The sequence below is a fragment of the Streptomyces sp. NPDC005423 genome (assembly GCF_040606415.1).
Classification (GTDB): Bacteria; Actinomycetota; Actinomycetes; order Streptomycetales; family Streptomycetaceae; genus Streptomyces.
This window is the reverse complement of the sequence record NZ_JBEXET010000005.1, coordinates 57672-173014: the sequence shown is the minus strand read 5'-3', so window position 1 is coordinate 173014 and position 115343 is coordinate 57672. Positions and strand designations below refer to the sequence as shown.

General features: G+C 72.3%; 95 protein-coding genes (2 of these 95 cut by a window edge). 40 read left to right on the top strand and 55 right to left on the bottom strand.

Annotation, left to right across the window (positions count from 1 at the left end):
- Positions 1-550, bottom strand: partial view of a hypothetical protein gene (locus ABZT12_RS09750; protein WP_356380130.1) — the 5' end (the start) only. 974 nt of this gene lie to the left of the window's left edge; only the first 550 of its 1524 coding nucleotides appear in the window; its start codon is at positions 548-550; its stop codon lies beyond the left edge, outside the window.
- Between the two features lie 325 nt (positions 551-875).
- On the opposite strand from ABZT12_RS09750, the gene ABZT12_RS09745 reads away from it, so the two are divergent.
- The 3 genes from ABZT12_RS09745 to ABZT12_RS09735 all read left to right on the top strand — a co-directional run bounded on the left by ABZT12_RS09745 (position 876) and on the right by ABZT12_RS09735 (position 3767).
- Positions 876-1442, top strand: coding sequence for a PDZ domain-containing protein (locus ABZT12_RS09745; protein WP_356380127.1), 567 nt, complete (start codon positions 876-878; stop codon positions 1440-1442).
- A 159-nt stretch (positions 1443-1601) separates the two neighbouring features.
- Positions 1602-2729 carry an aminopeptidase P family protein gene (locus ABZT12_RS09740; protein ID WP_356380124.1) on the top strand — a complete coding sequence of 376 codons (1128 nt, stop codon included), beginning with the start codon at positions 1602-1604 and terminating at the stop codon, positions 2727-2729.
- A gap of 9 nt (positions 2730-2738) precedes the next feature.
- Complete coding sequence (locus ABZT12_RS09735) at positions 2739-3767, top strand: aminoglycoside phosphotransferase family protein (protein ID WP_356380121.1); 1029 nt, start codon at positions 2739-2741, stop codon at positions 3765-3767.
- Positions 3768-4020: 253 nt separating this feature from the next.
- Here ABZT12_RS09735 and treZ read toward each other — a convergent pair whose 3' ends face one another.
- Positions 4021-5766: a malto-oligosyltrehalose trehalohydrolase gene (treZ, locus tag ABZT12_RS09730; protein WP_356380118.1), complete on the bottom strand. Its 1746-nt coding sequence runs from the start codon at positions 5764-5766 to the stop codon at positions 4021-4023.
- Positions 5767-5940: 174 nt separating this feature from the next.
- Here treZ and ABZT12_RS09725 point away from each other — a divergent pair, with 174 nt between their 5' ends.
- The 3 genes from ABZT12_RS09725 (at position 5941) to ABZT12_RS09715 (ending at position 8594) form a co-directional block, all read left to right on the top strand.
- Complete coding sequence (locus ABZT12_RS09725) at positions 5941-6492, top strand: DUF1707 and FHA domain-containing protein (protein ID WP_356380115.1); 552 nt, start codon at positions 5941-5943, stop codon at positions 6490-6492.
- A gap of 204 nt (positions 6493-6696) precedes the next feature.
- The gene (locus ABZT12_RS09720; RefSeq protein ID WP_356380112.1) at positions 6697-8175 is read left to right on the top strand and encodes a M14 family zinc carboxypeptidase; all 1479 of its coding nucleotides are present in this window, start codon (positions 6697-6699) and stop codon (positions 8173-8175) included.
- On the top strand, positions 8172-8594 hold the full coding sequence (locus ABZT12_RS09715; protein ID WP_356380109.1) for an SSI family serine proteinase inhibitor: 423 nt from the start codon (positions 8172-8174) through the stop codon (positions 8592-8594). The genes ABZT12_RS09720 and ABZT12_RS09715 overlap by 4 nt, the downstream gene beginning before the upstream one ends.
- Before the next feature lie 82 nt (positions 8595-8676).
- Here ABZT12_RS09715 and ABZT12_RS09710 read toward each other — a convergent pair whose 3' ends face one another.
- From ABZT12_RS09710 to glgX, 3 genes are all read right to left on the bottom strand, one after another.
- On the bottom strand, positions 8677-9954 hold the full coding sequence (locus tag ABZT12_RS09710) for a M14 family zinc carboxypeptidase (RefSeq protein ID WP_356380106.1): 1278 nt from the start codon (positions 9952-9954) through the stop codon (positions 8677-8679).
- A 277-nt stretch (positions 9955-10231) separates the two neighbouring features.
- Positions 10232-12595 (bottom strand): malto-oligosyltrehalose synthase, encoded by a 2364-nt coding sequence (gene treY, locus ABZT12_RS09705; protein ID WP_356380103.1) that lies wholly within the window; start codon positions 12593-12595, stop codon positions 10232-10234.
- Positions 12596-12697: 102 nt separating this feature from the next.
- Entirely contained in the window at positions 12698-14815 is a 2118-nt protein-coding gene (glgX, locus tag ABZT12_RS09700; RefSeq protein ID WP_356380100.1) for a glycogen debranching protein GlgX, read from the bottom strand.
- A gap of 179 nt (positions 14816-14994) precedes the next feature.
- Between glgX and ABZT12_RS09695 the strand changes: the two genes are divergently transcribed.
- The 4 genes from ABZT12_RS09695 to ABZT12_RS09680 all read left to right on the top strand — a co-directional run bounded on the left by ABZT12_RS09695 (position 14995) and on the right by ABZT12_RS09680 (position 19360).
- Positions 14995-15813, top strand: coding sequence for a Tat pathway signal sequence domain protein (locus ABZT12_RS09695; protein ID WP_356380097.1), 819 nt, complete (start codon positions 14995-14997; stop codon positions 15811-15813).
- 58 nt (positions 15814-15871) lie between these two features.
- Positions 15872-17191 carry a copper amine oxidase gene (locus tag ABZT12_RS09690; RefSeq protein ID WP_356380095.1) on the top strand — a complete coding sequence of 440 codons (1320 nt, stop codon included), beginning with the start codon at positions 15872-15874 and terminating at the stop codon, positions 17189-17191.
- A gap of 104 nt (positions 17192-17295) precedes the next feature.
- Entirely contained in the window at positions 17296-18537 is a 1242-nt protein-coding gene (locus ABZT12_RS09685) for an SAV2148 family HEPN domain-containing protein (protein WP_356380093.1), read from the top strand.
- 100 nt (positions 18538-18637) lie between these two features.
- Positions 18638-19360: a 3'-5' exonuclease gene (locus ABZT12_RS09680; protein WP_356380091.1), complete on the top strand. Its 723-nt coding sequence runs from the start codon at positions 18638-18640 to the stop codon at positions 19358-19360.
- A gap of 111 nt (positions 19361-19471) precedes the next feature.
- Here the strand turns inward: ABZT12_RS09680 and ABZT12_RS09675 are convergent, their stop codons facing one another.
- Positions 19472-20335: an aminoglycoside phosphotransferase family protein gene (locus tag ABZT12_RS09675; protein ID WP_356380088.1), complete on the bottom strand. Its 864-nt coding sequence runs from the start codon at positions 20333-20335 to the stop codon at positions 19472-19474.
- Between the two features lie 279 nt (positions 20336-20614).
- Entirely contained in the window at positions 20615-22861 is a 2247-nt protein-coding gene (locus ABZT12_RS09670) for an MMPL family transporter (protein WP_356380085.1), read from the bottom strand.
- A gap of 334 nt (positions 22862-23195) precedes the next feature.
- Here ABZT12_RS09670 and ABZT12_RS09665 point away from each other — a divergent pair, with 334 nt between their 5' ends.
- Together ABZT12_RS09665 and ABZT12_RS09660 are read left to right on the top strand one after the other, a co-directional pair.
- Positions 23196-23741: a DUF1697 domain-containing protein gene (locus ABZT12_RS09665; protein ID WP_356380082.1), complete on the top strand. Its 546-nt coding sequence runs from the start codon at positions 23196-23198 to the stop codon at positions 23739-23741.
- Between the two features lie 60 nt (positions 23742-23801).
- Positions 23802-24824, top strand: coding sequence for a 2-dehydropantoate 2-reductase N-terminal domain-containing protein (locus ABZT12_RS09660; RefSeq protein WP_356380078.1), 1023 nt, complete (start codon positions 23802-23804; stop codon positions 24822-24824).
- 47 nt (positions 24825-24871) lie between these two features.
- Here ABZT12_RS09660 and ABZT12_RS09655 read toward each other — a convergent pair whose 3' ends face one another.
- The 17 genes from ABZT12_RS09655 to ABZT12_RS09575 form a co-directional block, all read right to left on the bottom strand.
- Positions 24872-25087, bottom strand: coding sequence for a hypothetical protein (locus ABZT12_RS09655; RefSeq protein WP_356380075.1), 216 nt, complete (start codon positions 25085-25087; stop codon positions 24872-24874).
- Between the two features lie 245 nt (positions 25088-25332).
- Positions 25333-26082, bottom strand: a complete 750-nt coding sequence (locus tag ABZT12_RS09650) for a sirohydrochlorin chelatase (protein WP_356380072.1) — start codon at positions 26080-26082, stop codon at positions 25333-25335.
- Positions 26083-26088: 6 nt separating this feature from the next.
- A complete protein-coding gene (locus ABZT12_RS09645; RefSeq protein ID WP_356380069.1) occupies positions 26089-26967 on the bottom strand; it encodes an ABC transporter permease in 879 nt (292 codons plus the stop codon).
- Positions 26954-27760, bottom strand: coding sequence for an ABC transporter ATP-binding protein (locus ABZT12_RS09640; RefSeq protein ID WP_356380066.1), 807 nt, complete (start codon positions 27758-27760; stop codon positions 26954-26956). Before ABZT12_RS09640 ends, ABZT12_RS09645 begins: the two co-directional genes overlap by 14 nt.
- Before the next feature lie 12 nt (positions 27761-27772).
- Positions 27773-28894, bottom strand: coding sequence for an aliphatic sulfonate ABC transporter substrate-binding protein (locus tag ABZT12_RS09635; protein WP_356380063.1), 1122 nt, complete (start codon positions 28892-28894; stop codon positions 27773-27775).
- A 229-nt stretch (positions 28895-29123) separates the two neighbouring features.
- Positions 29124-30458 (bottom strand): GTP-binding protein, encoded by a 1335-nt coding sequence (locus ABZT12_RS09630; RefSeq protein ID WP_356380060.1) that lies wholly within the window; start codon positions 30456-30458, stop codon positions 29124-29126.
- A 2-nt stretch (positions 30459-30460) separates the two neighbouring features.
- Positions 30461-31396: a sulfate adenylyltransferase subunit CysD gene (gene cysD, locus ABZT12_RS09625; protein ID WP_356380057.1), complete on the bottom strand. Its 936-nt coding sequence runs from the start codon at positions 31394-31396 to the stop codon at positions 30461-30463.
- A complete protein-coding gene (cysC, locus tag ABZT12_RS09620; RefSeq protein ID WP_356380054.1) occupies positions 31393-31929 on the bottom strand; it encodes an adenylyl-sulfate kinase in 537 nt (178 codons plus the stop codon). The genes cysD and cysC overlap by 4 nt, the downstream gene beginning before the upstream one ends.
- 85 nt (positions 31930-32014) lie before the next feature.
- On the bottom strand, positions 32015-32725 hold the full coding sequence (locus ABZT12_RS09615; RefSeq protein ID WP_356380051.1) for a phosphoadenylyl-sulfate reductase: 711 nt from the start codon (positions 32723-32725) through the stop codon (positions 32015-32017).
- The gene (locus ABZT12_RS09610; RefSeq protein ID WP_356380048.1) at positions 32722-32901 is read right to left on the bottom strand and encodes a hypothetical protein; all 180 of its coding nucleotides are present in this window, start codon (positions 32899-32901) and stop codon (positions 32722-32724) included. The genes ABZT12_RS09615 and ABZT12_RS09610 overlap by 4 nt, the downstream gene beginning before the upstream one ends.
- On the bottom strand, positions 32898-34595 hold the full coding sequence (locus tag ABZT12_RS09605) for a nitrite/sulfite reductase (RefSeq protein WP_356380045.1): 1698 nt from the start codon (positions 34593-34595) through the stop codon (positions 32898-32900). Before ABZT12_RS09605 ends, ABZT12_RS09610 begins: the two co-directional genes overlap by 4 nt.
- 126 nt (positions 34596-34721) lie before the next feature.
- A complete protein-coding gene (locus ABZT12_RS09600) occupies positions 34722-34805 on the bottom strand; it encodes a putative leader peptide (protein ID WP_309486338.1) in 84 nt (27 codons plus the stop codon).
- A 127-nt stretch (positions 34806-34932) separates the two neighbouring features.
- Positions 34933-35505 carry a GNAT family N-acetyltransferase gene (locus ABZT12_RS09595; RefSeq protein WP_356380042.1) on the bottom strand — a complete coding sequence of 191 codons (573 nt, stop codon included), beginning with the start codon at positions 35503-35505 and terminating at the stop codon, positions 34933-34935.
- Positions 35506-35607: 102 nt separating this feature from the next.
- Complete coding sequence (locus ABZT12_RS09590; protein ID WP_356380039.1) at positions 35608-36873, bottom strand: hypothetical protein; 1266 nt, start codon at positions 36871-36873, stop codon at positions 35608-35610.
- 120 nt (positions 36874-36993) lie between these two features.
- Entirely contained in the window at positions 36994-38313 is a 1320-nt protein-coding gene (locus ABZT12_RS09585; protein ID WP_356380036.1) for a GAF domain-containing protein, read from the bottom strand.
- A gap of 310 nt (positions 38314-38623) precedes the next feature.
- Positions 38624-40258, bottom strand: a complete 1635-nt coding sequence (locus tag ABZT12_RS09580) for an acyl-CoA dehydrogenase family protein (protein ID WP_356380033.1) — start codon at positions 40256-40258, stop codon at positions 38624-38626.
- An 80-nt stretch (positions 40259-40338) separates the two neighbouring features.
- Positions 40339-41352, bottom strand: a complete 1014-nt coding sequence (locus ABZT12_RS09575) for a TauD/TfdA family dioxygenase (RefSeq protein WP_356380279.1) — start codon at positions 41350-41352, stop codon at positions 40339-40341.
- 586 nt (positions 41353-41938) lie between these two features.
- Here ABZT12_RS09575 and ABZT12_RS09570 point away from each other — a divergent pair.
- A complete protein-coding gene (locus tag ABZT12_RS09570; protein WP_356380030.1) occupies positions 41939-43093 on the top strand; it encodes a YihY/virulence factor BrkB family protein in 1155 nt (384 codons plus the stop codon).
- 32 nt (positions 43094-43125) lie between these two features.
- Here the strand turns inward: ABZT12_RS09570 and ABZT12_RS09565 are convergent, their stop codons facing one another.
- A complete protein-coding gene (locus tag ABZT12_RS09565; protein WP_356380027.1) occupies positions 43126-43968 on the bottom strand; it encodes an NmrA family transcriptional regulator in 843 nt (280 codons plus the stop codon).
- 72 nt (positions 43969-44040) lie between these two features.
- Between ABZT12_RS09565 and ABZT12_RS09560 the strand changes: the two genes are divergently transcribed.
- Positions 44041-44730 (top strand): DUF6597 domain-containing transcriptional factor, encoded by a 690-nt coding sequence (locus ABZT12_RS09560; protein ID WP_356380024.1) that lies wholly within the window; start codon positions 44041-44043, stop codon positions 44728-44730.
- Here the strand turns inward: ABZT12_RS09560 and ABZT12_RS09555 are convergent.
- Complete coding sequence (locus ABZT12_RS09555) at positions 44713-45114, bottom strand: VOC family protein (RefSeq protein WP_356380021.1); 402 nt, start codon at positions 45112-45114, stop codon at positions 44713-44715. The two genes, ABZT12_RS09560 and ABZT12_RS09555, sit on opposite strands and share 18 nt — an antisense overlap.
- Positions 45115-45175: 61 nt before the next feature.
- Positions 45176-45805: a VOC family protein gene (locus tag ABZT12_RS09550; RefSeq protein ID WP_356380018.1), complete on the bottom strand. Its 630-nt coding sequence runs from the start codon at positions 45803-45805 to the stop codon at positions 45176-45178.
- A 388-nt stretch (positions 45806-46193) separates the two neighbouring features.
- Here ABZT12_RS09550 and ABZT12_RS09545 point away from each other — a divergent pair, with 388 nt between their 5' ends.
- A complete protein-coding gene (locus tag ABZT12_RS09545) occupies positions 46194-46856 on the top strand; it encodes a ThuA domain-containing protein (protein ID WP_356380277.1) in 663 nt (220 codons plus the stop codon).
- On the opposite strand, the gene ABZT12_RS09540 is transcribed toward ABZT12_RS09545, so the two are convergent.
- The gene (locus ABZT12_RS09540) at positions 46819-47931 is read right to left on the bottom strand and encodes a substrate-binding domain-containing protein (protein ID WP_356380015.1); all 1113 of its coding nucleotides are present in this window, start codon (positions 47929-47931) and stop codon (positions 46819-46821) included. The genes ABZT12_RS09545 and ABZT12_RS09540 overlap by 38 nt on opposite strands.
- A gap of 508 nt (positions 47932-48439) precedes the next feature.
- On the opposite strand from ABZT12_RS09540, the gene ABZT12_RS09535 reads away from it, so the two are divergent.
- Positions 48440-50065 carry a carboxylesterase family protein gene (locus ABZT12_RS09535; protein WP_356380012.1) on the top strand — a complete coding sequence of 542 codons (1626 nt, stop codon included), beginning with the start codon at positions 48440-48442 and terminating at the stop codon, positions 50063-50065.
- Positions 50066-50178: 113 nt separating this feature from the next.
- On the opposite strand, the gene mmuM is transcribed toward ABZT12_RS09535, so the two are convergent.
- Positions 50179-51129 carry a homocysteine S-methyltransferase gene (gene mmuM, locus ABZT12_RS09530; RefSeq protein WP_356380009.1) on the bottom strand — a complete coding sequence of 317 codons (951 nt, stop codon included), beginning with the start codon at positions 51127-51129 and terminating at the stop codon, positions 50179-50181.
- Positions 51130-51571: 442 nt separating this feature from the next.
- Between mmuM and ABZT12_RS09525 the strand changes: the two genes are divergently transcribed.
- Positions 51572-52720, top strand: a complete 1149-nt coding sequence (locus ABZT12_RS09525; protein WP_356380007.1) for a glycoside hydrolase family 43 protein — start codon at positions 51572-51574, stop codon at positions 52718-52720.
- The gene (locus ABZT12_RS09520; protein ID WP_356380004.1) at positions 52720-54132 is read left to right on the top strand and encodes an RICIN domain-containing protein; all 1413 of its coding nucleotides are present in this window, start codon (positions 52720-52722) and stop codon (positions 54130-54132) included. The genes ABZT12_RS09525 and ABZT12_RS09520 overlap by 1 nt, the downstream gene beginning before the upstream one ends.
- A gap of 2 nt (positions 54133-54134) precedes the next feature.
- Here ABZT12_RS09520 and ABZT12_RS09515 read toward each other — a convergent pair whose 3' ends face one another.
- A complete protein-coding gene (locus ABZT12_RS09515) occupies positions 54135-55814 on the bottom strand; it encodes a rhamnogalacturonan lyase B N-terminal domain-containing protein (protein WP_356380001.1) in 1680 nt (559 codons plus the stop codon).
- Positions 55815-56179: 365 nt separating this feature from the next.
- Here ABZT12_RS09515 and ABZT12_RS09510 point away from each other — a divergent pair, with 365 nt between their 5' ends.
- Together ABZT12_RS09510 and ABZT12_RS09505 are read left to right on the top strand one after the other, a co-directional pair.
- Positions 56180-57886, top strand: a complete 1707-nt coding sequence (locus ABZT12_RS09510; protein ID WP_356379998.1) for a DUF2264 domain-containing protein — start codon at positions 56180-56182, stop codon at positions 57884-57886.
- 99 nt (positions 57887-57985) lie between these two features.
- Positions 57986-58426 (top strand): NUDIX hydrolase, encoded by a 441-nt coding sequence (locus ABZT12_RS09505; protein ID WP_356379995.1) that lies wholly within the window; start codon positions 57986-57988, stop codon positions 58424-58426.
- Here the strand turns inward: ABZT12_RS09505 and ABZT12_RS09500 are convergent.
- From ABZT12_RS09500 to ABZT12_RS09485, 4 genes are read right to left on the bottom strand one after another with little or no spacing between them, the layout of a single operon-like run.
- Positions 58413-59138, bottom strand: a complete 726-nt coding sequence (locus ABZT12_RS09500) for a hypothetical protein (RefSeq protein WP_356379992.1) — start codon at positions 59136-59138, stop codon at positions 58413-58415. The genes ABZT12_RS09505 and ABZT12_RS09500 overlap by 14 nt on opposite strands.
- 11 nt (positions 59139-59149) lie before the next feature.
- Positions 59150-60568 (bottom strand): hypothetical protein, encoded by a 1419-nt coding sequence (locus ABZT12_RS09495; protein ID WP_356379989.1) that lies wholly within the window; start codon positions 60566-60568, stop codon positions 59150-59152.
- A gap of 50 nt (positions 60569-60618) precedes the next feature.
- Positions 60619-61425, bottom strand: coding sequence for an alpha/beta hydrolase (locus ABZT12_RS09490; protein WP_356379986.1), 807 nt, complete (start codon positions 61423-61425; stop codon positions 60619-60621).
- Positions 61418-62002, bottom strand: coding sequence for a WHG domain-containing protein (locus ABZT12_RS09485; protein WP_356379983.1), 585 nt, complete (start codon positions 62000-62002; stop codon positions 61418-61420). The genes ABZT12_RS09490 and ABZT12_RS09485 overlap by 8 nt, the downstream gene beginning before the upstream one ends.
- A gap of 176 nt (positions 62003-62178) precedes the next feature.
- Between ABZT12_RS09485 and ABZT12_RS09480 the strand changes: the two genes are divergently transcribed.
- Positions 62179-63471, top strand: coding sequence for a DUF3533 domain-containing protein (locus tag ABZT12_RS09480; protein WP_356380272.1), 1293 nt, complete (start codon positions 62179-62181; stop codon positions 63469-63471).
- A gap of 114 nt (positions 63472-63585) precedes the next feature.
- Here the strand turns inward: ABZT12_RS09480 and ABZT12_RS09475 are convergent, their stop codons facing one another.
- The 6 genes from ABZT12_RS09475 to ABZT12_RS09450 all read right to left on the bottom strand — a co-directional run bounded on the left by ABZT12_RS09475 (position 63586) and on the right by ABZT12_RS09450 (position 72612).
- Entirely contained in the window at positions 63586-66471 is a 2886-nt protein-coding gene (locus tag ABZT12_RS09475; RefSeq protein ID WP_356379980.1) for a glycoside hydrolase family 2 TIM barrel-domain containing protein, read from the bottom strand.
- Between the two features lie 27 nt (positions 66472-66498).
- The gene (locus ABZT12_RS09470) at positions 66499-67368 is read right to left on the bottom strand and encodes a carbohydrate ABC transporter permease (protein ID WP_356379977.1); all 870 of its coding nucleotides are present in this window, start codon (positions 67366-67368) and stop codon (positions 66499-66501) included.
- Positions 67365-68333, bottom strand: coding sequence for a sugar ABC transporter permease (locus ABZT12_RS09465; protein WP_356379974.1), 969 nt, complete (start codon positions 68331-68333; stop codon positions 67365-67367). Before ABZT12_RS09465 ends, ABZT12_RS09470 begins: the two co-directional genes overlap by 4 nt.
- Positions 68334-68349: 16 nt before the next feature.
- Complete coding sequence (locus ABZT12_RS09460) at positions 68350-69615, bottom strand: sugar ABC transporter substrate-binding protein (RefSeq protein WP_356379971.1); 1266 nt, start codon at positions 69613-69615, stop codon at positions 68350-68352.
- A 314-nt stretch (positions 69616-69929) separates the two neighbouring features.
- Positions 69930-71231 (bottom strand): ROK family transcriptional regulator, encoded by a 1302-nt coding sequence (locus ABZT12_RS09455; RefSeq protein ID WP_356379967.1) that lies wholly within the window; start codon positions 71229-71231, stop codon positions 69930-69932.
- A 136-nt stretch (positions 71232-71367) separates the two neighbouring features.
- Positions 71368-72612, bottom strand: coding sequence for a D-arabinono-1,4-lactone oxidase (locus ABZT12_RS09450; protein WP_356379964.1), 1245 nt, complete (start codon positions 72610-72612; stop codon positions 71368-71370).
- A gap of 197 nt (positions 72613-72809) precedes the next feature.
- On the opposite strand from ABZT12_RS09450, the gene ABZT12_RS09445 reads away from it, so the two are divergent.
- Both ABZT12_RS09445 and ABZT12_RS09440 read left to right on the top strand, forming a co-directional pair.
- Positions 72810-74129: a radical SAM protein gene (locus ABZT12_RS09445; protein WP_356379961.1), complete on the top strand. Its 1320-nt coding sequence runs from the start codon at positions 72810-72812 to the stop codon at positions 74127-74129.
- 242 nt (positions 74130-74371) lie between these two features.
- Positions 74372-75871 carry a cellulose-binding domain-containing protein gene (locus tag ABZT12_RS09440; protein ID WP_356379958.1) on the top strand — a complete coding sequence of 500 codons (1500 nt, stop codon included), beginning with the start codon at positions 74372-74374 and terminating at the stop codon, positions 75869-75871.
- Between the two features lie 99 nt (positions 75872-75970).
- Here ABZT12_RS09440 and ABZT12_RS09435 read toward each other — a convergent pair whose 3' ends face one another.
- The 3 genes from ABZT12_RS09435 to ABZT12_RS09425 form a co-directional block, all read right to left on the bottom strand.
- A complete protein-coding gene (locus ABZT12_RS09435; RefSeq protein WP_356379955.1) occupies positions 75971-77092 on the bottom strand; it encodes a glycosyl hydrolase 53 family protein in 1122 nt (373 codons plus the stop codon).
- Between the two features lie 342 nt (positions 77093-77434).
- Positions 77435-77818 carry a hypothetical protein gene (locus tag ABZT12_RS09430; protein WP_356379952.1) on the bottom strand — a complete coding sequence of 128 codons (384 nt, stop codon included), beginning with the start codon at positions 77816-77818 and terminating at the stop codon, positions 77435-77437.
- A 277-nt stretch (positions 77819-78095) separates the two neighbouring features.
- Positions 78096-78314: a hypothetical protein gene (locus ABZT12_RS09425; RefSeq protein ID WP_356379950.1), complete on the bottom strand. Its 219-nt coding sequence runs from the start codon at positions 78312-78314 to the stop codon at positions 78096-78098.
- A gap of 487 nt (positions 78315-78801) precedes the next feature.
- Between ABZT12_RS09425 and rsgA the strand changes: the two genes are divergently transcribed.
- The 3 genes from rsgA to ABZT12_RS09410 all read left to right on the top strand — a co-directional run bounded on the left by rsgA (position 78802) and on the right by ABZT12_RS09410 (position 81995).
- Positions 78802-79953 carry a ribosome small subunit-dependent GTPase A gene (gene rsgA, locus ABZT12_RS09420; protein WP_356379947.1) on the top strand — a complete coding sequence of 384 codons (1152 nt, stop codon included), beginning with the start codon at positions 78802-78804 and terminating at the stop codon, positions 79951-79953.
- A 72-nt stretch (positions 79954-80025) separates the two neighbouring features.
- A complete protein-coding gene (locus tag ABZT12_RS09415) occupies positions 80026-81462 on the top strand; it encodes an AlkA N-terminal domain-containing protein (RefSeq protein WP_356379944.1) in 1437 nt (478 codons plus the stop codon).
- Positions 81459-81995 carry a methylated-DNA--[protein]-cysteine S-methyltransferase gene (locus tag ABZT12_RS09410; protein WP_356379941.1) on the top strand — a complete coding sequence of 179 codons (537 nt, stop codon included), beginning with the start codon at positions 81459-81461 and terminating at the stop codon, positions 81993-81995. Before ABZT12_RS09415 ends, ABZT12_RS09410 begins: the two co-directional genes overlap by 4 nt.
- 84 nt (positions 81996-82079) lie before the next feature.
- Here ABZT12_RS09410 and ABZT12_RS09405 read toward each other — a convergent pair whose 3' ends face one another.
- The gene (locus ABZT12_RS09405; RefSeq protein ID WP_356379938.1) at positions 82080-82562 is read right to left on the bottom strand and encodes a DUF456 domain-containing protein; all 483 of its coding nucleotides are present in this window, start codon (positions 82560-82562) and stop codon (positions 82080-82082) included.
- 310 nt (positions 82563-82872) lie between these two features.
- On the opposite strand from ABZT12_RS09405, the gene ABZT12_RS09400 reads away from it, so the two are divergent.
- The 3 genes from ABZT12_RS09400 to ABZT12_RS09390 all read left to right on the top strand — a co-directional run bounded on the left by ABZT12_RS09400 (position 82873) and on the right by ABZT12_RS09390 (position 87240).
- Positions 82873-84444 carry a protein phosphatase 2C domain-containing protein gene (locus tag ABZT12_RS09400; RefSeq protein WP_356379935.1) on the top strand — a complete coding sequence of 524 codons (1572 nt, stop codon included), beginning with the start codon at positions 82873-82875 and terminating at the stop codon, positions 84442-84444.
- A 64-nt stretch (positions 84445-84508) separates the two neighbouring features.
- Complete coding sequence (locus ABZT12_RS09395) at positions 84509-86251, top strand: pyruvate dehydrogenase (protein WP_356379932.1); 1743 nt, start codon at positions 84509-84511, stop codon at positions 86249-86251.
- A gap of 572 nt (positions 86252-86823) precedes the next feature.
- Positions 86824-87240 carry an ATP-binding protein gene (locus ABZT12_RS09390; RefSeq protein WP_356380269.1) on the top strand — a complete coding sequence of 139 codons (417 nt, stop codon included), beginning with the start codon at positions 86824-86826 and terminating at the stop codon, positions 87238-87240.
- Positions 87241-87341: 101 nt separating this feature from the next.
- On the opposite strand, the gene ABZT12_RS09385 is transcribed toward ABZT12_RS09390, so the two are convergent.
- Positions 87342-88379, bottom strand: coding sequence for a DUF2637 domain-containing protein (locus ABZT12_RS09385; RefSeq protein WP_356379929.1), 1038 nt, complete (start codon positions 88377-88379; stop codon positions 87342-87344).
- A 304-nt stretch (positions 88380-88683) separates the two neighbouring features.
- On the bottom strand, positions 88684-89532 hold the full coding sequence (locus tag ABZT12_RS09380) for a (2Fe-2S)-binding protein (RefSeq protein WP_356379926.1): 849 nt from the start codon (positions 89530-89532) through the stop codon (positions 88684-88686).
- 157 nt (positions 89533-89689) lie between these two features.
- Between ABZT12_RS09380 and ABZT12_RS09375 the strand changes: the two genes are divergently transcribed.
- Entirely contained in the window at positions 89690-90520 is an 831-nt protein-coding gene (locus ABZT12_RS09375; protein ID WP_356379923.1) for a GntR family transcriptional regulator, read from the top strand.
- 6 nt (positions 90521-90526) lie between these two features.
- On the opposite strand, the gene ABZT12_RS09370 is transcribed toward ABZT12_RS09375, so the two are convergent.
- The 3 genes from ABZT12_RS09370 to ABZT12_RS09360 all read right to left on the bottom strand — a co-directional run bounded on the left by ABZT12_RS09370 (position 90527) and on the right by ABZT12_RS09360 (position 93697).
- Entirely contained in the window at positions 90527-91042 is a 516-nt protein-coding gene (locus tag ABZT12_RS09370) for a DUF2231 domain-containing protein (RefSeq protein WP_356379920.1), read from the bottom strand.
- 80 nt (positions 91043-91122) lie between these two features.
- A complete protein-coding gene (locus ABZT12_RS09365) occupies positions 91123-91905 on the bottom strand; it encodes a hypothetical protein (RefSeq protein WP_356380266.1) in 783 nt (260 codons plus the stop codon).
- 118 nt (positions 91906-92023) lie between these two features.
- Positions 92024-93697 (bottom strand): PucR family transcriptional regulator ligand-binding domain-containing protein, encoded by a 1674-nt coding sequence (locus ABZT12_RS09360; protein WP_356379917.1) that lies wholly within the window; start codon positions 93695-93697, stop codon positions 92024-92026.
- A 332-nt stretch (positions 93698-94029) separates the two neighbouring features.
- Here ABZT12_RS09360 and ABZT12_RS09355 point away from each other — a divergent pair, with 332 nt between their 5' ends.
- From ABZT12_RS09355 to ABZT12_RS09340, 4 genes are all read left to right on the top strand, one after another.
- Complete coding sequence (locus ABZT12_RS09355; RefSeq protein WP_356379914.1) at positions 94030-94920, top strand: FAD binding domain-containing protein; 891 nt, start codon at positions 94030-94032, stop codon at positions 94918-94920.
- Positions 94920-95513, top strand: a complete 594-nt coding sequence (locus ABZT12_RS09350; protein WP_356379911.1) for a (2Fe-2S)-binding protein — start codon at positions 94920-94922, stop codon at positions 95511-95513. Before ABZT12_RS09355 ends, ABZT12_RS09350 begins: the two co-directional genes overlap by 1 nt.
- A 2-nt stretch (positions 95514-95515) precedes the next feature.
- Positions 95516-97900, top strand: a complete 2385-nt coding sequence (locus ABZT12_RS09345; RefSeq protein WP_356379908.1) for a molybdopterin cofactor-binding domain-containing protein — start codon at positions 95516-95518, stop codon at positions 97898-97900.
- 62 nt (positions 97901-97962) lie between these two features.
- The gene (locus ABZT12_RS09340; protein WP_356379905.1) at positions 97963-99183 is read left to right on the top strand and encodes an XdhC/CoxI family protein; all 1221 of its coding nucleotides are present in this window, start codon (positions 97963-97965) and stop codon (positions 99181-99183) included.
- A gap of 4 nt (positions 99184-99187) precedes the next feature.
- Here the strand turns inward: ABZT12_RS09340 and ABZT12_RS09335 are convergent, their stop codons facing one another.
- Positions 99188-99628, bottom strand: a complete 441-nt coding sequence (locus tag ABZT12_RS09335; protein WP_356379902.1) for an SRPBCC family protein — start codon at positions 99626-99628, stop codon at positions 99188-99190.
- A 400-nt stretch (positions 99629-100028) separates the two neighbouring features.
- Here ABZT12_RS09335 and ABZT12_RS09330 point away from each other — a divergent pair, with 400 nt between their 5' ends.
- The 4 genes from ABZT12_RS09330 to ABZT12_RS09315 all read left to right on the top strand — a co-directional run bounded on the left by ABZT12_RS09330 (position 100029) and on the right by ABZT12_RS09315 (position 105373).
- Positions 100029-100949, top strand: a complete 921-nt coding sequence (locus ABZT12_RS09330) for a phosphoribosylglycinamide synthetase (RefSeq protein ID WP_356379899.1) — start codon at positions 100029-100031, stop codon at positions 100947-100949.
- Between the two features lie 316 nt (positions 100950-101265).
- Positions 101266-104130 (top strand): BTAD domain-containing putative transcriptional regulator, encoded by a 2865-nt coding sequence (locus tag ABZT12_RS09325; RefSeq protein ID WP_356379896.1) that lies wholly within the window; start codon positions 101266-101268, stop codon positions 104128-104130.
- A gap of 170 nt (positions 104131-104300) precedes the next feature.
- Positions 104301-104468 carry a hypothetical protein gene (locus ABZT12_RS09320; RefSeq protein ID WP_356379893.1) on the top strand — a complete coding sequence of 56 codons (168 nt, stop codon included), beginning with the start codon at positions 104301-104303 and terminating at the stop codon, positions 104466-104468.
- 191 nt (positions 104469-104659) lie between these two features.
- A complete protein-coding gene (locus ABZT12_RS09315) occupies positions 104660-105373 on the top strand; it encodes a response regulator transcription factor (RefSeq protein WP_356379890.1) in 714 nt (237 codons plus the stop codon).
- A 4-nt stretch (positions 105374-105377) separates the two neighbouring features.
- On the opposite strand, the gene ABZT12_RS09310 is transcribed toward ABZT12_RS09315, so the two are convergent.
- Genes ABZT12_RS09310 through ABZT12_RS09290 form a run of 5 tightly spaced genes read right to left on the bottom strand, consistent with a single transcriptional unit; the run spans position 105378 to position 113729 of the window.
- On the bottom strand, positions 105378-106466 hold the full coding sequence (locus ABZT12_RS09310; RefSeq protein ID WP_356379887.1) for an acyl-CoA dehydrogenase family protein: 1089 nt from the start codon (positions 106464-106466) through the stop codon (positions 105378-105380).
- A 1-nt stretch (position 106467) separates the two neighbouring features.
- A complete protein-coding gene (locus ABZT12_RS09305; protein ID WP_356379884.1) occupies positions 106468-107622 on the bottom strand; it encodes an acyl-CoA dehydrogenase family protein in 1155 nt (384 codons plus the stop codon).
- Between the two features lie 10 nt (positions 107623-107632).
- On the bottom strand, positions 107633-111724 hold the full coding sequence (locus ABZT12_RS09300; RefSeq protein ID WP_356380263.1) for an amino acid adenylation domain-containing protein: 4092 nt from the start codon (positions 111722-111724) through the stop codon (positions 107633-107635).
- 5 nt (positions 111725-111729) lie between these two features.
- Entirely contained in the window at positions 111730-112854 is a 1125-nt protein-coding gene (locus ABZT12_RS09295) for a M20/M25/M40 family metallo-hydrolase (protein WP_356379881.1), read from the bottom strand.
- The gene (locus ABZT12_RS09290) at positions 112851-113729 is read right to left on the bottom strand and encodes a RimK family alpha-L-glutamate ligase (RefSeq protein WP_356379878.1); all 879 of its coding nucleotides are present in this window, start codon (positions 113727-113729) and stop codon (positions 112851-112853) included. Before ABZT12_RS09290 ends, ABZT12_RS09295 begins: the two co-directional genes overlap by 4 nt.
- Before the next feature lie 279 nt (positions 113730-114008).
- Between ABZT12_RS09290 and ABZT12_RS09285 the strand changes: the two genes are divergently transcribed.
- Together ABZT12_RS09285 and ABZT12_RS09280 are read left to right on the top strand one after the other, a co-directional pair.
- Positions 114009-114740 (top strand): sulfotransferase family protein, encoded by a 732-nt coding sequence (locus ABZT12_RS09285; protein ID WP_356379875.1) that lies wholly within the window; start codon positions 114009-114011, stop codon positions 114738-114740.
- A gap of 149 nt (positions 114741-114889) precedes the next feature.
- Positions 114890-115343 carry the 5' portion of a hypothetical protein gene (locus ABZT12_RS09280; protein WP_356379872.1) on the top strand. Its footprint extends 143 nt past the window's final position, so the window shows 454 of its 597 coding nt (coding positions 1-454); the start codon lies at positions 114890-114892; its stop codon lies off the right edge, out of view.

The following is a 115343-nucleotide window of genomic DNA, read 5'->3' as shown; positions in this document are numbered from 1 at the left end:
ACAGCGGGGGGCGGGGGTGCCGGTCCAGGAGTTGGTACGCGCCGCCCCCCTCCGCGTTGAGGAGCAGGAAGTCGGGCTCCGTACGCAGCAGGGCGGTGTGCAGCATGGTCACGTACTCGACCGGGGAGCGCTCCGACAGGCCCAAAGCACCCCGGAGTTCGGCCCGCGCCGCGTCGATCCCGTACTCCTCGCGGATCTCCTCCTCCACCTCCGCGACGCGCGCCGAGATCTCCGCCGCGCCGTCCGCCGGGGACAGATCCACGTGGTCGCGCCAGCACGGCAGCCCGATCAGCATCTCCAGCGCCTCGTCGACATGCGAGCCGATGATCCCGGCCGAGCCCTCCGAGTCGGCGTACAGCACGGACCCGTCCGCGCAGACGAAGTACGTACCGCCCGTGTCGTCGCCCGCGACCGGCCGGATCGGGTTGCCCGAGGCCAGCCGGACCGGCTCGCCGTGTTCCGCCCGGACGAGGTCGAAGTCGAAGGGGAACGCGGCCAGTTCGGCCAGGCGGGGGTGGAGCCGGAGGAGCTCCAGGGCGTGATCGCTCATGTCACAGAACGTAACAGCCGGCACTGACAACGGGCCGGGCCCGGAGCTTCGGCCGGTCAGCCGCCCCTCCCGCGACACATGCGCGACCACCGCCCGAGCCGCCACGCGGCCGCACCCCGCCGCCCCGCTCGGCGGCAAAGGGGGTATCGAGTCGGCGCTCACCGACTCGGCAGACCGATTGAGCGGCTGACCGGCTGACCGGCTGACCGATTGAGCGGCTGACCGGCTTGTCGGAGAGGGTGGCACCCGCTCGTGGATCAGGCTCACTCGTTCGTGGCTCGTCGGACGCCGGTGCGGTGGGTAGGGCACCTGCCGGAGGCGAACCATGGAACAGACCGCGTTGCGTCCCAAGCCGATGCCAGGACAGGACCCCGGCGGCGGCACCCCGCCCGGCCTCACCCGGCGCCCGCACGCCGCCCGGCGCCGCGGCCGGCGCCTTGCGACCCTGGTGCTCGGCCTGTCCGCCGGGGTGGTGCTGGTTCTGTCGGGGATCGGCCTCGGAACGGTCGGCGCCACGGTGATCGGCATGAGCAGACTCGCCGAACTGCGCCACGGGACGGCCGCCCCGGGCGCGCCCTCCGCACCGCGCTCCGTCCCGGCGAGCGCCCCGGCCGCCGCGGCCGTCTCCGGAGCGACGCTCGGCGTGGAGGCCGTCGACGCCGAGAAGGCGGGCGCTCTCGTCATCGGCGTCCACGTGCCCGGGCCGGGCTACACGGCGGGTCTCGTACGCGGGGACGTACTCCTCACGTTCGGCGGCACCCGGGTCGACTCGGCGGCCGACCTCGTCCGCGCCGTCGCCCACGCCCGCCCCGGCGCCCGGATCACCCTCACCGTCCGCCATCACGGCGGCGGCTACCAGCAGTTGGCCGCGACCCCGGGTGTCATCGTCTGACGCGGCAGCCCGGAGGGGACCCCCGTAAGTACCTCCGACCGGCTCGCGCCACCTCCCGGGTCCGGGCAGGATGCTGCCCGTAGACCCCTTTTTCCTAGCCCCCTCGCCCCTCGCCCCCTTGTTGTCTTCTTTTTTACCGCCCCGTATCGGGAGGCACGGATGACCGGTAGCACGCCCACGTCCTTCACCGCCGACGACTACCGGTCCCGGATGGAGCGGGCCGCGCGGGCTGCCGCCGACGCGGGACTGGCGGGACTGCTCGTGGCGCCGGGCCCGGACATGGTGTGGCTCACCGGCTACGCGCCCACCGCGATCACCGAACGGCTCACCGTCCTGGTCCTCACCCCCGACCGCCCCCCGGTCCTCGTGGTGCCCACCCTGGAGGCCCCCGACGCGGCCAAGGCACCGGGCGCCGGTTCCCTGACCCTGCGCGACTGGACCGACGGCAAGGACCCCTACGCCGCGACCGCCGCCCTGCTGGACGCCACCGGCCGCTTCGGCATCAGCGACAACGCCTGGGCCATGCATCTGCTCGGCCTGCAACAGACACTGCCCGGCACCTCCTACGCCTCCCTCACCGACGCCCTGCCGATGCTCCGCGCCGTCAAGGACACGGTGGAACTGAACCTCCTGGCGGCCGCCGGCGAGGCCGCCGACGCGACGTACGAGGAGATCCTCAAGGTGCCCTTCGCCGGCCGCCGCGAGTCCGACGTGGCCGGCGATCTCGCCGACCTGCTACGGCGGTTCGGGCACTCCCAGGTCGACTTCACCATCGTCGCCTCGGGCCCCAACGGCGCCAACCCGCACCACGAGGTGGGTGACCGGGTCATCCAGCGCGGCGACATGGTCGTCCTCGACTTCGGCGGCCTCAAGGACGGCTACGGCTCCGACACCTCCCGCACCGTCCACGTCGGCGAACCCACCGACGAGGAACGCCGGGTCCACGACATCGTGCGCGAGGCACAGGAGGCCGGCTTCCGGGCGGTACGGCCCGGCGTCGCCTGCCAGGACGTCGACCGGGCCGCCCGCGCGGTCGTCAACGACGCGGGGTACGGCGAGTACTTCATCCACCGCACCGGCCACGGCATCGGCGTCACCACGCACGAACCGCCCTACATGATCGAGGGAGAGGAACAGCCCCTCGTCCCCGGGATGTGCTTCTCCGTGGAACCCGGCATCTATCTTCCCGGCCGCTTCGGGGTGCGCATCGAGGACATCGTCACCGTCACCGAGGACGGCGGGCGCCGGCTCAACGACACGCGCCGCGAGATGGCCGTGGTGGACTGACCGGCGATCATGACCGAGGCACCGACCCCCACCGCGGACACCGTCCGCCGGCTGGTCCGATCCCTGCTCAAGGACGGCCCGCCCGGCGCCGACGGGCCCGAGGTGCGGCCCGTGGCCGAGGGCGGCGAGCGGACGACCTGGTGGGTCGGTACGCGTCATGTGCTGCGGCTGGCCCCGGACCGCGATGCCTCCCGGCGGCTGCGCCGCGAACTGCGCCTGCGCGATCTCGTACGGCCGCAGTTGCCCGTCGCGGTCCCGACGAGCGTGGCGCACGGCGAGTGGGCGACCGGGCTCGCCTTCACGCTGGACACGAAGATGCCCGGCGACTCCGGGGAGGACCGGGACGTGTCCGCCGTGGGCGAGGCCGACCTGGCCGGGCTGCTCACCGGACTGCGTGACGTGCCCGCCCGCCAGGCCGAGGCGCTCGGTGTCCCGCGCACCGCCCCACGCTCCCTGGAGGCGCTGCGCCGGGCCGCCGAACGGGCTGCCGGGCGGCTCGCCGATGCCGACGAGTTCGATCCCGGACGGCTCCAGCAGCTGACCCAGCCGGGCACGGCCCAGCTCGCCGCCCAGCCCGGTACCGCCGTCGTCGCCCACCACGGTCTCCGGGGCGAACATCTCCTCGTCAGCGCCGACGGCCGGGTGCGCGGTGTCCTGGGCTGGACGGACGCGGTCGTCGGCGATCCCGCCGAAGACATCGCCGGACTCGCGCTCGCCGTCGGCTCTCCGGCCGCCGTACGCGCCGCCACCCTCGCCGGCTACGGCGCCCGCCCCTGTCTGCGCGGTCTCTGGCTGGCCCGCTGCGACACCGTCGTCCGGTTGGCCGGGAGCCTGGCCGGCCGCCGCGCCGGACGCGACGACAGCCCCCTGCCCCTCCTCCGCACCCAACTGCGGCGCACTTGGGAGGCGATCCTCCTGGAGCGGGTCACGGAGCTCCGCGACGACGACTACGGGCACGGCTACGGGGAAAGCGGCGGCGCCGAAAGCGGTGACGGTGACGGTGACGGCGACGGCGAGGGCGGCGACGGCGGCGACTAGGAGTGGGGCGGCGGGCGCCTGGAGCGGGCGCGGGCGCGTAAACGTTTACGTAAACGTTCGCGCAAGGACGTGCGCAAACGCTTACGCAAGCGTATGCGTAAGCGTTTACGCGAACGTTTACGTGCGGCCCCCCGCCCCGTGCGGGATTCCGTCACCCACGGCCGTCACCCACGGCCACCGCCGCCACCGCCGCCCGCTCGATCGCTCGCGCAACCGAGGGCGTAAACGATTGCGCGAGCGCTTGCGCAAGCGTTTACGTCTGCGTCAGCACCACACACGACTCCCCGGGCAGGCGCAGCAGTCCGTCGTTCCCCGGCGCCTCCACCGGCTCCCACGCGGCCAGTACCCGTGCTGGGCGGGAGCCCAGGGGGATCGCGGCCGGCTCTTTGCCGAGGTTCACCGCCACGCGTACGTCGCCCCGCCGGAGGGCGAGCCAGCGGGCCTCCTCGTCGTAGGCCACCTTGGTGTCGGCGAGGTCCGGGTCGGTGAGGTCGGCCTCCTGGTGGCGGAGGGCGATGAGCCGGCGGTACCAGTCCAGCACGCGCGCGTGCGGCTCGTTCCCGGGCTCGGACCAGTCGAGGCAGGAGCGGTCCCGGGTCGCCGGGTCCTGGGGGTCGGGGATGTCCTCCTCGGCCCAGCCGTGCGCCGCGAACTCCCGCCGCCTGCCCCGCCGTACGGCCTCCGCCAGTTCCGGGTCCGTGTGGTCGGTGAAGAACTGCCAGGGCGTGCCAGCCGCCCACTCCTCGCCCATGAACAGCATCGGCGTGCAGGGCCCGGCCAGCGTCAGCGCGGCGGCGCAGGCCAGCAGGCCGGGGGAGAGGGAGGCCGAGAGCCGGTCTCCCTGGGCCCGGTTGCCGATCTGGTCGTGGGTCTGGCTGTAGCCGAGCAGCCGGTGCGCGGCCACGCGCGTACGGTCCAGAGGGCGCCCGTGGTGGCGTCCCCGGAAGCTCGAATACGTGCCGTCGTGGAAGAAGCCACCCGTCAGCGTCCGGGCGATCGCGGCGAGCGGCGCCCGCGCGAAGTCCTCGTAGTAGCCCTGGGACTCGCCGGTCAGCGCGGTGTGCAGCGCGTGGTGGAAGTCGTCGTTCCACTGCGCGTGCAGCCCGAGGCCGCCCTCCGCGCGCGGGGTGATCAGCCGCGGGTCGTTCAGGTCGGACTCGCCGATCAGGAAGAGCGGCCGGCCCGTGTCGGCGGCGAACGTGTCCACGGCGGCGGAGAGTTCCTCCAGGAAGTGGCACGCGCGCGTGTCCTTCAGCGCGTGCACCGCGTCGAGGCGCAGCCCGTCGATCCGGTAGTCGCGCAGCCACGCCAGCGCGCTCTCCAGGAGGTAGGCGCGCACCTCGTCCGAACCGGGCGCGTCCAGGTTCACGGCGGCGCCCCACGGAGTGTGGTGCGTCTCCGTGAAGTAGGGGCCGAAGGCGGGCAGGTAGTTGCCGGACGGGCCGAGGTGGTTGTGCACCACGTCCAGTACGACGCCGAGCCCCAGTTCATGGGCCCGGTCGACGAACCGCTTCAGCCCCTCGGGACCGCCGTACGGCTCGTGCACGGCCCACAGGGAGACCCCCTCGTACCCCCAGCCGTGCCGGCCGGGGAACGGGCACAGGGGCATCAACTCCACGTGGGTGACGCCCAGTTCGACGAGATGGCCGAGTCGTTCGGCCGCCGCGTCCAGGGTGCCTTCGGGTGTGTACGTCCCGACGTGCAGCTCGTAGAGGACCGCGCCGGGCAGCGGCCGGCCCGTCCACGCGGCCCGCCACGGGTACCGCTCGTGGTCCACGACGGCGCTCAGGCCGTCCGGGCCGTCCGGCTGGCGGCGCGAGCGCGGGTCGGGCAGCGGCGGACCGTCGTCCACCGCGAACCCGTACCGCGCGCCGTCCGACGCCTCGGCCTCCGCGGCCCACCAGCCCTCGTGTTCCGGATCACGCTCCATCGCGCGCGTGGCGCCCTCGCGATGGAGGGTCACTCGTTCTGCCTGTGGTGCCCACACCTCGAACTTCACGGACGGTTCCCCTTCGTCTGCCCACCGGGATGTAGCCGGTTCATCGTGCTTCAAACGAGATCGACTCGCTTTTGAATCTGCCCTTTCGCGGAAGGTGTCGTCCATTCGCACACGCGTGGGCACCGTTTTCCCGTCTTCTGGACACCCGGGGTTCGCTGACCGACAATCACGAACGTGACGTCGTCCTTCGAGTTCCACACGTACCCCGCGCGTTTGTCCGACGCGGAGCGCGACAAGGCGCTCAAGGTGCTCCATGACGGCGTCGCCATGGGCCGCCTCTCGCACGACACGTTCGTGCGGCGCATGGAGTTGGCGCTGGCCGCCCGCCGCTCCGACGAACTCGCCGTCCTCACCGCCGACCTGTACACCGAGAGCCGGCTGTCGCGGCTGCTGTTCGGTTCCGTGGAGGCGGTCTCCGGGTTCACCGTACGGCTGCGCAGGGCCTGGCAGGCCGAGCGGCTGCCCAAGCTGCTGCTGCCCCACCCGGGCAACGGGCATCCGCTGCGCATAGGCCGCGACCCCGCCAACGGACTGCGCCTGAACCACGAGACGGTCTCCCGGGTGCACGCCGAACTCCGACGCCAGGGCGCCCTGTGGGTACTGCGCGACCTCGGCTCAACCAACGGCACCACCGTGAACGGCAGGCGCGTGATCGGCGCGGCCGTGGTCCGTGAGGGCGACCAGATCGGCTTCGGCCGGATGGCGTTCCGGCTCTCCCTGCACTGAGCCCCGCCCGACCCCGCCCTACCTGCGGCCCGGTCCACGCTCACCGCCGGATGGCGACCCGGGGTGCCGGAATCCCTTTGCCCGCACCGGTGTTGACGTACTCCGTCCGCCGTGACTGACTGTGCTTGAGTCGGCACAACTGGTGAACCGACGGCACCGCAAACGGGGAGGTGTGCTCTGACACGCCTTCCGCGCTACCCGTCCGTGGACGAACTGGCCACCCGCGCCGCCGCACTCGTCGCCCGCCGTCCCGGGGACGCCAGGCTGCGCCGGGTCGGCACCTCCCGGGCCGGTACGCCCCTGTGGCTGCTCTCCGTGGGCCACGGCAGCCGCCAGGCCCTCGTCGTCGCCGGACCGCACGCCAACGAGCCCGTGGGCGGCGCCACCGTCCTGCGCCTCGCCGAACGGGTTCTCGCCGACCCCCGGTGGTCCGAGGGCTCCGACGCCACCTGGAACCTCCTGCTGTGCCTCGATCCGGACGGCTCGCGCCGCAACGAGGGCTGGCTCTCCGGCCCGTACACCCTTGGCCACTACTTCCGGCACTTCTTCCGGCCCGGCTTCCTCGAACAGCCCGAGTGGCTGCCCGACGGGGCCGCCGCCGCGGCGCTCCCGGAGACCCGGGCCCTGCTCGCCCTCCAGGACGAGCTGCGCCCCTTCTTCCAGTGCTCCCTCCACGGTGTCGACGTCGGCGGCGGCTTCGTCGAACTCACCCGCGACCTGCCCGGCCTCGACCGGCGCGTCGCGCACACCGCGGCCCGCCTCGGCATCCCGCGCGAACTGGGCGCGTACGACACCCTGTACTGGCCGGGCCTGGGGCCCGCCGTCTACCGGATCCCGCCGCCGCGGCGGGGCGATCGGGCCGCGGCGATCACCGAGGCCGCCGTCGAGTCGACCTGGTTCCATCCACACCGGCACGGCACCGTGACCGCCGTCGTCGAGGCGCCGATGTGGGGTGTGGCGGCCGTGGAGGACGGTTCGCCGTCCGCGAACCCCGACGCGGTCCTGCGCACCGTGAGCCACACCCTGCGGCACGACGCGCGGACCCTGGAGCGGATCCTCGCGCGGCTGCGTCCGCACCTCCCGGGCAGTTCCGCCCCGGGGGAGCCGCCGGCGGTGACGGCACCCGACGCGGGGGCCGCACTCCCGACGGCGCTCCCGCCCGGCGCCCGCGCCCGCCCCCACGCGAACGCCCCGGCCCCCGCCGTCCCGCCCGGGGTACGGCCGCGGCCCGGTGACCCGGCGGAAGCGGCGCGGCTGCTCGCTCCGGTGGACGACTATTTACTGATCTGCCCCGGGCTCGCCGACGCGTGGGACCCCGACGTCGACGCCGGTACGGCGGCCCACCCGCTCCCGCCGCTCAGCACCGCCCACCTCGCCACCCTGCGCATCGCCGGGCGGCGCCTCGCGCTGCGCACCGCCGGGCTGCTGCACCAGGTCGTGACCGGCGCCGGGCGCGACCCGGCGGACGTGCTGCCGGAGCTCGACCTGCTCCTCGACCAGTGGTGCGCCGACTACCGCGACGGCTGCGGAGCACGCTGGATCCCGGTCGGCCGGCAGGTCGAGTACCAGTCACGGGTGGTGCTCAGCGCGTTCGAACTGGCCGGACAGTACGCGTCCGAGGGCCCCCGTTCGGGTGAGCCGGGTTGGGGCACGGGGACCGTGGTGCCGATGCACCGGGAATGACCTACACCAAGAAAGCGGCTCTCCTCCGGGGAGCCCTGCTCACGGCCACCGTCCTCCTCACCGCCGCACCCGCCCCGGCGCAGGCGGCAGCCGGGACCGGGGTACGGAGCGACTGGCTCTACCTCACGGTCACCCATGGCGACGCCCGCTCCAGCGACACCCGGGGCACCCTCCTGGTGTGCGGCAACCCACCCCGGGGGCACGCCCACGCGGCCGAGGCCTGCGCGGAACTCGACAGGGCGGGCGGCGACATCGCGGCCATCCCGCCCAAGAGCGTCTACTGCACGATGATCTACGCCCCGGTGACCGCCCACGCGCGCGGGCAGTGGAAGGGCCGGCCGGTGGACTACACGCAGAAGTTCTCCAACTCCTGTGCCCTGCACGCCCGGACGGGAGGGGTCTTCGCACTCGACGACTGACTCGGGGGCGGCCGGTGCCGGGGCAAGGGCGAAGGGCCGGCGGGTGAGGCGCCGCACGCGCGCGTGCGGACCGCCCGCCGGCTCACGCGCGCGTGATCGTCGCCGTCTCCCGGAACCGCCGCTCGGGCGCGCGCAGGACCGCCGCCACCGCCGTGCGGGCCTGGTGCTCGACCTGGTGCTCCAACGGCACCCAGCGGGCGCGGAACCGCTCCGCGAAGGCCTCGCTCCACAGGGCCACCAGGTCCTCAAGGCGGGGCGCCGCGACGTCACCGGCCTCCTGGAGCACCCGCAGCAGCATCGAGGCGGCCCGCAGCGGCAGCCGTCGGCCGAACGCGTCCACGCTGCCGACGTACGCCCTCGTGGTGTCGACGGGCGGTACGCCGGCCCAGTCGGCGGCCAGCCCCGGCACCAGCTCCAGCGCCCAGACGGCGGCCCGCAGCAGCGGCCCCCCGGCGTTCGCCAGCCGTGGCAGCGCCTCGGCGAGCACACCGTCCACCTCCCGCGTGTCCCGCAGCAGCCGGTCCGCCAGCCACCGCATCGCCGCGGCCGGCGCGGGATGCGGCGCCGGGTCGTCGACCAGGTCGCTCGCCCACATCGGCACCTCGACGACCGCCGTCAGACCGCCGTAGCGGTGCGTGTGGTACCAGGTGCTGTGCCGGGCGTCGTCCGGCATGCTCGGGTACGCCACGTCCGAACCGGGCGCCGGCATCACGTGCACACCGGGACCCGACGCGGGCCAGCCCGCCGCGTCCGAGGCGCCCGTCTCCACCGGGATGTGCAACGCGGCCGCCGACCTGGCGAACGGCTCGGCGAGCCCCGGTATGTCCTTCGTCAACTGCACCCAGGTGCCGCCCAGTTCGGTGCCGTGCAGGGTCACCTGGAGGTAGGGCCGCAGCTCGTCGATCACCCCGGTCAGGGCGCGGGTCTCCGGCGGCAGCCGGTCCGGGGGCAGCACCGAAGGCGACCACTCCGGCTGCTCGGCCCCGGCCGGACGGAAGAAACCCAGGTGGTAGTCGAGCAGGCTGCGGGGCGCGGGCGTGACATGCAGACTCGCGCCGTCCGGGTCCGCGCAGAGCAGGAAGTGCCAGGAGGTGCGGGCCCGCAACGGCCGTTCGCGCACCGCCCGTTCGGCCAGCGCGAGCAGGGTGGAACCACCGGCCGGCTCATTGGCGTGCGCGCCCGCGACGACGAGCACGGCGCGTGGGGCGTGCCCCACGGAGAGCAGATGGAGAGGGCGCCCCGCGCGGGAGACGCCGACCTGCCGCAGCGCGCAGAGAGCCGGCCGATGAGCGACCAACGCCCCTGCGCCCGCGACCAGTTCGGCCACACTGAGGTAACACGGCTCCGGCACGAGACTCACCCCCGTTGTGTCCGCCCGGACTCGCAAGCGCAGTACCCCATGCTCTCCGGGAACTGTCAAGGAGACCAGGTGGGGCCTCCCCGTGGCGCCCGCACGCCTCAACTGCGTTCTGTGCGACCTGTGTTGCTCGCAGGATGCCCGAAGCCCTCCTACGGTTGCGCCTACCCCGAGGCGCCGCTCGCACCGCCCGGACGCGACTCCGTCCACGCGCGCGTGCCGCACCGATCCGGGCGTACGAGGGCGCCCGCTCACCGAGCACCCTCGTGCCCCGCACCGGTCAGGCCCCTTCGGCTTCCTCCGCCCGCTCCAGCAGCACCACCGGCAGCCGTTCGAAGAGCTCCGCCACGCGCGCGTGCCCCGTGAACTCCCGTTCCGGGGCCAGCACATCGGTCCACCGCCCCGGAGGCAGCGGCAGCCGCGTCTCCCCCCAGCCACCGGCCTCCGCGAGGCCCGCCGACAGCCGGGTCACGGCCGTGAGGACGCTCCCGGAGCGGGTGAACGCCAGGCAGTGCCCCGCCGCCGGGCCCTGCGCCGTCAGCGGCGCGTACGTCGCCGAGTCCCCGAACACGTCCGGCCGGCGCGCCCGCAGCCGCAGCGCGGCGGCCGTCAGCGCGCCCTTGTCACCGGGATCCTCGGGCGGGAACCGTACGGGCCGCCGGTTGTCCGGGTCGACCAGCGCCCGGTACTCGGCCTCGGTGCCCTGGTAGACGTCCGGCACGCCCGGCATCGTCAGCTGCACCAGGGCGGCGCCGAGCAGATTGGCCCGGATGTGCGGTTCCAGCGCCTGCCGGAGGGCGGCCACCCGCTCGCCGGGCGCCCCGCACGGCCCGGCCTTGACGAACGCCGCCACCGCCTCCTCGTACGACGGCTCCTGCTCGGTCCAGCTGGTATAGAGCCCGGCCTCGCGCACGTGCTTCAGCAGCGCCCCCTGGACCCGCTCCGGGTCCGCCGGGCCGAGCCCGAACACCGTCTGCCAGGCCGCCCACGCCACCTGCGCGTCCGGCCCGCTCTCTCCGGAACGGCTCACCTCGGTGAGGAGGTCCGACCAGCGCTCCGGGCACTCGGTGAGCACCGCCAGCGCGGCCCGTACGTCGGCGCTGCGTTTGGTGTCGTGCGTCGTCAGGACGGTGCCGGTGGCGGGCCAGTCGTGCTGCACGCGCGCGCAGTAGGCGTGGAAGTCCTCCGGGGACACCGCGGGACCGCCCGGCTCCCCGCCCACCTCCGTCGCCGACAGCAGCGGCACGTAGCGGTAGAAGGCGGTGTCCTCCACCGACTTGGCCCGCAGCGCCGAGGACGTCTGCGCGAACCGCGCCCGGAACTCGTCGTGCGCGGGCCCCTCCCCGTACCGCCCGAGCAGCAGATCCCGTACGACGTCGACCGCGCCGGCCTCCTCCGGGACGACGAAGGACTGCCGGGCCTGCGCCGCGGCCTCCTCGGTGACGACGGCCGCGGTGTCGCCGGAGGTGTACGGACGGTAGACCTCCATGCGGACCAGGAGCTCCCGCAGCGCCGTGCGCAGCGCCCAGGGGGCCCGGTCGCGCAGCGCGGGGTCCGGCGACCCGGCGCACAACGCGCTCACGACCCGGCTCAGCCGCTCCATCTCGGCGGCCAGTTCGTAGGTGAGCACCTTGTACGCCGCCCGTCGTACGGTCGGCTCCCAGTGGCCGCCCCGGTCCGTGCGCGGGTCGGCGAACAGCCGGTAGCGGGCGAGGAGTTCGTCCGACCCGGCGGGGTCGGTGAAGACTCCGTCGATGTGCCGCAGGGCGTCGTAGCCCGTGGTGCCCGCCACCGGCCACGCGGCCGGCAGCGGCTCCCCGTCCGCGAGGATCTTCTCGACGACCGTCCAGCGGCCCCCGGTGGCCTCGTGCAGCCTGCTGAGATAGGCGTCGGGGTCGGCGAGGCCGTCGGGGTGGTCGATGCGCAGGCCGTCGACCACGCCCTCGCGCAGCAGTTGGAGGATCTTGGCGTGCGTGGCCTCGAAGACGTCCGGGTCCTCGACCCGCACCCCGATCAGCTCCGAAATGCTGAAGAAGCGGCGGTAGTTCAGCTCGGTACGGGCCAGCCGCCACCACGCGGGGCGGTACCACTGCGCGTCCAGGAGCTGCGGCAGCGGCAGCTCCGCGGTGCCCTCGCGCAACGGGAACACGTGGTCGTAGTAGCGCAGGACGTCGCCGTCGACTCTCAGGTGCTCGATCTCGGAGCCGAGCGGATGCCCGAGGACCGGGAGCAGCACCTTGCCGCCCTGTGCCGCCCAGTCGATGTCGAACCAGCGCGCGTACGGCGACTCGGGGCCCTCCCGGAGGACCTCCCAGAGGGCGTGGTTGTGGCGCGGGGCCATCGCCATGTGGTTGGGCACGATGTCCACCACGAGGCCCAGGCCGTGCTCCCGCGCGGTGCGCGACAGCGCCCGCAGGCCCTCCTCGCCGCCGAGTTCGTCGCGCACGCGCGCGTGGTCCACGACGTCGTAGCCGTGCGTCGAGCCCGGGACGGACTCCAGGACGGGGGAGAGATGCAGGTGCGAGACGCCGAGCGACGCCAGGTACGGCACCGCGGCAGCGGCCGCCTCGAACGGGAACTCGGGCTGCAACTGGAGCCGGTAGGTGGCCGTGGGCACCGCGGGATCGGGTCGCTCAGATGTCATGTTGACCTACGTACCCGCCCGGCCGGGTTTGACCTCATCGGCTCGGCCATGTGTCCCCCCTGCCGTGCCCGGTGACCCACCCGGGCACGGCGAGGAGGCCCCCTAGGTCGGGCGGCGCAGTACCGTCATGCTGCGGTCCACGAGGGTGAGCCGGTCGCCGGCCTCGACCTCCCGGGCCGTGTCCTGGGGCACCCCGTCCGTTTGGGCGGTGTCGACGACGACCTCCCACTTCAGGCCGAGGTCGACCGGCACGACGAAGTCCAGCGGCTCGGGGGAGGCGTTGAACATCATCAGGAAGGAGTCGTCCGCGATCCGCTCCCCGCGGGCCCCCGGCTCGGAGATCGCGTTGCCGTTGAGGAACACCGCCAGCGCCGTCGCCTGCGCCGAGTCCCAGTCGCGCTGTGCCATCTCCTTGCCCTCGGGAGTGAACCAGGCGATGTCCGACAGCTCGTCGTGGAGGCCCTCCACGGGCCGCCCGTGGAAGAAGCGCCGGCGCCGGAAGACCGGATGCTCCTTGCGCAGCCGCGCCATCGCGCGCGTGAACTCCAGCAGCTCGCTGCCGGGCCCCTCGCCCTCCGGCCACTCCACCCAGGCCAGTTCGCTGTCCTGGCAGTAGGCGTTGTTGTTGCCGCCCTGGGTGCGCGCGAACTCGTCCCCGTGGCTGATCATCGGCACGCCCTGGGAGAGCATCAGCGTGGCGACGAAGTTGCGCATCTGCCGGGCCCGCAGGTCGAGCACGGCCGGGTCGTCGGTGTCGCCCTCGACCCCGCAGTTCCAGGACCGGTTGTGGCTCTCGCCGTCCCGGTTGTCCTCGCCGTTGGCGTCGTTGTGCTTGTCGTTGTACGCCACCAGGTCGTGCAGGGTGAACCCGTCGTGGCAGGTCACGAAGTTGATCGAGGCCAGCGGCCGGCGGCCGTCGTCCTGGTACAGGTCCGAGGAGCCGGTCAGCCGGGACGCGAACTCGGCGAGCGCCCGCGACTCGCCCCGCCACAGGTCCCGTACGGTGTCGCGGTACTTGCCGTTCCACTCGGTCCACAGCGGCGGGAAGTTGCCGACCTGGTAGCCGCCCTCGCCGACGTCCCAGGGCTCCGCGATCAGCTTCACCTGGGAGACCACCGGGTCCTGCTGGACCAGGTCGAAGAACGACGACAGCCGGTCCACCTCGTGGAACTGCCGGGCGAGCGTGGCCGCGAGGTCGAAGCGGAACCCGTCGACGTGCATCTCGGTGACCCAGTACCGCAGCGAGTCCATGATCAGCTGGAGCACGTGCGGGGACCGCATGAGGAGCGAGTTGCCGGTTCCCGTGGTGTCCATGTAGTAGCGGGGGTCGTCCGTCAGCCGGTAGTACGACGGGTTGTCGAGGCCCCTGAAGGAGAGCGTCGGCCCCAGGTGGTTGCCCTCGGCGGTGTGGTTGTAGACGACGTCGAGGATGACCTCGATGCCGGCCTCGTGCAGCGCCCGCACCGCGGACTTGAACTCCAGCACCTGCTGGCCGCGGTCGCCCCAGGACGCGTACGCGTTGTGCGGGGCGAAGAAACCGATGGTGTTGTAGCCCCAGTAGTTGTTCAGCCCCATGTCCACCAGGCGGTGGTCGTTCACGAACTGGTGCACCGGCATCAGCTCCAGCGCCGTGACGCCCAGCTCGGTGAGGTGCTCGATGACCGCCGGGTGGGCGAGCGCCGCGTAGGTGCCGCGCAGCTCGTCGGGCAGCCCCGGGTGGCGCATCGTGAGGCCCTTCACGTGGGCCTCGTAGAGCACGGTCTCGTGGTAGCCGTGCCGGGGCCGCCGGTCGTCGCCCCAGTCGAAGTAGGGGTTGACCACGACCGACGACATCATGTGCGGTGCCGAGTCCAGGTCGTTGCGCCGGTCGGGGGCGTCGAAGTGGTAGCCGTAGACCTCCTCGCCCCAGTCGATCGACCCGCTGATCGCCTTCGCGTACGGGTCGAGCAGCAGTTTCGCGGAGTTGCACCGCTGTCCGTGCTCGGGCGCGTACGGACCGTGCGCGCGGAAGCCGTACCGCTGCCCGGGCATGATGCCGGGCAGGTAGGCGTGCCGCACGAACGCGTCGCTCTCGCGCAGCTCCACCGCCGTCTCCGAGCCGTCGTCGTGCAGCAGACACAGCTCTACTCGGTCCGCGGTCTCCGTGAAGACCGCGAAGTTGGTACCGGCGCCGTCGTACGTGGCACCGAGTGGATATGCCTCTCCAGGCCAGACCTGCATGGTCACGACTCTTTCAGCTGAGCCCCGCCACCGGGGCACCTTGGTTCCCAGTCTCCCCGAAAGTGATGGAACCACGTGTGACTTACGTCCCTCTTACCCGGCGACCAGTGCATACGCCGTATGCGACCAGTGGGACAGAACACATACTCCCGGGGACACAGGGGGAGTAGGGGGAAGATGTGCGCGAGACAGTGCGCCGCCATCTGGGCAAGGTGATGGCCGGCGCGGCCGTCGCGGTGGCCGGAACAGCCGTGATGATCGGGATCACACTGCCCGGCACGGCGGGGGCCGACGAGTCCGGGGGCACGGGAAACAGCCAGGCGGCGGGACAGGCGGCCGGACAGGCGGCCGACGGTCCGGCCGGGGCACCGCCCGCCGTCGTCGAAGCGGCCCCGGCCGAAGGCGCGAAGGGCAAGGGCAGCGACCCGCTCACCGACGACGAGATCAAGCGCGTCGAGCGGATCGCGCTGAACCAGCAGCTCTTCCAATCCAGCGAGAACGTGACCGGGAAGCGCGGCCCGCAGCGTCTCGACGTCGAACTCGCCGCGCCGGACGACTCCGAGCTGGACGACGCCAACGCGCCGCGCCGGGCGGACGTGACGTTCTACGACTACAAGGACGACACCCTCGTCACCAAGACCGTCGACCTGGACACCGGCAAGGTCGAGGCGACCGGCACCCAGCGCGGCGTCCAGCCGCCGCCGAGCCGCGACGAGAACACCGAGGCGGCGAAACTCCTCATCGCCTCCCCGCAGGGCGCGGGCCTGAGGGCGGACTACCAGGACGCCACCGGCAGCAGACTCACCTCGCCCGACCAGCTGTTGCTGACCGCCATGGTCTACAAGGCCACTCCGGGGGACCGGTCGGGGGTCCTCGGCCAGTGCGGTGAGCACCGCTGCGTGCGGCTCTTCCCGAAGGTCAGGAACGGGCCGTGGATCGACGCCCGGTCCTTCGTGATCGACCTGAGCGCCGGCAAGGTCGGCAAGCTCGCCGGCTGAGCCGCTCCCGCCCTTCCCGCTCCTCAACTTGCTTCTCCTGTAAGGGAGTCACTTCTTCATGCGCGTCAACAGAATGAGCCGTGCCCGCAGGCGGGCAGCGATAGGACTGGCCGTGGCCGCGCTGGCGGCCGGTGCCACGGCGGGCGCCGGACCGGCCGTGGCCCAGCCGAGGACGACCGCCGCGCCCGCCGCCGACTGCAGCGCCGCCTACCGGATCGAGCAGAAGCTCTCCACCGGCACCACCTGGCGGATGTGCTGGCACTACGAGCGCGACGCCGGCCTCGTCCTGGAGCACATCTCCTACCAGCCGCCCGGCGAGGCCCAGCCGATCAAGGTGCTCGCCACCGCCAAGCTCGCCCAGGTCCACGTGCCCTACGACGACGGCTCGAACGAGTACAGCGACCTCACGCAGTACGCGTTCGGCACCGGCCTGATGAACATGGCGCCCGGCGAGTGCCCCGGCGGCACCATCAAGACCGTCAAGGTCCCCGACGCCCCCGACCCGGCCCACCCGAACGTCAAGGGCCTCTGCACCACGACCCGTTCGCGCGGCCACGCCTTCCGGATGCAGGGCGACAGCGCCAACAAGGTCTTCCAGACCCAGGGCAAGGACTTCCTCGTCTACACGGTCAACCAGGTCGGCTGGTACGAGTACATCACCGAGTGGCGCTTCCAGGACGACGGCACGATCAACATGAACGTCGGGGCCACCGGCAGCCTCTCCCCGTACGACTACGACGCCGGTGACGGCCGCGGCTGGCCGCTCGGCAAGGGCGCCACCGCGTACGCGACGAGCCACCAGCACGACGTGTTCTGGCGGCTCAACTTCGATCTCGACGGCTCCTCCAAGGGCCGCGTCGAGCAGTACGACTCCGTGGTCACCCCGCCCGCGCAGGGCGGCGGCACCCCGACCAACAAGACCACCCGCACCAAGGTCACCAAGGAACTCGCGGGCGACGCCAAGAACATGCGTTGGTGGCGGATGGTCAGCGCGACCGGAAAGAACAAGGACGGTCACGCCCGGTCGTACGAGATAGTCCCGGGCGCCACCACCAAGTACCCGGGCCGCGCCTTCACCCAGCACGACGTGTTTTTCACCCAGTACGACAAGTGCGAGCAGTACGCCAGCGACAACCTGCCCAACTGCGGTACGGGACACGGGAAGTCGGTGGACAAATGGGTCAATGGCCAGACCCTCACCCACCCCGTGGTCTGGGTGAACGTGGGCTTCCACCACATCGCCCGCGACGAGGACCAGCAGCCGATGCCGGTCCACTGGCAGGGGTTCTCCATCGCCCCGCGCGATGTCACCGCCATGAATCCGCTCACTCCGGCCGAGCTCGCCGACCAGAACGGCGAAGTGCACGGCGGTAGTTGAGGAACGACCCTGTCCATCCGGCTGCACCGCCGACCGGTCCCGGAGTACCCTTCCTTGATCGTTGGGACTGGGGAGAGCTCGGGGGAGCGGAAGGCGGTGCGCGGGTGGGCTCGGGAGGGCTGGAGCTGCCCCCTGGTGACGGGGGTCACGAGGGGAGCTCCGCGGATGTCCCGCCCGGTGTGGTGTCCCTGGCACGGCCGATAGACGCGGTGGGTTCCATCGGTCCGGAACTGGACTGGGACGCCGAAGCCTGGCGAGAGGTGCGGACGCGCGCCCAGCGGGCCGGCCGGGCGTACATCTGGCTGAACCTCGTGGAACAGCGCCTGCGGGCCGTCGTCGCCGCCGTCCTGCGGCCCGTCTACGAGCCCGTGCACGGCGACGAGTGGGTGGTCGCCGCCGCCGGACCGGCCGGCCAGGAGTGGGTGCAGCGGGCGGTCGCCGTACGCGAAGTCAGCCGCCGCAAGGGCTACTTGCTCGACCCGGCCGACGACAACGTCCTCAGCTTCCTCACCCTGCCGCAGCTGCGCGAGCTGATGGTGCAGCACTGGCCGTGCTTCGAGCCCTACTTCGACGAGCGCCGGGACGTCGAACTCGCCCTGGACGAACTGGAAGTGACCCGGAACGTCGTCTCCCGCAACCGGGCCCTGTCCGAGGCCGTGCTCAACCAGGCCGAACGGGCCTCCGCGCAGCTCCTGGAGACGCTCGGCACCGGCAGCGACGTGCCCTCCGCGCGCCGGCTGCCCGTCGACGCGGTCGAGGAACTGATCGGCGACCGCTACGCGGACGTGGTCGCCGTGCACCCCGACCGGGTGCGGCTGATGCGCCAGTTCCCGGCCGAGGACCTCTTCGGCGGCGCCCGCCGCCTCGACGCGATCGGCATCGGGCTCAACCTGCTGGTGCAGAACTTCTCCGGACGGCGGCTGGTCCGGCTCGCCGAGGACGGCTGCCGGGTGCGGCTGCTCTTCCTCAACCCCGCCTCCAGCGCGGTGAAACGGCGCGAGCGTGAACTCGGTTTCAAGCGCGGTGAGTTGAGCCGGGCCGTCGAGATGAACATCCTGCACATGCGCCGGGTGCGCTCCCGGCTGCGCGACCCGGGGGCCTTCGAGATCCAGGTCTACGACGAGACCCCCCGCTGCACGGCGTACCTGGTCGACGGTGACGGTGCGGACGGCATCGCCGTCGTGCAGTCCTACCTCCGCCGGGCCCGCGGCATGGAGGCGCCGGTGCTGGTCCTGCGGAACGGCCACCGGGTGGTCAAGTCGGGCGAAGTGGATGACAGTGGTCTCTTCCCGACCTATCGCGAAGAGTTCGAGCAGATGTGGGCGGACTCCAGGCCGGTCTCCTGACCTCCATGAGGGACGAGCGGAACGCGGTCCCCGGATTGTCAGTGGCTCGTGCGAGGGTGGAGCCCACTGGGGGAAAGCACCACGGAGAAGGGGGGCCGCCATGGCCTGGCACCAAGAGCTGCTGATCGGCTTCGACCTGGAGACGACCGGTACGGAACCGCGGGAGTCGCGCATCGTCACCGGCGCGGTGATCGAGGTCCGGGGCGGCCGTCCGCAGGGACGCCGCGAGTGGCTGGCGGACCCGGGCGTGGAGATCCCCGCCGAAGCGGTCGCGGTGCACGGGATCAGCAACGAGCGGGTGACCGCCGAGGGCCGGCCCGCCGACCAGGTCGCCGACGCGATCGCCGCCGTCCTGGTGACGTACTGGCAGTCGGGCGTCCCGGTCGTCGCCTACAACGCGGCTTTCGACCTGACCCTGCTCTCCGCCGAACTGCGGCGCCACGGACTGCCCTCGCTGCGCGACCGGCTCGGAGGCCAGGACCCGGCCCCGGTCATCGACCCCTACACGATCGACCGCTCCGTCGACCGCTACCGTCGCGGCAAGCGCAACCTCGAAGCGGTCTGCGCCGAGTACGGCGTGGTGCTCGACTCCGCCCACGACGCCTCGGCCGACGCCCTCGCCGCGGCCCGGCTGGCCGGCGCGATAGCCGACCGCCACCCCAAGGTCGCGTCCCTCGGCCCGGCGGAGCTGCACCGCCGGCAGATCGAGTGGTATGCCGAGTGGGCGGCGGACTTCCAGAGCTTCCTGCGCCGCAAGGGCGACCAGGACGCGGTCGTGGACGGGACCTGGCCCCTGCGCGAACTCGCGGCCGAGACGGTCTGACGGCCCGCCTCCGACGTCCGCCTCGACGTCGGCTCCGACGCCCGCTCCGACATCGGCTTCATCCGTCCGTTTCCACGGGCCGCCCCCAACGGCCGTGGCGGGGCCGCCGGTTCAGAACGGATACCAGCGCACCGTCTCGTCCCCGTCGCGCAGAGACGCGACCCGGCGCTCGAACTCGGCCCGTGCCGCGGGGCTGTTGGGGGCGTGCTGGGCGACCCAGGCGCAACTGGCCGTCTCCCGGGCGCCGCGCAGCACCGAGCAGCCGTCCCACTCGCGCACGTCCCAGCCGTACGCGTCGGTGAACGAGTCGTAGGCCTCGGCCGCCAGCCCGTAGCGGTCGCGGGACAGGGCCATTACCACCAGGTCGTGCTCGCGCAGATCGGCGGAGAAGGTCTCCAGGTCCACCAGGACCGGGCCGTCCGGGCCGATGTGCACATTGCGGGGCAGCGCGTCGCCGTGGATCGGACCGGGTGCCAGACGGGGGGTGAGCGCGGCGGCGGCCGAGGCGAAGCCGTCCCGTCGGTCCCGCAGGAAGGCCGCGTCCGCCGGGTCGACCGCGTCACCGGCGAGCCGCAGCCAGCGTTCCACCCCGCCCAGCAGTGCGCGGGGCGGCAGGGCGAACGGCGGGGCGGGCAGGGCGTGGACGACTCGGAGCAGTGCGGCCAGATCCCGTGGCTCGGCGGGGCGTACCGGATCGGGCAGCCGGTGCCACACCGTCACCGGGTGGCCGTCGGCCAGCAGCGCCTCCGGTCCGGCGGCCCGCACCGCCGGCACGCCCTCCTCGGCGAGCCAGACCGCGATCGCCAGCTCGCGCCGGGCCCGCTCCAGGAGTTCGGCGTCCCGGCCCACCTTGACGACCAGGTCACCGGCGGCGAACACCGCGTTCTCGCCGAGGGCGAGCAGCCGCGCGTCCCGCGCCCGGCCGGGCAGCACACCGGCCGCGGCAAGTACGTCCCGGGCCCGTGCCTCGTCCATCGTCCGCCTCCGAGTCGTCCGCGCTGTGGGTGGGCGACGCGTCGAGTCCCCGCCATCCGTCGGCCAGTGTCGCATTCGCACAGGCGGGGCGGCGGGCCAGGCGTCTCGACGGGGGCGATCCGCCTCGCCCGGCCGCGGGCCCGGCGGAAGGAGGGAGGAGGACGGGAACCTGCTCCTCGCCCGCTGTCAGCGCTGACGCGGTGGGACAGCGGTGAGGGCCTGCTGGTTCCCCCGGGATACCAACAGACCCTCGTACAAGGGGCGTTCAGAGCGGCGGGGTCACACCCGCAGCCGCTCGCCGCCGTCCGCGGCCACCGGCGGGCCGACCGGCTCCGGCGACTCGTCGTGGGTGAGGTCGGGCAGGCGGTGCAGCCACTTCGGGAAGTACCAGTTCCGCTCGCCCAGCAGCGCCATCACCGCGGGGAGCAACACGCCCCGGATGACCGTGGCGTCGATGAGCACCGCGGCCGCGAGGCCCACGCCCATCTGCTTCATGGACTGCATCGACAGGGTGCCGAAGATCGCGAAGACGGCGACCATGATGACGGCCGCGCTGGTGACGACGCCGGCCGTGGTGACCACACCGTGCTGGATCGCGTCCCGGGTGCTGCGGCCCCGCAGCCGGGCCTCGCGGATCCGGGAGACGACGAACACGTGGTAGTCCATCGACAGGCCGAACAGGATCACGAAGAGGAACAGCGGCAGCCAGGTGACGATCGCGCCGACCCCCTCGGCGCCGACCAGCGAGGCGCCCCAGCCGTGCTGGAAGACGGCGACGAGAATGCCGTAGGCGGCGCCCACCGAGAGGAGGTTGAGGGCGATCGAGGTGATCGCGACCGTCAGCGAGCGGAACGACAGGAGCATCAGCAGGAAGGCGAAGACGACCACGAAGGCGAAGACCGGGACGACCGAGCCGAGGAGCTGGTCGTTGAAGTCCTTCGACCCGGCGACCGATCCGGTGATCGGTGCCCGGACGCCGTCGACCTTGCCGAGCGTGGCGGGCCGCACCTCGTCGCGCAGCTTGTCGAGGCTCTTCGCCGCCTTGTCCTGGTCGGAGCCGCCGACGAGGGGGACGAAGACGAGGGCGACGTTCTGCGCGTCGTGCAGCTTGATGTCGATCGGGCCCCGCGAGGCGCCCGAACTGACCGCCCGCGCCTTGAAGTCGGCGAGTGCCGCCCGGACGTCGGAGGCGTTGATGTCCTTCGCGCTGACCACCACCTCGGCCGGCTCGGAGCCGCCGGGGAAGGCGTCGTTGACCCGGTTGTACGTACCCACGATGGGCAGCGAGTTGCCGAACTCCTGGTCCAGCGTGAGGTTCTCGGTCTTCATGCCGACCGCGGGAGCGGCGATCGCGAGCAGCGCGCCGACCGCGACGAGGACGGAGACGAGGGGCTTGGCGAGCACGCCCCGCAGCACGGTGGTCCAGAACCGGCTCTCCCCGTTCCCCTTGGGGTCGCGCCGCCGGAGGAAGGGGACACGGCCCTTCTCGACCCGCTCGCCCAGCAGGGAGAGCAGGGCGGGCAGCACCGTCACGGAGCCGACCATCGCGACCGCGACGACCATCAGCGAGGCCAGGCCCATCGCCTCGAACTGGGCGAGCCCGGTGAAGAGCATCCCCGCCATCGCGACGCACACCGTGACACCGGAGACGACGATGGCGCGCCCGCTGGTCGCGGCGGCGATCCGCAGCGCGGCCCCGGCGTCCCGGCCGGCCGCGCGCTCCTCGCGCTCACGGCGCAGATAGAACAGGCAGTAGTCGACCCCGACGGCCAGACCGACCAGCAGCATCACGGAGTTGGCGGTGTCGCTCATCGGCTGGACATGGCTGACGAGACCCATCAGGCCCATCGTCGCCATGATCGCGGTGATCGCCAGCGCCACCGGCAGCAGCGCGGCCACCAGCGCGCCGAAGGCGATCAGCAGGATGCCGAGGGCCACCGGTACGGCGGAGAGCTCCGCCTTCTGGAAGTCGTCGCCGAACGCGTCGTCGTACTGCTTCGCCATGCTGGCGCCGCCGATCTCCTCGATCCGCAGCGCTCGATGGTCCTTCTGCACCCCGGCGACGGCCTTCAGTACCGGCCCCACGCGGTCGCCCGCCGTGTCCGAGTCGCCCCGGATGTCGAACTGCACGAGGGCGCTGCGGCCGTCCTTCGAGATCGTTTTGGTGTCGTACGGCGACGTCACGTCCGAGACCCGGCCGGTGCCGTCGACCGCCTGGACTAGCGCGGCGACCGCCCCGCGGAACTCGGGGTCGGTGGCTTTGACCGTGCCGTCCTTGGACTGGATCAGGACGGTCTCACCGGCCGGCTCCTTGATCCCCGCGTCGTCGATGATCCGCGCGGCGGTGTGGGTCTCGCCCTTGAGCTGGTCACTTTCGTTGACGTCGACCCGGCCCGCCGCCGAACCGAGTCCCATGGCCAGGACCACGAACAGCACCCAGATGCCGACCGCGGCCCAGCGGTGCCGGGCGCTCCAGCCGCCGGCCCGGGCGGCCAGGCCCCGCACCCGCGAATCTCGGTTCCCCATGACGGGCTCGTCTCCTCGAACGCGGTGACAACCCCTGCCGTCACCTCTCCCTTCGAAGGTATGGCGCCGATAAGAACGTCTCCTCCTGCTCCCCGGTGAGCTGTCGCGGGCGCGGCTCCTCCCGACGGACCGGGGACCCTCACCACTGGGGAGGACGTCGGCCCCTTACATCTATCTGAAGATCTCGGGGACGATCATCGGGGTGTCCGATCCACGACCGCCGACCCCGCTCCCGCCTGGGCCGACCCGCACCCCACGCGGCGGCCCGCACCTTCCGGTCGGCGGTCGTGACGCCCAGCCCCGCGGGGCACGACGGCCGCTCTAGAGTGAGCGGATGACGACGTATGCGGCGCTGCTGCGCGGGATCAACGTGGGCGGCGCCAGGAAACTTCCGATGGCCGAACTGCGCGCCCTCATGGAGGAGCTCGGGCACCTCGGCGTCCGCACTCATCTGCAGAGCGGCCAGGCCGTGTTCACCGTCGGCCGCGGCGACGAGGACTCCCTCGCGGCCGGGCTCGCGGAGGCGATCGAGGGGCGGTTCGGCTTCGCGGTCGACGTGATCGTGCGCGACCACGCGTACCTGAAGGCCATCGTCGACGCGTGCCCGTTCCCGGCCGCCGCACTGGAGGCCAGGCAGCTCCACGTCACCTACCTGTCGGCCCCGGTGGAGGAGGAGCGCTACGCGGACGTCGACCGGGCCGCCCACCTCCCGGAGGAGTTCCGCTTCGGCGACCGTGCGCTCTACCTCTACGCCCCCGACGGCCTCGGCCGCTCCCGGCTCGCCGTGGAACTGTCCCGGCCCCGGCGCGTCAAGGGTCTGACCGCGACCACCCGCAACTGGAACACGGTGGTCAAACTGGCCGAGCTGACCGGGAGTTGACCCGCTCCGCCGCGCGGGCGGAGCGGGCCGGCGCCGCGCGGGCTGTGCGAGGCTCGCCCCATGCGCTACATCATCATCGGAGCAGGGGCGGTCGGCGGTGCGGTCGGCGGCCGGCTGGCGGAGTCGGGACACGAGGTCGTGCTGGTCGCGCGGGGCGCGCACGGGGCGGCCCTGAGCGCGGACGGGCTGCGCTTCAGGGTGCCGGAGGGCGAGCTGTCGTACCGGCTGCCCGTCGTCGACGGGCCCGCCGCCCTCGGCGAGTTGCGCGCCGACGACGTGCTGCTGCTGGCCGTGAAGACACAGGACAGCGAGGCCGCGCTCGGCGCCTGGGGTCCGGCACCGGTCGCCGGCGGCGGGACGGCCGCCGAGCGGCTGCCGGTCGTCTGCGCGCAGAACGGGGTGGAGAGCCAGCGGCTCGCCCTGCGCCGCTTCCGCCGGGTGTACGGGGTCTGCGTCTGGCTGCCGTCGACGTTCGTCGAACCCGGTGTCGTCTCCGCCGCCGGCAGCCCGCTCACCGGCGTGCTGCACCTGGGCCGCTTCCCGCACGGCACGGACGAGACGGCCCGGCTCGTCGCCGCCGACCTGGCCAAGTCGCGGTTCGAGGCACCGGTCGTGCCGGACGTGACGCGCTGGCAGTACGCCAAGCTGCTCGGCAATCTGGGCAACGCGATAGAGGCGGTCAGCGGTCCGCTGGACAGCGCGGCGAGGTTGGCGTTCTACCGGCGGGTACGAGCGGAGGGCGCGGCCGTGCTCGACGCGGCCGGCCTCGCCCACGCGAGCGAGGAGGAGGAGCAGGCGGCCCGGGGCGAGAAGATCCGGCAAGTGCCGCTCGACGGCGTGCCGCGCGGCGGCGGTTCCTCCTGGCAGTCCCTCAGCCGGGGCACCGGCACCATCGAGTCCGACTTCCTCAACGGCGAGATCGTCCTGCTGGCCCGGCTGTACGGCGTACCGGCCCCGCTCAACGAGCTGCTGCAACGGCTGGCGAACGGCTTCGCGCGCGAGCGCCGGGCGGCCGGCTCGCTGCCGCTCGCCGAGCTGGTCCGGCTCGGCGACGAGGCCGTGGCGTCGGCTCAGGAGTCCTGACGGCCCGCTGCCCTGTGCCGCGATGCTGCCGCAGGCCACAAGTACCCTCAGCGCGACGCGAGTTGGGCGCCGATCGGCCCGGCCCGGTGCGGGTCGCCGTGACCGCCGTCGAGCGGTACGCCGAGAAGGTGCCGAGGGGTCTGTACGTGGCCGTGTGCACCCGTGTCCGCGAGCGCCGCGAGGACGGCTTCGACGCCGTCGTCGCCGACTCCCTCGCGGGGACCGGGACTTCCCGCCGTGACCGTCACCGCGCCGCCGGTCACGGGTACCGGACCGGCCGCCGTTCGCCGAGCCCGCAACGGGAGTTGAGTTCTCCGGCCGGAACCCGACCCCGGTACCGGCGGCACGGTGACACGAACGCCGCCGGAAACGCAGTACGGAGCGGGGCCCCCGGCAACAGGCGCGAGCCCGTCGGAGGCCGCACCGCGGACCGGCCGTCCGGGGCCGGCACCGCAGGGGAGTGCCGGCCCCGGACGACCTCGTACGGGACGGTCTCCCGCCGGACGGCTCAGGCGCCCACCGCGGCCGGTCGGGCGACGTGGGCCGCGTCGTACCGTTGCAGTACCACCCGGGCCACCTCCGGCGCCGGACCGAGCACCTCGGCGAGGACATCCGCGCCGGCCGCACCGCGGGCGATGCGGTCGGGCAGGTGACCGGGGGCCAGGACATAGGGCGCGACCGCGACCCGCCGACAGCCCAGCGCGCGTAGCTCCCGCACCGCGTCCTCGGTCCGGGGAAGGGCCGCGGAGGCGAACGCGGGCCGCACGGCACGCCAGCCGGTGCGCTGCCACCGGCGCGCGAGTTCGGCGATCGCCGTGATCGCCTCCGGGTCGGTGGACCCGGCCGAGGCCAGCACGACCCCGGTGGACGACCGGTCGGCGGGCGTGGCCCCGGCCTCGTAGAGCCGTCGTTCGAGCGCGTCCAGCAGCAGCGGGGAGGGGCCCAGTACCTCGGCCTGCCGGATCCGCAGCCGTGGCGGCGCGTCCCGCAGCACCGCCGGGATGTCCGCCTTCGCGTGGAACGCGCGGTTCAGCAGCAGCGGCAGGGCGACGACGTCCCGTACGCCCTCCGCCGCCAGGGACCCCAACACCCCAGGCACGGAAGGGATGTTGAAGTCGAGAAAGCCGGTCTCCACGCGCAGCCCGGGCCGCCGCGACCGTACCCGCCGGACGAGGGCGTGCACGGTCGCGGCGTGCCGCGGGTCACGGCTGCCGTGTGCGATGACGACGAGAGTGGGGCCGACCGGCTTCTGGTGCACTGGACTTCAGCTCTTCACCAACAGGCCGCGGCTGCGCAGGACCCACCGCTCCAGCGGGCTGAAGATCAGCAGGTCGATGGCGATACCGACGAACAGGATTAGCAGAATGGCCTCGAAGACCATGGCCATGTCGCTCGCGGTGCGGGCGTTCTCCAGGAGCTGGCCGAGGCCGACCCCCAGATCGGGGAAGCTCGCGATGATCTCGGCGGCCATCAGTGAGCGCCAAGAGAACGCCCAGCCCTGCTTGAGACCGGCCACATAACCGGGCAGCGCGGCCGGCAGGGTGATGTGCCAGGTGCCCTTCAGACCCGTCGCGCCCATCGTGCGCCCCGCCCGCAGGAACAGCGGGGGCACCTGGTCGACGCCGGAGACCAGGCCGTTGGCGATCGAGGGGACCGCGCCGAGCAGGATCACCGCGTACATCATCGAGTTGTTCAGACCCAGCCAGATCACGGCCGGCGGTACCCACGCCACCGACGGCAGCGACTGGAGGCCGGAGAGGATGGGGCCGATCGCCGCGCGCACGAAACGTACCCGGGCCACCAGCAGGCCCAGCGGGGTGCCGATCAGCAGGGCGAAGAAGAAACCCAGCAGACCGCGCGAGACGCTGGTCCAGATGTAGCCGAGCAGATCGCCCTGGAGCCAGGCGTTCTTGAACTCGGTGCCGACCGCGCCCGGCGAGGGCAGCTTGGTCGGGTCGTCGACGATCGGGGTGAGGACGAACCAGGCCACGATCACCACCGCGAGCGCGACGAGCGGCGGCAGGATCTTGCCGACGAAGGTCTCCCGCAGCGTCGGCCGGCCGGTGGCCGTGGTCTCCAGGGCGTCCAGGCCCGCCTCGACACTCCCGGCGCCCTGGACCGGCGTGGTGTCAGTGCTGGCCATGACGGCGGATCTCCCCACGCAGTACTTCGGTGATCTCAAGGGACAGTTCGGCCACGGGCGCGTCCTCGATGCGGCGCGGTTGCGGGATGTCGACCGTCCATTCGCGGGCTATCCGGCCGGGACGGGAGGAGAGCAGGACCACGCGCTGCGCGAGCCGTACCGCCTCGCGGACGTTGTGCGTGACGAAGAGGACGGAGAGGCCCGTCTCCCCCCAGATGCGGGTGAGTTCGTCGTGCAGCACGTCCCGCGTGATCGCGTCGAGCGCGGCGAACGGCTCGTCCATCAGCAGGATGCGGCTCTCCTGCGCGAGCGCGCGGGCCATGGCGACCCGCTGGCGCATGCCGCCCGACAGCTCGTGCACCCGCTTGTCGTACGCGCCCTGGAGGCGGACGAGTTCGAGCAGCTCCTGCGCCCGGGGGCGCCGCTCGGGTTTGGGAACTCCCCGCAGCCGCAGGGCGAGTTCGATGTTCCGGCCCGCGGTCAGCCACGGGAAGAGCGCGTGCTCCTGGAACATCAGAGCCGGGCGGCCGTCCGTCGTGATGGAGCCGGTGGTGGGCCCGTCGAGGCCCGCCACCAGATTCAGCAGGGTGGACTTGCCGCAGCCCGAGGCCCCCAGGAGAGTGACGAACTCGCCGGGTGCGACATCGAGGCTGATGTCGTCGAGGACGAGCTGCTGCCCGCCCGGTGTCGCGAAGGACTTCGAGACGTGCTCGAGGCGGGCCGCGTGTTCAACCGACGCGGTGGCCTCTTTGGCGAGGGTCGTGGCCATGGTCGTCACCTCCTGGGAACTCATCGGGTCCTCCGCTCAGTTCGTGCCGAGACCGGCGGCGTCGACCGTGCTCTCGCCGGCGCTCTTGAGGACCTTGTTGAGGAGGCTGAGGTCGTAGATGCCGTTCAGGTCGGGCTTCGCCAGCAGGCCCGACTTCACGGCGTGCTGGGCCTCGGAGTCGAGGGTGGAGGCCAGCGGGTCGTTGATGAACTGGATGGAACTCCACGCCGGGTCGAGGACGTTGGCGGGCAGCGCCTTGCCGGAGTCGGCCTCCAGCTGCTTGTTGGCCGCGGCCTTCGCCTGGGTCGGGTTGGCGTTGATCCACTTGTTGGCCTCGACCGAGGCCTTCAGTACGGCTTCCACGGCCTTCGGGTGCGCCGTGAGGAACTTCTGCGACACGATGATGTTCGTGATCACGAACTTCTTGCCGGGCCAGAGCGAGGACTCGTCGAGAAGGGTCTTGCCGCCCTCGGCGACCAGCTTGGACGCCGTCGGCTCGGGCACCCAGGCGCCGTCGATCGAACCGGCCTTGAAGGCGTCCGGGGTGATCTTGTTGTCGGTGCGGACGACCGTCACATCACCCTTGCCGCTCTGCGCGTCGACCTTCCAGCCCTGGTCCGCCACCCAGTTGAGGAACGCCACGTCCTGGGTGTTGCCCAGCTGAGGCGTGGCGATCTTCTTGCCCTTGACGTCCGCGAGCGACTTGATCTTCTTCGGGTCGACGACCAGCTTCACCCCGCCGGAGGCCGAACCACCGATGATCTTCAGGCTCTTGCCGTCGGACTTGGTGTAACCGTTGATCGCCGGGGAGGGGCCGATCCAGCCGATGTCGATGGAGCCCGAGTTGAGCGCCTCGATCTCGGACGGGCCGGCGTTGAAGGTCGCGTAGGACGCCTTGGTGGCGCCCAACTCCTTCTGGAACAGGCCCTGTTCGCGGCCGACTAGCGCGGTCGCGTGGGTCAGGTTGCCGAAGTAGCCGATCTTCACGGAGTCCAGACCGTCGATCTTCGAGGACCCGGCGGCGACCTTCTCCTTGGAGTTGGTGCTCTTGGAGTCCGACCCGTAACCGCAGGCGGCGAGGGCGAGCAGCGGAAGCGTGACGACCACGGCGGTGCCGCGGCGCAGGAAACGGGAGCGGGCTGGGCGGTTGACAGGCACGGGAGGTGTTCCCCTCGTTGGCCCGGCGGTCACGGTCTCAGGTCGTGGCCGGGAGGTCGGCAGGTCTACGTCTCTTCCGGGACGTCGGGTGGGGGGACAGGGCGCGCAAGCGGTGCGCGTACGTCAGCACGCACATCGCGCCACCCCACCCTGCCCGCTGCCGAGGGCGCCACTGCCCACCCGGCCGCCCTCCTTCGCGAACGTGGAGAAGAAATCGGTGGAACCCATGTCAGAAGTCCCAACCGTCGTCGTCGCCGCCGTCGTTGACCGGCTCGGGCGCGGCGAACGACTCGCCCACCATGCCCGCGGTGAGCGTCGTGCCGTCGGCCGGATCGATCAGGATGAACGAGCCCGTGCGCCGCGAGTCGGCGTAGGAGTCCACCGGCAGCGGCTCCGAGGTACGGATCTTCACCCGGCCGATGTCGTTGGCGACGAGCTGTCCCGGATGCGGGTGCAGGGACAGGTCGGCGAGGGTGAGCCGGGAGGGGATGTCCTTCACGATCGCCTTGACCGTGCGGGTGCCGTGCTTGAGCAGCACCCGGTGGCCGACGGTCAGCGGCTGGTCGGCGACGTGGCAGACGGTCGCCTCGATGTCCTGCGTGGTCGCCGGGGCGTCCTTGCTGGGCACGATGAGGTCGCCGCGCGAGATGTCGATGTCGTCCTCCAGCAGGAGGGTCACCGACTGCGTGGTCCAGGCGGCCCGGACCGGCTTGCCGAGCAGGTCGATCCCGGAGATCCGCGTCGCGCGCCCGGACGGCAGCACCGTCACGGACTCGCCGACCCGGAACGTACCGGCCGCGATCTGCCCCGCGTAGCCGCGGTAGTCGGGGAGTTCGGCGCTCTGCGGACGGATCACGTACTGCACGGGCAGCCGGGCGTGGCAGTGCGCCAGGTCGTGGCTGACGGGGACCGACTCCAGGTGCTCCAGGAAGGTCGGCCCGCCGTACCAGTCCATGTGCGCGGAGGGGTCCACCACGTTGTCGCCGGCCAGCGCCGAGATCGGGATCGCGGTGATCTCGGGGACGCCCAGTTCGCTCGCGTACGCCGTGAACTCCTCGGCGATGGCGGCGAAGACGGGCTCCGCGTACTCGACGAGGTCCATCTTGTTGACGGCGAGCACCACGTGCGGGACGCGCAGCAGCGCGGCGATGGCGGCGTGCCGACGGGTCTGTTCGACGACACCGTTGCGGGCGTCGACGAGGATGACGGTCAGTTCGGCGGTGGAGGCGCCGGTGACCATGTTGCGGGTGTACTGCACGTGCCCGGGTGTGTCGGCGAGGATGAACCGGCGCCGGGGAGTGGCGAAGTAGCGGTAGGCGACGTCGATGGTGATGCCCTGCTCGCGTTCGGCACGCAGGCCGTCGGTGAGCAGCGCGAGGTCGGGGGTGTCCTGGCCGCGGTCGGCCGAAGCGCGTTCCACGGCTTCCAGCTGGTCGGTGAGGACCGACTTGGAGTCGTGCAGCAGCCGCCCCACGAGGGTGGACTTGCCGTCGTCGACGGAGCCCGCGGTGGCGAACCGCAGCAGGGTGGTGGTGGCGAGTTCCTCGCTCGTGATGGTGCTCATGGCTAGAAGTACCCCTCGCGCTTGCGGTCTTCCATCGCGGCTTCGGAGAGCTTGTCGTCCGCGCGGGTGGCGCCGCGTTCGGTGAGCCGGGAGGCGGTGATCTCGGCGATGACGGCGTCGAGGGTGGTGGCGTCGGAGTCGACGGCGCCCGTGCAGGACATGTCGCCGACGGTGCGGTAGCGCACCCGGCGCCTGACGACGGTCTCGTGCTCCTTCGGGCCGCCCCACGCGCCCGGCGTGAGCCACATGCCGGAGCGGTCGAAGACCTCGCGTTCGTGGGCGAAGTAGATGTCGGGCAGTTCGATGCCCTCGCGGGCGATGTACTGCCAGACGTCGAGTTCGGTCCAGTTGGAGAGAGGGAAGACACGGACGTGCTCACCGGGGGCGTGCCGGCCGTTGTAGAGGTTCCACAGCTCGGGGCGCTGGCGGCGGGGGTCCCACTGCGAGAACTCGTCGCGGAGGGAGAAGACGCGTTCCTTGGCGCGGGCCTTCTCCTCGTCGCGCCGGCCGCCGCCGAAGACCGCGTCGAAGCGTTCGGCCTGGATCCGCTCGGTGAGCGGCAGGGTCTGGAGGGGATTGCGGGTGCCGTCGGGGCGCTCGCGCAGCTCACCGCGGTCGATGTACTCCTGCACCGACGCGACGTGCAGGCGCAGGCCGTGGGCGGCGATGACGCGGTCGCGGTAGGCGAGGACCTCCGGGAAGTTGTGCCCGGTGTCGACGTGCAGGAGAGAGAAGGGCACGGGGGCCGGTGCGAAGGCCTTCAGCGCCAGGTGGAGCATGAGGATGGAGTCCTTGCCGCCGGAGAAGAGGATCACCGGCCGCTCGAACTCACCCGCCACCTCACGGAAGATGTGCACCGCCTCGGACTCCAGCGCGTCCAGGTGCGAGAGGGCGTACGGGGTGTCCGTACCGTCCTCGATCTCGGCTGCGGCCGTCATGCCAGTCCCCTCTCGGTGAGCAGCGCGTGGACCGCGTCCGCCGACTCCCGCACGCTCTGGTGCTGCGACTCGATGCGCAGGTCGGGCGCGGCGGGCTCCTCGTACGGGTCGTCGACCCCGGTGAGCCCGGTCAGCTCACCGGCCGCCTGCTTGGCGTAGAGACCCTTCACGTCGCGTACGGCACACACGTCGACCGGGGTCGCCACATGGACCTCGACGTAGGCCGTGCCGCTCTCCTGGTGCCGCTTGCGGACGGCGTCGCGGCTGTCGGCGTACGGCGCGATGACCGGGACCAGCGCCTTGACGCCGTTGCGGGCGAGCAGTTCGGCGAGGAAGCCGACGCGCTGCACGTTGGTGTGCCGGTCCTCGCGGCTGAAGCCGAGGCCCGCGGAGATGAACTCGCGGATCTCGTCGCCGTCGAGCACCTCGACGAGGTGGCCCTCCTCGCGCAGCCGGCCTGCCAGCTCGTACGCGATGGTGGTCTTGCCGGCACTCGGCAGACCCGTGAGCCAGACGGTGGCTCCGGTTCTCACGTGGTTCTCCTGGTTCGTCGGGAACATCTGGTCTGTCGGCGACCGGTCCGTCGCGGACGCCGGGCGGGTCGCCATCGCGGCCATGTCAGCCGTGCAGTCCGCACTCGGTCTTCGCACTGGCCGCCCAGCGGCCGGCCCGCGCGTCCTCGCCCGCCAGCACCCGGCGGGTGCAGGGCGCGCAGCCGACGGAGGCGTAACCGTCCATCAGCAGCGGGTTGGTGAGGACGCCGTGCTCCGCGACGTACGCGTCCACGTCGTCCTGCGTCCAGCGGGCGATCGGCGAGACCTTGACCTTCCGGCGCTTCTCGTCCCAGCCGACGACCGGCGTACCGGCCCGGGTCGGGGACTCGTCGCGGCGCAGCCCGGTCGCCCAGGCCTCGTACGCGGCCAGCCCCCGCTCCAGGGGCCGCACCTTGCGCAGCGCGCAGCAGAGGTCGGGGTCGCGGTCGTGCAGCCGGGGGCCGTACTCCGCGTCCTGCTCCTGGACCGTCTGCAGCGGGGTGAGGGTGAGGACGTTGACGTCCATCACGGCCTCGACCGCGTCCCGGGTGCCGATGGTCTCCGGGAAGTGGTAGCCGGTGTCGAGGAAGACGACGTCCACGCCGGGCATCGCGCGGGAGGCGAGGTGGGCGACCACCGCGTCCTCCATCGAGGAGGTCACGCAGAACCGCTTGCCGAAGGTGTCGGCCGCCCAGCGGAGGATCTCCAGCGCGGAAGCGTCCTCCAGGTCACGGCCCGCCCGCTCGGCGAGCGCCTTCAAGTCCTCAATCGTACGCTGTTCCTGAGTGGTCGTCATATCTCGCCTCCCGCCGCTTCCGGCCGCTGAACGCCCCGGGCGAGCAGCCCGAGGAACTTCAGCTGAAAGGCCCGGTTGCATGCCGCGCATTCCCACGCGCCGTGCCCCTGCTCGCTGGGACGCAGGTCCTCGTCGCCGCAGTAGGGGCAGTAGAAGGGGGCGGCCCGCTCGCTCATGAGAGGGCCTCCTCGGTGGCGCGCGCCGCCCAGACGGCGAAGCGCTCACCGTCCTCGCGCTCCGCCTGGAACCTCCGCAGGACCCGCTCGACGTACGCGGGCAGTTCCTCCGAAGTGACCTTCAGACCGCGGACCTTGCGGCCGAAACCGGCCTCCAGACCGAGGGCGCCGCCCAGGTGCACCTGGAAGCCCTCGACCTGCTCGCCCCGCTCGTCGAGGACCAACTGCCCCTTGAGACCGATGTCCGCGACCTGGATGCGGGCGCAGGCGTTCGGGCAGCCGTTGAGGTTGATGGTGAGGGGTTCGTCGAACTCCGGGATGCGGCGCTCCAGTTCGTCGATCAGGGCGGCTCCGCGCGCCTTGGTCTCGACGATGGCGAGCTTGCAGTACTCGATGCCCGTGCAGGCCATGGTGCCGCGCCGGAAGGCGGAGGGGCGGGCGGTGAGGTCCAGCGCCTCCAGCGCCTCGACCAGCGGCTCGACCTGTGCCTCCGCCACGTCGAGGACGATCAGCTTCTGCTCGACGGTGGTCCTGACCCGGCCCGAACCGTGCGCCTCCGCCACCTCGGCGATCTTCGTCAGGGTCGCGCCGTCGATGCGTCCGACGCGCGGGGCGAGACCGACGTAGAAGCGGCCGTCCTGCTGCCGGTGGACGCCGATGTGGTCGCGCCAGCGGTGTACCGGCTGGGCGGGCGCGGGGCCGTCGAGGAGTTCCCGCTTGAGGTAGTCGCTCTCCAGGACCTGGCGGAACTTCTCCGGGCCCCAGTCCGCGACCAGGAACTTCAGCCGGGCGCGGGTGCGCAGCCGCCGGTAGCCGTGGTCGCGGAAGATGCCGATCACTCCCGCCCAGACGTCCGGCACCTCCTCCACCGGGACCCAGGCGCCGAGCCGGACGCCGATCTTGGGGTTGGTGGAGAGGCCGCCGCCGACCCACAGATCGAAGCCGGGGCCGTGCTCGGGGTGCTCGACGCCGACGAACGCGATGTCGTTGATCTCGTGGGCGACATCGAGGAGCGGGGAGCCGGAGATCGCCGTCTTGAACTTGCGGGGCAGGTTGGAGAACTCCTTGCTGCCGATGTACCGGCGGTGGATCTCCTCGATCGCCGGGGTGCCGTCGATGATCTCGTCCTCGGCGATGCCGGCGACCGGCGACCCGAGGATGGTGCGGGGCGTGTCACCGCAGGCCTCGGTCGTGGACAGGCCCACGGCCTCCAGCCGGTTCCAGATCTCGGGCACGTCCTCGATGCGGATCCAGTGGTACTGCACGTTCTGCCGGTCGGTGAGGTCGGCCGTGCCGCGCGCGAACTCCTGCGAGATCTCGCCGATCACCCGCAGCTGCTCCGTGGTCAGCCGGCCGCCGTCGATCCGGACCCGCAGCATGAAGAACTTGTCGTCCAGCTCCTCCGGTTCCAGGATCGCGGTCTTGCCGCCGTCGATCCCGGGCTTGCGCTGGGTGTACAGGCCCCACCAGCGCATCCGGCCGCGCAGGTCGTTCGGGTCGATGGAGTCGAACCCGCGCTTGGAGTAGATCGTCTCAATGCGTGTCCGCACATTGAGACCGTCGTCGTCCTTCTTGAACTGCTCGTTGCCGTTGAGCGGGGTGAAGTGTCCCGCTGCCCACTGACCCTCACCGCGGTGACGGCTCACCTTGCGGCGGGGCGCTGCGGCAGCGGGGTTCTGCGGGGTGGCGGCCATGGTTAGACGTCCTTCGGGACAGGCGGAATGCGGCTCTGACCTGCGCGGGCGGGCGCATGCGGGCATACATGCGCGTCCTTGCGCAAGACGAGACAAGCAGGGGGAAACCGGCGGCGCTGCGGCTCGTCAGCTCGCCGGACAGATGGCGCTGGACATGCGGCCGAGGTCGACGTGGCGCCGACTCACCAAGGCAATTCCAGTTCCGGACATGACGGAAGCGTGGCACGGCGTTCTGGACACAGTCCAGCTTCGTCCGTCATGTGGACATCCTTGTCTCGCTATGTGAGAGAGGCGTGTTGTCGATCACACGACGCCCACGCCCTCTTGTCTCCCCAGGTCAGCGAGGGTATGCCCCGGGCCAGGGACCCGGAGTCACCGTCTCCGCGACCTCCTCGACCTCCGTGTCGAACAACGTGAAGCCCCGGCGCAGGTAGTTGGCCCTCGCGTGCTCGCCGTCCAGGCTGCACGTGTGCAGCCAGACCCGCTTGGTCGGCGTCCGCCCGGGCCAGCGGTCCGCGAGATCCCAGGCGCGGGCCGCGCCCCGCGCCAGCAGGTGCCCGCCGAGGCCTCGCCCGCGGAAGGCGGGAAGCAGCCCGAAGTAGACGATCTCCACGGCCCCGTCGTCCTGCGGGTCCAGTTCCGCGTAGCCGGCGGGCGTACCCCGGTCGAAGCCGACCCAGGTCTCCACCCCCGGCCGGTCCAGGTGCTCCCGCCACCGCGCGTGGCTCCAGCCGAGCCGGTCCGTCCAGCGGATGTCGCCGCCCACCGACGTGTACAGGAAACGGCTGAACTCGGGCGAGGGGACCTCGGCGCGGACGATCCGCACGTCCCCCTCCGGCGCGGGGGCCGGCAGGAGGTCGGTCGGGTCGGTCTGTTCCAGGGACCAGGTGGTCACGGGGATGGTCGTCATGCCTGTCAGGGAATCATCCGGCCCGGGAATCTGTCGATCGCAGCCGGCCGGTCCCGCAGCCCGTCGGTCCGGGGGAGCGGAACCCGCAGGACCGGCGGTGTGTCAGCGCACGGACTTGTCGACCGACGCCAGCGGGAGGGCGAAGAGCATCCGGCCCGAGAGGGACCAGACCTCGCCGGTCTCCGCCCAGTAGGACAGGGAGTCGGTGCCGCCGCTCCAGCAGTGCCGGCTCTCGTCGGCCCCGCACCGCGTGGCCTTCGCGCCCTTCCTGTCCTGTCGCCATATCGACCCGTGCCGGCTGTCCTGGCCGGCCGCACGGCTCAGATACCAGTCGGACCCCTGCGCGAGAACGCCCCGCACCCCGGCCACCTTCGTCTCGTACGCCTCCCCGGCGGTCACCCGCCCCGCGGAGTCGGTGGCGAGCAGGCCGCCGCGGGCGGGGTCCTTGCTGAACGGGTAGCGCCACAGCCGGTCGCCGCGGTCGCCGCTCGCGACCAGGCTGTCCGGGGCCGTGCTGCGGTCGAGGGCGATGTTCCGCGGCCGCAGGGCCGAGCCGCCGCCGGTCAGCCGGTAGGAGGTGACGGCCGGCAGCACGTACCGGTACCCGGCCGCCGACCAGCCGCCGTCCACCCGGCCGACGGCGGAGGTGGTCACCGTGGTGCGCTGGATGCGGTCCATGTCGTAGACGTAGAGCGCGTCACCGGTCCCGTCGGCCGTGGTGACCAGGAGTTTGTCCTGGTACCAGACCATGCCGGACACGGTCGAGACGAGCCCCCGGTAGTCGCGCCCGCCGTCCGTCGGTACGGCGAGCAGGGCCCAGGTGTAGGTGAGGTGGGCGGGGTCGTCGGCGTTCACGAAGGCGACCCGGGCCAGGCCCCGGCCGCTCTCCGTCCAGCCCGCGAGGATCACCCGGTGCGCGCCCCAGAGGCCGTCGTCGTCGGCGTCGCCCGACGTGGTCACCGAGCGCGGCGTCCACGCGGCGTCGGCGGAGGTGCGGGTGTCCCAGCAGTACGCGCGGGTGGCCGCCGGTTCGACGGGCAGCGCCTCCCGCTCGGTGGCCGAGCAGTCGGCCCCGGAGCGCAGGGTGCGGTCGGCGCTCCGCAGTACGGTGTCGACGCCGACCGGGCGGCCCATCGCCGAGGCCAGCCGGTCCAGAGTGCCGCTCGGTTCCGCCCGCTCCTGGAGCCGCAACCGGCCGAGGTCGGCGGCCGAGGTCAGCGGTCTGAGGCCGCCGGGCCCGGAGACGACCGTCGCCTGCGAGGCGCTGATCACGGTGGCCGCCGCGGTGAGTGCCAGCGCCGCCCCGGTCAGGACCGCGCGCACCGCCCTGCCCCGCCGTTGCCTGCGGTGTCGCCCGCGATTCCTCATAAGTCCTCCCGAGGCGAACCAACTGCGGCTGGTGATCCGTGCGTTGACCAGGGAGCAGATGGGGTGGCCCGTAGGGGATGCTACGGCAGTCCGGTGCCGGAGATGTCGAAGACCCCGCAATTATGCGGAAGATGCCGCACCACGCGCCTTGTACGGAACTCGTACCGACATCCTCCCCTCCGCCACGGCAGGCGCGGTGGAGTGCGGCAACAGTGCGCGCGGGTCGTCCGGCAGCACCACCTCGACCTCCGCGTCCGCGTGGAAACGGTACGGCCGGTGCTCCAGGAAAGCCCCGAGATACCGCCGTATCCGGGACATCTCGGCGCGCACCGTCACCGTGCGGCTCGGGTCGCCGAAGACCTCCCCGGCCAGGCCCGCGGCGCTGCGGCCGGTGTCGCGCAGAGCCAGCAGGTAGAGCAACTCGGCGTGCCGGGGGCTCAGTTCGCGGGTCCAGGAGCCCGAGCGGCCGGAGACGGTGAGCGAACATCGGTGCGGCCGGGCCAGATCCAGCACGATCCGGGTGGCGGCGGGCGGTTCGGGCTCGACGGCGGCGCGGATCAGCCAGCCGCCCGCCAGCGGCTCCAGCGAGCACACCCCGAGCGCGGGCAGCCACCGGCGGCCCGCCGCGGGCGACTTGGGCAGCGCGACCCGGTCCGTGTACGGCATGCCGGTGATCGCGGCGGTCCAGCCGTCCCGGTCGACGGCGATGGCCCGGCCGCCGAGCCGCGCCAGCACCGGCGCCGCCGCCGAGCGCAGCCGGTCCAGCGAGCCGCGGTGCCGTTCCCGCAGCCGGGCCTCGGCGAGTTGGGCGACCGAGGCGACCCAGGCGAGCGTCGCCGGATGCATGGTCTCCGGCGGCCCGCTGACGTCCACCACCCCGATCAGCCGGCCGTCCCTGGGGTCGGTGATCGGGGCCCCGGCGCAGGTGAACGAGGCGAGTGACCGCGTCAGGTGCTCGCCGGCGAAGACCTGCACGGGACGCCGCAGGACCGCCGGAGTGCCCAGGCCGTTGGGGCCCAGGACGTCCTCGCGCCAGTCGGTGCCTACCTCGATGCCGACCTCGTCGGCCTTGCGCAGCACCGGGCTGCTGCCCTCGCGCCACAGGGCCCGGCCCTCGCCGTCGGCGACCAGCATGATGTGGTGCGCGGTGTCGGCGACCGACACCAGCCCCTCCCGCAGCACCGGCAGGACATACCTCAACTGGCTGTTCCCGCGCCGCCGTTCGACCTCCTCGTGGGAGAGCGACCCGGTCCTGAAGTCGTGCTCGGGATCGATGCCGTGACGGATCGCGCGCTCCCAGGACTCCTCGATCACCGGACGCGGCACGACGCGGGCGCGCTCTCCGGAGAGCACGGCGGCACGGGCCTCGTAGAGCCTCCGGGCCGCCCGCGCCGCGTCGGCGGCGGCGAGTCGCGGCACGGTGGGCGACGGGTGCGCCACTGGTCCTCCTCGGAAGTCCCTGCGCGGAAGCGGTTGTCAAGTCGCCCGGGCGCCGGTTTCGGTCCCGGGAGGCTGTCGGTCTCATAGTGCCGTCCGAGGAGGCCGGAGGGAGCCGGTCCGGCCAGGTCGGCCGGTAAGTTGCAACCCCCCGCAACCCTGGTGAACGGCCGTACGGTGTCCGAAACTTGTCCTACGCCGTCCCGCGTGCGGGGCGGTGTTCATGGCCCGTTACGGGTCATGGGTGCGGGGGTGGTGCCGTGTCGGCGCAGCACCACCCCCGCGGCATCACCCTCCGGCTCGGACCCCCGGCTCAGAGCTGCGGCCGGGCCCGCTCCACCACCGACGCCAGGCCGAGGGTGTGCGGCAGGGTCCCGAAGGCCGCGCCCCAGTCGCCGCCGAGCCGGGAGGCGCAGAACGCGTCGGCGACCTCCGAGGGCGCGAACCGCACGAGCAGCGAGCCCTGGAGCACCAGCGCGATCCGCTCCGTCAGCCGCCGGGCACGGCTCTCGATGCCGTCCAGATCGGCGAGTTCGGTCAGCAGGTCCTTGATCGCCCGGTCCAGCCGGTGGTCCGCGCCCCGCGCCCGGCCGACCTCCTGGAGGTAGGCGTCGAGGGAACGCGGCTCCCGCTGGATCGCCCGCAGCATGTCCAGTGCCTGCACGTTCCCGGCGCCCTCCCAGACCGAGTTGAGCGGCGACTCGCGCACCAGGCGCGGCAGACCGGACTCCTCGACGTACCCGTTGCCGCCCAGGCACTCGGACGCCTCGACCGTCACCGGCGTACAGCGCTTGGTCACCCAGTACTTGGCGGCCGGCACGGCGAGCCGCAGCAACGCCCGCTCCTGCTCGCCGCCGTCGTCGTAGGCCGCCGCGAGCCGCAGCGCGAGCGTGGTGGCCGCCTCCGACTCCAGGGCGAGGTCGGCCAGGACGTTGCGCATCAACGGCTTGTCGAGCAGCTTCCCGCCGAACGCCTCGCGGTGGGCGCTGTGGTGGACCGCCTGCGCGACGGCCTGCCGCATCAGACCGGCCGAGCCGAGCACACAGTCCAGCCGGGTCGCCGCGACCATTTCGACGATGGTGCGCACCCCGCGCCCCTCGTCACCGACCCGGCGCCCCCAGGTCCCGTCGAACTCGACCTCGGCGGAAGCGTTCGAGCGGTTGCCGAGCTTGTCCTTGAGCCGCTGGAGGAGGAACACGTTGCGGGTGCCGTCCGCCAGCACGCGGGGGACCAGGAAGCAGGTCAGTCCGGCGGGCGCCTGCGCCAGCACGAGGAAGCCGTCGGACATCGGGGCCGAGCAGAACCACTTGTGGCCGGTCAGCTCGTACGTCCCCTCCTCGGCGAGCGGCCGCGCGACGGTGGTGCCCGCGCGTACGTCGCTGCCGCCCTGTTTCTCCGTCATGCCCATCCCGAAGACGGCACCGGGCTTGAGGTGGGCGCCCCGCAGCTCGCGGTCGTACACCGTGGACGTCAGCCGGGGTTCCCACTCGGCGGCGAGGGCGGGATCGGCGCGGAGCGCGGGAACGGCGGCGTGGGTCATCGACAGCGGACAGCCGTTGCCCGCCTCGGCCTGGGTCCAGACGAGGAACCCCGCGGCCCTGCGCACATGTCCGGCGGGCCGTGCCCAGGCGGTGGTCAGGCCGGCCGAGATGCCCTTGCCGAGCAGCCGGTGCCAGGAGGGGTGGAACTCGACCTCGTCGATCCGTCGGCCGTAGCGGTCGTGGGTGCGCAGTTTCGGCGGGTTCTCGTTCGCCTGGGTCGCCCACTCCTGGACCTGCGCGGAGCCGCTCGCCTCGCCGAGCGCCGACAGTTCGGTCCGCACCTCGCCGAGCAGGGCGGGGGCGGTGTGCCGCTCGACCGCCGCCGTCAGGACCCGGTCGGTGGCGAAGACGTCGTAGCCGGTCAGCGGCGGCGCCTGGTTCGTCACGGTGTGGGTGGTACGTGCCATGGCTGCAAACCTGCCCGTGCGGAGGGACGTGGATTCCACCCTGACACAGCCGCCCTCCCGCACGACAGCCGCACTGCGCCTCACGCGGCCCGCGCCCGCGCTCCCGGGGTCCGGCCGGCCGGGCGCGTGGGATCGCCGAGCGCCACGACCACCGCGCGCGGGCCCTCGAACGGCTCCCTGCCGTGCGCGACGCGGATGTTGTCGACCAGCAGCAGGTCGCCCGCCTGCCAGGGCTCGCGCCTGAGATGGGCCTCGTAGGCCTCGTTGATGGTCCACGCGAGGTCCTCGTCGATCGGGTCGCCGTTGCCGAAACGGGTGGTGAAGGGCAGCGAGTCGGCGCCGTGGAGGCCGACGAGGTGGTCGCGCACCCCGGTGTCGAGCGTCCACTCGCTGAGGAAGGCGATCTGGTTGAACCAGCAGCGCCGGCCGGTGACCGGGTGGCGGACCACGGCGGGCCGCCGCTGCCGGGTGCTCAGCGCGCCGTCGGCCCGCCACGCGAACTCGATGCCGTGGTCCCGGCAGTAGCCTTCGACGGCCTGCCGGTCGTCGGTGCCGAACGCCTCGGCCACCGAGATCCCGAGCCCCTCGTGGTAGGTACGGCACAGCAGCCATCCCTCCCGTTCGAACCGCTCGGTCAGCCGGGCCGGCAGGGTGCGCAGCACCGCCTCCGCGTCGGCGACCGGCGTCGCCCCGCCCTCGGTCGGCGCCTCCAGGCAGGCGAAGAGCAGCAGCCGGGGGAAGCGCAGCGCGTAGCTCAGCTCGTGGTGCATGCCCATCTGCCGTTCGGCCGGCCAACTGGTCGAGGAGTACACGCCGTCCGGGTGGGAGGCGCGCGGCGCGAAGGGCTCCCGGTCGGGCATCAGCGAGTCGGCCAGCTGCCGGAAGACGGCGGCGGCCTCGCCGGGTGTGCGCAGTCCGAGCCCGCGCACCAGCACACAGCCGTGCGCGGCCACCACGGCGCGCAGCGCCTCCCGGTGTGCGCCGGCCCAGCGGACCGGGTCGCCGTCGCCGTCGGCCCGGAGCAGGGGTGGACTCTCGGGGTCGAGCGTGACGGCGGGGAACAGGGACCAGGGCGGCAGCCCCGTCTCCGGCATCGGGCCACCGGGCGGCCGGACGACGGGCGGGAGACCGCGGTACGGCCGCCCGGCCCGGGGCGAGCGCCTGCGGATGGCACGGAGGACGCTGGTCAGGGCCTCGGCGAGAGCGCTCTCTGCGACGGTGCCGGAATTTCCCACCACGTGGGCTCCTCGATGCTGATCGGGGCCCCCGGAAAGGGTCCGGTGGCCGATCCGGTGGAATCGCGGCCGACGGTCACGTCGGGGACACCTTCCACGGCACGGGAAACGGGCGGGGGGAAGAATGCGCGCGTGCCGGAATACGGTTGATGAAAGTACGTGGTGCACCGGCGCACCCTCCTCGACGGGCCGTGGAGCAGGCCCGCGAAGCCCCCGTGTCGTGCTCTGTGCGATCAGCCGCGGCGCGCGTAATGACTGCAATCCGGATTCTTTCCGGACATTTGTCAATGGGTCAAGGTCGTTCTGCTTTTTGGCGCTTTTTCACCGGCCCGTGGGTGTGGGGCGGAAGGAATCCGCCGTCCTTCTCCCCGGGACGCCGACGCGCCCGCCCGGCCGTCACCCCCGGTGGATGAGTGGAGTGCCGCGCGGCGGATACCTTTAGGGCGTGCAGCCAGCAAGTGAAACCCCCGAGCGGCCCTCCGGCCGGCTCCACCGGGCGCGTGCCCTCTACCGGAACGTCTCCAAGCGCAGGACGGCCTGGCTGCTGCTCAAGGACACCGTCAACTCCTGCATGGAGTACCGCATCCTGGGCCTCGCGGCCGAGGCCGCGTTCTTCACCCTGCTCTCCGTGCCGCCCCTGCTGCTGAGCCTGATCGGCCTGCTCGGTTACGTCGACGACTGGACCGGCGCCGACACCATCGCCAGCCTGGAGAACAACATCCTGGAGGCGTCCCGCACGGTCCTGTCCGACAAGGGCGTCTCGGAGATCGCGCAGCCGATCCTGCACGACGTGATGAAGGGCGGCCGGCCCGACGTCATCTCCATCGGCTTCCTCTTCGCCCTCTGGTCCGGCTCCCGCGCGGTGAACGTCTTCATCGACACCATCACCGTGATGTACGGCCTGGACGGAGCCCGCGGGATCGTCAAGACCCGGATGCTCTCCTTCGCGCTCTTCGTCGTGGCCCTGCTGATCGGATCGGTCGCGCTCCCGCTGATGGTGGCGGGCCCGGACGCCGTGGTGAGCTTCGTGCCCTGGTCGACCACCGTCGTACAGGTCCTGTACTGGCCGGTCGTGATCATCCTCTCCGTCGTCTTCCTGACGACGCTCTACCACGTGTCGGTCCCGGTCCGCTCGCCGTGGATCGAGGACGTGCCCGGCGCCCTGGTGGCCCTCGCCATGTGGGTGCTCGGCAGCTTCCTGCTGCGCATCTACCTGACCAGCACGGTCGAGGGCCCCACGATCTACGGCTCACTGGCCGCACCGGTCGCCGTGTTGCTGTGGATCGGTGTGTCCGCGTTCGCGGTGCTCGTCGGCGCCGCCGTCAACGCGGCCATCGACCGGGTCTGGCCCGCCGCCGCGACCGCCGCCGCCCGCGCGGCCAACGAGCGCCGGCAGAAGGAGGAGGCCGCCGAGTACGCCGTCCGGCTGGCCGCCGCCCGCAGCTACCAGGAGGACGACCCCGACGACCCCGACATGCCCTCCGAGTTCCCGGAGCGCTGGTCGCGCTTCCTGCCTCCCGAGGACGTGACCTCCCGGCTGCGCACCCATGTGAAGAGCACCCACAAGAGCCCGGGAGGGCCGCCGGCACCGGAGAAGTGACGGCCCGTCACTTCTGGTTTTGGGCACGGCGGCTAAGCCTTCCAGACACCGGCCGCCGCCGCCTCACGCGCGAACTCCGCGAAGTCGCGCGGCTCCCGGCCGAGCACCTCCCGCACCCCGTCCGACAGATACGCGTTGCGCCCGTCGAGCAGCGACTCGTACAGCTCCACCAGGGCGTCGACCTCCCCGGCCGCCGCCCCGAACCCGGCCAGACGCTCCGCGTACGCGCGGGCCGGCACCGGCCGGTACGCCAGCTCGCGCCCCGCCGCCCGGGCGATCTCCGTGACCGCCTCGCCGAAGGTCAGCAGCCTCGGCCCGGAGACGGTCACCGCCTGTCCGGCGTACCGGTCACCGGCCGTCAGCACGGCCACCACCACGTCGGCGACGTCCCGCGCGTCGACGAACGGCTCGCGTACCGCGTCGGCCGGGAAGACCAGCTCGCCGTTCCTGAGCTCCGCCGCCGCCGGCCCCTCGCCGAAGTTCTGCGCGAACCACGCGGCCCGTACCACCGTCCACTCCGCGCCTGACTGCCGCAGCGCCTCCTCGGTGGGCCGGGCCCGCTCCTCGCCCCGCGCGGACAGCAGCACCAGCCGCCGTACGCCGAGCCCGACCGCCTCGCGCGCGAGCAGCCCGACCGAGCGGGCCGCGTCCGGCGCGCCGACGTCGGAGGGAAAGACCAGATAGGCGGCGTCGGCGCCCCGCAGGGTGCCCGCCCAGGTCGACCGGTCCGTCCAGTCGAAGCCCCGCTCCCGCGTGGCCGCCCGCACCGTGAGCCCCGCCGCGCCCGCGGCCTCCGTCACCCGCCGCCCGGTACGACCCGAGGCCCCGGTCACCACCACTGTCATGTTCTGCGTGTTTCGCGCGCTCTGTGTCATACCTTCCAGTGAACTCCGCCGCGAGCGGCCCGGGCCATCACCCCCAGGGATCGTCGACGTAGCCTGGGAGACGTGTACGCGGAGCGGGTGTCCCGGCTGCCGGGCGCGGTGGTGTGGAGCCGCACCCTCGACGACGGGTCCGCCGTCCGGCCGGTGCTGCCCGACGGCTGCATGGACCTGCTGTGGAGCGAGGGCCGCCTGCTGGTCGCCGGCCCCGACACCCGCGCCCACGTCCCTGGGGGAGCCCCCGCGCGCTGGGCCGGCGTCCGGTTCCGCCCCGGCGGCGCGCCCGCCTTCCTGGGCGTTCCCGCGCACGAGCTCCGTGACCGGCGCGTCGACCTCGCCGATCTCTGGCCCGCCGCGGCCGTACGGCGGCTGAGCGCGCGTATCGACGCCGCCGCCGACCCCGTCACCGCGCTCGAACAGCTCGCCCTGGACCGCGCGGCCGGATCACCCGCCCCCGACCCGCTGCTACGACCGCTCGTGGCGGCCCTGGACGCCGGCCGCCCCGTCGCCGCCACCGCCGACGAACTCGGCCTCGGCGTACGCCGGTTGCACCGGCTCTCGCTGGCCGCCTTCGGGTACGGCCCCAAGACCCTGGCCCGGGTGCTGAGGTTGCGGCGGGCCGTCGCACTGGCCCGGGACGGCGTGCCCTTCGCGGTCACCGCCGTCCGTACCGGCTACGCCGACCAGGCCCATCTGGCGCGCGAGGTGAGGGAGTTGGCGGGGATGCCGCTGGGGGAGCTACTCGCTCTCGGGTAGCGGCGCGAAGAGGTCGACGCCGTTGCCGTCGGGATCGTGGACGACGGCGTACCGCTGGCCCCAGAAGGCGTCCCACGGCTTGAGTTCGCCGTGGTGTCCGGCGCCCACCAGCTCCTCGTACACCCCGTCCACCTCGCCCGGCGACGCGCACGCCAGCGCCAGCGAGGCCCGGCCGCCGCCGGTGGGGGCCCGCCACTCCGGGTGGAAGGAGCGGACCGTCTCCTCCGTGTCGAGCAACAGCCTTAGCCCGCCCGGCAGTCGGGCCTCGGTGTGCGGCTGGTTCGCGGCATCCTCGGGGAAGTCGAGTCCGAGCCGGCGGTAGAAGGTGACAGAGGCGGCCATGTCGGAGACGACAAGGCCGATCGCGTCGAATCGTGGAGTCATGCGGTCACCGTAGGCAGGGACATGGCGACGGGTCTTGAACGGATCGGACAGGCGGTCCGGCTCACTCGAAGGTGACCGGCCCGTGTGGGGTGTCCAGCGTGAAGGAGAGGCCCACCGGGCCCTCGGTCAGGGGCAGTTCGACACCCACGGCGGACAGCAGTGGCCGGATCTCCGCCGGGTCGGGCGCGCTCGCCGACAGCGCCAGCAGGGGTGCGACCGGCAGCGTCGACGCCGTCGGATGGGCCGAGGAGCCCCAGTCGATGAGGAACGGCACCAGCCCGGAGGGGTGCGCGGTGTCGCCGTCGGTCAGCCGCCACTCCAGCAGCGTCCCGTCCGGCCGTCGGCGGCTCATCGCCCGCACCGGTCCGGGGTCGTACCCGACGGCGCGTGCCGCCGCCACCGCCGCGTCCAGGTCGGGCGGGCTGATCGCCCAGGTCACCGTGCGCGCGACGGCCAGCCCGTCGACACCGATGGGACGCGGACCGACCGGCTCGGGCTGCGCCGGGTCCGGCCCCAGGATCTCCAGATAGCGGCAACCGCCCAGCGCGACAAGGTAGTTGCGCGTACCCCGGCCGACATGGACTCCGCCGTCGGCCGGAGCGACACCGGTCCGCCGGGCGAAGTCGGCGACGGTCGCCGCGAGATCCGGGGTCGCGAGGACGAGATGGTCCAGGGTGGCGACGGTATTCATTACCGTCGAATCTACGGACACCCGTGCCCGCCTTCAAGGGAGCGGACCGCTGTCCGTAAAACGCCGGTACGGCAGGATGGCCGGGTGACCCGTCCCCAGCGCCTCGTGCCGCTGCCCGCCCCGCCGGCCGGCTGCCGCACCGAGAAGGCGACCGACCCGGGCGCCGATCCAAAGCAACTCCCAGGACATGAAAGGGCGTTGGGCGTCAGGCCGGAGCTGGTCAAGGCCGGTGACCGGCGAGGCCGGCACACACACCACCTGCGTACGCGACGGCGACTCCTGGTCAAGGATGTGGGTGAGGGGGGTTGAGCGCTCCCCGGCCACCCAGGCCACCACAAGCACCCCGGCCACCACAACCCCCGAACCCCTGCTGCCCCGGGACCCCCGAATGACCGCCACCCGGCTCCTCGCCTACACCCGCACCACCGCCTACCGGCACGACTCCATCCCCGCCGCGGTGCGCGCCCTCCGCACGCTCGGCCCCTTCGAGGTGGACACCACCGAGGACCCCGCCGCCCTGGAACAGCCCCTGGACGGCTACGCGGCCGTCGTCTTCCTCTCCACCAGCGGTCAGGTACTGACCCCGCCCGGACGCCAACGGCTCGCCGCGTACGTCGAGTCGGGCGGCGGTTTCGTCGGCGTGCACGCGGCGGCCTGCACCGAGGAGGACTGGCCGTACTACGGCGAACTGCTCGGCGCCCGGTTCGCCCGCCACCCCGCCCTCCAGCCCGGCCACGCCGTCACCGAGGACCGCGACCATCCCGCCACCCGACACCTGCCCGCCGTATGGCGGTTCACCGACGAGTGGTACGACTTCCGTTCCAGCCCCAGGAGTTCGGTACACGTCCTGCTCTCCGCCGACGAATCCTCCTACGAGGGCGGCAGGATGGGGGACGACCACCCGCTGGCGTGGTGCCACGAGAAGGCGGCGGGCCGCGTCTTCTACACGGCCCTCGGCCACGCCGCCGAGGCCTACGCCGATCCCGACTTCCGCGCGCATCTGCTGGGCGGCATCACCTGGGCGGCCCGGCCGGGCCGAGCGGGTCGATGACAAGGCACGACTCTGCGGCGTCGGCCCCGGGCCGAGGCCGGGGGCGGGCGGTGCTCGCCCGTTCCACCAGCCGCGTCGACAGCTCCGTACGGGTGCCCTCCGGGCGGTCGCCGTTCATCAGCCGGACGAGCAGGCGCAGGGCGGTGGCGGCCATCTCCGACAGGGGCTGGCGGACCGTGGTCAGCCCCGGGGTGACCCAGCGGGCCTCGGGCAGATCGTCGAAACCCACCACGCTGATGTCGTTTGGCACTCGTAACTCCCTTTCCCAAAGGGCCTCGTAGACACCGAGGGCCAGCCGGTCCGAGCAGACGAACACCGCGCTGGGCGGCTCCGGCAGGTCGAGCAGTTCCCGCACGCGCACCCGGACCGGCGCCTGTTCGAAACCGCCGTGCCGGACGTACTCGGGGCGCAGGCGTACCCCGGCGGACGCGAGGGCCGAGCGGTAGCCGGCCACCCGGGCGGCGGCGGCCATCGTGAGCCGGTGGCCGGCCACCACGGCGATCCGCTCATGGCCGAGCGACAGCAGGTGTTCCGTCGCGGTGACCCCGCCCTGCCAGTTGGCCGCTCCCACCGAGACCACACCGGGCGGCGGCTCGTGCGCGGGGTCGATCATCACGTAGGGGACGCGGTGCTGTCCGAGCCAGGAGTGCTGGGCCGGCGTCAGCTCGGCCAGGTCGAACAGCACGCCCGCCGAACCCCGGCCGACCAGCTTGTCCAGCCAGCCGCGCTCCGCCCGGTCGCCCCGCCCCCGGCTCGCCCCGGCCGACACGACCACCTCAAGGCCCGCCTCGTACGCAGCCTCCTCCACCCCGCGCAGCACCGCCCCCGACCGGGAACTGTCCAGCGAGTGCACGACCAGGTCGACCAGCCCCGGCGCCTTCGACGCGTCGAACCGCGGTCTGCGCACATAACCGAGCCGTTCCAGCGCCTCGGTCACCCGTCGTCGGGTCTCCGGCGCCACGTCCTCGCGGCCGTTGACCACCTTGGACGCGGTCGGCACGGAGACCCCCGCCTCACGGGCCACGACCGCGAGCGTCGGCCCCGCCGGCCCGCCCGCGTTCCCCCCAGCGACCATCGCGAACCACCTCTCCGGCCCGCCCGAGGGCCCCGAAAGTTGCGACCGGCGCTCCGTCCGCGCCCAGGCCGCTCAGCCGTCCAGAAAGCGCTTCCTACGATAGGTCCGGCACAGCGCGGCGGGAAGACCAGCGGATTCGCGAAACCGCCGAGCTCCGCCCTCTCGAAATACCGGGCGAGGGGAGAGGCGTACGGAGAGGTGCGCGGAGAGGCGTGCGGAGAAGCACGCCGAGGGGCGCGCACCACGGGCCACGCGCGGCGCGCTCCGGCCGTACGCTCGCGTACCGGCCCGCGCCCGGCTGCCTCGCACGCCGTCCGAGCGCCCCCAGGACCGCCCAGCCGTCCTCGCCCAGCCGTCCTTGTCTCACCCTCCTTTGTCCCACCCTCCCTGTCCCACCCACATCGTTCAGCCGCACCTGTCCAGCCGTCCTCGTCCGGCGGAATACCGGAGCGCGATGTGATGCTCTGATGAGCGCGGTTCACGAGCGTGGTGAGGAGCTGGTGGGCACATGACGACGGCGCGGACGGTACGGCGGACCGGCGCACAGACGGACCCCGTGGCCCGGACCCCGTACGGGGCGGTGCGCGGCAGCTACGAGAACGGCATCGCGGTCTTCCGGGGCATCCCCTACGCGGCACCCCCGTTCGGCCCTCACCGGTTCCGCCCGCCCGTCCCGCCCGAGCCCTGGACCGGCGTACGCGAGGCGCTCGCCTTCGGCCCCACCGCTCCCAAGCCGCCGTACTCCGAGGCCTTCGCCAAACTGCTCTCCGACCCCGCCGTCCCCGGCGACGACTGCCTCAACCTCAACGTCTGGACACCGGAACCCGGCCCGGGTGCCCGCCTCCCCGTCATGGTGTGGCTGCACGGCGGCGCCCTCACCCGGGGCTCGGCCGCCGTCCCCGTCTATGACGGAAGCACCTTCGCCCGCGACGGCGTCGTCTTCGTCTCCCTCAACTACCGCCTGGGAGTGGAGGGTTACGGCCTCTTCCCGGACACCCCCGCCAACCCCGGCCTGCGTGACCAGCTCGCCGCACTGCGCTGGGTGCACCGCTCCATCGCCGCCTTCGGCGGCGACCCCGACCGGATCACCCTCGCCGGTCAGTCCGCGGGCGCGATCAGCGTCGGCGCCCTGCTCGCCGCCCCGCAGGCCCAGGGGCTGGTCCGGCGGGCCGTCCTGCAGAGCGGCCCCCCGGAGGCGTTCGACCGCGACAAGGTACGGCGGATGGTGCGCCGGATGGCGGCCCGGCTCAAGGTCCCCGCCACCGCCGAGTCCTTCGCCGCCGTCGACCGTGACCTGCTGCTGCGCACCCAGGCCGATGTGGGCTGGCTCAGCAGCCCCGTGCTGGGCGGTCCCTCCTTCGGTCTCGTCGTCGACGGCGACCTGGTGCCGCGCGATCCGCTGGAGGCCCTCATCGACGGCGACGCGGCCAAGGGCGTGGACCTGCTCATGGGCTGGACCAGGGACGAGTACCGGCTCTGGCTCGTCCCGGGCGGACTCCACGAACGCGTCGACCGGCTCGGTCCGGTCGCCCTGGCCGGTGCCATGGCCCGCTGCCACTGCGGCCACGAGGTACCCCGCGGGTACCGGGCACTGCACCCCGAGGCGAGCACCGTCGAAACCGTCGGCCAACTGGTCACCGACCACCTCCTCCGCTACCCCCTCCACCGCCTCGCCGACGCCCGCCCCGGCTCCTCGTACCTGTACGAGTTCGCCTGGCCCTCCGCCCTCCCCGGCCTCGGCTCCTGCCACGCCCTCGAACTCGGCTTCGTCTTCGACACCGGAGGCATCGCCGAGTCCGCCGAACTCGCCGGCGGAGAGGCCCCGTTGGAACTGGCCGAGGCCATGCACTCCGCGTGGGTGCGGTTCGCCGTGGACGGGGACCCCGGCCGCGGCTGGCAGCCCTGGGACGACTCGCATCCGGTCCGGGTGTTCGGCGAGGGGGCGCCGTACACCGCTCACGGACCGCGCGACCGCGAGTTCGCCCTGTGGGCGGCCGACAGCGACCGTCGGGAGGATCAGGACGAGGCGGCGACGGAGAGGGCGTGGTCACGGGAGGCCCGGACCGCGCGGGCCATGGAGCTCCGGTCCGTGGTCCGCCGGCTCCGGGGAACGGGAGACGTACGACGGGCGTGACCCCGGTCGGGAACCGCGTGCCAGCCGGAGACGGTGACCTCGGCCGGACGTGACGTCAGCCGGAAGTGACGTCAGCCGAACGGACAGGGCGGGGCAGGGCAGCGCGACAGGCCCTACGCGCCCGGCGCATCCGATGCGCCGGTCAAGGTTTCGGCGATCGCGCCGATCGCTGGGGGCCCCACCCGGCAGCAGCCCCCGATCAGCCGCGCCCCGGCCGCACGCCAGGCCAGCACCTCATCCGCGGCGAAGGAGGAACGCCCCGTCCACGCACGGGCCCCAGCGTCCCAGGTCTCGCCGCTGTTGGGGTAGACGACGACCGGTTTGCCGGTGACACGGGCGGCCGTCTCGACGGCGCCGGGCACGTCCTGCGGGAGGCAGCAGTTGACGCCGACGGCGATGATCTCGTCCGCCTCGGCGGCCAGGGCGAAGGCCTCCTCCAGCGGCTGACCGGCGCGGGTGCGGTCACCGGCCACGCTGTACGAGAGCCAGGCCGGCACCCCGAGCCCGCGCACCGCCCGCAGCAGTGCGGCGGCCTCGTCGGCGTCCGGCACGGTCTCCAGCGCCAGGACGTCGGGTCCGGCCGCGGCCAGCGTCTCCAGTCGGGGCCGGTGGAAACGTTCCAGTTCGTCCACGCTCAGGCCGTAGCGCCCCCGGTACTCGGAACCGTCCGCGAGCATCGCCCCGTACGGTCCGACGGACGCGGCCACCCAGAGCGGACGCGGGACGCCCCGGCCGTGCGCCCGGCGTGCCGCCTCACGCCCCAACTCCACGCTCAGCGCGAGGAGTTCGGCGGCCCGCCGGCGGTCGATCCCGCGCCTGCCGAAGCCCTCGAAGGTGGCCTGGTAGCTGGCGGTGATCGCCACGTCGGCGCCCGCCTCGTAGTAGGCGAGGTGGGCCTCGGTGATCGCCTCGGGCTCTTCGGCGAGCAGCCGCGCCGACCACAGTTCGTCGCTCAGGTCGTGCCCGGCGGCTCCGAGCTGGTTGGACATGCCGCCGTCGAGGACGACCGTCCCGGCGGCGAGGGCATCGGCGAGGGAGGCGGCGGCGGGAACATCGCTGGTCATACGGTCGACGCTAACCGATATGCCGCCACGCGCCGAGTGGTGTCCGGTCGGCGAACAGCTCGCCCACCGTATGCAGTCGCCGGAATACCGTCGTCCCGCAGAGCCTGGGACATGGAACGGCCGGTCCACCGCCGCGCCGTACAGGATGTCGCCGCTCCCGCTCCCGCTCCCGCTCCCGCTCCCGCTCCCGCTCCCCGCGCTCGCGACCGCCAAGTGCCGGCCCCGGCCCCGGCGCTGAAAGCGCTCTCTCTTCGTCGCGTCAGACCCGTTGACCTCACGCTGCCGCCCCCTTACCTTTTCGGCGTTCGTCATGACAGATGGCATTCGTCATCTCGAACGCGCACCGCCCTCGCCCCTCACTCTCGACCCCACGCCCGCCCCTCGACCCCACACCCGCCCTCGACCACACCCCCCACACCCCACCCCTTCCGAGAGGCAGCGCATGAGCCGCGATCACGACCTGCCCCAACCCCCCGGCCGGAGAACGCTGCTGAAGGGTGCCGCGCTCGCCGCCGGCGCCCTGGCCGTGGGTCCGGCCACCGCCGTCACCGCTTCGGCGGCCACCGGCACCGCCGCCCCGCACCCGGCGGCGCCCCCGTTCGTGAACCCCCTCGTCCGGCAGCGCGCCGACCCCTTCGTCCTCCGCCACTCCGACGGCGGTTACTACTTCACCGCCACGGTCCCGGAGTACGACCGGATCGTCCTGCGCCGCGCCCGTACCCTCAACGGGCTTGCCACGGCTGCCGAGTCGGTGATCTGGACCAAGCACGCCACCGGCGCCATGGGTGCCCACATCTGGGCGCCGGAGCTGCACCGGGCCGACGGCAAGTGGTACGTCTACTTCGCCTCCGCGCCCGCCGAGAGCGTCTGGGACATCCGCGTCTGGGTCCTGGAGAACGCCAACCCCGATCCGTTCCGCGGGACGTGGACCGAGCGCGGCCAGATCACGACGGCCTGGGAGACCTTCTCCCTGGACGCCACCACCTTCACCCACCGGGGCAGCCGCTATCTCGCCTGGGCGCAGCACGAACCCGGCATGGACAACAACACCGCCCTGTGGCTCTCCAGGATGGCCGACCCCTGGACGCTGACGGGACCTCAGATCCGGCTCTCCACGCCCGAGTTCGACTGGGAGTGCGTCGGCTACAAGGTGAACGAGGGCCCCGCCGTGATCGCCCGCAACGGCCGGCTGTTCCTGTCCTACTCGGCCAGCGCCACCGACCACCACTACTGCATGGGCCTGCTCACCGTAGACGCGGACGCCGACCTGATGGACCCCGGGAACTGGGCCAAGTCGCCCGTCCCCGTCTTCACCAGCAACGACACCACCCGCCAGTACGGCCCCGGGCACAACTGCTTCACGGTGGCCGAGGACGGCCGTAGCGATGTCCTCGTCTACCACGCCCGGCAGTACAAGGAGATCACCGGCGACCCCCTGGACGACCCCAACCGGCACACCCGGGTGCAGCGCCTCGGCTGGCACCGGGACGGCACCCCCGACTTCGGTGTCCCGGTCGCCGACACGGTCACCGTGCCGGGCCCGACCGCCGGCTCCGGCTCCCACTCCGCCCTCGGCAAGGAGAACGCCTGATGTCCAGACGTGTGTACGCGGTCCTGCTCGCCCTGGTCTGTACCCTCGCCGCCGCCCTGGTGGCCGCGGGACCGGCCCAGGCGGCGGCCCAGACCGTCGCCAACGGTACGCAGTTCACGGACACTTCGGGCGCCGTCGTGCACGCGCACGGCGGCGGGGTGATCAAGGTGGGCGGCTACTACTACTGGTTCGGCGAGGACCGCAACGCCGACAACACCTTCCGCTACGTGGACGCCTACCGATCCACCGACCTGAAGAACTGGGAGTTCAGGAACCACGTCCTGACCCAGTCCAGCGCCTCCGAGCTGGCCACCGCCTACATCGAGCGGCCCAAGGTCGTCTACAACGCCTCCACCGGCAAGTTCGTGATGTGGATGCACAAGGAGAACGGCGTCGACTACAGCCAGGCCCGCGCGGCCGTCGCCGTCTCCTCGACCGTCGACGGCGCTTACACCTACCAGGGCAGCTTCCAGCCGCTCGGCGACAACATGTCCCGGGACATCACGACGTTCGTCGACACCGACGGCACCGGCTACATGGTGTCCGCCGCCAACGAGAACTACGACCTGCACATCTACCGGCTCACCGCCGACTACACCGGCATCGACAGTCTGGTCGCCAACCCGTGGGTGGGCGGCCACCGCGAGGCCCCGGCCCTGTTCAAGCGCAACGGCGTCTACTTCATGCTCACCTCGGGCGCCACCGGCTGGAGCGCCAACCAGCAGCAGTACGCCACCGCGACCAGCCTCGGCGGACCGTGGACGTCCTTCACCAACGTCGGCGACTCCACCGCCTACAACTCCCAGACCGCCTACGTCCTCCCGGTGGCGGGGAGTTCGGGCACCTCGTACCTGTACATGGGCGACCGCTGGGGCAACTCCTTCGGCGGGACCGTCAACGACTCCCGTTACGTCTGGCTGCCGTTGACCTTCCCGACCGCCACCTCGATGTCCATGTCCTGGTATCCGGAGGTCACGGTCGACACCGTCGCCGGCACGGTCGGCGGGACGAGCGCCACGTACAACACGCTCGTCGGCAGGGCGTCCGCCAAGTGCGCGGACGTCCCCAGCCAGTCGCTGTGGCAGGGTGTCGCGATCAGCCAGTACACCTGCAACGGCGGCACCAACCAGAAGTGGTGGTTCAAGGACCTCGGCACCGGCTACTACGCACTCGTCAACCGGAGCAGCTCCCTGTGCCTCCAGGAGAACTCCGCCAGTGTCACCCAGGAGAACTGCGTCGGCTCCACCGCCCAGCAGTGGAGCCTGACCACGTCGGGGAGTTACGTGCTCGTCAAGGCCCGGGCGAGCGGCAAGTGCCTCGACGTCTCCGGCGCGTCCACCGCCAACTCCGCCGCGATCATCACGTACACCTGCAACGGCGGCACCAACCAGCAGTGGACGCGCGGTACCTGACGTCAGGTCAGCAGGTCGATCGCGTCGACCGACGTGCCCGCGCTCAGGAAGGAGGTCGTGCCCGAACCGCTCGCCACGTAGATCTTCAGCGTGTTGTAGGCGCTGGTGTCCGTCAGCCAGGCGGACGCCGGGACGCTGTAGGTGAACGTGTGGTTGTTGCCCCGGTAGGAGCCCACGGTCAGTGACCGGGTGCTCGGCTGGGTGGGCGGCGAGGGGACGGCCGAGGTCCAGGTGTCGTTGACCACGATCTGCGGCCGGCCGTTGGCGTAGGCCGTGGTCACGCCGATGCGCAGGGTGTGGGCGGCGGCGGCCTGGGCGGCGGTCAGCCGGAAGTAGACGATGATGCCGCTGTTGACGTCCTTCCACAGATAGCAGGGGAACGCCGAGGTCTCGGTGCCGCTGCCGACGACGACGTTGCCGGTCCAGGAGGCGGCCCGCACGTCCGACGGATGCGCGTACGTCATCAGGTCCGCGTTCTTGAACCCGCCCGGCGAGCCGTCCCAGTTTCCGATCCGCCAGATCGCGCCCGCGTTGGAGGGATCGTTGGAGGAGGGGATCGCGATGCTGTTGAGCGTCGTGGTCCCGCCCGCCGTGACCGTCACCGATGAGGTGGTGACGGCGAGTTCACCCTTGAAGACGGTCAGCGTGTACGTCCCCGGCAGGACCCCCGCGATCGAGAAGTAGCCGTCCGAGGCCCGCGCCGAACCCCAGTACTGGGCGGCCGAGTTGGCGAGTCCGACCGTGTACGCGTACGCCGTGTCGCGGCCCGTGATGCCCACCCCCGCGACCCGGCCCCGGCCGCCGGCGGCCACGTATCCGGAGAGGGGGAGCGAGTCCGCCCACGCGGTGGTGAGGTTGGCGTGGTACAGCGCCGAGGAGGGTGCGCCGCCGTCCGTGAAGGCGATGACGTACGGGCCCTGGAGGCCGAAGCGCTGCGCCTCCGTCTGGTTCTCGCCGTAGTACAGGATCTCGTACAGGCCGCCGCCGTCCGTGCTCTGGTGGCGCAGCAGGGAGCGGTAGAAGGGGCCGCCGGAGGCCCTCTCGTGGTTGCTGCGCACGACCCACAGTCCGACCCCGCCGGCGCTCCAGCCGATGTAGTCGTAGTCGATGACCCGGTGCTTCGCGTAGTGCTTGGAGCGGGTTTGGCCGTCGGACTTCTCGAAGACGTCCGCGGACTCGACGGTGGTGGGCGCGTAAGTGTAGGAATCCGGTTCGTCGTTAAGGAACAGGCCGGCCTTGACGCGCACGATGTAGCGGGTCGCGCTCACGGAGGTGTCGGCCTTGTTGGTCCACAGGTAGACGTTGTTCTCACCGCTGCGGGCCGCGTAGTAGTGCTTCAGTGTGCCGTGCGTGACCGAGACGAGGATCGTCGAACCCGACTGCGTGATGGTCACCGTGGACGTGCCGAGCCCGGACTCGACATGGGAGTTCATGCCGCCGTAGCCCTGGTACTCGGTGCCCTTGTAGACCAGCGAGGTCAGGTCGCCGTTGGTCTTGCTGACCTTGAGGACCAGGGAGGCGCCGGTGTCGATGACGTAGTTCGAGCCGTCGTCGGTGTAACCGAAGCTCGCGGCGGACGCGCTCGGGGCGAGCGGTCCGGCGAGGGCCGCCGAACCGGTCGCGGCGGCGGTGCCGAGCACGAAGGTGCGGCGGCGGACCGGTCTGTTCACGGATCCGGACATGGGGGGTGCCCCCTTCGGGGAGGTGGGGTGCGGGTGCTTCGGAGGGTGACAGTTGAATCGATTTCGCGAAAGGGCTTTCACGCGACGGGAGTTGGGGTGCGTGGAAAACGGAGTGGAGGTCTAGGAAGCGCTTGTCCTTAGCGGTACGGTCCAGCCGCCGGTCCTTGCCGTCGAACGGAGGAGCTCCGAATGAGACGATTCAGCCCCGCCCTGCTGGCGGGCGGCGGTGACCTTCGGCGCCGCCCTGTCCGCCGCACCGGCCCGGGCCCACGACCGGCCACCGCCCCTCGGGATCGACCACTGCACCGCCACCGCCGGAGGGACGCGGAGACGACGCCGGAGAGACCGCGAGAAGAGAGCAGCCGATGCACCTGCCGCCCGACGACCGCACGCTGAGCCCGCGCACCGGGTACACCCGCGCCCACTGGGAGGCGGTGGCCGACACCCTGCTCGCCGCCGTGGAGCCCTACGCCAGCGAGGACCGCGCCCTCTACCACCTGCCCGGCGACCGCGTCAGCTCGTCGGGGCGCCTCTCCGACGGTCTGGAGGGCTACGCGCGCACCCTGCTGCTGGCCGCCTTCCGCCGCGACGAACAGGCGCTGGGACGGTACGCCGACGGACTCGCCGCCGGTGCCGCGGGCGCCTGGCCCCGCATCGAGGACCGCGGGCAGCCACTGGTCGAGGCCGCGTCCATCGCCCTGGCGCTGCGCCTGACCCGCCCGCTGCTCTGGGACCGCCTCGACGACGCCGTACGGCAGCGCGCCGCGCAGTGGCTCGGCTCCGCGCTGACGGCCGAACCCTGGCCCTGCAACTGGGAGTTGTTCCCGGTCACGGTCGGCGGCTTCCTCCAGGAGATCGGCCACGAGACCGACACCGCGCGCAAGGCCGTCGCCCACGGACTGGAACGCGTCGAGCAGTGGTACGCCGGCGACGGCTGGTACTCCGACGGGCCGGGCCGCGCCTTCGACCACTACAACGGCTGGGCGCTGCACCTCTACCCCGTCCTGCACGCCTGGCTCGCCGACGACACCGCTCTGCTCGACCTCTACGGAGGCCGTCTGGAACGTCATCTCGCCGACTGTGCCCGCCTGTTCGGCGGCGACGGCGCGCCGATGCACCAGGGCCGCTCGCTCACCTACCGCTTCGCCACGACCGCCCCGCTCTGGCTCGGCGCGCTGACCGGCCGTACGCCGTTGGCGCCGGGGGAGACGCGACGGCTGGCGTCCGGGGCGCTCAAGTACTTCCTGGACGGGGGCGCCGTGGACGCGCGGGGACTGCTCGGCCTGGGCTGGCTGGGCCCCGACGAGACGGTCCTGCAAGGGTATTCGGGGCCCGCCTCCCCGTACTGGGCCAGTAAGGGGTTCCTCGGCTTGCTGCTCCCGCCCGGCCACGAGGTGTGGACGGCGCCGGAGGAGCCGGGGCCGGCCGAGCGGACGGACGCGCTCACCGGGATCACCGCTCCCAACTGGCTGCTCCAGTCGACCCGTTCGGACGGAGTGGTCCGCCTCCACAACCACGGCAGCGAGGACGTCCGCTACGACCCCTACTACACGCGGCTGGCGTACTCCACGGCGACGGTGCCGGCGCCGTCGTACGACAACAGTGTGATCCTCGACGGCGATCCGAGCCGTACGGAGATCGTGCCGTTGGGGGTCGGTGACGGCTGGGCGGCCTCCCGGCACACGGCGGGCGGCGGGGCCCGGGTCACCAGTCTGGTCGTGGCCGAGGGCGCGGCGGAGGTGCGGGCCCATCTGGTGGCGGGCGCGGCGCCCGGGACGCGGGTGCGGGTCACCGGCTGGCCGGCGGGGGAGCGGGCCCGGTCCGAACTCGTCTGCGCGCACGCCCTGTTGGACGGCGAAGGTGTGGTCGGCGACGGTCCCGCGCTCTTCGTCGCACTGGTCCGGCTCACCGGGGAGCGTGCCCCCCGCCCCCTCACCGAGTTGGTGTCCGTGGAGGTGGGCGAGGGGCACGAGGTGTCCGTGCGCTGGGCCGGCGGCCGGTCGGCACGGTTTAGGTTCACCGGGCCGGACGAGCCGGCCGCCGGGTCCTCGTGGTCGGTGCGGCCCTGGTGAGACCGGCGGCACAGCCGGAAACGGGCCGCCCTGGTACGTTGGACGTCTTCCTGGGTATCAGACCCTTTGGACTCACTTCCGGCGAGGGACCGAGGAACCATGGACATGGACCCCGGCGACAAGCGACTGGCGGCCGCCGTCGTGATGGACGGCCAAGGGCGGGTGCTCCTGGTGCGGCGCAGCGGGACCGAGCGGTTCCTGCCGTACGTGTGGGGCGTGCCCTGCGGCAAGCTGGAACCGGGCGAGGCGCCCGAGGACGGCGCGCTGCGGGAGCTGAAGGAGGAGACCGGTCTCCTCGGCGAGGTCGTCCGCAAGGTCGGCGAATCCTCCTTCGTCAGCGACTACCGGGGCCACGAGACGAAGAACTGGCAGGACAACTACCTTGTCCGGCCGCTCACTTGGGACATCACCCTGCCCCAGCCCGACCAGGCCCACGCCTGGGTGCCGGCCGCCGAGCTGACGGGCGACACGGACGGGCCCGCGCTCGACGTCGACGCGTACAACCTGGACGTCGTGCGCCAGGCCCTCACGAACTCCTGAGCAGATCCGCGAGGCCGCCCAGCGCGTCCAGATAGTCCGTCACGTCCAGCGGCACCTTCGCGACCGCACCCCGGTGCGGTCCCGCCGTCGTGAACACGTCGGTGTGCTGCCGCCGTCGGCTCCCCGTCTCCAGGAAGAGCGTCACGGTCGGCACGTCCGCGTCGCACCAGGCGCGGTGCAGGGTGAGCGCGGGCAGGGCGTAGTCGCTGCCCGCCGCGTACCGGCCGGTGTGGGTCAGCCGCAGTCGGGCCGGTCCCGTCGGCCGGAGCTCCCAGTCGCCGGTGCCCTCCGCGAGCGACTCCTCGTACCCGTCCGCCGAGAGGTCGCCGTCACCGCGCGGCTCGTACAGCTCCATGGCGAGCCGCCCCCGTACGACGCGGGAGGCCAGCGGGGCGCGGTGGTTGTGGATGTCCTCCAGGCCGGCCGCCGCCGCGCCGGGACGCCAGAGATGGGCGCGGAGCATCTGGCGCGGACCGTCGTCGATCAGCAGCAGCTTGTCGAAGCCCAGGACGTGACGGTACGACAGCCGGGCGCAGGCCGCCGGATCGCCGGCACCGCCGGCCAGTTCGGCGACCAGCTCCAACAGCCGCTCGTCGTAGCCCAGTTCAGCGACGACGGAGCGGGCCGCGCGCACCACCTCCGGCTCGGAGATCTCGCCGTCCAGCGCCTCGGCCAGCAGCCGCCGCGCCGCCAGAACCTGCCGACCACCCATACACCCGCTCCTCACTGTCCGTCCGGCTGATACGTCCATACGGCGTGCGCCCGCAGCGCCGACAGCCCCTGGTAGGTCATCCAGACCGGCTGACGCAGTTCGTCGGTGGCGGTGAGCGCGGCGCCGTCCCGCGACCAGGACCAGACGCCGTCCGTCTGCGCCGCCCACACCGCCGCCGCCGCGCCGTTCAGCCGCTCCCGCCACGCCTCCTCCGTCCCGTCCTGCCGGGCGACCTCCCGCGCGCCGGGCGTGAGCAGGGCCCGCACGAGCCAGGCGGCGGTGAAGTGCCGTACGTTCAGCACCTCGTGGTGCGAGGAGTCGCCGGGGTGCGGCCTGCGCACCTCCTCGCGCAGATTCGCCAGGTCGACGCAGTCGTCGTGCGCCGCCGCCGGGCACGCCAGCAGCCAGCGCACCCCGTCCTCGCGCGCCGCCCGCTCGACGGACCCCTCGCCCAGCACCCGGGCCGTCCGGTCCAGCGCGACCACGGCCTGCGCGGTGTGCAGCGCGGACGGCCGGGCGGGCGACGCCACCCACGGCAGCGGGGAGAGCCGGGGACCCCAGCAGCGGTGGTGCCGGCGCTCCGGGTCGCCGAGCGCCCCGTCGATCAGGGCGGCGCGCAGCACGGGCAGCATCGGGGCACCGGGGGCCGCGCGCACCAGCCCGCGGGTCACGGTGGTGACCACATGGGTCAACGCCCGCCCCGTACCGTCGAGTTCACGGGTGAAGCCGGCCTCGCAGTGCGCCACCTCCGCCGCGATCCGGTCGCCCGGCGCCCCCGCCCGGGCCAGCGCGCCGAGCACCACGGCGGTGATCTCGGGCCGGGCCACCGCGCCCTGCGACCGGGCCGACCAGCCGCCGTCCGGCAGCCTCAGCCGCCAGAGCGTCTCGATCAGCTCGCCCGTGTTCACCCGACCGTCCGGCACCCCGAGATCCAGCATGATGTGCAGCCCGTAGGCGGTGGCCAGCGAGGTCGGCCGGCCGGGCCCGTCCGGTTCCTGGAGGGAGTGCGACCAGCCGACGAGCCTGCCGCGCACCGGATCGTCCACCACGGACACCTGGTCGGCGAGCGCCCTGTAGGCGGCGGCGAACACCTCGGGCAGCGGGCCCGGAGCGGCCGGTGCCGGGGGAGTGGGGGCCGGACCCGGCGCGGACGCGGTGGACCGGGCCCGCAGCAGGGCCGCCGCCAGCCAGGTCATCCCGGCCGTGGCGAGCCCGCTCACCCCGGCGATGAGGTAGCGGGCGGACTGGGCACCGATCGAGTCGGGCAGCACCCCGAACAGGAACTGGAACACGGCGTATCCGGCCGCCGCGCAACCGAACCCGCCCAGCCAGCCCACGAACCGCGTCGGCGGCGAACCCCCGTCGTCACCGGGCCCCGGTGCCGGGCCGGCAGCTCTCAAAGGGCCGCGGCCCAACTGCTGTTGAGACAAGACGCGCTCCCTCCCCCAGGGCGGCACGTGGCCTCCGCGAAGCTTTCAGTCTAGGTGGTCGATGGTGCGCCCGGGGCGCCGACCGGAACCAGGGTCTCCGTGAGCCGCTCCGCGTAGGCGACCGGGTGTTCCAGCGCGCCGAGGTGACCGCCGGGGAACTCCGCGAAGTCGCTCCCCGTCCGCGCCGCGAGCAACTCGGCTGTGCGATACAGGAGTTGACCGCGCGAGTCGGTGCCCGCGGTGAGGGTGAGACGGGAGTACGGCGCGTCCTCGGCCGGCGTGTACGCGGTGAACCGCGGCAGGACTCGGGTGAGGAAGAGCGCCATCGGGTTGGCCAACTCCGCCTCCGGCGACAGGGGTTGGCCCTCGGGACCGCTCTCCGGCTCGCGGCCGGCGAGACCGGCGCTCATGCGGGCCGCCGCGGCTTCGAGGCCCGCCGCCCGATAGGTGTCGTGCACGTCGAGGAACATGGCGCGGTGCCGGGCCGCGTCGGGCAGTACGTTCACGCACGGCGGCTCGTGCGCGACCACGTGCCGCAGCCGCTCCGGATGCCGGGCGAGCAGGTCGAGCGCGGCGATCCCGCCCGCGCTGATGCCGAGGACGTACGCCGACTCCCCCTCGGGAAGCACCTGTTGGAGCACCCGGGCGGCGCCGTCGCTCCACGCCTCGGCACGCTGCTCCCCGACCGGCTGCCCGAGCCGTCCATGGGCGAGACCGAGCGGGTCGTACGTCACGACGGTGAACCGGGCGGCCAGTACCTCCGTCATCCGGTCGAGCCCCACCGGGTGGCCGGCCCCGCCGGGGATCAGCAGCAGTGACGGACCGGTGCCGCTCACGTCGTAGAAGAGGTCAGTCATCGGTTTTCTCCTCGCGGGGCCAGTGGGTCAGTGCCGAGTGCAGGGCGTCGACGGCGCGCTCCCAGGACCGCTGGACATCGCGCGGGGCGCCGAAGCCGCCGGTGGACTCCAGGGCGCAGTAGCCGTGGAAGGTGCTGCGCAACAGCCGTACGGCGTCGGTGAGATCGGGTTCCTCCAGGCCGTAGGCGCGCAGCATGCCGTAGGTGATCTCGGCGGTCCGCCGTAGCGCCGGGGAGTCGGCGACCAGTGCCTGGTCGACGCGGATCTGGGTCGCCGCGTACCGGCCGGGACGCTCCAGGGCGTAGGCCCGGTAGGCGTCGGCGAACGCCGTCAGGGCGTCCCGGCCGGCCCGGCCCGCGACCGCGACGGCGATCCGGTCGACCAGCTCGCCGCCCGCGAGGAACGCGACCCGGACCCGCAGGTCCTGGACGCTCCTGACGTGGGAGTACAGGCTCGCGTCCTTCACCCCGAAACGGCGGGCCAGGGCGGACAGCGTGACGTTCTCGAACCCGACCTCGTCGGCCAGGTCGGCGGCGGCCGTCACGAGCCGGTCGGCGGTGATTCCCGCACGCGCCATCATCACCCAACCACCCCTCTCCGGGTCCCGCTCCCCGCGGGCCGCCGAGGATCGTATCGTAAAGCTAGGACCCCTAGGATCACAGCTAATGCCAAAAGGTAAAGTAGGGGGTGTTTCCCGGGCGCGGGAAGTGCCTCAGGGGGCCAGAATCTCGCTCCATGGATGACATGGACGCCATGGGCGACGACACCGGCACCCCCCGCCCCCCTGCCTCCCCCGCTCCCCGGACCCGCGCCACCGTGCTGCTGCGCCGGCCCAAGCTGTGGCTGCTGCCCACCGTGCTGACCGGACTGCTCGCACTGCTGCTCTCCCTGCTGTACATGGGCGGCATCGTCAACCCCAACCGCGAGCTGCACGCCCTGCCGATCGCCCTCGTCAACTCCGACACCGGCCGACCCCTCCCCGGACAGCGGCAGAACCTCGGCACCCAGATCGTCCGGTCCATCGTGGCCGACGGCTCGGGCGGCAAGGCGGCCTGGCGCCCGCTCACCCGCGCCCAGGCGCAGCGGCAACTGGACACCGGCAAGGTCTACGGCGCCCTCGTCATCCCCGCCGACTTCACCGACAGCGTCGCCGCGCTCACCACCACGAGCGCCACCGCGAAGCCGGCCATGACGGTGCTGACCAACCCCGGCAAAGGCAGCCTCGGCTCCTCACTGGCCGCCCGGATCACCACGGCCGCCGCGCAGCAGGCATCCGTGACCATCGGCAGACAACTCACCGCGGCCGCCACCAAGGCCGACGCCACCCAGAAGCTGCTGCTCGCCGACCCCGTCCGGATCACCAGCGAGGTCGGTCACCCCATCGGCGACAACAGCGGCATCGGCCTGACCGCCTTTTACTACACCCTGCTGCTGGTGCTGGCCGGATTCATGGGCGGCAACGTCATCAGCAACGGCGTCGACACCGGCCTCGGCTACGCCGACAACGAGATCGGCCCCTGGCACACCCGCCGCCCCACCGTCCCCATCAGCCGCACCCAGACCCTGCTGCTGAAAATGGCGATGACCGCGGGCATCACGCTGCTCAGCGTCTCCCTGATCATGCTCGCCTGCGTGAGCGTCCTCGGCATGGACGCGACCCACCTCCCGCTGCTGTGGATCTACTCCTACTGCGCGGCCCTCGCCGTCGGCCTCGGCGTCCAGGCCATCAACGCGGCCTTCGGCGGGATCGGCCAGCTGGTGGCCATGTTCGTCTTCATCGTCCTCGGCCTGCCCTCCTCCGGCGCGACCGTCCCCCTCCAGGCCGTCCCCGGCTTCTACCGTTTCCTCGCCCACTTCGAACCCATGCGTCAGCTCAGCGACGGCGTCCGCGCCATCCTCTACTTCGACGCCCGCGGCGACGCCGGCCTCACCCGCGCCTGGATCATGATCGCCGTCGGCGCGGCCATCGGCCTCCTCTTCGGCTTCGCGATGACCTCCTACTACGACCGCAAAGGCCACCAACGCCTCACCCCACGGCCTGCTTGAGCGTGACGCCCGTACGGGGCGCGGACCGCCGGCGCCGGGCGCGGGCGGTCCGAACGGGTGCGGGACGGGCGGTCCGCGCTCAGCCGTACAAGCGCCCGCGCGCCCGGCCCCCGGTCAACCGGTCACCGGGGCCGTCGAGAAGACGAAGGAGAACGCGGCGGGTTCCGCGTCCAGGAAGTACTTCGGCAGCGGGGCCGGGCCGCAGGACTGGGAGCCGATGCCGTGCTGGCCGTGGTCGAGGTTGACCCAGACCGTGTCACCGGGGACGAGGTCGGTGCGGTGGCGCGCCGCGTCGAGCTGTTCGGTCGTCCAGCGCCGGGCGGTGAACCAGAACTCCGGGTCGCCGTCGATGCGCAGACCGCCGACTTCCGCCCAACGGACGTCCCCGCGGGCGCCGTTCTCCTGCGGACGGACGTACGGAGTCTGCAACTCGTCCACCGTCGACTCCCACCGGCCCAGCATCGACGCGGCGGCGGTGTCGGGATACGCCTCGCCCGGCCCGCCGCCGAACCAGCGCACCCGGTCGGCCGCGCCGGGCAGCCCCAACCGGACGCCGAGCCGGGGCAGGGGCACAGTCCAGTCGCCCTCGGGTGTCACGGACACCGTCAGCCGCAGCCGCTCACCGTCGCACGTCCAGCGGTACACCGTGGCGAGCCCCACCTCCCGGGCGGCCGGCGCCACCCTGGTCCGTACGGTCAGCGCGGTGGAGGAGACTTCGAGCGCGTCCAGGCGGTGGCGCATCCGGTGCAGGCCCAGCGTGCGCCAGAGCGGTCCGAAGCGGACGTCCGTCTGCCAGGCGGCTCCGTCGTCGTTGTCGGTGGGCGCCCGCCACACGTCCAGCCGCGGACCGATCACGTCCACCGGGCCGATCCGCTGCAACGCGCCGGTACGGGCGTCGAAGGCGGCCGGTCCCAGGGTGATCAGCCGGTCCTCGCGGACGGGTCCGACGGTGGCCGCCACCGTCGTCAACTCCCGCCGTGAGAACGGGAACTGGCCCCAGGCGACGAGGTGGCCCTTCGGTGCCCAGGAGGTGTCCTCGGCGAGCAGGGCCCTGACGGTCCACCCGGTCTCCGAGCCGGGCCGGCCGGGGGCGGGAAGCTCCGGCAGCTTCACGTCGGCCGACTCGCCGGGGCCCAGCGCCGGCACCGCGAGGGCGCCGGACCCGACCGTCTCGCCGTCCACCTGGCAGGACCAGGCGAAGGCGAGCGCGGACAGGTCGGCGAAGTCGTGGGCGTTGGTGATCCGCACCGTCCCGGCGGAACCGTCCCCGGTGATCCGGACCGGTTCGATCACCTTCTTGTACTCGACGAGTCCGGGGGACGGCGTCCGGTCGGGGAAGAGCAGCCCGTCGCAGACGAAGTTCCCGTCGTGCAGCTCCTCGCCGAAGTCGCCCCCGTAGGCGTAGCCGTACCGCTCGTGCGCGATGCCGTGGTCGATCCACTCCCAGACGAAGCCGCCCTGGAGCCGGTCGTAGGACTCGAACAGGCGCTGGTAGTCGGCGAGCCCGCCGGGGCCGTTGCCCATGGCGTGGCCGTACTCGCAGAGGATGAAGGGGAGTTGACGGCGCCGGTGGGTACCGCCGTCCAGGTTCCGGCCGATGCGCTCGACCTCCGCGTGGCCGGCGTACATCCGTGCGTACACGTCGGTGTCACGGCAGTCGACGTCACCCTCGTAGTGCAGGAGGCGCGAGGTGTCGCGGCCGCGTATCCACTCGGCCATGGCGGTCAGCCCGCGGCCGGTGCCGGCCTCGTTGCCGAGCGACCACATGACGACGCAGGGGTGGTTCTTGTCGCGTTCGACCGTCCGGGCGGCCCGGTCGAGGAGGGCCGGTGTCCAGCGGTCGTCGTCAACGGGGTTGTCCCGCCAGCCCTGTTCGGTGAAACCGTGGGTCTCCAGGTCGCACTCGTCGATGACCCAGAGGCCGTACTCGTCGCACAGGTCGAGGAAGGCCGGATGCGGCGGGTAGTGCGAGGTGCGGACGGCGTTGATGTTGTGCCGCTTCATCAGCAGCACGTCCTCGCGCATGGTCGCCGGGTCCAGGGCGCGCCCCCGCTCCGGATGCCACTCGTGCCGGTTGACGCCCTTGAAGAGGATCGCCTTGCCGTTGACCTTGATCAGGCCGTCGGACAGTTCGACGGTCCGGAAGCCGATGCGGAGGGGGACGCGTTCGCCCGCGGTGGCCAGGACGCCGTCGTAGAGCCGCGGGGTCTCGGTGGTCCAGGGGCGGACGGGGAGCGTGACCCGCTCGCCGGTCGGGACGTCGATGCCCAGGTCCGGCACGGTCACCCGGCCCTCCACGTCGGAGTCGACGCGGAGGGTTCCCTCGCCGCTGACGTGGTCGTAGGAGGCGTGCACGAAGAAGTCGAGGGCGGCGCCCGGTGGGCGGTGCAGGAGGGTGACGTCACGGAAGATGCCCGGCAGCCACCACTGGTCCTGGTCCTCCAGATAGGAGCCGGCCGACCACTGGTGGACGCGGACCGCCAGGACGTTCTCCCCGGTCCGCAGCAGCCGGCCGACCGCGAACTCGTGCGGCAGCCGGGAGCCCTTGAACTCGCCGATCTCCGTGCCGTTCAGCCAGACCCGGGCACAGGACTCGACCCCGTCGAAGCGGAGCACCGCCCCGCCGTCCGAGGGCCACTCGGACGGCAGGGTGAAGGTGCGCAGATGGTCGCCGGTGGGGTTCTCGGTCGGCACGCGGGGCGGGTCCACCGGGAAGGGATAGAGATGGTTGGTGTAGACGGGCGATCCGAACGCGCCGTCGCCCTGGAGGACCCAGTGCCCCGGGACAGCGACCTCGGCCCACTCCCCGGCGTCGAAGCCCTCCTGGGCGAACGAGTCGTCCTCGGCGTCGGCCGTGGCCGACACCCGCAGACGCCAACTGCCGTTCAAGGAGAGCGACAAGGCGTCCGAGGAGGCGTACCAGGCGCGGGGTGGCAAAGTCCCGCTGCCCGGTGTGACGTCCTCGACGTGGCCGGGGCTGGGGGAGGGGCGCACAGACATGGGGCTCCAGATCGGGGGAGGCGGGTGTCAGCCCTTGATGCCGGTCCGCGCGATCCCCTGCACCAGCCAGCGCTGGAGGAAGAGGAAGACGAGGACCAGCGGCAGGATCGAGACGGCGGTGGCCATGAAGATCAGGTGGTAGTTGACGGTCTGGTTGGTCATGTACGACGACAGGGCGACCTGCACGGTCCAGGCACTGGGGTCCTGGCCGATGACCAGGGGCCACAGGAAGGCGTTCCAGCCGCTGATGAACGTGATCGTGGCGATCGCCGCGAAGAAGTTCAGCGAGTTGGGGACGACGATCCGCCAGTACGCGCCCCAGTGGCTGAGCCCGTCCACCCGTGCCGCCTCCTCCAACTCCGCGGGGAACCCCAGGAAGTACTGCCGGAAGAGGAAGCAGGTGAAACCACTGAACAGGCCCGGAACGATGAGACCCCGGTAGGTGTCGACCCAGCCCAGCGACGAGACGAGAACGAAGCTCGGTACGAAGGTGACGGCGGTGGGCACCATCAGGGTGGCCAGCACGAGGTAGAAGACCTTGTCGGCGTGGCGGTACGGGATGCGGGCGAGGCCGTAGCCGGCGAGGGAGCAGACCAGCAGGATGCCGAAGGTCATCAGGACGGCGACGACCAGCGAGTTCCACAGGGACCGGCCGAACTCGACGGTCGTGTCGTCGAACAGCTCGGAGACGTTGCCCCATTGGAGGTGCGTGGGGAGGAACTGCCAGTTCTCGCCGGTGATCTCGGCGTCCGTGGACAGGGCGTTGCGGACGATCAGGTAGAAGGGGACGAGGAAGAGCAGCGCCGCGACGACCACGGCCGCGTAGAGTCCGGTGGTGGTGAGGACGCCGCGCCCGGTACGGCGGCGCCTGCGCGACGACGGTGTGCCGGCGGTCACTTGGACCCCTCCGCTCCGCCGAAGCCCATGATCCTGCCCTGGAGCAGGGTGACGGCGCAGATCAGTACGGTCAGGATGACGGCGCCCGCGCTGCCCGAGCCGTAGTCCTGGCTCGATCCGAGAGCCGTCTTGTACAGCACCATGAGCGGGGTCTGGCCCCAGGTCGCCCTGGTGCTGATGATGTTGTAGAACTCGTCGAAGGCCTGGTAGGCGGCGACGAGCAGCAGCAGGACGACCGCGGTCGAGGTGGCCCGCAGCTGCGGCAGGGTGATGTACCGGAACGTCTGCGGGCCGGACTTCGCCCCGTCGATCGAGGCGGCCTCGTACAGCTCCGGGGGGATGTTCTGGAGCGCCGCCAGGAACAGGATCATGTAGAAGCCGGCCTGGAGCCAGAGGCGTACGGTCACGATGACCAGCCAGTACCACGGCGGGCTCGGGTTGGACACCCAGGCGACGTTCTCGGCGCCGAACCAGCCGATGACGGTGTTGGCGAGGCCGAAGCGGACGCCGTTGAAGAGGGACATCTTCCAGATCAGGGCGGCGGCGACATAGCTGCACGCGGTCGGCAGGAAGAACACCGACCGGAAGAACGCGCGCAGGAACCGGAGCCGGTGGACCAGGAGTGCGAGCCCCAGCGAGAGCGCCCACGTGGTGGGCACGATGAACGCGGCGAAGACGGTGAAGGTGCTCAGGGACCCGGTGAAGTCGCTGTTGGTCAGCATCTGCCGGTAGTTGTCGAGTCCGACGAAGTGGCTCGGCGTCACGGTGTAACGGGCGTCGAAGAAGCTGAGCCAGACGCTCCAGCCGATCGGCACGAAGACGAAGATCAGCAGGCCGACGAGGAACGGCCCGGTGAAGAGCCAGAAGTGGAGGGTGCTGTCTGCCCCGGGGCCGCGCCCCGGCCGGGACTTGACGGTCCGGGCCGGAGCGGAGCGGGCGGCCCCGCGCGTGGTGGTGGTCGACATGGTCCGTCCGCCCGGCCTATCCGAAGAGCTTCTTGAGTTCGCGGCCGATCGTCCGGTCGGCCTTGTCGAGGGCGGCCTCCGGATCGCCGCCCTTGCGGACGGAGTCGGCGATGACGCTGTCCCACGCGCTGTACATGGCCTGGGTCCAGCCGATGTTGTCGAAGTGGCCGTAGGTGTTGAAGAGTTGGACGCCCTCCGCCGCCAGACCCGACTTGAGCTTGCCGGCCCGTGCGGCGATCGACCGGCGCGGCGGGATGTGGAACCCGTAGGAGGTGGCGAAGTCCTCCTGGTCCCGTTTCTGGTCGATCCACAGCCACTTCACGTACTCCTTGGCCGCGTCCACGTCGCCGCCCTTGGCGTTGACGAACATCGACCAGCCGCCGTTGTAGACCGAGGGCCTTCCGCTGTCGCCGACCTTCGGGAAGGGGAAGATCCCCAGGTCGTCGCCGAGCGCTTTCTGCATGACCGGCATCGCCCACATGCCGCAGAACTGCATGGCGCACAGTCCTTGGTCGATCGCCGACGGGTCCCAGTAGTCGGCCGGTGCGTCGAGCAACAGGTGCCCGCTGGTGAAGAGTTGACGGAGCCGGCGCAGACCGCCGACGACCGCGTCGGTGTGGTAGCCGACCTCGTTCCTGGCGGTGAGGGGTTCGGCGCCGGCCGACCAGACCAGGGGCAGTTCGATGGCGTGCAGATCGTTGCCGAGGAAGAGACCCTTGACCTTGCTGGTGGTCAACCTGGCCGCCGCGTCCACGAGTTCGTCGAGCGTGGTCGGCACCTCGACCCTGGCCTTCGCCAGCATCGACTTGCGGTAGAAGAAGAACTGCGGGTCGTCGATCATCCGGACGCCGTATATCTTGCCGTCGACCGTGTGCGAGGCGATGTCGGCCGGATTGAAGTCGTCCTTGACCGGGTCGACGAGGTCGGAGAGATCGGCCACCTGACCGCTCCTGACCAGCTGGATCTGCGGGTGGAACTCGAAGACGTCGGGTGCCTGCCCGGTGAGCAGGGCGGCGAAGAGCTTGGTCTCGTAGTCGGAGCCGGTGATCCACTGGGTGGACACGTTCGCCTTCGTGTACCCCTTGGCGTACCGCTTGACGGCCTGCTCCACCCCCGCCTCCCCATACGCGTGGAAGTACTGGACGAGGTTCTTGCCCGAACCGCTCCCGCCCCCGCGCCCGTTGTTGCCGCCGCACGCGGTCAGCGGGCCGAGGGCGGCCACCCCCGCCGCCGCCTTCAGGAGTGATCGGCGGTCCCAGTTGCTGTTGCTCATTGCCGGCATGGTTGACGTCCTTGTCTCTCGTGCGGCTACGGCTCCACGGCTCAGCGCCGAGTGGCTCGGATCGGGGTGCGGTGCGGGACGCTAACCTTCGGTCAAGGCTTCGGCAAGGGGTTGGACGAAGGCCGTGTGAAGCGTTGCGCGGTGTTCGCGGTACCGGACGTGACCGGTGTGCGGGCCACGGATCGGACGGCCCGAATTCCCTTGCCCGCTCCCGGGGTTGCGGCAGTCCGGTGTGCGCCGCACCGTCGAACAGGGCTCGTCCGCACCGCCGTCGCGTCGGTGAACGCTCCCCTCGCCGCCGTCGGCGAAGCCGATCAGCTCCTGGGCGCCGTACTCGGCCGCGTACCGGGGGAACGCCCGGCGCCTTCGGCGTCCGCGGGCGGTGCGGTGCGGCTCCTCGACCGGTCGGTGCGCTTCCCGGTCCGCTGTCCGGCCGACTGAAGTGCCCCTTCCAGGGCGAGAGTTGCCGCGCCCAGGCAGACCGGGTCGGTGGGGATCGGGGAGAGGACGATCTCGGTCGAGGCCAGCGGCCTCTTCAGAGCGTGCCGGGCCACGGCCTCGCGCACCTCGCGCAGCAGCGGTTCGCCGAGCGCGGCGGCGACCCAGCTGCTCAGCACGACCACCTCCGGGTTGAGCAGGTTGACCAGAGCGGAGATGCCGGCGCCGAGGTAACGCCCGGTGTCCCGGACGACCTTGACCGCCACCGGGTCGTTCGCGGCGGCACCGCGCGCCAGGGCGTCGATCGTCGCGGTCTGGTCCTCGGGGTGCAGCAGGGTGCTGCGCGGGCTCGACTCCCGCAGGTTCAGCATGATTCCGGGGGCCCCGACATACGTCTCCACACAGCCGTGGTTGCCGCAGTGGCAGAGCCGGCCGTCGAGGACGAGCGTGGTGTGACCCCACTCGCCGGCGCTGTTGCTGACACCCCGGTGCAGCCCGCCGCCGAGCACCAGCCCGGCGCCGACCCCGGTGCCCAGGTTGACGACCACGGCGTCGCCGCGCCCGCGGGCCGCGCCGAACCACAGCTCGGCGACCGCGCAGGCGCGCAGCGGATTGTCCAAGTAGAGGGGATGCGCGATGCGTTGGGCGAGCAGATCGAGCAACGGCACGTCGTGCCAGTCCCAGTTGGGCGCGTATTCGGCGATGCCGGTGTCGCGGTCCACCTGCCCCGGCACGCTCACCCCGACGCCCAGGACCCGCGCCCCCTCGATCCCCGCCTGCGCGACCACCGACCCGACGGCGGCGGCGACATGCCCGACCACCTGCTCGGGAAGGCTCTCGCCGGGGCGCATGTCCTCGTCGGCACGGGCCAGCACGTTCAGAGCCAGGTCGAACAGCTCGACCCGGACGTACGTCTCCGCGATGTCGACGCCGATCAACGCGCCGCCCGCCGCGTTGACGGCCACCAGCCCCCGGGGGCGGCCCCCCGCCGAGTCCTCGAACCCGACCTCGGTGATCATCCCGAGGTCGAGCAGCTCCCCGACGAGCGTGGCGACCGTGGCGAGGCTCAGCCCGGTGGCCGCCGCCAGCTCCTGGCGGGAGGTGGGCGACGCGGCGATGAGCTGGCGCAGCACCTCGTAGCGGTTCGCGGTGCGGATGTCGCGTGAGGTGCGCTTCACCGGGGTCGCCCCGTTCCTTCGTCCCGTACCGGGCAGGGGGGCACCGGCGCGCCGCAAGGCTATGGGCTGCGAGCGAGGTTCGACAAGGGGTTAGGAAAGGGGCTGGAGGAAGTCGGGGGCCCGGCCGGGCGCCCGGTCAGCCGCCCAGGACGTCCCGCACGAAGACGTTGGTGAACACCCCCTCGGGGTCGAGGCTCCGGGCCAGCGCCGCGAAGTCGCCGAGCCGCGGATAGCGCTCGCGCAGCACCGGCGCCGGCGTGGTGAACACCTTGCCCCAGTGCGGTCGCGCGCCGAGGGGGTCCAGCGCCTCCTCGACCCGCCGCACCACCGGCAGCACCGCCGCGGTGTCCTCGACCCAGGTGAAGTGCAGCGCCACCGTGTCCCGCCCGTAGGCGGGGCTCAGCCACTGCGCGTCGGCGGCGACCGTCCGCACCTCGCAGGTCTGCAGCACGGCGGCGACCGTGTCCCGTACGGCGTCGATCGCGTGCAGCGCCTCGACCGCGGCCGACCGCGGCAGCAGGTACTCCGACTGAAGCTCCGCGCCGCTGCTCGGCGTGAACTCGGCGCGGAAGTGCGGCAGCCGCTCGTGCCACGGCCCCGGCACCCCGAACTGCTCGGTGCAGTTGACCGCGGGCATGCCCGGCACCGGGTGCATGGCCTCGGTCGCGGGCGCCGCCCACGGGACGTCGTGCCGCGGCTGGTCGGTGCGCCGCTTGAGCCACACCTGCCGGAAGCCCGGCCGCCGCCAGTCGGTGAAGAGACTCACGCTGTACGCCGACGCCGCCACCGTCTCGAAGTCCAGCCCGGCGAGCGGGAGTTCGGTGAAGACGTGCTGCTCGACCTGGAAGGCCGGCTCCAGGTCAAGGGTGAGCGAGACGACGACACCGAGCGCGCCGAGGGAGGTCACGGCACCGTCGAAGCGCTCGTCGCCCCGGGCGATCGTGACGGTCGAACCGTCCGCCGTGACGATCTCGACCTCGCGCACGACGGAGGCCAGCGAGCCGTTGGCGACCCCCGAGCCGTGGGTGCCGGTCGCCACCGAGCCGGCCACCGAGATGTGCGGCAGCGAGGCCATGTTGGAGAGGGCGAGCCCGTGCCCGTGCACGCGCCGGGCCAGCTCCGCGTACCGGACGCCGCCGGAGACCCGTACCGTACGGGCCTGCGTGTCCACGTCGCACACCGGCGGCAGGTCGGCGATCGACAGCAGGGTGCCGTCGGGTCCCGGCTCGGCTATCTCGTTGAAGGAGTGGCCGCTGCCCAGCACCCGCACCCGCCCGCTCCCGGCCACGAGGGACCTGAGCGCGTCGAGCGTGCGGGGACGGTGGAGTTCCTTCGCCGCGTAGGTGATGTTGCCGGCCCAGTTGGTGACCGTCCGCGTCATCCCTGCCGTCCCTCCGGGTACATACGTGTTCGCGTGAGTTTTAGCCGCTGCCGCAGCATAGGTGGGCCGCATCGGTGACGCGCACCCGCCACCTCCGTCCCCGCCGGGGGGACCCGGCACCGGTGCCGGAGCGGCGGGGGCATACCGTGAGGAGTCGTACGCCTGAGCAGGGCGCCTGAGCCGGGAGGAGAGACGGGATGGGCAGCCGTACCGCACTCGTCGAGGATCTGCTGGAGCGCTTCCCGCACGTACCGCGGGAAGCCGTCTTCAAGGAGGACCTGCTGCGCGGGGGTGTCGCCTTCGACCCGTCCGCGCTCAGCGACAACGAGGACGGCGAGGTGAAGCCGAAGTCGTACTTCATCTTCTCCTTCGACCACGGCACCCTGCCGGAGCTGGGCGAGGCCGCGCTCAGGCGACCGCCCGAGGAGATCATCCTGACCGGCGGCCCGTACGACCTGCGGCGGACCGTCGTCTCCGTGCGGGTGAACCCGGCCTCGCCGTACCGGGTCGCCGCCGACGAGGACGGCGTGCTCGGGCTCTACCTCGACGGCCGGCGGATCTCTGACGTCGGCGTGCCGCCGATGCCGGAGTACTACCGGCACAAGCTCGCCAACGGCAAGTCCGTCATGGAGGTCGCCCCGACCATCCAGTGGGGCTACCTGATCTACCTGACCGTCTTCCGGGTCTGCCAGTACTTCGGCGCCAAGGAGGAGTGCCAGTACTGCGACATCAACCACAACTGGCGCCAGCACAAGGCCGCCGGCCGGCCGTACACGGGTGTCAAGGACGTCGAGGAGGTCCTCGAAGCCCTGGAGATCATCGACCGCTACGACACCGCGAAGGCGTCCACCGCCTACACCCTCACCGGCGGCGCGATCACCAGGACGGTCGCCGGGCGCGACGAGGCCGACTTCTACGGCCACTACGCCAAGGCCATCGAGGAGCGGTTCCCCGGACGCTGGATCGGCAAGGTCGTCGCCCAGGCGCTGCCCCGCGACGACGTGCAGCGCTTCAAGGACTACGGCGTGCAGATCTACCACCCCAACTTCGAGGTGTGGGACCGCCGGCTGTTCGAGCTGTACTGCCCCGGCAAGGAGCGCTACGTCGGCCGCGACGAGTGGCACAAGCGGATCCTCGACTCGGCGGAGGTGTTCGGCGCGCGCAACGTGATCCCCAACTTCGTGGCGGGCGTGGAGATGGCCGAGCCGTTCGGCTTCACCACGGTCGACGAGGCGATCGCGTCGACGACCGAGGGGCTGCGCTTCTTCATGTCGCACGGCATCACGCCCCGCTTCACCACCTGGTGCCCGGAGCCGACCACCCCGCTCGGCAAGGCCAACCCGCACGGTGCGCCGCTGGAGTACCACATCCGGCTGCTGGAGGCCTACCGTGCCACGATGGACGACTTCGGACTGTCGTCGCCTCCCGGCTACGGTCCGCCCGGTCCCGGCCAGGCGGTCTTCTCCGTCAGCTCCTTCATGGACAGCCTGCCCGCCCGCGACCCCTCGGCGCCGTGACGAGCGGTAAAGTGAACGGCTCGGTAACGGTCGGGCACAACTCCCGTGCCGGGTGAGTCGGGTGCGGTCCCGGCCCGTACAACTTCACAGTGAGCGACTGACGGTGCACCGTATTTGAATACGCGGCTTGTCAGTTGTGAGGGAAGCGTGAAAAGCTCTGCCCCTGTCACGAGGCAGCCCCCCTCCCAATTCGCTCTCAGGTGCTGCGAGTTGGCCGTCATTCGTGGATACGCTGGAGACCGATGCCCGACCTGCCGACCCCCCAGGACGCCGCCGAGGCCGCGCTGTTCGCCGAGTGCTGGGACGCGGTGCTCTCCTACGCCGACCTCTGCACGGCCGGTGCCGCCGCCGCCACCGACCTGGCCACGGAGGCGTTCGCCCTCGGCATCCGCGAGGCCCGTTCCCTCGGCTCCGGCCCGTCCCGCACCGCCGCCGGCCGGCGGGCGCCCCGGCTGCCCGTCATCCCGCTGCTGCTGACCGCCGTACGGACCACGGCGGCGGCCTGGGAGACCGACGGCCGGGGGCACCGGCTCGATCCGGACCTGCGGCTCTGGCTCAACTCGGAGAAAGCGGCCCGTTTCACCGGCCCGCCGCTCCAGCGCCCGATCGCCCTGCGGGGCCTGCGGGACCTCCAGGAACCGGACGCCGCGCTGCTGTGGCTGGCCGAGGTGGAGGCGCTGCCGCTGCCCGTGGTGGCCCGCCGGCTCGGCCTCGACCCGGCCACCGTCTCGGGTGAACTCGCCCAGGTGCGGGGGCTGTTCAGGGACCGCTGCCATCGCAGCCACCTCGACACCCCGATGGACGCGCAGTGCCGTAGCTATGCCCGGCTGCTGGACGCGGTGACCCGCTCGCCCGCCGCCGACACCCCCGAGGACCTCTCCCGGCACCTCGCCACCTGTGTGCAGTGCGCGGAGGCCGCCGCGTGCCTGCGACTACAGGGCGGCGGACTGCCCGCCGCGCTGGCCGGCGGAGTGATCGGCTGGGGCGGCCTCGCCTATCTGGAGCGCCGCCGCCGGGCCGCCGAGGTGCGCCTCGGCGCGGGCCGCCCCGCCAGCGCCGACACCGAGAGCGGGGAGCCGAAGGAGGGGACCGGCAAGGCGCGGGTGGTACGGAACGGGCTGCTCGCCGCCGCCGTGCTCCTCTCGCTGGTCGCGCTGGGGGTGTCGATGATGCCGATCGGCGACTCCCGGAACGACACCTCCGCCACCGACGACGCCGACCGGCAGCCGGTCGCCGAACCCGACCTGTCCGCCTCCACCGGGGCCCCGCCGCCGTCGACGGTGTCCGCGTCCACCGCGCGGCCCTCGGCGACCGGTACCGCCGACTCCGCCGGACCGAAGAACTCCGACCCGGAACCGCAGGGCACCTCCTCGTCGACGGCGAGCACGAACACGGGCACGCGGTCCGGCTCGACCCGCAGCGAGGCGGGGACGTGCGAGGTCCAGTACGACCTCGTCAACCAGTGGACCGACGGCTTCCAGGCGAGCGTCACCGTCACGACCACGCAGGCGCTGGCCGGCTGGCGGGTCGCCTGGTCCTACCACGACGGTCAGGAGGTCACCCAGATGTGGGACGCGAGCGTCTCCCAGGAGGGCTCCCGGGTCACCGCCGAGGCCGCCGACTACAACCGCACCGTCGGCGCGAACGGCACGCTCACCTTCGGCTTCCTCGGCTCCTGGAACGGCAAGAACTCCCCGCCGTACGCCTTCACGCTCAACGGTGACACCTGCGCCAAGTCCTGACGCACGGACCGGCGTTGCCCGGGCGGCGCCCGCTGCCCGCGACAACACCGGTCCGCTCGGCGTTGGTCGGCAGTCCCCTGCCGGGTCACGCGTGGGTCACTACGGGGTCCACTTGATGGAGGGGTTCACCTGGCCGGTCCAGTTGAACGTGGCCATGTTGTCCCAACCGTCGCCGCTGCTCGCGATGTTGGCGGGATCCCAGCCGTTGCCGGTCACCGCGTACCAGGTCGGCTCCCAGTAGAAGACGCCGATCGCGCCCGCCGAGCGGGCGGTGTTCTGCACGGCGGTGAAGTTGTCGGCCTGCCCCTGCCAGCTCAGTGGATAGCCCGTGCAGCCCGTGGTCACGGAGTTGCCGGTGCTGTCCGCGTTGGCCGTGGTGAAGGGGTAGGCCGTCTCGGCGATGATGACGTCTTTGCCGTAGCGGGACTTCACGTCCGACACCACGCTGCCCATGTTGGCCAGCGTGCCGTGCCACATGCAGTAGTAGGACAGCCCGGTGATGTCCCAGCTGACGCCCTGTGCCTTGATGCCGTCGTAGAACCAGCGCGCGTTCGCGTCACTGTCCGCGTCGGCGGTGTGGATGATCACCTTGGTGCCGCTGTTGCACGCCTTGGTCGCGTTGTAGCCCGACTTGAGCAGCAGACCGACGTTGGTGAAGTCGTTGTTGACCACCTTGCCGTCGTTCCACAGCATGCCGACGTTGATCTCGTTGCCGATCTGCACGCTGTCCGGTGTGGTGCCCTGCGCCTTCAGGCTGTTGCACACGTCGTACGTGTAGTTGTAGACGTCGGTCTGCAACTGGCTGATGCCGTGGCTCGCCCACGCCGCGGGCTTGTACTGCTTGCCCGGATCGGCCCAGGTGTCGGAGTAGTGGAAGTCGACGAGGAGTTTGAGCCCCTTCGCCTTCACCGTCTTCGCGTACGCCAGGACTTTGGCCTCGTTGTTGTAGCCGCTGGCCGGGTTGTTCCAGACGCGCAGGCGGACGTAGTTGACGCCGTCGGCCTTGAGTATGTCCAGCGGGTCCTTGGCGGTGCCGCTCGCGTCGTAGTACTTGGCGCCCAGGTCGAGGGCGCGCTGCGCGGTCGAGACGTCGGCGCCGAGCATGCTGAGCGAGTTCGCCGCGGTGGCGGTGGTGGGTGTGGTGAGCAGGGACGCCGGCAGGGCGACGGCCGCCAGGAGCAACGCGGCCTTCACCGTACGGCGCGGGCGGTACACGGTCATCCCGACCTCCTTTGATCGAGACGGGGCGCGGGTCGAAGCCGATGTGACGGCTCTGACATGCGCATGCGGGTCCGTGAACGTTCACAGTAGGAGAGGTGTCGGGAGCTGTAAATACATGTGTCGCCGGTATTTCGCGCAGCTCTGGAGGGTGCGGAGCATGCGCTGAATTTGGGAACGTACACAATGTGGCGCCGAGTGACGCGTCACCGGCGGGTCGGTCGACGCGGCGAGCGCTGTGACCTGGGGGCCTTGCGGGGCGGTGGTCCGGCGAGTCCGTGCTCTCGTGCGGTGGGGGCCGCTGCCCGGGCGGCAGCGACCCCCACTGACACGGTGCCGGGTTGATCAGACGTTGGCGCAGATCGCGTACACGCTGATGCCGACGCTGGAGTAGCCGTCCTGTCGGCCGAGGCCGATCCAGCCGTTGCCGCTGGGGGTGGGGAAGCTGCCGACCAGTACCGCGCCGTTGCCCTGGGCTTCGGCGCCGCCGCCGATGACCCGCTTGCCCGACGGGCAGTAGAGGGTCCGGCGCTGGAAGTTGGGCACGTTGGCGTTGGGGAGTTGGACGATCTGGTAGCCGTCCACGGACGCGGCCCTCACGGGCGCCTCGGCCGCGACGGTCTGACGGGCGGCACTCTCGCCGGTGGTGGTCGCCTGGGCGGCCCAGCCCGCTCCGGACACCAGGGCCAGAGCCAGGGCGCCCACACCGATCGTCTGCTTGCCTCGCATGTATATGTCCTTTCGTCCCGAAGGCTCCGGAGAAGCGGAGTCCCGATGAGGGACATCGTCACCGCTCCGGTCGGCGAAAGGTAAGGAAATCCCCCTAAACGCCACGGAGGTGTGGAGGCGGGGCATAGAGGGCGCTCGTGGGGGTGCTCACGGTCTTTGGGGGGTGCCCACGGCGGTCAGGGGCAGACGGGCGGGCCCGGACTGTCGTCCGGGCCCGCCCGTACGGTCTGACGGCTGGGGCTGCGGGAGGAGCCGTGCGGTTCCCGGCCCCCGCCCGCTATCCGTAGAACGAGTGGCGGTGCTTCGAGGCGTCGCCGACCCAGTGGATCTGCGTGCAGCGCTCACCCCAGAAGGCGCGGCCGTCGGCCGCGCCCGCGAACTGGCCGCAGCTCTTCACGTCGCCCTCGTTGTGGTTGTCGGCGAGAGCCGAGCCCGCGCCGCCCAGGATCGCGGTGACGGCAAGGACGCCGATGGCAAGGGTCGTACGTACACGCATGGTTGCTCCCGAAGAAGAGGTGGGGGACACATGGGCGGAGGTCGGGCCGCGCGATCGCGCGCCGTCGCCGCCCTTGCACTCATCGTCATGGCGTGGCGCGTCACCAGCCAGCGTTGATCCCCCGAACGTGGCCCCCGGCGGAACGCCCGCTCTCGAACGGCCTCCGCGAGACTGTCGCGGCGCGGCGCGGCGCGGCGCCCTCGGCCGCGGGCGGGGTGCGCGGAGTCCCGGCCGCCTTCCGCGCCGTAATTCGATGGCGCCGCGGCTTGGACTTCCCTAAGGTCGGTGCTGTTCGAGCGGCGACCGCGTGTCGCCGCGGGTGACCTGGCTCGTGCTGAGGGAGGTGTGACCGATGGCTGTCTCTGTGATGGGCGCTGCCCGCATCCGGAAGTTCATCAAGTCCACTCCCGTGGCCTCCGGCTGACCTCTCCCTTCCTCCCGCGCCTGTGAGCGCGGTGCCGGGGCCACCCTTGTGAAGGGTCACCCCTTGTCTTTCTCCTCCCTCCCGGGTTCCTCTCCGTCTTCCTCTTCCGCCTCCGCTCTCTCCTCCGCTTTCTCCTCCGCGCATCCGCTGCGGCCGTACGGCTGGGACGCGGAGTGGGAGGCCGAGTTCGCCCCGTTCGCCGAACGGGGTCTGCTGCCCGGCCGTGTCCTGCGGGTCGACCGCGGCCTGTGCGATGTCGTCACCCCGGCCGGAACCGTCCGCGCCGACACCGAGTTCGTCGTTCCCCGTGACCCCATGAAGGTCGTCTGCACGGGGGACTGGGCCGCCGTCGACCCCGAAGGCGGCAACCCGCGCTATGTGCGGACGCTGCTGCCGCGCCGCACCGCGTTCGTCCGCTCCACCTCCTCCAAGCGGTCCGAGGGGCAGATCCTCGCGGCCAACGTCGACCACGCGATCGTCGCGGTCTCCCTCGCGGCCGAGCTCGACCTCGGCCGGATCGAGCGGTTCCTCGCGCTCGCCTGGGAGTCCGGGGCCCAGCCCCTGGTCGTACTGACCAAGGCCGACCTCGTACCGGAGGCGGTGACCGTGTCCCATCTCGTCCAGGACGTCGAGACCGCGGCACCGGGCGTGCCGGTGCTGGGGGTCAGTGCCGCCACTGGGGAGGGGGTCGACGTGCTCGCCGCGATCGCCTCCGGCGGAACGTCCGTCCTGCTCGGCCAGTCCGGCGCGGGCAAGTCCACACTCGCCAACGCCCTGCTCGGCGAGGACGTGATGGACGTACGGGCCACCCGGGACGTCGACGGCAAGGGCCGGCACACCACCACCACCCGCAACCTGCTCGTCCTGCCCGGCGGTGGCGTGCTCATCGACACCCCCGGGCTGCGGGGCGTCGGACTCTGGGACGCGGGGACCGGCGTCGGACAGGTCTTCGCCGAGATCGAGGAACTCGCGGGCGGCTGCCGCTTCCACGACTGCGCCCACACCGCGGAGCCGGGCTGCGCGGTGCTCGCCGCCGTCGACACGGGCACGCTGCCCGAGCGACGGCTCGACAGTTACCGCAAGCTCATGCGCGAGAACCAGTGGATCGTCGCCAAGACCGACGCCCGGCTGCGGGCGGAGCTGCGCCGGGACTGGAAGCGGAAGGGGGCGGAGGGCAGGGCGGCGATGGAGGCCAAGCGGGGACGCCAGGTCTAGGCCGCCCTCGCGGAGGGCGTCGCGTCCGATTTCCGCCAGCCCCGGCCTCGGGGATGGCGGAGACTGGACGGCGTGAAGGACGACGACAGCAGGTACGAGGCCGTGCGCAGCCGGGACGCCCGGTTCGACGGTGAGTTCTTCTTCGCGGTCACCACGACCGGGATCTACTGCCGGCCGAGCTGCCCGGCGGTGACGCCGAAGCGGTGCAACGTGCGGTTCTTCGTGACGGCCGCCGCCGCGCAGGGCGCCGGGTTCCGGGCCTGCCGGCGGTGCCGTCCGGACGCCGTGCCGGGCTCCGCGGAGTGGAACGTCCGGGCCGACGTCGTGGGCCGCGCCGTGCGGCTGATCGGCGACGGCGTGGTCGACCGCGAGGGCGTCGCCGGGCTCGCCGTACGGCTGGGGTACAGCGCGCGGCAGATCCAGCGGCAGCTCACCGCCGAACTGGGCGCCGGCCCCGTCGCGCTCGCCCGGACCCAACGGGCGCACACCGCGCGCGTCCTCGTGCAGACCACCGGACTGCCGATCACGCAGATCGCGTTCACCGCCGGGTTCGCCAGCGTGCGCCAGTTCAACGACACGATCCGGGCCGTCTACGCGTCGACGCCGAGCCGACTGCGTGCGGCCGTCCCGCAGGGCCGGCCCCGGGGCGCGGATCCGGCCACCGGCATCCCGCTGCGGCTCGCCCACCGTGGCCCGTACCCGTCCGCCCCCGTCCTCGACCAACTCGCCCGCGAGGCCGTCCCCGGCGTGGAGGAGGTCACCGGCGCCCCCGGCCGCCGCACCTACCGGCGCACCCTGCGGCTGCCCCACGGCACCGGGATCGTCGCCGTCGATGAACGCCCGGGAACCGCGAAGGCCGGACCGGGCGCGCACCCCGGGGGCTGGCTGGACGCCCGGCTGGAGCTGACGGACCTCCGCGACCTGACCACCGCCGTGCAGCGGCTGCGGCGGCTCTTCGATCTCGACGCCGACCCGTACGCCGTCGACGAGCGGCTCGGCGCCGACCCCCGGCTGGCGCCCCTGGTCGCCGCCCGCCCCGGCCTGCGCTCACCGGGAGCCGCGGACCCGGAGGAGCTGGCGGTGCGCGCCCTGGCGGACCGGACCGAAGTTCGGGAGCGCGCTGTCGGCCTTGCGGCGCCGAGGGTCCGGGAGAGGCTCGTCCAGCGGTACGGCAAGACGCTCGACGCCCCCTCCGGCACGCTCACCCATCTGTTCCCCGAACCGGCCGTCCTCGCGGAGGCCGAACCCGAGGGCCCGCTCGGCGCGCTCACCGCGGCCCTCGCCGACGGCACCCTCCGGCTGGACGCCGGCGCCGACCGCGACGAAGCCGAGCGCACCCTGCTCGCGCTGCCCGGCATGGACGCGGCCACGGTCGCCGTCATCCGCACCCGGGCCCTCGGCGACCCCGACGTCGCGCCGCCCGCCGCGCAGGCCCCGGCCGCGTGGCGCCCGTGGCGTTCTTATGCCCTGCAACACCTGCGCACAGCAGCCGAGTTGGAGTACCCATGACCATCCCGACGCCTCTCTCCACCACCCTCCCCGTGACCCCTGTGACGTACTGGACCGCCTACGACAGCCCCGTCGGCCGGCTGCTCCTCACCGCCGCCCCGGCCGGCGAACTGACCTCGCTCTCCGTGCCCGGGCAGAAGGGCGGCCGGAGCGTCCAGGAGGACTGGCGGCAGGACGCGGGCCCCTTCCGACCCGTGACGGAACAGCTCGACGGCTACTTCGCCGGTGAACTGAAGGAGTTCAGCCTGGAGTCGCGGACCTACGGCACCGACTTCCGCGAGCGGGTGTGGCAGGCTCTCGACTCCGTTCCCTACGGCGCGACCACCACGTACGGCGAGATCGCGGCGCGGATCGGCGCGCCCCGGGCGGCCGTTCGGGCTGTGGGCGGGGCGATCGGCGCCAACCCCCTGCTGATCGTGCGTCCTTGCCACCGGGTGATCGGCGCCAACGGGACAATGACCGGTTACGCGGGCGGACTTGAGCGCAAGGTGCGGTTGCTGCGGCTCGAAGGAGCTGTGTCGGTGGAGGAGTAGCCGCCCGCGCACGGCCCGGGCCGCTGGGCTACGCGCCGGGCCGCCGCGCTCCACCGGCGGACGGGCGAACCGGGGCCGGCCGGGTCAGCCCCAGAACACCGCGCCCACCCAGGCGCCCATGATCAGCAGGCAGGTGAACAGTTCGGCCAGCACGCTGGAACCGCCCGCCCGCAGCACCGTACGCAGCGAGGCCATCGCCTCGCCGTGGCCGCCCAGCCGCAGCCGTTCGTGGAGGTAGATCCCGGCCATGAAACCGGGGACCGCGCCGAACACCGGCACCAGGACGAAGCCGAGCAACGCGCCCGCGCCGGCGTACACCCCCATCCGGGGGGTCGCGCCGCTCGCGCGCAGCCGGCGCGGGGGGAGCACCCAGCGCACCACCTGGGAGAGGAACAGCACGACGGTGGCGCCCACGAGGACACCCCAGGCGACGGGCCGGGGGTCCTTCAGCGCCCACCACAGAACCGCGGCCCACACGAGCCACGACCCCGGCACCCCGGGCACGAGGACTCCGCACAGCCCCAGCGCGATGACCACGCCGACCAGCAGGAGTTCATCCGCTCCCATCCGTCCAGCCTGCCCGAGCCCGGGCGGACCCGCAGGTCAGGCGTGAGCCATCGGGCTCCGCCGGGGTTCGCGGCCCCGGCTCACAGCCGACGGCAAGGATGACGGGCCACACTCGGACCGGTCGCCGTACGGCCCCCGGTCGCCGCCGGGCGGTCCTCCCGTGGGGGGTGGGACCGTCCGGCGGCTCCGGCGGCTCCGGCGCGTACGGGTGGTCCCCGCGTCCTGCCGCACGCCGTTCGAGAAGGGGCGGGCAGCGGTTTATTTCCGAGGCCCCGTTTTCATCCGGTCCTCGCGGTGGACAATGAGCGGCATGAGCCAGCAGGGGGGAAGGGCCACCGGTCACGAGGACGACTGGTGGGGACAGCTGTACGACGACTCCACCGAGGACACCGGGCCCGCGGGCGCGGTCGACTCCCTGGACGACCGGTTCGCGTCGGCGTCGGGAGCGGTCGACGCAGGCACCGGCCCGGAGGACGCGTCGGTGGCGGCTGCCTCCGGCGGCGGTGGCCCAGCGCCGCACGGTGCTGGCCCGTCGCCGCGCGGTGATGGCCGACTGCCGTCCTACGGTGGCGAGTTGGGCTCGCTGCCCGACGACGGCAGAAGCGATCCGTCCGGTCGCGGTGCCGACGCCCACGCGGTCGCGCAGCCCGCCCTCCCTCCCGCCCCTCCTCTTCCCCCGCCGGCCCGGGAGAGCGCCCGCGCGGAGGCACGCCCCGCCCCGCCGACGTACCCCCCGTCCACCCTCCCCGCCGCCGTGCCCGCGGCCCCTGCCACCTCGCGCCCCCTTCCGCCTCCCGTCCCGGCCCGCCCCCTCGACCGGTCGCCGTACCCGCCGCCCCCGTCCCCTTTCGCGCCCGCTCCTGGACCGCCCCGGCCCGCCACTCCCCAGGCCGCACCCCGCGTCGAGGAGCCTCCCCCCGCGCCTGGCTACGTGGGCTCAGGGCCGCCCACCTACGACGCCGAACCCACCGCCCTGCCTCCCGCCGACCCGGACAGGCTGGCGGATCTGGTCGCGGACACGGTGCTGGACGGGGCCCAGTACGGGCCGTGCACGATCAGGGCCGTCTCCGTGCGGGGAGACTCGGCGAGGTTCCGCGGGGAGCCTCGGCGCGACGCGTTGCTGACCGCCCGGTTCGGGGTCGGGGATCAGGCCCTGGTGCTGGTGGCGATGGCAACCGGGGCCCGCGCCACACCGGGGGCCCATCGGGCCGCCGCCGAGGCCTGCCGGTGGATCGGACGGGCCGTGGGGCGCAGCCATGTCCGGCTCGCGGAGGACATCCGGGGCGCCCGGCGGGGCGAGCTGAAGTCGGGGCTGCACCGGCTCACCGACCGAAGTCTCGGGAAGCTCCGTGCCAGCGCCGCCGAGCAGGGCGTCGACCCCGAGGAGTACGCGGCCTCGCTGCGCTGTCTGCTCCTTCCGGCCGACCCGCAGTGCCGTACGCGCGTCTTCTTCGGGGTGGGCGACGGCGGACTGTTCCGGCTGCGCGACGGCGAGTGGCAGGACATCGAACCGTCCGTCGCCGACGCGGCCGGCGCCTCCGTCGTCGGCTTCGGCTCGACGCCGGCCGAGACCTCGCGGGGCGACCGGCTCACCATGGATTTGGGCATCCCGACGCCTCCGAGCCCGTACGACCCGGTCCCCGAGCCGCCCCGCGAGCCGTTCCGTTTCCGGGCCTCCGTCGCCCGCCCGGGCGACACGCTCCTGATGTGCACCGGCGGCCTCGCCGATCCCCTGCGCGGTGAGCCCGGCCTCACCGACCATCTCTCCGCCCGCTGGTCCGGCGCCGTCCCGCCCGGCCTCGCCGCCTTCCTCGCCGACACCCAGGTACGGGTGAAGGGGTACGCCGACGACCGCACGGCGGCGGCCGTTTGGGAGGCGTAACGGCGGGGGCTGTGAATTCATGGACCCGAGGGATCCGAGGAGACCGAAGGGGCAGCAGCGAACCATGGCCAAGCAGAACGTCGCAGAACAGTTCGTCGACATCCTCGTCCGCGCCGGGGTCGAGCGCCTCTACGGGGTCGTCGGCGACAGCCTCAACCCGGTCGTGGACGCGGTCCGGCGCAACTCCGCCATCGACTGGATCCACGTACGGCACGAGGAGACGGCCGCCTTCGCCGCCGGCGCCGAGGCGCAGATCACCGGCAAGCTCGCCGCCTGCGCGGGCTCCAGCGGCCCCGGCAACCTGCACCTCATCAACGGCCTCTACGACGCCCACCGCTCCATGGCCCCCGTCCTGGCGCTCGCCTCGCACATCCCCTCCAGCGAGATCGGGCTCGGGTTCTTCCAGGAGACCCACCCCGACCAGCTGTTCCGCGAGTGCAGCCATTACAGCGAACTCATCTCCAGCCCGAAGCAGATGCCCCGCCTGCTCCAGACCGCGATCCAGCACGCGATCGGGCAGTCCGGCGTCAGCGTGGTCGCCCTCCCGGGTGACCTCGCCTCCGAGCCCGCCCCGGAGAGGACCACCGAGACCGCGCTCGTCACGTCCCGGCCCTCCGTCCGGCCCGGTGACGCGGAGATCGACAAGCTCGTCCGGATGATCGACGACGCCGAGAAGGTCACCCTGTTCTGCGGCAGCGGCACCGCGGGCGCCCACGCCGAGGTCATGGAGTTCGCCGGAAAGATCAAGTCCCCGGTCGGACACGCCCTGCGCGGCAAGGAGTGGATCCAGTACGACAACCCCTACGACGTGGGGATGAGCGGTCTGCTCGGATACGGCGCCGCCTACGAGGCCACCCACGAGTGCGACCTGCTGATCCTGGTCGGCACCGACTTCCCGTACAACGCCTTCCTCCCCGACGACGTGCAGATCGCCCAGATCGACGTACGGCCCGAACACCTCGGCCGGCGCTCGAAGTTGGACCTCGCGGTGTGGGGTGACGCGAAGGAGACACTGCGCTGTCTGATCCCCCGCGTGCGGGCCAAGGAGAACCGGCGCTTCCTCGACCGGATGCTCAAGAAGCACGCGGACGCGCTGGAGGGGGTCGTCAAGGCGTACACCCGGAAGGTCGAGAAGCACGTCCCGATCCATCCCGAGTACGTCGCCTCGGTGCTGGACGAACTGGCCGACGACGACGCGGTGTTCACCGTCGACACCGGGATGTGCAACGTCTGGGCCGCCCGCTACATCACGCCCAACGGCCGTCGCCGGGTGATCGGTTCGTTCTCCCACGGCTCCATGGCGAACGCGCTGCCGATGGCGATCGGCGCCCAGTTCACCGACCGCGGGCGTCAGGTCGTCTCGATGTCCGGGGACGGCGGATTCTCCATGCTGATGGGCGACTTCCTCACGCTCGTCCAGTACGACCTGCCGGTGAAGGTCGTCCTCTTCGACAACTCCTCGCTGGGCATGGTCGAGTTGGAGATGCTGGTCGCCGGGTTGCCCTCGTACGGGACGACGAACAAGAACCCCGACTTCTCGGCCGTGGCACGGGCGTGCGGGGCCTACGGCGTGCGGGTCGAGAAGCCCAAGGACCTGCCGGGCGCCCTCAAGGCCGCGCTCAGGCACAAGGGGCCTGCCCTCGTCGACGTCGTCACCGACCCCAACGCCCTGTCCATCCCGCCGAAGATCAGCGCCGACATGGTCACCGGGTTCGCCCTGTCGGCGTCGAAGATCGTGCTCGACGGCGGGGTCGGCCGGATGCTCCAGATGGCCCGCTCCAACCTGCGGAACGTGCCGAGGCCCTGACCGAGGGGCGTGCGCGCGGCGGCCGAGGGCGTTCGGCGGGAGCCGGGACACGTGGCCGTCACCGCCGCACCCAGCGGTTGATTCCGGCCAGTTTCACGCGCCGTGAGCGGACCGGGGCCGACCGCGCGCACCTCCCCGGGTACGGCCGAACCGGCGCCCCGGAAGCGGCGGTCGGGCCGGTCGGCGGCGGCCGGGGGGTGGCCCGGGGTACGGGCTTCCCGGGTGGCGCACCCTGCTGACTCCGGCGCGCATTCGGCCGGACGGCTCACCCCGAGCGCGGGCCGCGTACGGCGATCACCGGGGCGGTCCGTCCGGAACCCGCCGGGCGGCGACCGGGTTGGCCGGTTGCCCCGACTGTGGCCGAACACCCGGTCGTTGACGACTCGACATGACTGGCCCGTTCGCGACAGGGGCATGGTCCCCCGTGAACATGTTCGAGGACGAGGGGAACCAGAATCGGCGTGCGGGCGGGGGTCATGAAAAGGCAAGCGCGAGGGGGCGGTCCCATGGCGATCGGGACCGGGCCGGCGGACACCGCGCAGGAGGAGGCCGCGCAGATGGAGGCCGCGCAGATGGAGGCCGGCAGGGTCGCGGAAGCGGCGCGGTCGCCTCAGCTGAGGCGCAGGCTGGGGCGCGCGGACCTGCGGGCGGTGCCCGAGGCACGCAGGGCGTTACGTGAACTGTTACGGCACTGGGGGAGGCCCGGTCGATCGGAGATAGCGGAACTGCTCACCAGCGAACTCGTCACCAACGCCCTGATCCACACCGATCACGACGCGGTGCTGACGGCCACCGTCGGACCCCGCGGACTGCGCGTCGAGGTGCGGGACTTCGTGGCCCGCAGGCCGAGACCGCGCGTACCGAACGCCGACGACGGTACGCACGGCCGGGGCCTGTTCCTGGTGCAGTCCCTCGCGGACACCTGGGGCGTATCCGCCCACGGGGTGGGGAAAGCGGTGTGGTTCGAACTCGCCCCAGGGACCGTCTGATGTGATGCGCGAACGGTGCGCGGGGACCCGTGCACGGCGAACGGGACGGGGCGGGATCCCCGCGGATCCCGCCCCGTCCCGTCATGTCCGTCGCCCGGAGGTCAGCCGAACTGCTGCTCCAGGTCCTTGAGCTTGCGCTCCAGCGAGTCCAGTCGCGGGAGAGCCATGGTGTCGTCCTCCGCGGTGAGGTCGACGGTGATGGGATCCGAGGCCCCGCGGACGGGCTCCAGCGAGGGACGCTGACGGCCGGGCAGTTCCGGCGCCGGTATCGCGGGCTCCGTGGGTGCCTGGCCGGAGCCGCGCTCCAGTGCCTGCGGCTCGGCCGGCCGGCCGCCGCGACCCACGAATCCGCGGTGCCCCCGGCTGATGGCCTTCAACTGGGCCCGCTCCACACGGTGCTGCTCGCGCCGGCGCAGTCGGGTCTCCTCCTTCTTGAGCTTGTCCTCGCGCACTTCCTCGACGGCCTCGTCCAGGCTGCGCACGTTCTCCAGCAGCATCAGGGACCACGCCCTGTAGGTCTCGCGGGGAGCTCGCAGCCAGCGGACTATACGGATCTGGGGCAGCGGACGCGGCACCAGACCCTGCTCGCGCAGGGCCGCCCGACGGGTCTGCTTCAGCGCGCGGTCGAAGAGGACCGCGGCCGACAGCGACATGCCGGAGAAGAACTGCGGGGCGCCCGCGTGGGCGACGCCTCGCGGCGCGTGCACCCAGTTGAACCACGCGGCCGCGGCCGCGAACGTCCACACCAGTATCCGCGAGCCGAGCGCCGCGTCACCGTGGCTGGCCTCGCGCACGGCGAGAACGGAGCAGAACATCGCCGCGCCGTCCAGGCCGAACGGGACCAGGTACTGCCAGCCGTCCGTGAGGCCGAGGTTCTGTTCGCCGAAGCCGACCAGGCCGTGGAAGGAGAGGGCGGCGGCCACCGCCGCACAGCAGAACAGCAGCACGTAGGAGGCGGTGCCGTATATGGCCTCCTTGCGCCTGCGGCGCTCTTCGCTGCGCTCCCACGTTTCGTCCGTGTTCGCATGCTCCCCCGAGGAGCGCTTGCCGCGCGCGAGCACCGCAACCGCCACCAGCAGGCCCAGGAGCAGCACGGCGCCCGGAAGCAGCCAGTTAAGCGATATGTCGGTCAATCTCATCTGGGGTCCCTTGCATTGGGATAGGGCGTAACGCCCGCCATAGTGGCCCAATTCCACCGGCCCTCAGGGGGTTTCGGGGCAAGAGGCCGCCCAGGAAGCGCAAGGGGATGCCCAGGGCGACTTTCTGCTCGAACTGCCGCGTGAGGGGCGGGAGTTGAGTTCGAATAAGACTACCCGTACGAATGGTTCCACGGAAAGTTCCCGTGACGAGTGAGGAAGTTGTGAAGTACCTGTAACCCGCCGGGCGTCTCGTTCGTGGCTGATCTTAGCGGGCGCTCGACCCGGTCCGTGCCGTGAGGGTCCCTCAACTCGTCGCGGACGCGACCAGCTTGGCCACCCGGTCCGCCTCGCAGGTGCGCGGGCAGGTGGGGCAGGTGTCCTCGGGGTCGAGGGTGTAGAACATGCAGCAGCTGGCCCGGTCCCGGGTGGGCAGCGGCTCACCGGCCGGCCCGGTCAGCTCACGGAACGCGGCGGACCCGACGTACGGCCTGGTCGCTCCCGGCAGCAACAGCTCCAACTCCCGTACGGCCCGCCCCTGTTCGCCGAGGAGGCCGGCGGTGTAGTGCAGGCTCTCGACGATCTCGTCGGTCGCCATGGCCCACAGGGCCCGGCCGCGGCGCCGCATCCGCGGTCCGAAGCCGGACAGGACGGGCTCCAGGTGCGCGGCGACCGAGGACCGCACCTCCGCCCGCAGCGCCTCCTCGTCCGCGACCACCCGGGCGTCCGGCAGCGCTGACGCGGGGTCGTCGGGCAGGCAGGTGAAGGTGGTGGGGCGTACCGCGAGGTGTCCCACGGGGAAGTCGGCGGAGGTGCGGTCGAAGGAGACGTGCGTCACGTCGTAGCGCGGCACCCGGCGGCTCAGGAACCACGGCACGGTGATCAGCAGGCAGGCGGGCCACGTGTAGCGGTGCAGGCCGAAGCTGGCCACCACGTCCGGCCGTGCCCGGCGCCCGTAGTCGCGCCGGACCTGGGCGTCGTCCCACGCCAGGAACGCCTCCAGCGTCGCCCCGCCCGCCGCCAGCGCGGCGGCGTCGACCCAGCCGCCGCCCGTCGGGGCCGGCTGCCCGGACGACAACTCGGTGATCCCCAGCCCGGGGAAGGCCTCGGCGAGGCGGGTGTACGCGTCCGTGACGGCCGACGACGACATGAGCATCCGGGACCACCGATTCCAGGCGGGTTCAAAAGGTAAGCCTTACCTTACCTAATCCGGCCGGGATGTGAACTGTTCGATTCTGCATCTAAGGTGCTTGACGGACGGGTAACAAGCCGCCGTAATGACCTCAAGTACCGACACGTCCGCAGGAGGACCCGTGAAGCAGGGCGCGCAGGGCTCCGCGGCGACCGAGGCGCCGGATCCCCGGCCGCGCCCGGAGCGGGTGCCGGCCCAGGCCCGGCTGGCGGACCGGGACCGGGACCGCGATCGGGAGGGGGACCGGGGGAGGGGCCGGGGCAGCACCGCAGGCGCGGCCCGCGGCGAGCACACCCACGGCGAACCGCCTCTGCCGCGCCCCCGGACCGTCCTCCGGCGCTCCTCCGTACGCGGCCAGATCCTCGACGCCCTGCGCCACGCGCTGGTCGCCGGCGAACTGATCCCGGGAGAGGTCTACTCCGCCCCCGCGCTCGGCGACCGCTTCGGGGTCTCCGCGACGCCCGTCCGGGAAGCCATGCAGCAGCTCGCGAACGAGGGCGCGGTCGAGGTCGTGCCCAATCGCGGCTTCCGGGTGATCGAGCGCGGCGCCCGGGAACTCGCCGAACTCGCCGAGATCCGCGCCTTGATCGAGGTGCCGGTACTGCTCCGGCTGGCCCGCACCGTACCGGCCGGGCGCTGGGCGGAACTGCGCCCCCTCGCCGAGGAGACGGTCCGCGCCGCCTCCTCCGGCTGCCCCGCGACCTACGCGGAGTCGGACCGCGTCTTCCACCGCGCCGTCCTCGCGCTGGCCGGCAACGAGCAGCTCCTCCACTTCGCCGCGGACCTCCACCGCCGCGCCCAGTGGCCGCTCGTGGGTGCGGCGCCCGCCCGCGGGCAGGCCGAGCTGCTCGCGGACGCGGCGCAGCACCTGGCGCTCCTGGACGCCCTGGGCGCTGGGGAGTTGACCGCCGTGCAGGCCCTGGTGGGCGAGCACTTCAGCGGCGCTTCCTGAGCGCTCTCAGCCCTTGCCGCCGGTCGCGGTCTTCGAGTAGCCGCCCGTCCAGGCCGCCTTCGCGCCCGAGTCGCCGATGCGGTACACGTCGACGACCGCGCCCACGGCGACCACGGCGGAGAGCACTCCGGCCGCGATCCGCACCGCCGTGCCCACGGCCATGGGTCCGGCGGTGGCCGGAGCCGCGGCCTCCGGCGCGGGCCGCCGGCCCAGCACCCACCACACGGCCACGGCGAGCAGGAACACACCGCCGGCCCACGGCAGCAGTCCGTCGCCGAGTTCGGCGTGCCGGCGCACCAGGGCGGTGTCGTCCACGTGCCGCTCCAGCCACTCCCCGGCCTGGGTGGTCAGCGGCACGCTCACCAGGGCGACGAAGGCGAGCACCGGCAGGATCAGCCCGAGCCGTCGTGCCGCGGGCGGCCAGACGGCGCAGACGACGAGCGCCAGCGCGCTCAACGGCACCAGTACGACGACGAGATGGACGAGCAGAACATGTGCGGGCAAGCCGTTGATGAGGCTCATCGAGCGCTTCCTCCTGTGGGATCGGGCGCGTCACCCTCGCACAGGAAGTTCTCAGATTCCTCTGAGCCGGAAGCGGCCGCTCAGGCGGTCGCCGCCCCCGCCGCCGGCGGTGCCAACTGGTGTGCCAGCCAGGTCGGTACGCCACCGAGGAGACGGAAGAGGCGGCGGGCCTCCTCGCGGAGCCGGGAGGCCTCCGGTTCGATCTCCGCGTCGGCCAGCGAGGCCAGCGCGGGGGCCGTGCCGACGAGGTAGCCCAACTCCTCGCGGATCCGCAGGGATTCGGTGAAGCCGTGCCGGGCCTCGGCCAACTCCCCGTCCCGCAGGGCGAGTCCGGCCAGGTGCCGCCAGGTGAAGGAGAGCAGCAGCGGATCGGCGTGCGCGGTGGCACCCGCGTGGGCGCGCCGGTAGGCGGCCCGCGCGGCCTGCGGTGAACGTGCCAGGTTCTCCGCGATCAGCCCCCGCCTGAAGTCGAGCACCGCCCGCCCCGACGCCCCCGGAGGGATCAGCGCCGCCGCCCGCCCGAGCGCGGCCCGCGCCTCGTCGGCCCGGTCGCGTACCCGGTGCACGGTGGCGGCGTAGGCGAGCTGACCGCGTTCACAGGCCGCCGCGCCCCGCTCGTCGTCCTCCTGGGCCAGTGCCTCGGCCGTCCGCAGCGCGTCCTCGGCCTCCTCCCACCCCTGTTCGGTGTAGAGGCACCGCTCGACGAGCAGCTCGGCCCGCTGGAGCGAGGCGGCCGGGGTCTCCGGTCGGATCAGCGCCGCCGCGTCGGCCCAGCAGGCGCGTGAGCGCAGCCGCCACACCGCGGTCTGGAGGGGATCGTCGCCATCGGTCGTTCCGTGTCCAGACATGGCGGACTGCGCCACGTTGCCCTCCCCAAGGTCCAGCACGCCGTCGAGCTGTTGGTGGCGGAATCTCAGCACGGATCGGGGGCCCGGCCAAGAGGGCGGGTGAAAGAATTCACAAAGTCGTGGGATCGCCGGGTCAGCTCATCCGCAGGGCCAGGAAGAAATCGAGCTTGTCCTCCAGGCGCGAGAGGTCGCGGCTCGTCAACTGCTCGATTCTGCCGACCCGGTAGCGCAACGTGTTGACGTGCAGGTGCAGCCGGGCCGCGCAGCGCGTCCACGAGCCGTCGCTCTCCAGGAACGCCTCCAGCGTCGGGATCAGTTCGGCCCGGTGGCGGCGGTCGTAGTCGCGCAGCGGATCCAGCAGCCGCGCCGTGAACGCCCGCCGTACGTCGTCCGGCACGAACGGCAGCAGCAGTACGTGGGAGGCCAGCTCCTGGTGCCCCGCCGCGCACACCCGTCCGGGGCGCGCCGCCGCCACCCGCCGGGCGTGCCGTGCCTCCTCCAGCGCCCCGTGCAACCCCTCCGCCGAGTGCACCGGCGCGCTGACCCCGAGCGTGACCCGTCCGTCGCCGTCGAGCCCGGCCGACAGCGGATCCCGTACGACCGCCAGCAGCGCGTCCGCGAGGATGCCCGACTCGGAGCCGTCGTGCTCGGCGGAGAGCGCCGGCAGCGGAACGAGCGCGATCGCCTCGTCGCCGGAGTGGGCCACGGCGATCCGGTCGGACGGCTCCGGCCCGGTGGCCAGCGGGTCGACCAGGATCTCCTCCAGCAGCGACTGCGCGACCGGACCGCCCTCGATGTCACCGCCCTCCCAGTCGGCCCGGGCCACGACCACCTGCCAGTGCGGGGCCGCCCCCAGCCCGGGCAGCAGCACCGGCGCGGCCACCCGCAGCCGGGCCGCGATCTCGGCGGGCGCGGCACCCGTCTGGACCAGCTCCAGCACCTCCTGTGCGAGCCGTCGGCGTACCGTGCGCGCCGCGTCCCGCCGGTCCCGCTCGACGGATATCAGCTGGGTGACGCCCTGGAGCAGGTCCAGCCGTTCGTCGGGCCAGTCACCGGCGTCCGCCTCGACGGCGAGCAGCCAGTCCGACAGCACCGTCGCGCGGACGTCCCGCGAGCCCTGCGGCAGGCGCCCACTGCTGCGGACGGGAAAGAGCGAGTACGTCGTGGCGCCCCGGGTCAGCCGGTGCGGTCCGCGCCGGCCCGTGCGGGTGGCGGCCAGATGCGCGGCGGCCAGCTCGGCGCAGACCTCGGCGGGCAGCGCCGGACCGGCGGACTTCGAACCCGCGACGAGCCGCCCGGTCGGCGACAGCACCCAGGCCCGCAGGTCGAGGTCGGTCCGGAGCAGGTCCAGGACCACGTCCGGGCCGCCGCCCGCCGGTCCGGAGGTCATCATCCTGCGGTGCCGGTCCACCACGGCCGCCAGATCGCCGGCCCGCTCGCCCGAGACCTGCCGTACGACATGTTCGGTGATGGTCGCGAACGCCACCGACTCGTTGACCGCGAACAGTGGCAGCCGGTGCCGGGCGCAGGCCACGACCAGGTCGTCGGGGATGTTTCCCAGCTCGGCCTCGCCGGCCGCCAGCGCGGCCACCCCGGCCGCCACCAGGATCCGTATGAACGGCTCGCTGTCGGCGGCGTCCCGGCGCCAGGCGAGACCGGTCAGGACCAGCTCCCCGCCGGACAGATAGCGGCTGGGATCGCGCAGGTCGGTGGTCATCACCCCGCGTACCGTCCGGTCGAGCTCGTCCTCACCGCCGAGCAGCCGCAGCCCCAGCGCATCGGTGTCCAGAAGTGCGCGCAGCCGCATTCGTGTCGCCGCCGTTCTCTGTCTCGAACCTACGATGGATCGTGCGGTGGTCGGGTGACCGGGACCCGGTGCGCGGGTCCCCCTGCTTCCGCCCGTCTGTTCTCCGCGTTTCTTGAGGAAAACGAGGAGGTTACCGAGGACTCCTGTTCATACGAATCTACAAGATGCCTGGTCTGGCCAGCCAACTCCTTCATGGTTTCGGTGACTGACCCGGTCGGAGTACGGGGCTGTGTACTGACCCCACTCCGCGTGAACAGCCCATGAACGAGCCCGGGCCGCCGCACACGATCTGGCTCGATCCGTACGACACGAGACGAAGAAGAGAGCCGGTCATGGACTTCCTTCGCCCCGCCAGCTGGGGGGAGGCGCTCGCCGCGAAGGCCGAGCACCCCACCGCTGTACCGATCGCGGGCGGCACCGATGTGATGGTCGAGATCAACTTCGACCACCGCCGGCCCGAGTACCTCCTCGACCTGAACCGCGTCGGCGACCTCTACGAGTGGGAGGTCGGCGCGGACACCGTACGGCTCGGCGCCTCCGTGCCGTACAGCCGGATCATGGAGCACCTCCGCGCCGAGCTGCCGGGCCTCGCCCTCGCCTCGCACACGGTCGCCTCCCCGCAGATCCGCAACCGCGGCGGTGTCGGCGGCAACCTCGGCACCGCGTCCCCGGCCGGCGACGCCCACCCCGCGCTCCTCGCGGCCGGCGCCGAGGTCGAGGCCGAGTCGGTGCGCGGCACCCGCCGCATCCCGATCGACGCGTTCTACACCGGCGTGAAGCGCAACGCCCTCGCACCCGACGAACTGATCCGCGCCGTGCACATCAAGAAGGCGGACGGCCCGCAGCAGTACTCGAAGGTCGGCACCCGCAACGCGATGGTCATCGCCGTCTGCGCCTTCGGCCTCGCGCTGCACCCCGCCACGCGCACGGTCCGCACCGGCATCGCCTCCGCCGCGCCCACCCCGATCCGGGCGAAGGTCGCTGAGGAGTTCCTCGACGCGGCGCTCGACGAGGGCGGCTTCTGGGAGAACGGCAGGATTATCACGCCGTCGGTCGCCAAGCAGTTCGCCGAACTGTGCTCCGCCGCCTGTCACCCGATCGACGACGTCCGGGGCACGGCGAGCTACCGCCGCCACGCGGTCGCCGTCCTCGCCCGCCGCACCCTGGGCTGGACCTGGGAGTCGTACCGCGGCGGTGCCGCCCGCTCGGAGGGAGTCGCCTGATGCGCGTCAGTTTCACGGTCAACGGCCGCCCGCAGGAAGCCGACGACGTGTGGGAGGGCGAGTCCCTGCTCTACGTCCTGCGGGAACGCATGGGCCTGCCCGGCTCGAAGAACGCCTGCGAGCAGGGCGAGTGCGGCTCGTGCACCGTCCGCCTGGACGGCGTGCCGGTGTGCGCCTGTCTGGTCGCGGCCGGCCAGGCCGAGGGCCGCGAGGTCATCACGGTCGAGGGCCTCGCGGAGTACGCGCGAGGGAGGGGGCGCGGGGCGGAAAAGCGTGACACTTCGCTGGAAAGTGACACGCTTTCTCAGCCACACCCCCACCCCCCGCAGCCCGGCCCGGCCGGTCACCGGACCGGTGACGGCACCGAACTCTCCCTGATCCAGCAGGCGTTCATCGATGCCGGCGCCGTCCAGTGCGGCTTCTGCACCCCCGGCCTCCTCGTCGCCGCGGACGAGATGCTGGAACGCAACCCCGATCCCGCCGACGCGGACATCCGCGAGGCGCTCTCCGGCAACCTGTGCCGCTGCACCGGCTACGAGAAAATCATGGACGCGGTCCGGCTGGCGGCCGCCCGGCAGGCGGAGGCGGTCTGACCATGGGAACCACCGGCACACCCACCACTCTCACCCAGGGCAGCAGGACCAAGGGCGGCATCGGCGAGTCCACGCTCCGCCCGGACGGCACCCTCAAGGTCACCGGCGAGTTCGCGTACTCGTCGGACATGTGGCACGAGGACATGCTCTGGGGCCAGATCCTGCGCTCGACCGTCGCGCACGCCGAGATCGTCTCCATCGACACGGCCGAGGCGCTCAAGACCCCCGGCGTCCACGCCGTGCTGACCTACGACGACCTGCCGACCGCCGTACGCACCTACGGTCTGGAGATCCAGGACACCCCGGTCCTCGCCCACGGCAAGGTGCGCCATCACGGGGAGCCGGTCGCGATCGTCGCCGCCGACCACCCCGAGACCGCGCGCCGCGCCGCCGCGAAGATCAGGGTCGAGTACCGCGAACTCCCGGTCGTCACGGACGAGGCGTCCGCGACCGCGCCGGACGCGATCCTCGTCCACGACAACCGCACCGACCACCACATCGGCCACGTCCCGCACCCGAACATCGTCCACCGGCAGCCGATCGTGCGGGGCGACGTCGAACAGGCCGCCGCCCGGGCCGACTTCGTGGTCCGGGGCGAGTACACCTTCGGCATGCAGGACCAGGCGTTCCTGGGCCCCGAGTCCGGTCTCGCGGTGCCCGCCGAGGACGGCGGCGTCGACCTCTACATCGCCACCCAGTGGCTCCACTCCGACCTGCGCCAGATCGCGCCGGTGCTCGGCCTGCCCGAGGACAAGGTGCGGATGACCCTCTCCGGCGTCGGCGGCGCGTTCGGCGGTCGCGAGGACCTGTCGATGCAGATCCACGCCTGCCTGCTCGCCCTGCGCACCGGCAGGCCGGTGAAGATCGTCTACAACCGCTTCGAATCCTTCTTCGGCCACGTCCACCGCCACCCGGCGAAGCTCCACTACGAACACGGCGCCACCAAGGACGGCCGACTCACCCACCTCAAAGCCCGCATCGTCCTGGACGGCGGCGCCTACGCGTCCGCCTCCCCGGCCGTGGTGGGCAACGCCTCCTCGCTCGGGGCCGGTCCGTACGTCGTCGACAACGTCGACATCGAGGCCATCGCCCTCTACACCAACAACCCGCCCTGCGGCGCGATGCGCGGCTTCGGCGCGGTGCAGGCGTGCTTCGCCTACGAGGCCCAGATGGACCGGCTCGCCGACGCGGTGGGCATGGACCGGGTCGCGTTCCGGCAGCTCAACGCGATGGAACGGGGCACCGTCATGCCGACCGGCCAGGTCGTCGACTCACCGGCGCCGGTCGCCGAACTCCTGCGCCGCGTCAAGGCGATGCCGATGCCACCGGAACAGCAGTGGCTGGCGGCCGGAGAGGCGGCCGACGTACGGCAGTTGCCGGGCGGCCTGTCCAACACCACGCACGGCGAAGGCGTCGTACGCGGGGTCGGCTACGCGGTCGGCATCAAGAACGTCGGCTTCTCCGAGGGCTTCGACGACTACTCGACGGCCAAGGTGCGTATGGAGGTCGTCGGCGGCGAGCCGGTCGCCACCGTGCACACCGCGATGGCGGAGGTCGGCCAGGGCGGGGTCACCGTCCACGCGCAGATCGCCCGCACCGAACTGGGCGTCGCCCAGGTGACCATCCGTCCCGCCGACACCCGGGTGGGCAGCGCCGGTTCGACCTCGGCCTCCCGCCAGACGTACGTCACCGGCGGCGCCGTCAAGAACTCCTGCGAGCTGGTGCGCGAGAAGGTCCTGGAGCTCGGCCGCCGCAAGTTCGGCACCCACCACCCGGCCTGGGCCACCGCCGAACTCCTGCTGGAGGGCGGCAAGGTGGTCACCGACGGCGGCGAGGTCCTCGCCGGCCTGGCCGACGTCCTCGAAGGCGAGACCGTCGAGGTCGAGGCCGAGTGGCGCCACCGCCCCACCGAGCCCTTCGATCTGCGTACCGGACAGGGCTCCGGCCACGTCCAGTACACCTTCGCCGCGCACCGCGCGGTGGTCGAGGTGGACACCGAACTCGGCCTGGTCAAGGTGGTGGAGCTGGCCTGTGCGCAGGACGTCGGCAAGGCGCTCAACCCGCTCTCCGTCATCGGCCAGATCCAGGGCGGTACGACCCAGGGCCTGGGCATGGCGGTCATGGAGGAGATCATCGTCGACCCCAGAACCGCGAAGGTGCGCAACCCCTCCTTCACGGACTACCTGATCCCCACCATCCTCGACACGCCGACCATCCCGGTCGACGTGCTCGAACTCGCCGACGAGCACGCCCCGTACGGGCTGCGCGGCGTCGGCGAGGCCCCCACCCTGTCGTCCACCCCGGCGGTCCTCGCGGCCATCCGGAACGCGACCGGGCTGGAACTGAACAGGACGCCGGTCCGGCCGGAACACCTGACCGGCACGTGACCTCCGGGGTCGCGCACCACCGGCCCACGACCCCACCCTGTGAACCTCAGGAGGAGACAGAGATGCTGGACATCGCCGAGGAACTGCACCGGTGGGTCGAGCAGGGTCGCGACTTCGCCGTGGCCACCGTGGTGGCGGTGGGCGGCAGCGCACCCCGCCGGCCCGGCGCCGCCCTCGCGGTGGACACCGACGGCACGGCGATCGGGTCGGTCTCCGGCGGCTGCGTGGAGAGCGCCGTCTACGAGCTCTGCCGCCAGGCCCTGACGGACGGCGACACCGTCCTGGAACGGTTCGCGCACAGCGACGAGGACGCCTTCGCCGCCGGCCTGACCTGCGGCGGGGTCATCGACATCCTCGTCACACCGGTACGGGCCGCCGACCCGGCCCGCCCGGTGCTCAGGACCGCGCTGGCCGCCGTCGCGCACGGCCGGGCGGCGGGGCTCGCCCGCATCGTCGCCGGCCCGGCGCACCTCCTCGGCCGGGCACTCGTCGTACGCCCCGACGGCGGCTACGGCGGTGGACCGGGTGGTGGCTACGACGGCGGCTTCGGCGCCCACCCCGAACTGGACCGCACGGTCGCCGCCGAGGCGGCCGCCTTCCTGGACGCGGGCCGCACCGGCACCCTGGAGATCGGCGAACAGGGCTCCCGCTGCGGCGCCCCGCTCACGGTCCTGGTCGAATCCTCCGTGCCGCCGCCCCGGATGATCGTGTTCGGGGCGATCGACTTCGCGTCGGCCCTGGTCCGCGTCGGCAAGTTCCTCGGCTACCACGTGACGCTGTGCGACGCCCGCCCGGTGTTCGCCACCAGTACCCGCTTCCCGGAGGCCGACGAGATCGTCGTCGAGTGGCCGCACACCTACCTGGAGCGCACGGACGTCGACGCCCGCACGGTCCTCTGCGTCCTCACCCACGACGCCAGGTTCGACGTACCGCTGCTCCGTCTCGCCCTGCGCCTCCCGGTCGCCTACGTCGGCGCGATGGGCTCGCGCCGCACCCACCTCGACCGCCACCGGCGCCTGCGCGAAGTCGGCGTCACAGAAGGGGAGTTGGCCCGGCTGAGGTCGCCCATCGGTCTCGACCTGGGCGCCCGTACCCCCGAGGAGACGGCCCTGTCGATCGCCTCGGAGATCGTCGCCGACCGGCGCGGCGGCAGCGGCCTCCCCCTCACCGGCGCCCACACCCCGATCCACCGTGAGACGCCCGCCAGGCCGACGGCACCCACGCGAACCACGGGATCCACGCGAACCACGGGATCCACGCGACCGATCGGGTCGGTGGCCTGACTCCTCACGCCGCGCGGAGCAACGAGTTGACCGCCCGTCCGAACATCGACCGGGCGGCCCAGGCGAGGGGCCGGTCGAAGGCGGACGGCACCATGGCCACCCTCAACTCCTCGTGCCAGACCACCCGACTGCGACCCCCCGGCCCCGGCCGTACCTCGATCTCCGCCCAGCCGGTGACCCACCGTCCCCGCTTCTCCAGCCGGCACAGCCCGGCCACCCCGTCCGCCGGCGGCCGCCACACCGTGACCTCCATCGGGTCGTCGAAGCGGAACGGCCCGATCCCCGTCCGGGCCACGAAGACCGTGCCCACACCGGTCGGACCGGGCGTCTTCACGGTGACGCGGGTCAGGGGCACCGCGTCGGCGTGGCGAGGCCACTCCGTGAGCCGGCGCCAGGCCTCGTCGAGAGGGAGCGGAGCCGTGCGTTCGAGACGGAAGTCGACCATGTGAGGATCGTAGGCAACGCGCCCTGTCCGGCGATACGTTCGCCACCGGCTCACACGGTTGGCCTAGCGGGTGACGGGCGAGGACGCGTACGTCGCCCCCTCCGGTCCCCGGCCCGTTGGCGGGGCCGAACCGGTCCCGCCGTCCGGAGATCTCGTGGGAACTGTTGCGCGCCACGCCCGTCGAGCCGATTGCGAACGGGCGTCGGGCGGCGGCATGATGACGAACCCCTCGGCGCGAACGGCGCGCCGGCCGCGACGGTCCGGCGGGGAAGGGAAAGGGAACGGGAAGGGAAGACGGCGGCGCACAGTGACGCGTATGTGTGCACCCTCCTCAAGGAGTTCGCAGGTCAGGCTGCTCCTGGTGATGCCGAGTCACCAGCTTGCGCGAAGGGGTGCGGAGTTGGGATTCCGTATCTGGTCGATATGGGACCCGCTCCAGCTGGAGGCCGATTTCGCGCCACGCATCGAGGAGGTCTCCGAAGAGCTGCTGCTCACCGGCTTCGCCGACCGGGCCCGGCTGCGCGAGACCATCACCCGCACCGCGCTTCGGGCCGGCGTCGACGCCGTGCTGCACTGCGGACACGGCAGCTCCGTCCTGCCGGTGGTCGAGGAGGCGTGGCGGCTGGGGCTCTCCCCCAACCCCCCGGAGGTGTACGAGCGGCTCCAGGTCCGCGAACGGGCTCCCGCCTACGCTCCCCGGCTGAGCGTCGAGACGCTCACCGTGGACGGGTACCACCACGTCGTGGGCGTCACCGCGCAACGCACGGCGGGGCCACCGCACTTCCTCGTGACGGGCTACCTCCATCCGGCGCCGTTGACCGACGATGAACGCAAGGTGATCGAGACGGTCGTGGTGGCGTGGCTGGAAGGGAGCGGATACCGCTTCGGCCCGGCCCACACACAGGTGGCGTTGATGCCCGACGGGCCGCGGATCGTCTCCTGCCGGCCGCAGTTGGGCGCCGACCGGATCCCCCTGCTCGTCGAGATCGCCTGCGGGTTCGACTTCGAGGCGGCGGTCTTCACGGGACTCCTGGGCGACGCCCCGGTCGTTCCGAGCCCCTCCCGGTACGCGGAGATCGGCTTCTTCCTTTTGCCCGAGGGGCAGTTGGAGACGTACACCGGCACGGAGGACATCGCGGTGACCCCGTGGGTCCGTGGCGCGCGCTTCCCGTACACCCCCGGCGACTGGATCCCGCCCCTCAACGACCCCCGCGCGCGGCGCGGTTACGTCGTGGTGGAGGGTGACACCCCGGAGCTCACGCGTGAACGGCTCTCCAAGGCGCGGCAGGACCTCATGGTCGACATCCGGCCAACCAGGTAGTGCGCACTGCGTAGTTGACCCCTCCTCCTGAGCTACGCGGAAGCACGGTGAAGCACTGCTGAAGTGTACATAACAGGTGCGTGTTGCCGGGGAGATGATTTACTCTCGCGCTGAGGTGCGTCCCATCTCATCACTGACGGGGGAGGTCAGGGTGCGAGCCGCGACATCGAGTGACACTGGAGGCACTGCCGGTCCCAGGCCGGAATTCAACGTCCTGGGGTCCCTGGAAGTCCGCAGCGGCAGTGATCCCGTCTTCGTCAACGGCGCCCTGCAGCGGCGAGTTCTCGCTGTGCTGCTCATGGAGGCAGGGCGCGTGGTGCCCATCTCCCGTCTGGTGATGGCCGGTTGGAACGAGGCGCCGCCGGACAGCGCCGAGCACCAGGTGCGCAAGACGGTGGCCAAACTGCGCCGCCTCATCCCGCACGGGTCCGAGGTCATCGTCACCGACGGGCCCGGCTACCGCGCGGTCGTCGACGCCGGGCAGCTCGACCTGCTGCGCTACCAGGCGCTGCTGCGACAGGCCAGGGAATCGTTGGACGCCGGTGAGACGGACCGGGCCGCGGTACGGCTGCGTGAGGCGCTGGCGCTGTGGCGGGGACCGGTGCTGGCCGGGTCCGGCGGTCGCGTCGTCGACGCCGCCTCGACGGTTCTGGAGGAACAGCGGCTCACCGCCGCGGAACGGCTCTACGAACTGCGCATCGAGGCGGGCGAGGCGGCCGAGATCACCGGTGAGCTGCGCGCCCTCGTGGAGGAGCATCCGCTGCGCGAGACGTTGCGCAGCCGGCTGATGCTCGCCCTCTACCATTCCGGCCAACAGGGCGCCGCCCTGGGCGAGTTCGCCCGCGCCAGAGACCACCTGGCCGACGAACTCGGGATAGACCCCGGCACCGAACTGACCGAACTGCACGAACGCATCCTGCGCCAGGACCCCGCCCTCGCCCGGCCGGAACGCGCCGCCCCCCGGGCCCACCAGCCGGTCACCGCCGCCCCGCACGCGCTGCCGTTCGACGTGCCGGACTTCTCCGGCCGGACCTTCGAACTGAAGTGGATCGGTGAGGCGGCCGGACGGACCCAGCAGGAGTCACCGACGGTCCTGGCCATCGACGGCATGGGCGGCGGCGGCAAGACGGCACTCGCCATCCACGTGGCACATCAACTGGCCGAGCAGTACCCCGACGGCCGGCTCTTCATCGACCTGCACGGCTTCACCCCGGGCCAGACGCCGCTCAGCGCCTTCCAGGCACAGGGCGACCTGCTCGCCGCCGCCGGCCTCCCCAGCAGCGAGATATCCATGGTGCCGGCGGGACGCGCCGCCCTGTGGCAGTCCTTCATGCGCGGCCGGCGCATGCTCCTGGTCCTGGACAACGCGGCCGCCTCCGAACAGGTCCGGGCGCTGATCCCCGCCTCCTCCAACAGCCTGGTCCTGATCACCAGTCGCCCTCGGCTGACCGGTCTGGACGGTGCCGAGTGGCTCTCCGTGGGCGCCCTTCCGGAGCTGGACAGCTACCAACTGCTGCGCAACGCCCTCGGTGCCGAGCGGGTGGAGAGGGAACCGGAGGCCGCCCGTGAGCTGTTGCGGCTGTGCGGAGGACTTCCGCTGGCGGTCCGGATCGCTGCCGCCCGGCTGGCGAACCGTCCCCGCTGGACCGTCCAGCGACTCGTCGACCGGCTGCGGGACCACGAGCGCCGTCTGGACGAACTCGACAGCGAGGGGCGGGGAGTCGCGAGCGCGCTGCTGCTGTCCTACCAGGCCATGCCCCAGGAACAGCGCACGGCCTTCCGGCTCCTGGGACACCATCCCGGACGCTACCTGGACGCCGACGAGGCCGCCGCCCTGCTGGACACCGACGCGCTGACCGCCGAGCACGTGCTGGAAGAGCTGGTGGACGTACGGCTGCTGGAAGCCCGGGAGCCGGGCGTGTACGCCTTCCACGACCTGGTGCGCAGCTTCGTGCACCGGGTGGCGCAGGGACAGAAGGTGCCGGAGGACGGGCAGGCGGTGCAGCGGCTGCTCGACCACTACCTGCACACCGCGGAACGCGCCTGCGACGTCCTGTTCCCCGGGCGGCGCCACTTCGGCGACCACGGGGAGGAGCACCGTACGCACGAGGAGTTCGACGACAAGGAGGCGGCGCTCCAGTGGCTCGACCAGCACCGCGAGAGTCTGCTGCTGGCCGTCGACGCCGCCTCCACCAGAGGACTGCTCTGGCACGCCGCACGGCTCCCCCGCGAACTGGGCTTCCACTCCAGCATCCGCGGCTACGACAGCCGCGCCAACGCCGTGCTGGAGAAGGGGGTCAGCGCGTCGCGGCAGCTCGGGGACCGGCCGCTGACCCGGCTGAACCTCATGAACCTGGCCATGGGCAAGTGGCGGCTGGGTCAGTTGCGCGACGCCGTCGCCCAGCTGGAAGAGGCCGTGGATCTCTCCCAGTTGATGGAGGACGCGCACAGCGAGGCGGAGTGCCGGGCCCGGCTGGGGCAGGCGTACAACAGCCTGGGGGAGCTGGACCGCGCCCTGCGGCTGAGCGCGGAGGCCAACCGCTCCGCACAGGAGCTCGGCTTCACCCGGCTCGACGGCTCGTCGCTGAGCACACTGAGCCTGATCCAGGGGCGGCTCGGTCTGTTCGAGGAGGCCGCGGAGTCGGCGGAGCGGGCGCTGGCCATCTTCGACTCGATCCAGGAAGTCCAGCTCTCCGTCGACGCGTTGAGCAACCTCTCCCAGGCGAACGAGGGCCTGGGCCGCTTCGACGAGGCCCTCGCCCGGGCTGACGCGGCGCTGGAGCGGTGCCGGCACATGAACATGCCCTCCGTACTGCCGCTCGTACTCGCCCGCAGGACGGACGTACTGGTGCGCATGGGCAAGACGGAGGAGGCGGCGACCAGCGCCGCCCACGCGCTCGCCGAGATCACCCGCAGCACCGACGACATCCACCGCACCACCGTGCACCTCTCGGCCGGCCGCGCGCTGTACGCGCGGGGCGTCCTGAGCACGGCGCGGGACCAGCAGCTGCTCGCCCACGAGATCGCCTGCCGCATGGAGTTGCGCTACGACGAGGCATGCGCGCTGTGGGGTCTGGCCCGTACCGCCGACGCCCAGGGGGACCGCCGAGCGGCCGAGCAGCACCGTGCCGAGGCGGAACGTCTCTTCACCCTCATGAGAGTGCCGGTGACCGCCCGGTGAGCCCTGCGCTCCGGGCGCCCGGGCGGGCCCGGCGCCGTCCGGAAGGGCGCGCCGCGGCCGGTGCGGACGGCGTGGGTATCGCGCGGGTGTCGAGAGGGGAACGGGCAGGGAAGACGACTGGGGAGTATCGGCGGAGTCAAAGGGGCCAGTCATCCCGAAGGAGCTCATACATGCGCGTCACCCGCATCGCCGCCTCCGTCCTCGCTCTTGGGTCGTTCCTGGGGGGACTCACCGCCGCCGCCCACGGTTCGGAGACCGTCAAGCACCGCACGGCCGCCGTCGCCCCGCTGACGGACGTGGCCGCCTTCGGGACCGGTGACAACAACGGCAACGGCTGAACCGACGGGCCGCGACCGCGGGTCGCGGCCCTGTCACCTCCGCCCGGACAGCCACCGCCGCCCACCCGCACGGCGCCGCGTGATCAGTCGCTCCCCGGGGCGGACCACGCGAGATCACGCGCCGCCTCCCCAGCGCGATGCCTTTCCTGACCCACGAGGCTTCCTCCCAATCCTTGTCGAGGCGGAACACCATGACCATTCGGGTAATCATCTGTGACGAACTGCCGGTCATCGCGGACGGGTTGCGGACCCTGCTCGACGCGGTACCGGACATCGACGTGATCGGCACGACCGACAACGGCATGGAGGCCATCGTCCTCACGCGCACCGCGCGCCCCGATGTCGTGGTCACCGATCTGAACCTGCGGACCATCTCCGGGCTGGAGATGATCCGCAGGCTCGGCAAGGAGGACACACCGCCCAACATCGTGGTCTTCACCGCGTCCGACGCCGACAAGACGGTGAGCGACGTGCTGCACGCCGGCGTGAGCTGCCTGCTCGGCAAGGACGCGAGCCCGCAGGAGCTGACCACCGCGATCCAGGCGGCGGCCGCCGGACAGACCATGCTCGCACCGAACATCGCGCAACGCCTGGTCACCTGGTTCCGAGAGCGGCCGGAGCCGCAGGAGTCCGTACCGTGCCCGGAGGTGACCGAACTGACCAAGCGGGAACGGGAAGTGACCCGGATGGTCGCGCAGGGCATGTCCACCGAGGAGGTGGCCAGCGAACTGGTCATCGGCGAGGCCACGGTCCGTACCCACCTCTACCGGGTACGGACCAAGCTCGGAGTCCGCGACCGCGCCGAACTCGTGTCCCTGGCCTACCGCTCCGGGCTCATCCACTCCGCGGAACACCCCTTCGGCGACGAGGACTCCGAGGCGCGCCTGGTACTGCGCGCCGGCTGACCCCTCACCGCGCCCCGCCCGCCGCCACAGCGACCCCGTGTCCTGTGCCGGCGGCGGCGGTGCGCCTGGCCTCGTCGAGGCGGGCCGCCCCGACCAGCCGCCACAGCGCGGCGGGATCGCCGTACCGGGTGGACTCCGCCGCGGCCAGCCGGAAGTACCGGTGCAGACCGAGCTCCGCCGTCATCGCCCGCACCCCGCAGCTCTGCATGCACACCCGCACGACGTCGCGCGCGGTCTCGGCGGCCGTCGCCAGCGCCATGACCGGCGCGCCGCCGACCTGGTCCCGCTCGGCGTCCGAGTCCACCAGCCAGGCCCCCCGGTACACCGCCGCGCTGGTCGCGCGCAGGGCCACCCCGGCGCGCGCCAACGGGAAGGAGACGGCGGGCAGATCACGCAGCCTGGTGTCGAACTGCCGCCGGAAACCGGCATAGCGCACCGCGATCCGGTACGCGCCGCCCGCGACACCCAGCAGGTAGGCGGCCTGCCGGAGCCGCGCCCGCGCGAGCGGCCCGGCGGGCGAGTCGTCCAGCCTTCCGACCAGGTCCGCTCCGGCGACCGGCGTCGCCTCGAACCGGACCACCGGCGGCCAGCACCCGGCCTCCACGCGGACGCCGGTCGCACCGCGGGGCACCGCGACGAGCACCGGCTCGCCGCCTGCCCTGACAGCCACCAGGAGCGGCCCCGGCCCCGCGTCGTCCACCGTGACCGTGCCGGTCAGCTCCCAGCCGCCCGCCCGCGCGGTCGCGGTGACCCCGGTGCCGGCCGGCAGCGCTTCCAGTCCGGCCAGCGCCGCGCCCGCCGGACCACCCAGGTCGGCTGCCAGCGCGTCGGCCCGGTAGGGGTTGCCGCACGCGGCGCGGCCGAGTTCCTCGCTGACCAGCACCCCGGCCGTCAGACCGAGGCCGAGACCGCCGGCGGAGGCCGGCCGTTCGAAGTCGGCCGCGCCCAGGCCGTCGAGGACCGCCCGCGCGGGGCCACCGGCTCCGTCGGCCACCGGCGCGCCGTGCAGCTCCATCCGGACCGGGACGCCGGCCAGGCCCGTACGCAGGGCCTTGCGCAACTGGACGACGAGCGGATCGGGGGTGAGGTCCATGTCAGTGCTCTTCCTGTCCGATGGAGTCGAACTCGGCGGCCATGATCTGGAGCATCACCTCGGAGGTCCCCGCCGACAGCGTGAGCCCCGGCGCCTCCCGGTAGGCGGAGTCCAGGGTCAGTGCCGCCCCGGTGCGGTCCGCCCGTTGGGCGGGGCCGGGGAGTCCGGCGGCCCACCCTGCGATGCCCTGGGCGAGTTCGCTGCTGTGGTACTTGGCGACGGCGGCCGAGACCTGGTCGACCTGGCCCGCCGCGAGCCCGGTGAGCACCTCCCAGGCGAGGACGTGGTCGGCCGCGAGCGCGCCGTGCCAGCGGCCGATCTGTTCGAGGTGCGCGTCGTGCGGGGAGTCCGCCTCGCGGTCGAGCAGCACGTCCAGCGCGGCCTCCAGCCAGTGCTCGGCCTTGAGGTGGTAGTCGAGGCCGGTGCGTTCGATGGCCAGTGCCTCGTTGAGCAGGGGCCATCCCTCGTCCCGCGGTCCGAGGAGGTCGGCGCCCGGCACCGCGACCGAGTCGAGGTCGACCCGGTGGAAGTGCTCGTCGCCGACGCCGGATATCACCGACACCGCCACACCGGGGGCGCCCAGGTCGACCAGGAAGAGACTGATCCCCTGGTACTTCCCGGCACCGGGCGTCGTACGGGCCGCGCAGAGCCCGAGGTCGACGAAGCGTGTCTTGAGGCTGAACACCTTGGTGCCGGTGATCCGGTAGCCGTCGCCGTCCGGTTCGGCCACGGCCCGCAGCGCGCCGAGATCCGATCCCGCGTCCGGTTCGGTGTAGAGCACCGAGGCGAAACTCTCGCCGCGGGCCAGCGCGGGCAGGTACCGCCGCTTCTGCTCGTCGCTGCCCGCCATCAGCACGAACTGGCCGACGATCTGGATCGTGTTGACATGGAACGTGTCCGGCACCCCCGCCCGCACCAGTTCCTCGGCGACGATCGCGGCATCGGTGAGCGGACGGCCCTCCCCGCCGAACTCGACGGGCCAGTGCACGGCGAGCAGTCCCACCTCTCCGAGCAGGCGGTAGAGCGGACGCGCGTCCGGCTCGACACCGTCCGCGCCGGTGGCCGCCGCCGCCGCGGCACGTACCTCGGGGGAGCGCAGCGTCTTCCGCACGTCCGCCCGGAACCGTTGTTGATCCTCGGTGAACCCGAACCGCATGTACGTCTCCTCAAGAGGCGAGCGTCTCTTCGATCGCCGCGACGACCCGGCCCAACGCCGGCTGGCTGAACAGGGTGTAGTGGTCGCCGGGCACGCTCTCGACCCGGAACCGGCCCGTCGACACCGTCCGCCACTGCTCCTCCGCGGCCGAGCCGGGCGAGGCGGTGAGAACCGTGACCGGTCCGCCGTACGGGCCCGGTGGGCGGTACGCCTGCATCGACAGGGCGCACGACCGGAAGGTCTCGAAGCGGGAGGCCAACTCCCGCTCGGTGAGGTCCAGTTCGATGCCGAGCTCCGTCAGTGTCCGCCGGATGCCGGCCACCCCGACGGCCGGGTCGTCCAGCACCGCGCGCACCGCCGGGCCGTCGCGTCCCGCCAGCCTGGCGACGTCGTGCACGAACCGCTGCCGCACCGTCGACTCGTCGAGCGCGACGGTGTCCTCGTCGTAGGCGGCGTCCAGCAGGACCACCGGCGGACGTACCCCGGTCTCCCGCTCGATCTGCCGGCCGACCTCGAAGGCGAGCACACCCCCGTAGGACCAGCCGGCCAGGCAGCACGACCGGGGCAGGCCGCGCGCGGTCAGCGCCCGCGCGATCCTGGCGGCGGTCGCCGCCATCCCGTCCTCCGGAGCCACGTCGGCGTCTCGTGGATCGGCGGCGAAACCGATCACGCCGATGTCCTCGCGCAACGCCTTGACCAGCGGGACGTAGCAGAACAGCGCACCGCCCGACGGGTGCAGCAGGACCAGCTCCGCCGGGCCCGACCGACGCATCACCACCGGGGCCCGGTCGTCACTCGTCGCCGTGGTCCGGGCGGCCTTCTCGCCGGAGAGGCGCTCCAGCGCGGTGAGCGGATCGTCGTCGTCGCGCCGTGCGGCGCGAACGGTGTCGATGGTGGCGGCGAGGTGCGCGACGGTGGGCGAGACGAAGAAGTCGCCGAGCGCGATCTCCACCCCGAACCGGCGGTTGATCGCCGACATCAGCTGTACGGCCTGGAGACTGTTGCCGCCGGCCAGGAAGAAGTCGTCGTGCACGCCGAGCCGGTCGTCGCGCAGCAGGGGGGCCAGCACCTCGCGCAGCAGCCCGCGTTCCGTCGTGGTGAGCGCCTCGTCGTCGCCCCCGCCGCCCGCACGGCTCGGGTCCGGCGCGGGCAGCCTGCGCCAGTCGACCTTGCCGCTGCTGGTGAGCGGGAGTTCGTCGAGGACCACGAAGTACGACGGGACCATGTACGACGGCAGGAGCGTGCCGAGATGCTCGCGCACCGCCGGCACCAACTGCTCGGTGACGCCCGTCAGATAGCCGACCAGGTGCTTGTCACCGGAGTCGTCGGTCCACGGCCGTACGCTGACCGGCCCCATCCCCTCGAAGCCGGTCAACGCCGACTCCACCTCGCCGAGTTCGATCCGCAGTCCGCGGATCTTGACCTGCTGGTCGAGCCGGCCGAGGAAGACCAGCCGTCCGTCCGCCAGGCGTTTCACCAGGTCTCCGGTGCGGTACAGGCGTCCACCGGGCGCGGTGCCGAACGGGTCGGTGACGAACTTCTCCGCGGTCAGCTCGTCCCGGTCGAGGTAGCCGCGGGCCAGGCCGCCCCCGCCGATCACCAGCTCGCCCGGCACACCGACCGGCACCTGACGAAGGTCGCGGTCCAGCACGTGCGCCACGTGGTTGGCCATGGGCAGGCCGATCGGCGGTGAGGCGTCCCAGGTGCCGGGGCACTCCTCCACGATCATCGTCACCGTGCACTCGGTCGGCCCGTAGCCGTTGAACAGCCGCCTGCCCGGGTTCCACCGGTTCACCAGCTCGCCGCTGAACGCCTCGCCGCCGACGAACGCGATCCGCAGATCGGTGAACCTCTCGGGCGCCAGCAGCGGCATGACGGTCGGAGGCAGGTCGATGACGGTGACGCCGGCCCGCTCCATCAGCGACTGGAGCCGGTCGATGGAGAGCCGTTCGTCGTCGGTCGCCAGGCACAGGCGCGCTCCGGTCAGCAGCGCCGAGAACGTCTCGAACACGGAGACGTCGAAGGTCACCGACGCGAACCCGAGCACCCGGTCGGCCGGTGTCAGGTCGAACAGGTCGCGCGTGGAGTCGATGAAGTTGACCACGCCCCGGTGCTCCAGCAGCACCCCCTTCGGCCGGCCGGTGCTGCCGGAGGTGTAGATGACGTACGCGACGTCACCGGGCTCCGCCGCGAGCGGCGGATCGTGGTCGGGCATCCCCGCCAGTTCCTCGCGGACCTCGTCCAGCGTCACGACGGGCGCGCCGACCTCACCCACCGTCCGGCCGGCCTCGGCGTGTGCCAGCACCACCCGCACCCCCGCGTCGGCGGCGATCTCCGCGACCCGCGCGGGGGGATGCGCCGGATCGAGCGGCACGTAGGCCGCGCCGGTCTTGAGCACCGCGAGGATCGCGGTCGTCAGGTCCACGTTCCTGCGCAGACAGAGGCCGACCCGCGTGCCCGGCCCGGCGCCGCGCCCGCGCAGCAGGGCGGCGAGCCGGTTGGCACGGGAGTTGAGTTCGGCGTAGCCGGTCTCGACGCCGTCGACGACGACCGCCACGCTGTCCGGCGACTCCCGGACGCGGGCCTGGAACTGTTCCACGACGGTGGTCTCGCGGATCGGCCGCATCCGGCCGCTGCCGACCTCGGCGAGGAACTCCTTGTCCCGCGGGCTCAGTACCTCGGCGGCGGAGAGCGGAGCGTCCGGGGCGGCGGTCAGGGTGCGCAGCAGTCCGTCGTAGTGCCGGGCGAACCTGGCGATACTCTCGGCGTCGAACAGGTCGGAGTTGAACTCGATGTCCAGCAACGCGTCGGCGCCGGGGGCCTGTTGCTCGGCCAGGTGCCAGCTCATGTCGAACCGGGAGGTGCCGGTCCGGACGGTCTCCCGCGAGGTGACCAGGCCGGGCAGGGCGGTCGTGGGGTCCGCCTGCTCCACGCCGAACACGATCTGGAAGACCGGTGAGCGGGACGGATCGAGGACCGGGTCCAGCGCCTCGACCAGCTTGTCGAACGGCAGGCCGCCCCGCTCCCGCGCCTCGGCGGACACGCGCTTGACCCGCTGGACCACCTCGCGGAAGGTCGGGTCACCGGAGAGGTCCGCGCGCAGCACCCGCAGGTCGGTGAAGAGTCCGATCACCGACGACACGGCGTCGTACCGCCTGTTGGAGTCCGGCGAGCCGATCACCAGGTCGTCGAGGCCGGAGTAGCGGTGCAGCAGCGTGAAGAACGCGGCGACGAGGACGTCGAAGGGGCTCGCGCCCTCCTTTTGGGCCAGCTCCCTCGCCCGCTCCAGGCCCTCGTGCCCCACGGGGAAGCTGCCGCCGGCGCCCGCGAAGGTCCGTGTGTCACCGCGTGGCCGGTCGGTCGGGAACTCCAGTACCTCGACGCCCGCCAGCCGTTCCCGCCAGTACCCGGCCAAGATGTCCAGGGCGCCGCTGTCGAGCCGGTCGCGCTGCCACACCGCGTGGTCCGGGTACTGCACCGGAAGGCCGGGCAGCCGCGGTGCGTCGCCGTCGCGCAACGACCGGTAGAACTCGGCGAGTTCACGCATCAGGACCCCCTGCGACCAGGCGTCGCACAGGAGTTGGGGCACGTCGAGCAGGAACAGGTGGTCGTCCGGCGCCACCCTGACCAGCATCGCGCGCCACATCGGCGTCCTGCCGAGGTCGAACGGTGTCCTGACCCGGCTCTCGACCAGGGCCCGCGCGGCGGCGAGCCGCTGCTCCTGGTCGTCGCCTTCCGCCTCGACCAGCGGCAGTTCGACCGGGACCCCGGGCGCGACCACCTGGAGGGGGCCGCCCTCGCGCGTCACGATCGCGGTCCGCAGCGCCTCGTGCCTGGCCACGACCCCAGCCAGCGCCGAGCGCAACAGGTCCGCGTCCAGGTCGCCCCGCAGGCGCACGCAGAGCGGCCTGCCGGAGACAGGACCGTCCGGCGCCGGACGGTCGAGGAACCGGAGGGTCTCCTGCGCGTACGACAGCGGGGCCGGACCTGTGTCACCGCGTGACGTCGGGCCCCGCCTCGCCGCGGCTTCCGCCTGCTCCCTCAGCCGCGCCAGGAACTGTGCGCGGCGCTCCGCGGGCAGCGCGGCGAGGCGCTGGGTCATGTCGGTCACCTGGGGGTCCTTTCGGGCAGCGGCGCGCCGGTCGCCGGGTCGTCCGAGCGCACCGGCAGGTGCGCCAACTCCGCGAGGGCGATGGCCAGTACGTCGATGCCACGCATGTAGTCCGACAGCACGATGTGCTCGTCGTCGGCGTGGTCGAGGCTGCTGTCACCGGGGCCGTACGTCGCCATCGGGATGTCCCACACCTCGGCGAGGGTGTTCATGTCCGAGGTGGCCGTCTTCACCACCAGCCGGGGCTGGGCGTGCAGTCGCCGGACGCCGGACACCAGCGCGCGGACCACCGGGTCGGCCCGGCCCACGCGGCAGGCGGCCACCGAGTTCAGCACGTCGAGCTTGCCGGCGGAGAGACGGGCACGCACCCCGCTCACCAGCGCGTCCACGTCGAATCCGGGCGGGATGCGGATGCTGAGGTCCGCCGTCGCCGTGGTCAGGTCGGCGTTGAGCTGACAGAGGGTCGCCCCCGGCCGGCCGAACACGTCGTGACTCGCGTCCGGCCCGAGCAGTTCGACCAGCGCGTTCCAGCAGGCGACGGCCAGTTCGGACGCCTTCGGCGCGGGATTGCTCGGGTGTGTGGCGGGACAGGAGACGGTGTACCGCAGATCGAGCTTGCCCTTGTAGCCGAGCACCACGCTCGACCAGCCGCTCGGTTCGCCGATGATCAGCGCGTCCGGCCGGTCGTGGGTGGCCCGGATCGCCATCGCTCCCCGCGAGCGCGGGGTCTCCTCCTCGACGACGCCGATCACCACGATCCGGCCGGGGAAGCCCGCCGCGCCGGCCGCGGCGCAGATCATCGCCGCGAGCGGTCCCTTCGCGTCGACCGCGCCACGGCCGTAGAGCTTGCCGTCCTCGGAGCGGACCGGGGGCCGGCCCGAGACGGTGTCCAGGTGCCCCAGCAACATCACGGTCGGGCCGGGCCCGTGCTCGATCACCCCGATCACGTTGCCCACCCCGTCGATGTGCGCCTGGAACCCCAGGTGCGTCATCGCTTCGGCCAGGTAGTCGGCGAGCGCGCGCTCCTGGTAGGACGAGGAGGGGATCTCCAGCATCGTGCGCAGAAGTCCCGCGGCGTAGGTTTCGGTGACGGTGCCCGACGAGGTGAACGCCCAGTTCATCGCTGCGCTCGTTCCAGTAGATGGCCGACGATGTGGTCCGCGACGTCGACCCGGTCGGCGAGAGCGGACTGGAAACCGGTGAACTCGACCCGGTGGTTGACCTCCAGGACCAGCAGCCGGCCGTCGCGGTCCTCGATCAGGTCGACGCCGGCGATGTCGGCGCCGACGGCGGCGGCGGCGTCGAGGGAGAGCTTGGTGATCTCCGGTGTCGCCTCGCACGGCCGGGTCAGGCCACCGAGCGCCACGTTGGTACGCAGGGACTCACCGGTCCGGTAGACGGCGCCCAGCACCTCACCGCCGACCACGATCACCCTGATGTCCCGGCCGGGCTTGTCGATCAGCTCCTGCACGTATCCGAGGTGCGACTGCGGACCGGACAGCGCGGCGGCGTACTCCAGCACACCTTCCGCACTGGCGCGGTCGGGCAGCCGCACCACCAGCCGGCCCCACGAGCCGACCAGCGGTTTGATCAGCGCCGGGTAGCCGATGGAGTCCAGGGCGGCCAGCGCGGCCTGCGGGGTGAGGCCGAGCGCGGTGCGCGGGGTCGGTACCCGGGCCGCTTCCAGGGCCAGGGTGGAGCGCCACTTGTCGCCGCACACCTCGGTCGCCTCCGCGCTGTTGACCACGTCGACCCCCGCCGAGGCGAGGCAACGGGCCGCGTAGGCCGCGCGGACCTGGCCGATCTCCCGGTTCAGCGCGAGCTCCCAGGGCAGGTCGCGCTCACCGGCCAGGAACCACTGTCCGCGCGTGTCGACGTGGTCGAAGGGGACACCGCGCCGGTCGAATGCGTCGAACAGTCTTTTCTCGTCCGCACCGACCCTGCTGGCGAGTACGGCGATCCTGCACGCACCTGGGCGCTTGGGTGTCGCTGACACGTGACCTCCGCATTAGGACCACTGGTCGACCGGACGGCGTGACCGGTCTGCCCCGTGAAAAGGAACCTACGAGCCCCCCGGCCCCGCCTGCATCCGCGACAAGTGCATTCACGAGGACGCGGTGCGTTGGTTTTTCGCCCCGGCGCCTGCGAATTCTGCTTACTCGGCCGTGGCGGCGGCTGTGCCACTCTGGAACGGATTCGAATATCTGCCGCGACAGTGCACTGCGCACTTTCCGTTCGGCCGTACTCCGGCCGAACCGGAGAAGAGGGGAAAATCGTGGGACAGACACCGGAAACGATCCCGGTACTCGCTCTGTGGAGCGCGCCGCGCTGCCGCTCCACCGCGTTCGCGCGGATGATGACGGAGCGGAACGACCGCGTCGTCGTGCACGAGCCCTTCTCCCGAGTGGTCGACTTCGGTGAGGTGAAGGTCGGCGAGCGGCTCGTGCACAGCGAGCGGGACGTGCTGGCCGAGCTGCGTTCCATCGCGGCGGAGAAGCCGGTGTTCTTCAAGGACACGACGGACTTCGCCTACCCGGCGCTCCTCGCCGACGAGGCCTTCCTGGCGGCCGCCACCCACACCTTCATCATCCGCGACCCGGCCGAGGCCATCGCCTCGCACCACGCGCTCAACCCGGACCTCGGCCGGGACGAGATCGGCTTCGCCCGGCTGTACGAGATCTTCACCGCCGTGCAGGCCGCCACCGGCACCACACCGGTCGTGATCGACTCCGACGACCTGCTCAACCGGCCGGCCGAGACCGTGCGGGCGTACTGCGCTGCGGTGGGCATCCCCTTCCTGCCGGAGGCGCTGAGCTGGCAGCCGGGCATGCGGTCGGAGTGGCGGGCGACCAGCAAGTGGCACCAGTCGACCAGCGAGACCGCCGGCTTCACGCGCGGCAGTGGCCGCGGCGCCGAGACCGTCGCGGCGGACCCGGTCCTGCGGGCCTACCGCGACTACCACCTGCCCTATTACGAGAAGCTGCGCGCCGTCGCGCTGCGGCCGTGACCGTCCGGCCCAAATGGCCGACGTGATGGCCGACGTGATGGCCCGGAGAGTACGCCGGAACGTATTCCGGTGGCCGCGGTGATCACGGTGCGGAGGAGAAGGACGAAAGAGCGGGCTGATTTCGGAATGCGAAAAGGCGTTCCAGTGAGGTGGGTCACTTGACGGGCATTTCGGTGTCCTCCGCCATAACCAGGCTGTGCGACACGGTCGACATATCCGGCCATCGCGACAACACGGCCGTCTCCGCCGCGACGGAGACCAAGGCGGGGGAATTCAATGTGTGGGGGAACTCGTTCGCGGCCGAGTATCTGCCCGCGGGCAGGAGCCTCGTCCACGTGGACGGCGTTCCCTTCGAGTTCCCTCCGGTCTGCGACGGGCCGGACAACGTCCGTTGCGCCGGACAGTTCATCGACGTCCCCGAGGGCCGCTACGACTGGATCCACGTCCTGGCGGCCTCCGAACGGCGCTGCGAGGACTCCGTCGAGCTGAGCTTCGCCGACGGCACGGTCGACGCGGAACCGCTGCGCGTCTCCGACTTCTGGGCGGCGCCCGCCTGGTTCGGCGAGGTCAAGGCGTTCGAGAGCCTGGTCATGCACTACCCGC

Bases quoted from the DNA above. Each gene is read 5' to 3' on its own strand.
- ABZT12_RS09745 (WP_356380127.1), top strand. From the start codon at position 876: ATGGAACAGACCGCGTTGCGTCCCAAGCCGATGCCAGGACAGGACCCC.
- ABZT12_RS09740 (WP_356380124.1), top strand. From the start codon at position 1,602: ATGACCGGTAGCACGCCCACGTCCTTCACCGCCGACGACTACCGGTCC.
- ABZT12_RS09735 (WP_356380121.1), top strand. From the start codon at position 2,739: ATGACCGAGGCACCGACCCCCACCGCGGACACCGTCCGCCGGCTGGTC.
- ABZT12_RS09715 (WP_356380109.1), top strand. From the start codon at position 8,172: ATGACCTACACCAAGAAAGCGGCTCTCCTCCGGGGAGCCCTGCTCACG.
- treY (WP_356380103.1), bottom strand. From the start codon at position 12,595: ATGACATCTGAGCGACCCGATCCCGCGGTGCCCACGGCCACCTACCGG.
- glgX (WP_356380100.1), bottom strand. From the start codon at position 14,815: ATGCAGGTCTGGCCTGGAGAGGCATATCCACTCGGTGCCACGTACGAC.
- ABZT12_RS09690 (WP_356380095.1), top strand. From the start codon at position 15,872: ATGCGCGTCAACAGAATGAGCCGTGCCCGCAGGCGGGCAGCGATAGGA.
- ABZT12_RS09680 (WP_356380091.1), top strand. From the start codon at position 18,638: ATGGCCTGGCACCAAGAGCTGCTGATCGGCTTCGACCTGGAGACGACC.
- ABZT12_RS09675 (WP_356380088.1), bottom strand. From the start codon at position 20,335: ATGGACGAGGCACGGGCCCGGGACGTACTTGCCGCGGCCGGTGTGCTG.
- ABZT12_RS09670 (WP_356380085.1), bottom strand. From the start codon at position 22,861: ATGGGGAACCGAGATTCGCGGGTGCGGGGCCTGGCCGCCCGGGCCGGC.
- ABZT12_RS09665 (WP_356380082.1), top strand. From the start codon at position 23,196: ATGACGACGTATGCGGCGCTGCTGCGCGGGATCAACGTGGGCGGCGCC.
- ABZT12_RS09660 (WP_356380078.1), top strand. From the start codon at position 23,802: ATGCGCTACATCATCATCGGAGCAGGGGCGGTCGGCGGTGCGGTCGGC.
- ABZT12_RS09645 (WP_356380069.1), bottom strand. From the start codon at position 26,967: ATGGCCAGCACTGACACCACGCCGGTCCAGGGCGCCGGGAGTGTCGAG.
- ABZT12_RS09640 (WP_356380066.1), bottom strand. From the start codon at position 27,760: ATGAGTTCCCAGGAGGTGACGACCATGGCCACGACCCTCGCCAAAGAG.
- ABZT12_RS09630 (WP_356380060.1), bottom strand. From the start codon at position 30,458: ATGAGCACCATCACGAGCGAGGAACTCGCCACCACCACCCTGCTGCGG.
- cysD (WP_356380057.1), bottom strand. From the start codon at position 31,396: ATGACGGCCGCAGCCGAGATCGAGGACGGTACGGACACCCCGTACGCC.
- ABZT12_RS09615 (WP_356380051.1), bottom strand. From the start codon at position 32,725: ATGACGACCACTCAGGAACAGCGTACGATTGAGGACTTGAAGGCGCTC.
- ABZT12_RS09610 (WP_356380048.1), bottom strand. From the start codon at position 32,901: ATGAGCGAGCGGGCCGCCCCCTTCTACTGCCCCTACTGCGGCGACGAG.
- ABZT12_RS09605 (WP_356380045.1), bottom strand. From the start codon at position 34,595: ATGGCCGCCACCCCGCAGAACCCCGCTGCCGCAGCGCCCCGCCGCAAG.
- ABZT12_RS09600 (WP_309486338.1), bottom strand. From the start codon at position 34,805: ATGTCCGGAACTGGAATTGCCTTGGTGAGTCGGCGCCACGTCGACCTC.
- ABZT12_RS09595 (WP_356380042.1), bottom strand. From the start codon at position 35,505: ATGACGACCATCCCCGTGACCACCTGGTCCCTGGAACAGACCGACCCG.
- ABZT12_RS09590 (WP_356380039.1), bottom strand. From the start codon at position 36,873: ATGAGGAATCGCGGGCGACACCGCAGGCAACGGCGGGGCAGGGCGGTG.
- ABZT12_RS09580 (WP_356380033.1), bottom strand. From the start codon at position 40,258: ATGGCACGTACCACCCACACCGTGACGAACCAGGCGCCGCCGCTGACC.
- ABZT12_RS09575 (WP_356380279.1), bottom strand. From the start codon at position 41,352: ATGCCGGAGACGGGGCTGCCGCCCTGGTCCCTGTTCCCCGCCGTCACG.
- ABZT12_RS09565 (WP_356380027.1), bottom strand. From the start codon at position 43,968: ATGACACAGAGCGCGCGAAACACGCAGAACATGACAGTGGTGGTGACC.
- ABZT12_RS09555 (WP_356380021.1), bottom strand. From the start codon at position 45,114: ATGACTCCACGATTCGACGCGATCGGCCTTGTCGTCTCCGACATGGCC.
- ABZT12_RS09550 (WP_356380018.1), bottom strand. From the start codon at position 45,805: ATGAATACCGTCGCCACCCTGGACCATCTCGTCCTCGCGACCCCGGAT.
- ABZT12_RS09545 (WP_356380277.1), top strand. From the start codon at position 46,194: ATGACCGCCACCCGGCTCCTCGCCTACACCCGCACCACCGCCTACCGG.
- ABZT12_RS09540 (WP_356380015.1), bottom strand. From the start codon at position 47,931: ATGGTCGCTGGGGGGAACGCGGGCGGGCCGGCGGGGCCGACGCTCGCG.
- ABZT12_RS09535 (WP_356380012.1), top strand. From the start codon at position 48,440: ATGACGACGGCGCGGACGGTACGGCGGACCGGCGCACAGACGGACCCC.
- mmuM (WP_356380009.1), bottom strand. From the start codon at position 51,129: ATGACCAGCGATGTTCCCGCCGCCGCCTCCCTCGCCGATGCCCTCGCC.
- ABZT12_RS09525 (WP_356380007.1), top strand. From the start codon at position 51,572: ATGAGCCGCGATCACGACCTGCCCCAACCCCCCGGCCGGAGAACGCTG.
- ABZT12_RS09520 (WP_356380004.1), top strand. From the start codon at position 52,720: ATGTCCAGACGTGTGTACGCGGTCCTGCTCGCCCTGGTCTGTACCCTC.
- ABZT12_RS09515 (WP_356380001.1), bottom strand. From the start codon at position 55,814: ATGTCCGGATCCGTGAACAGACCGGTCCGCCGCCGCACCTTCGTGCTC.
- ABZT12_RS09510 (WP_356379998.1), top strand. From the start codon at position 56,180: ATGCACCTGCCGCCCGACGACCGCACGCTGAGCCCGCGCACCGGGTAC.
- ABZT12_RS09505 (WP_356379995.1), top strand. From the start codon at position 57,986: ATGGACATGGACCCCGGCGACAAGCGACTGGCGGCCGCCGTCGTGATG.
- ABZT12_RS09500 (WP_356379992.1), bottom strand. From the start codon at position 59,138: ATGGGTGGTCGGCAGGTTCTGGCGGCGCGGCGGCTGCTGGCCGAGGCG.
- ABZT12_RS09490 (WP_356379986.1), bottom strand. From the start codon at position 61,425: ATGACTGACCTCTTCTACGACGTGAGCGGCACCGGTCCGTCACTGCTG.
- ABZT12_RS09485 (WP_356379983.1), bottom strand. From the start codon at position 62,002: ATGGCGCGTGCGGGAATCACCGCCGACCGGCTCGTGACGGCCGCCGCC.
- ABZT12_RS09480 (WP_356380272.1), top strand. From the start codon at position 62,179: ATGGGCGACGACACCGGCACCCCCCGCCCCCCTGCCTCCCCCGCTCCC.
- ABZT12_RS09475 (WP_356379980.1), bottom strand. From the start codon at position 66,471: ATGTCTGTGCGCCCCTCCCCCAGCCCCGGCCACGTCGAGGACGTCACA.
- ABZT12_RS09465 (WP_356379974.1), bottom strand. From the start codon at position 68,333: ATGTCGACCACCACCACGCGCGGGGCCGCCCGCTCCGCTCCGGCCCGG.
- ABZT12_RS09460 (WP_356379971.1), bottom strand. From the start codon at position 69,615: ATGCCGGCAATGAGCAACAGCAACTGGGACCGCCGATCACTCCTGAAG.
- ABZT12_RS09450 (WP_356379964.1), bottom strand. From the start codon at position 72,612: ATGACGCGGACGGTCACCAACTGGGCCGGCAACATCACCTACGCGGCG.
- ABZT12_RS09445 (WP_356379961.1), top strand. From the start codon at position 72,810: ATGGGCAGCCGTACCGCACTCGTCGAGGATCTGCTGGAGCGCTTCCCG.
- ABZT12_RS09440 (WP_356379958.1), top strand. From the start codon at position 74,372: ATGCCCGACCTGCCGACCCCCCAGGACGCCGCCGAGGCCGCGCTGTTC.
- ABZT12_RS09435 (WP_356379955.1), bottom strand. From the start codon at position 77,092: ATGACCGTGTACCGCCCGCGCCGTACGGTGAAGGCCGCGTTGCTCCTG.
- ABZT12_RS09430 (WP_356379952.1), bottom strand. From the start codon at position 77,818: ATGCGAGGCAAGCAGACGATCGGTGTGGGCGCCCTGGCTCTGGCCCTG.
- ABZT12_RS09425 (WP_356379950.1), bottom strand. From the start codon at position 78,314: ATGCGTGTACGTACGACCCTTGCCATCGGCGTCCTTGCCGTCACCGCG.
- ABZT12_RS09410 (WP_356379941.1), top strand. From the start codon at position 81,459: ATGACCATCCCGACGCCTCTCTCCACCACCCTCCCCGTGACCCCTGTG.
- ABZT12_RS09405 (WP_356379938.1), bottom strand. From the start codon at position 82,562: ATGGGAGCGGATGAACTCCTGCTGGTCGGCGTGGTCATCGCGCTGGGG.
- ABZT12_RS09400 (WP_356379935.1), top strand. From the start codon at position 82,873: ATGAGCCAGCAGGGGGGAAGGGCCACCGGTCACGAGGACGACTGGTGG.
- ABZT12_RS09395 (WP_356379932.1), top strand. From the start codon at position 84,509: ATGGCCAAGCAGAACGTCGCAGAACAGTTCGTCGACATCCTCGTCCGC.
- ABZT12_RS09390 (WP_356380269.1), top strand. From the start codon at position 86,824: ATGGAGGCCGGCAGGGTCGCGGAAGCGGCGCGGTCGCCTCAGCTGAGG.
- ABZT12_RS09385 (WP_356379929.1), bottom strand. From the start codon at position 88,379: ATGAGATTGACCGACATATCGCTTAACTGGCTGCTTCCGGGCGCCGTG.
- ABZT12_RS09380 (WP_356379926.1), bottom strand. From the start codon at position 89,532: ATGCTCATGTCGTCGTCGGCCGTCACGGACGCGTACACCCGCCTCGCC.
- ABZT12_RS09370 (WP_356379920.1), bottom strand. From the start codon at position 91,042: ATGAGCCTCATCAACGGCTTGCCCGCACATGTTCTGCTCGTCCATCTC.
- ABZT12_RS09360 (WP_356379917.1), bottom strand. From the start codon at position 93,697: ATGCGGCTGCGCGCACTTCTGGACACCGATGCGCTGGGGCTGCGGCTG.
- ABZT12_RS09355 (WP_356379914.1), top strand. From the start codon at position 94,030: ATGGACTTCCTTCGCCCCGCCAGCTGGGGGGAGGCGCTCGCCGCGAAG.
- ABZT12_RS09350 (WP_356379911.1), top strand. From the start codon at position 94,920: ATGCGCGTCAGTTTCACGGTCAACGGCCGCCCGCAGGAAGCCGACGAC.
- ABZT12_RS09345 (WP_356379908.1), top strand. From the start codon at position 95,516: ATGGGAACCACCGGCACACCCACCACTCTCACCCAGGGCAGCAGGACC.
- ABZT12_RS09340 (WP_356379905.1), top strand. From the start codon at position 97,963: ATGCTGGACATCGCCGAGGAACTGCACCGGTGGGTCGAGCAGGGTCGC.
- ABZT12_RS09335 (WP_356379902.1), bottom strand. From the start codon at position 99,628: ATGGTCGACTTCCGTCTCGAACGCACGGCTCCGCTCCCTCTCGACGAG.
- ABZT12_RS09320 (WP_356379893.1), top strand. From the start codon at position 104,301: ATGCGCGTCACCCGCATCGCCGCCTCCGTCCTCGCTCTTGGGTCGTTC.
- ABZT12_RS09315 (WP_356379890.1), top strand. From the start codon at position 104,660: ATGACCATTCGGGTAATCATCTGTGACGAACTGCCGGTCATCGCGGAC.
- ABZT12_RS09310 (WP_356379887.1), bottom strand. From the start codon at position 106,466: ATGGACCTCACCCCCGATCCGCTCGTCGTCCAGTTGCGCAAGGCCCTG.
- ABZT12_RS09305 (WP_356379884.1), bottom strand. From the start codon at position 107,622: ATGCGGTTCGGGTTCACCGAGGATCAACAACGGTTCCGGGCGGACGTG.
- ABZT12_RS09300 (WP_356380263.1), bottom strand. From the start codon at position 111,724: ATGACCCAGCGCCTCGCCGCGCTGCCCGCGGAGCGCCGCGCACAGTTC.
- ABZT12_RS09295 (WP_356379881.1), bottom strand. From the start codon at position 112,854: ATGAACTGGGCGTTCACCTCGTCGGGCACCGTCACCGAAACCTACGCC.